The following is a 113354-nucleotide window of genomic DNA, read 5'->3' as shown; positions in this document are numbered from 1 at the left end:
CGGTGCTGTTCCTGATCGTGGCGAGGTACGGCGGCGGCCTGCGGCGCTGGCTGCAGGCCGAGCCGGGCCGCGTCGCCGCGGTGACCGCCGCCACCCTGATCGTGGCGGGCGTGTTCACCTTCCTGTACTGGGACCTGCGGCTGCTGGCCCGCAGGGAGATCATCCCCTGGTATCCCGTAGCGCCGTGGTCCTAAGGAGGCGACCATGTCCACGTTGCTAGGCTCGCTGCGCAGGCTCGTCCTGGCCCCTTCCCTGGAAGAGGTGACGTTCGCCTGGCGCGGCTTCCCCGGCGTGTCCTCGGCGGCGACCGCCCGCCTGGAGTCCATCCCCCAGGCCGTGGTGTGCGGCTTCGAGTGGGGCATCGAGGCCCGTGACCAGTGGGAGGTGGAGCGCAGGCTGGCCATGGTGGATTCGGAGCTGCGCGGCTTCGCCTACGAGGGCGCGACCATGGCGTTCACCGTGCGCGACGTCATGCCGGGCGGGGGCGCGCACCGCACCCGCGACCTGCTGCTCGGCCCCGGCCAGCCGCACATCTTCCTGGCCTACATCGGCATCGGCTTCGCCATGGCGCGCCTGCCCCGGCCGCTGTGGAAGAAGGTGCTGCCCGACCTGTCCGGCACGCCGTACCACCCGACGATGAGCTGGCTGGCGGTCGACGGGTACGGCTTCGACCTGGCCTACTTCCACACCCGCACGTGGGTGGAGGGGCAGCGGGTGCCGGAGCCGTACCCGTGGCTGGGCGATCGCGGCTACTTCACGCGCGCGGCCGACCAGGGGATCGGGCGCGCGCTGTGGTTCATCCACGGGGCGCGGGCCGGCGACGTGTCGGCCGCGGTGCGCGCCTTCGCCTCGCACCGGCAGGCCGACCTGTGGAGCGGCGTCGGCCTGGCCGCGACGTTCGCGGGCGGCTGCGACGGCCAGGCGCTGGACGCGCTGGGCGAGGAGGCGGGCGAGCACCGGGCGCACCTGGCCCAGGGGTCGGTGTTCGCGGTGAAGGCGCGCCATTACGCGGGATTCCTGCCGGCGCACAGCGAAGCGGCGGGCGCGGTGCTCACCGGCCTTTCCGTGCCGGACACGGTCGCGCTGGCGGACGACACGGCCGACGGCGACTACGAAATCTGGCGTGGCCGTATCCGCGCGCATTTCTCCACGGAGAAAGCCGGCCGCTGACCCGCTTCGTTTTCCCCCTGGCTCGACGCGTGGCTCGATGCTGCGCTGGAAACGCCCTCTGAGCTGAGCAAATCCGGAGTTGTCCGACTGTCGGACCGGATGGGCTAATTAGTAGGAGTTTATCTGACCTCAAGGTTGGAGGGCGATTTTGGCCAGTGTGTTGCGGTCATTGAGGCAGAAAATCCTGACGCCGAACATCAGGGAGACCACGCTGGAAAAGCGTGGTTTCCCGGTGAAGGACGCGGCGGCCAAAGAATTGCTGGAGACCGTCGGCGAGAGCTTTCTCGCCGGCTACGCCCACGCCGTGGGGGCGGGCAGCCTCTCCGAGGCCGAGCAGCGACTCGAGCAGGTGCCGGCGAGGTTCAAGGGCTTCGCCTACGAGGGCGCGGGCATGGGCCTGGCCGTCCTGGACTGCCTGGCCTTCTCCGACCTGCGCAGGACCCGGCAGTTCCTGAGCGGCGCGGGCGACAGGCACAACTACATGATCTACGTCGGGATCGGGTGGGCCATGGCGCGGCTGCCCCGCTTCCTGTGGCCGTCGAGCCGCCGGCTCGACCCGCTCCTGCTGTGGCTCGTGCACGACGGCTACGGCTTCCACCAGGCCTACTTCCACACCCGGCGGTACGTGTACGAGCAGTACCAGGAGCCCCGCTTCTCCTGGCCGCCGGGGTACGAGAGCTACGCCGCCCGCGCCGTCGACCAGGGCATCGGACGTGCCCTGTGGTTCGTCGGCGGCACGGACGTGGAACGGGTCACCTCCCTGATCGACGGCTTCCCCCGGGCGCGCAGGGCGGACCTCTACGCCGGGACGGGCCTGGCGGCCACCTACGCCGGCGGCGCCGGCGAGTCCGAGCTGCGCGAGCTGCGCCGGCGGGCGGGCGAGCACGCGCCCCAGCTCGCCCAGGGCAGCGCGTTCGCCGCCGAGGCCAGGATCCGGTCCGGTCTGCTGTGCCCGCACAACGAGCTGGCCGCGCAGGTGCTGTGCGGGACGAGCGCGCTGCGGGCGGCCACGCTCTGCCGCGAGACCCGGCCCGCCACGCCCGAGCCCGCGCCCGGGCCCACGCCCGGGTCAACGCCCGGGCCCACCGCCGCGCCGGCGCCCGGCGCCGTGCCCGCGTACGAGACGTGGCGCGCCCGCATCGCCGACAGTCTTCACTCCTTTGGAGGTGTTACCCCGTGACAGTGGTGGCCGCATGGCTGCGCAGGCAGCTCGCGGGCGTCGTCGCCCTGGTCCTGATGATCGCCGTGTTCCTCGTGGGCCGCCCGACCTTCGCGTCGCAGGCGGACCGGGAGCAACTGGCCGGCGCGTACGGCTTCGCGCCCATGAGCATCGCGATGCCGGGCGGGGCTCCCCAGCAGACGATCCGCAAGGTGAACAAGGCCTACAAGCACATCGACGCGTGGATCTCCTCGGTCGGCGCCGCGATCGCGATGAACGACCTCGACGGCAACGGCCGCGACGACGACCTCGTCATCGTCGACACCCGTACCGACCAGGTGGTCGTCACCCCGGCCCCCGGCCAGGGCGCCGCCCGGTACCAGCCGTTCGAGCTCGCCTACGGCTCCCTGCCGATGAACGAGGCCATGGCCCCCATGGGCGCCGTCCCCGCCGACTACAACCAGGACGGCCGGACGGACCTGCTGGTGTACTGGTGGGGCCGCACGCCGACGCTGCACCTGCAGCGCTCGACCGCGACCACGCTCGGCGCGGACGCCTTCCACGCCGCCGAGCTCGTGCCCGCGGCCTCGGGCGGCGGCGCCTACCGCGGCGAGCTGTGGAACAGCAACGTGGCCACGGTCGCCGACTTCGACGGCGACGGCAGGCCCGACGTCTTCGTCGGCAACTACTTCCCCGACGGCAGCCCCGTGCTCGACAGCGGCAAGGACGGCGGCGTCGAGATGAACGACTCGCTGTCCAACGCGGTCAACGGCGGCAGGAACTACTTCTTCCGCTGGACGGCCGGCACCTCCGGCGACCAGCCCTCCGCGAGCTTCACCAAGCTCGACGACGTGCTGCCCCCCGACCTGTCCACGGGCTGGGAGCTCGGCGCGACCTCGGTCGACCTGGACGGCGACACGCTGCCCGAGCTGATGCTGAACAACGACTTCGGCCACGACCACCTGCTCTACAACACCTCCAGGCCCGGCGCGATCTCCTTCACCCGGGTCCAGGCCCCGCACGGGCCCGGCGTGCCCAAGTCCAAGATCCTCGGCAACGACTCCTTCAAGGGCATGGGCTCCGACGCCGGCGACTTCAACCACGACGGCATCTTCGACTTCTTCGTCAGCAACATCACCACGCCGTTCGGCATCCAGGAGAGCAACTTCCAGTTCGTCTCCACGGCCAAGGACAAGGCCGAGCTGCGCGCCCAGCTCAAGAGCGGCGCGGCGCCCTGGCAGGACCTCAGCGCGGAGCTGCGTACCGCCTGGTCGGGCTGGGGCTGGGACCCGAAGATCGAGGACTTCGACAACGACGGCCGGAAGGAGATCGTCCAGGCGACCGGCTTCGTCAAGGGCGACGTCAACCGCTGGCCGCCGCTGCAGGAGCTGGCCGCCGCCAACGACCAGGTGACCAGCAACCCGAAGTCCTGGCCCAACGTCACCGAGGGCGGCGACATCGCCGGCAGCCAGACCCTGGCGTTCTTCGCGCCGGGCGGCGACGGGCGTTACGCCAACCTGTCCGGGGAGCTCGGGCTGGCCGTGCCGGTCCCCACGCGCGGCATCGCGACCGGTGACGCCAACGGCGACGGCCTGATCGACTTCGCCGTCGCGCGGCAGTTCGACGCGCCGATCTTCTACCAGAACACCAGCACCTCCAAGGGCGCCTTCCTCGGGCTGCGGCTCACCCATGAAGACCCCGCCGCCCAGGGCGCCGGCTCGCCGGTGATCGGCGCGCAGGCCACCGTCACCACCCCGGACGGGCGCGTTCACGTCGGCCGCGTGGACGGCGGCAGCGGCCACTCCGGCAAGCGCGCGCACGCCGTCCACCTCGGCCTGGGCCAGAACGTGACAGGACCGCTGAAAGTGCACCTGACCTGGCGCGACCGCACCGGCCAGCCGCGCAGCCAGGACCTCCAGCTCACCCCCGGCTGGCACGCCGTCCAGCTCGGCACGACCGCGAAGGAGAAGTGACGACATGGCAGACAAGGCGGTCACCAAGAAGCCGGGTCACGATCCGAAGGTCATCACCGCGCTGCGCAGGTTCGCCATCTCCATCACGGTGTTCAACATCCTCGGCTACACCTGGTTCGGCTTCGAGCAGCCGTGGACCTGGCCCTTCGTGGCACTGGCCACCGGCTACACCGTGGAGATCGTGCTGGAGGTCATCGGCGCCCGGGCGGAGGGCAGGGCGCCCAGGTTCCTCGGCAACGGCGCGCGCGGCCTCATGGAGTTCCTGCTGCCGGCGCACATCACCTCGATCGCCCTCAACATGCTGACCTACGTCAACGACCAGGTGCTGGTCATGATGTTCGGCGTCGTCGTGGCCGTCGGGGCCAAGTGGGTGCTCAGGGCGCCGGTCCGCGGCCGGCTGCGGCACTTCATGAACCCCTCCAACCTCGGCATCGCGGTGATCCTGCTCGTCTTCCCCTGGGCCAGCATCGCGCCGCCGTACCACTTCACCGAGAACGTCCACAACCCGATCGACTGGATCATCCCGGCGGTCATCATCGTCGGCGGCACCATGCTCAACGGCAAGCTGACCAACCGCATGTGGCTGATCGGGGCCTGGGTGGGCGGCTTCGCGCTGCAGGCGGTCGTGCGCGGGCTCCTCATCGACGACATCTCGATCCTGGGCGGCCTGTCCATGATGACGGGGGTCGCGTTCATCCTCTTCACCAACTACATGATCACCGATCCGGGCACCACGCCGTCCAGGCCGCTGTCCCAGGTGGCCTTCGGCGGCGGCGTCGCCGTCGTGTACGGCCTGCTGATGGGCATGAACATCCCCTACGGGATCTTCTTCGCCACCGCGGCCGTCTGCCTCATCCGCGGCGGCTTCCTCTGGGCGCTGCACATCGTGGACCAGGCCAGGGCGCTGGACGCCGCCAGGGTGACCGCGGCCGCCGAGCAGGCGGTCCTCGCCACAGGGAGAGAGGTCGCGAAGGCATGACGAAGATCGCGATAGTCGGCATGGCCTGCCGCTACCCCGACGCCGCCTCCCCGCGCGAGCTGTGGGAGAACGCCGTCGCCGGGCGCAGGGCCTTCCGCCGGCTGCCCGACACGCGCATGCGGCTGGAGGACTACTGGAACCCCGATCCCGCCGCGCCGGACACCTTCTACGCCAGGACGGCGGCGGTCATCGAGGGGTACACCTTCGACAGGCTGGCGCACCGGATCGCGGGCAGCACGTACCGCTCCACCGACCTGACCCACTGGCTCGCGCTGGACATGGCCGGCCGCGCCCTGGCCGACGCCGGTTTTCCCGAGGGCAGCGGGCTGCCGCGCTCCCGCACGGGCGTCGTCGTGGGCAACACGCTGACCGGCGAGTTCACCCGCGCCAACGTCATGCGGCTGCGCTGGCCGTACGTCAGGCGCACGCTGGCCGCCGCGCTCAAGGAGCAGGGCTGGGACGACGACCGGCTGGCCACGTTCCTGGCCGGCTACGAGGCGGTCTACAAGGACCCGTTCCCGCCCGTGGACGAGGACACCCTCGCCGGCGGGCTGGCCAACACCATCGCCGGGCGCATCTGCAACCACTACGACCTGCACGGCGGCGGCTACATCGTGGACGGCGCCTGCTCCTCCTCGCTGCTGTCGGTCGTCACCTCGGCCAAGGCGCTGAGCGACGGCGAGCTCGACGTGGCCGTCGCGGGCGGCGTCGACCTGTCCATCGACCCGTTCGAGGTGATCGGCTTCGCCAAGACCGGCGCGCTGGCCAAGGGCGAGTTCCGGCTCTACGACCGGCACTCCAACGGCTTCTGGCCCGGCGAGGGCTGCGGCATCGTGGTGCTGATGCGCGAGGCCGACGCGCTGGCGGCCGGGCACCGGATCTACGCCACGGTCGCCGGGTGGGGCATCTCCTCCGACGGCAAGGGCGGCATGACGCGGCCCGAGGTCAAGGGCTACCGGCTGGCGCTGGAGCGTGCGTACGAGCGGGCCGGGTTCGGCATCGAGACCGTGTCCCTGTTCGAGGGGCACGGCACGGGGACGGCCATCGGCGACGCGACCGAGCTGACCGCGCTGTCGCAGTCCAGGGCCGCCGCCGACGCGTCGGCGCCGCCCGCGGCGGTCGGCTCGATCAAGGGCATGATCGGCCACGCCAAGGCGGCGGCCGGGGTGGCCGGCCTCATCAAGGCCGCCATGGCCGTGCACGAGCAGGTGCTGCCGCCGACCATCGGCTGCGTGGACCCGCACCCCGTGCTCAGCGAGGAGCCCGCCGCGCTGCGGGTGCTGCGCCAGGCCGAGCCGTGGCCGGACGGCCGCCCGCTGCGCGCCGGCGTCACCGCCATGGGCTTCGGCGGCATCAACACCCACGTCGTGCTGGAGGCCGAGGCGCCAAGGCGGCGCATGTCCAGCAGGACCAGGGCCCTGGCCACCGCCCAGCAGGACGCCGAGCTCTTCCTCTTCGACGCCGCCTCCTGGGAGGAGCTGCGCGCCCAGGTGGCCGAGACGGCCGCGTTCGTGCCCGCCGTGTCCTACGCCCAGCTCGGCGACCTGGCCGAGACGCTGCGCGGCAGGCTGCGCGGCCTGCCGTACCGGGCGGCGGCGGTCGTCGCCTCGCCCGAGGACGCCGAGCGGCAGCTCGGGCGGGTGCTGACGGCGCTCGACTCGGGCGAGAGCGAGCTGTTCACGCCGGACGGCAAGGCGTGGCTGCGCCGCGCCGCGGCCAGGCCCCGCGTGGGCTTCCTCTTCCCCGGCCAGGGCTCGGGACGCGGGACGGGCGGCGGCGCGCTGCGCAGGCGCCTGCCGTGCGTGGACGAGCTCTACCGCACGGCCGCCCTGCCCGCCACCGGCGACATGGTGGCCACCTCGGTCGCCCAGCCGCGCATCGCCACCGGCTCCATGGCCGGCGTCCGCGCGCTGTCCGCGCTCGGCATCGAGGCCGAGGTCGGCGTCGGGCACAGCCTGGGCGAGCTGTCCGCGCTGTGCTGGGCCGGCGCCATGGACGAGGGCGCGCTGCTGCGCGTGGCAGGCAAGCGCGGCAAGGCCATGGAACGGCACAGCGACTCCGGCACGATGGCCGGGCTGCGCGCCGGGCCCGAGGCCGCGCGCCGGCTGATCGGCGACCTGCCCGTGGTGATCGCCGGATACAACTCGCCGGGACAGACCGTCGTGGCCGGCCCCGTGGCCGCGATCGAGCAGGTCGGGCAGAACGCCACGCGCGAGGGTCTCACCTGGACCAAGCTCAACGTCTCGCACGCCTTCCACTCGCCGCTGGTCGCGCCCGCCGCGCAGGCGCTGGGGGAGGCCCTGGAGGGTGAGCGGTTCACGCCGCCTGCCCGCCGCGTGGTGTCCACGGTCACCGGCGCCGAGCTGAACGGCGACACCGACGTCACCGCGCTGCTGCTGCGCCAGATCACCGCGCCCGTGCTGTTCGCCCAGGCCGTACGGGCCGCCGCCGACGGGCTCGACCTGCTCGTCGAGGTGGGGCCGGGCCGGGTGCTCAGCGGGCTGGCGGGAGAGCTCACCGACGTGCCCGCGGTCGCGCTGGAGACCGACGGCGAGTCGCTGACGGGGCTGCTCGGCGTCGTGGCCGCCGCCCACGTGAGCGGCGTGCCCGTCGCGCACGAGGAGCTGTTCCACGGCCGCCTCGTCCACCCCCTGGAGATCGGGACGGAGTTCTCCTTCTTCGCCAGCCCCGCGGAGTCCGCGCCGAAACCCGTCGTCAAGGCGGTCGCCAGGCCCGTCACCAAGGAGCAGCCCGCGCAGCGGAGCGCGGAGCGGACCGGCGAGTCCACCACGGACCTGCTGCGCCGGCTGGCCGCCGAGCGCGTGGAGCTCCCGCTGGAGCTGGTCACCGCGGACAGCAAGCCGCTGGACGGGCTGCACCTGAGCTCGGTCACCGTCATGCACATCCTCGACCAGGCCACCCAGCACCTCGGCATGCCCGCCGTGCACCTGCCCAACGTGGCCACCGCCACCCTGGGCGAGCTCGGCGAGGCGCTGGACCGGCTCGCGGCCGAGCCGCGCGACCAGCGGGCCCGCGGCGTCGCCGCCGCGGCCACGTGGGTGCGGCCGTTCACCGTCGACCTGGACGAGCTGCCGGTGCCCCGGCGGGTGGCCAAGGAGCAGCAGGGCCGGTGGGAGCTGTTCGCGCCCGCGGGCTCAGCCTTCGCGCAACCGCTGCGGGAGGCGCTCGAACAGGAGAAGGTCGGTTCAGGTGTGCTGGTGTGCCTACCGCCGCACTGCGCGATGGAGGATCTGGAGCAGGCACTGCTCGGCGCCAAGGCCGCGCTGGCGGCGGGGCCCGGGACCCGGTTCGTCCTGGTCCAGCACGGCAGGGGGGCCGCCGGGCTGGCCAAGACGCTCCACCTGGAGGCCCCCGGGCTGCGCACTACCGTCGTGCACGTGCCGCAGGCGCCGGAGCTGATCGGGAAGGTGGTCGCCGAGGTGGCCGCCACCTCGGACTTCTCCGAGGTCCGCTACGACGCCGGCGGCGTGCGGCGCGTCCCCACCCTGCGCGTGATGCCCGCCCGCCAGGAGCGCGAGGAACACCCCCTCACGCCGGACGACGTGCTGCTCGTGACCGGCGGCGGCAAGGGCATCACCGCCGAGTGCGCGATCGCCATGGCAGGCGGCGCGGCAGGCGGCGCGGCAGGCGGCACGGCAGGCGGTGCCAAGCTGGCTCTGCTCGGCCGCTCCGACCCGGCCCAGGACGAGGAGCTGGCCGCGAACCTGCGCCGCATGGCCGAGTCCGGCCTGACCGTCCACTACGTCAGGGCCGACGCCGCCGACGCCGGCCAGGTGCGGCAGGCCGTCGAGGAGGCCGAGCGGGTGCTCGGCCCGGTGACCGCGATCCTGCACGGCGCCGGCTACAACGCCCCCGCCGGCATCGCCGGGCTCGGCCTGGACGACTTCGCCCGCACGTTCGCCCCCAAGGTGGACGGCCTGCGCAACGTGCTCGCCGCGGTGGACCCCGGCCGGCTGCGCCTGCTGGTCACCCTGGGCAGCATCATCGGCAGGGCGGGCCTGCAGGGCGAGGCGCACTACGCCACCGCCAACGAGTGGCTGGCCGAGCTCACCGCCGAGGCCGGAGCGGGCCACCCGGACCGCAGGTGCCTGTGCCTGGAATGGTCGGTGTGGTCCGACGTCGGCATGGGCGAGCGGCTGTCGGTGGTGGACCGGCTCACCGAGCAGGGCATCACGCCGATCCCCGTCGATCAGGGCGTGGAGATCATGCGCAGGCTCGTCACCGACCCCGGCGTCGAGGGCGTCGTGGTGATCAGCGGGCGCACCGAGGGCGTCGCCACCGTCAGGCGCGACGAACCCGAGCTGCCGCTGCTGCGCTTCGTCGGCACGCCGCTGATCCGCTACCACGGGGTGGAGCTGGTCAGCGAGGTCGAGCTGAACGCCGGCACCGACCTCTACCTGGCCGACCACCTGCTCGACGGCAACCTGCTGTTCCCGGCCGTGATCGGCATGGAGGCCATGAGCCAGGTGGCGTGCGCCGCCACCGGCCGCCAGGAGGCGCCGGTCATCGAACGGGCCGCCTTCAGCCGGCCGATCATCGTCCCGCCGGGGGCGAGCACGGCGCTCAGGATCGCCGCCGCCGCCACCGGCGACGACACGGTCGCCGTCACCATCCGCAGCGCGGAGACCGGGTTCGAGGTGGACCACTTCAGCGCCGAGCTCCGCTTCGACGCCGGGCCCTGCCCCGAGGGGCCGCCCGGCCAGATCCCGGACGGGCTGCCGCCGGTGGCCCTCGAACCCGACACCGACCTGTACGGCCAGGTGCTCTTCCAGGGCGCCCGCTTCCAGCGGCTGCGCCGCTACCACCGGGCGGCGGCCCGCCACGTGGACGCCGACCTGGCGGTGGAGCGGGACGGCTCGTGGTTCGCCGGATACCTGCCCGGCGGGCTGCTGCTCGGCGACCCCGGCATGCGGGACGCGCTGATGCACGGCAACCAGGTCTGCGTGCCCGACGCCACGCTGCTGCCGACCGGCATCGACCGGGTGCGCCCCGGCGGGCTCGCGCTGGACGACCTGGACGAGGTGCGCTACTGCGCCGCCGAGCGGAGCAGGGACGGCGACACCTACGTCTACGACATCGCGGTACGTGCCAAGACCGGCGAGCTCGTCGAGCGCTGGGAGGGGCTGCGCCTGCAGGCCGTGCGCAAGCAGGACGGCCGCGGGCCGTGGGCGGCGCCGCTGCTCGGCCCGTACGTCGAGCGGCGGCTCGGCGACCTGGTCGGCGCGAGCGTCGCGGTCGTCGCCGAACCCGGCGACGACCTCACCGACCTCGCCCGGCAGCGCCTGCACACCACACCTCCCGGCACCACCGCGCTGGCCCACGTGCCGGGGCTGACGCTCTGCGTCGCCGGCGCGCAGCCGGTGGCCTGCGCGATCACGCCGGTCGGCGGCGGAGCGCAGGAGCCCGCGCACGCGGTGCCGGAGGAGCAGGCCGCCGCGTACGCCGAGGTGGCCGGGCGGATCGCCGCGCAGGCGGGGGAGAGCGGCGACGTCGCCGAAGCCCGCGTCCGCGCGGTGGTGGCCTGCCTGCGCGGCGCCGAGCTCACCGCGGCCGACCCGCCGGAGCTGCACGCGGACGCCGGCGACGGCTGGATCGTGCTGGCCGCGGCGGGCGCCCGCATCGCGACCCTGGCGACCACCGTACGGGGCCTGAACGACCCCGTCGTGCTCGCCGTTCTCACCGAAGGGCGGCCCTGACGATGGAGAAGTACTTCGAATATCGCCACACGGTGGGTTTCGAGGAGACCAACCTCGTGGGCAACGTCTACTACGTCAACTACCTGCGCTGGCAGGGCAGATGCAGGGAGATCTTCCTGAAGGAGTGCGCACCCGAGGTGCTCGCCGACCTCCAGGACGACCTCAAGCTGTTCACCCTCAAGGTCGACTGCGAGTTCTTCGCCGAGATCACCGCCTTCGACGAGCTGTCGATCAGGATGCGCCTGATCGAGCTCGCCCAGACCCAGCTCGAGTTCGGCTTCGACTACGTGCGTGTCGGCCCCGGCGACGGCGAGCTGCTCGTCGCGCGTGGCCGGCAGCGGGTCGCCTGCATGCGGGGGCCGAACACCAGGACCGTACCGGCCAGGGTCCCGCCCGCGCTGGTCGGCGCGCTCGAACCGTACGCAGCCTAGACGCCGATCCAGGAGGTCAGCGTGCACGTCTCCTCATCTACCGCACTGACCGAGAGCGTGACCGACAGCGCGGCGCTGCGGCACGCGTTCGGCGCCTTCGCCACCGGCGTCACCGTGGTGACGACGGGCGGTCCTGTCCCTCATGCCATGACGGCCAACTCCTTCACCTCGGTCTCGCTCGACCCGCCGCTGCTGCTGGTCTGCGTCGCCAAGTCGGCCTCGATGCACCGCTTCCTCGGTGACAGCTCGTTCTTCGGGGTCTCGGTGCTGGCCGCCCACCAGGAAACCGAGGCCAGGCACTTCGCCAACCGCTACCGCGAGACGGGCGCGGCCCAGTTCGCCGCGGTCGACGTGGTGCCGGGCGAGCTCACGGACGTGCCGCTCATCGCGGACGCCGCCGTGTGCTTCGAGTGCGACCTGTGGCGCGCCTACGACGGCGGCGACCACACGATCTTCCTCGGCAAGGTGCTGTCGATGCGGCAGCGCCCCGGCAGTGACGGGCTGCTGGTGTACCGGGGCAGGTTCGCCTCGCTCGAACAGGCAGCGGCGTGATGGTCGTCCAGGTCCCGCCGCAGGCGGCGCCGGCACGCGTGCGTGCCGCGCCGCCCGGCCCGCCGCTGTGGGCCGGCCCCGCCCTGTTCAGGCAGCTCGTCTCGGACCGGCTCGGGATGTTGTCCGGCGCCGTGTCCAGGTACGGCGACGCCGTGAAGCTCACCATCGGCCCCAAGAGCCTCTACCTGTTCAACCACCCCGACCACGCCAAGCACGTGCTGGCCGACAACAACGCCGGCTACCGCAAGGGCCTCGGCCTGGCAGAGGCCAGGCGGGTCCTCGGCGACGGCCTGCTGACCAGCCACGGCCAGGTGTGGCGCGACCAGCGCAAGTCGATCCAGCCGCTCTTCCAGAACAAGCGGCTGGCCAGGCAGGACACGGTCATCGCCGAGGAGACGGGCAGGCTCGTGGCGCGGCTGCGGGCCCGGGCCGGCGCCGGGCCCGTGGACGTGGCGCACGAGATGACCGCGCTCACGCTCGGCGTGCTCGGCAGGACGCTGCTGGAAGCCGATCTCGGCGCGTACGAGTCCATCGGGCACGCCTTCGAGGGCGTCCAGGACCAGGCGATGTTCGAGATGGTCACGCTCGGCGCGGCGCCCTTGTGGCTGCCGCTCCCGCTGCACCTGCGCTTCCGCCGCTCACGCCGCGAGCTGCACCAGATCGCCGACGCGCTGGTCGCCCACCGGATCGGGCATCCGACCGACGGGGGCGACCTGCTGTCCCGCCTGATCGCCTCCGCCGGGCAGGCCCCCGACGCGCGGGCCGCCCGCGACCGCCTGCGCGCCGAGCTGATCACGATCCTGCTGGCGGGGCACGAGACCACGGCCAGCACGCTGTCGTGGGCCTTCCACCTGATCGACCGCCATCCCGGCGTGCGGGAGCGGCTGCGGGAGGAGGCCGTCACCGTGCTGGGGGACCGGCCGCCGGCGGTGGACGACCTGCCCAGGCTCACCTACACCACCATGGTGCTGGAGGAGGTCATGCGGCTCTACCCGCCGGTGTGGGCGCTGACCCGCGTCGCGGTGACGGGCGACGAGGTGGGCGGGTACCGGGTGCCCGCCGGGGCCGACGTGCTGATCAGCCCGTACACGCTGCACCGGCATCCGGCCTGCTGGCGGGAGCCCGAACGGTTCGATCCCGAGCGGTTCGCGCCGGAGGCGCGCTCCGACCGGCCCCGGTACGCCTACATCCCGTTCGGCGCCGGGCCGCGGTTCTGCGTCGGGAGCCACCTGGGGATGATGGAGGCCGTGTTCGTGCTGGCCTCGGTGGCGCGCGAGCTGCGGCTGACCGGTCTTCCCGGGCGGCCCGCGGTGCCCGAGGCGATGTTGTCGCTGCGGGTGCGCGGCGGGCTGCCGATGACCGTCAGCGTTCTCTGAGTGCTCTGGGAGCGCGACCGCGCTCCTACCCGGCGTGAAAAAGGGCCGCGGGCGGTGATCTCCTCACCGCCCGCGGCCCCGCGCGTCAGCGATCGTTCTCACCCGTCGCCCTCCTGGTTCCACGCGGACAGCACGTCGCGAAGTGCGAGCAGGTGGGGCGGGTCGAAGCTGCTCATGGGCCGCAGCGTGATGTCGGCCCGCTGGGCGCCGGCGTGCTCGCCGACCGCGATCGGCCCGCGGCGCGCCACGCACAGCGAGACCTCGGTGGTGGGCGGCAGGTTGACGGCGTCGTCGCAGTCCTCGGCCACCGACTGGGCCAGCAGGTACCAGTGGCCGGCCGGCACGTCGTCCATGACGAACGGGCCGGGACTGTTGAGGACGGTGTAGCTGGCCGGCTTGCCCTCCAGGAGCTGCCCCGCGAACATGCCCGCGAAGACCGGCCTGTCGGGCAGCGGCGAGGTGACCGTGCCGTGGACGGTGGCGGTGCCGCCGCCGCTCGACCGGCTCGCCCCGCCCACCACGCTTCTGCGCGGGACGCTCAGGACCTGGCGGTACCGGCTGGGTGACAGGCCCACACTGCGCGTGAACCGGCTGCTGAACGTGCCGACGCTGGAGTAGCCGACCTGGTGGCTGATGTAGGCGATGTTCAGCGAGGTCGAGGCGAGCAGCCGCTTGGCCTCGCGCAGCCGCACCGCCGACAGGAACCGGCCGGGCGACAGGCCCGTGACCCGCTGGAAGACCCGCGAGAAGTGGAACTTGCTGAACATCGCGGTGTGCGCCATGTCGTCGATGGTGATCTGCTCACCGAAGTTCACCTGGATGTCCTCGATCACTCGCATGACCGCTCGTTCAATGACGTCGTCCATGTGGCCTCCCGCTTCCGGATCGGCCGGTGAGGCGTGCATTCCGGATACGCGTCGATAAATGCTCTTCGGAGGTACACGCGCTGAGCTCGCGCCAATGCTGCACGGTTCGCGAAATAATTCCCGAGAAAATCGCTGGGTCATTGCCCGGTGTCTCGCGGTGATTTTTCCTTGCAAAATCCTGTTGATTGTTGTCAACTGGCCGGAGAAGGCCGGAGTGCGGGGGAGGGCCGCGGTGGCGGCCCGGCAGGGTGCCCATCACCCGAGCGTATGAGCGCCCCCTGCGCAATGAAGCGGCCGCGGCGCGGAAATAGGGGTCGAGCCGTCGCAATTAGGGGTGCCCGCTCGAATAAGGGCGCGCCGCGCGCCTATAGGGGTTGTGCCGCATAGTACGCCGATCGATTCTCTGGATATCGACCGACGGGAAAACCGGGGGAGCGATTATGGCCGAAGGGCGGGGCGAACACGAATTCACGTGCTTCGTCCAGCGGACCAGGCCCGCGCTGAGGCGGATCGCCTTCGCGCTGTCCGACGACTGGCACGAGGCCGACGACCTGGTCCAGCGGACACTCATGACGATCTTCCTGCGCTGGCCGGAGCTCGACCGGCGGGACACGATGGCGCCCTACGCGCGCCGCGTCATGACCCGGCTGCTCATCAGCGACCGCAGGTCGTCGCGATGGACCAGGGAAGTCCTGTTCGGCGTGCCGCCGGAGGCCGGCGCCGCCCGCGACCCGTACGTCCCCGTGAGCCAGCGCATGGTGCTGAGGGACGCGCTGGCCAGGCTCGGCCCGCGCCAGCGCGCCACGATCTTCCTGCGCTTCTGGGAGGACCGCAGCGTGGAGGAGACCGCGCAGGTCCTGGGCAACGAGTCATCCACGGTACGCAGCCAGACCGTCCGCGCGCTGAACACCCTGAGGGACGCGCTGGACGCCTCATCCACCTAAGGAAGGCCCCATGAGCGCACAGCTCCCCGCGGACCACGACACGAGCGTCGTCACCACGCTCGAGGCGTTCGCCGACACGATCATCCCCGGCGCCAAGCGCGGCGACCAGGACAGGGCGGTGGCCGGCGCCAGCACCACCGGCGGCGCGGTGGCCGCGGGCGCGATGGAGCTGATCCACTGGGACGCCACCGGCATCAGCCAGAGCCTCGGCGACTACGCCCGCGCGCTGAACGACCACGCCCGCGAGCACGCCGGGCAGCACGGGCTCGACCTGGACGCCGACGTCCCGCCGTTCGTGGCGCTCAGCTTCGGGCAGCGCACCGACCTCGTCCGCGTGCTCACCGCGCCAGGCCACCCCGACAAGTCGCTGTGGGTGCTGCTGTCCCTGTTCTGCTACATGGCCTACGACTCCGCCGCGCACACGAGCACGGCCGGCGCGCTGGCCGCCGGGCATCCCGGCCTGACCTCCATGGGCCTGTCCAGGCCGGGCGCCGACGGCCTGTGGCGCTTCCCCTCCTTCTCGTACGGCAGGCCGCTCGCCGACCTCCACCCCGGCACCACCGACACAGGGAGTCCCGCATGAACAGCGTCGAGCGCACCGACGTGCTCGTGGTCGGCACCGGCTTCGGCGGCGCGATCACCGCCTACCACCTGGCCGCCGGCGGGGCCCGCGTCGTCATGCTGGAGCGCGGCCCGTGGCTGAGCACCGGCGAGTACGAGCACGACTTCAAGCTCGGCTCGTCCTACACGCGCATCTTCGACTTCACCGTCGGCGACGGCATGAGCATCCTCGGCGGCAACTGCGTGGGCGGCGGCAGCGTCGTCTACTTCGCCGCGATGCCCCGCGCGCCGCGCTTCGTGTTCGAGCGCCGCGGCAGCGTCAACCGGCGCATGTGGCCGTCGGCGATCACCCGCGACTCGCTCGACCCCTGGTACGACCGCGTGGCCGAGTCGATCGCGATCACCCGGCAGGGCTGGGACGACGTGTCGTACTCCGGCGGGCTCTGGGCCGCCGCCTGCCGCCACGCCGGCCGCACCGCCAACCCCGTGCCCGCCGCCGTGGACACCGCCGCCTGCACCAACTGCAACTGGATGATGGCCGGCTGCCGCTTCGACGCCAAGCAGTCGCTCCTGCTCAACTACCTGCCGGCCGCGCTCGCGCACGGGGCCGGGATCCGGCCGCTGCACGAGGTGCAGAGCATCGCCAAGAGCCCCGACGGCGGCTACCGCGTGCACTACCAGCTCGTCGACGCCGAGGACTACCGGATCACGGCAGGCGAGGGCTGCATCGACGCCAAGGTCGTCGTACTCGCGGCGGGCGCCGCGGCCACGCCGGTCATCCTGCAGCGCAGCGCCGCCGCGCTCGGCCCGATGCCGCACGCCGTGGGCCGCTACTTCTCCGGCAACGGCGAGCGGCTCAACACCGCGGTGCTGAACGAGGAGCGGGTACGCGAGGTGCTCGGGCTGGAGCTCGACCCGGCGGCGTTCCAGATCGGCAAGGGCCCCACGGTGGCCAACTGGGACCGCCTGGACGGCTCGCTGCCCGAATACACCCGTTTCTCCCTGGAACAGCTCTACTTCCCGCCGGGGCTCGGCACCATCCTCGCGATGCCCGGCGGCCCGGACCCGCGCTGGTTCGGCCTGGACAAGAAGGAGATGCTGAGCCACTGGCAGAAGTGGCTGATCATCTTCCAGATGATCGAGGACGACAACGAGGGCGTGTTCGGCCCGCCGCCGGCGCGCGGCAACGCCGACAGGCTCTCGCAGCAGATGCTCGGCCTCGGCACGCTCAGCTACAAGCCGACGCTCAACACCCAGGCCGCGTGGGCGATGGCCGACGCCGAGTGCAGGGACATCCTGGAGCGCGACGGCCTGGCCACCGTGACGCCGTGGACGAACGACCTGGTCGGCGCGTACACGGTGCACCCGCTGGCCTCGTGCCGCATCGGCGACGACCCGCGTACCTCCGCGCTCGACGACCGGCACGAGCTGCGCGGCCACCCGGGGATCTTCGTCACCGACGGCTCCGCCGTCCCGGCCGCGCTGACGGTGAACCCGGCCATGACCATCTCCGCGCTCGCCGAGCGCGCCGTGCCCGCGATCGTCCGGGCGGCCCGGGAACGCGGCGTCGAGGTCACCTACGGCGCGCCCGCCCCCGACGGCTCCACCGGCGGCCGTCGCGGCACCGCGCCGCTGGTGCCCGCCCTGGGAGGGTGACGTGGGCCGGATGCTCGCCCGGGTGACGGCGCGCGGCGTGCTCGCTCAGGTGCGCCACGTCTCACCGGTGCCGCCGCGCGCTGCGCGCGGGCTGGTGGAGCGGGTGTACGAGCAGCTCGTACGGGACTTCGGCATGGCCGCCCCGCCGGTGCTGCTGCACTCACCCGCGCCCGAGGCGCTGGCGGCGAGCTGGATGATGCTGCGCGAGTCCCTGCTGTGCGGGGGCGTGGCGGCGCGGGTGGTCAAGGAGGTCGTGGCGACCGAGGTCTCGGCCGCCAACGCCTGCCCGTACTGCGTGGACGTGCACCAGGCCACGCTGCGCGGCCTGCCGGGACACGACGATCCCGCGCTCGCGGCGGTGGCGGCGTGGGCCCGGACCACAGGCGAGCGGCCCGCGGCGGCGGGGCGGCCGCCGGCGCCAGGGCTGCTCGCGGCGAGGGCGTGGCCGCCACCGGGAGCCGGGCTCGCGGCGGTGGGAGAGCGGTCAGCGGCGCTGGAGTCCGAGCTCATCGCGGTGGCGGTCACCTTCCACTACCTCAACAGGATGGTGGCGGTGTTCCTCGGGGACTCGCCGCTGCCTCCCGAGGTGCCCGGCCGCGTGCGCGGGCCCGCCCTGCGGGCCTTCGGCCGCCTCATGCGCCCGGCCGCCCGCCGGACGGCGCCACCCGGCGAGTCGCTGCCGCTGCTGCCCGCCGCCCCCCTGCCGCCCGACCTGGCGTGGGCGGGCAGCGGCCCGCTGGCCGACGCGTTCGCCAGGGCGTCCGCCGCCATCGAGGCGTGCGGGCTGCGCTCGGTGCCCGCCCCGGTGCGCGACCTGGTGTCGGAACGGCTCGCGTCCTGGCCAGACGGCCCGCCCCCGCGACCGCCGGGCCGCGCCGGGCGCGCGGAGGCAAGGACTGCGGAACCTCTGGGCCGCGCCGGGCGCGCGGAGGCGAGGACTGCGGGGCCGTCCAGCCGCGCCTGGGTGGCCGAGGCGACGGCGGGGCTGCCGGCCGGGCTGCGCCCGGCCGCGGCGCTGGCCCTGCTGACGGCGCTGGCCCCGTACCAGGTGGACGACGGCGTCGTCGAGGCCTGCCGGAGGACCGGCCAGGACGACCGCTCGCTCATCGAGCTCACCGCGTGGGCCAGCCTGTCAGCCGCGCGCCGCGTCGGCGGCCGGCTGCCCGCGCTTTCTCCAGTCAACGGTTCATCGGTGGAAAGGACAGACCCATGAGCGAACTAGACGCCGTGCTCGGCGACCTGGCCTCGGACGGCGACCAGCTCGACAGCCTGGTGGCGGGCCTGGAGCCGGCCCAGTGGCAGCTCCCCACACCCGCCCCCGGGTGGACGATCGCCGACCAGATCGCGCACCTGACGTTCGTGTTCCGGCTGGCGGCCACGGCGGCCACGGACGCCGAGGCGTTCCAGGCCATGACCAAGGACGCGCAGCACAACTTCGACGGCGCGGTGAACGCCGCGCTCAAGGCGTTCGCCGACGACACGCCCGGCACCCTGCTGGCCAAGTGGCGCGCGCAGCGCGCGGCCGCGGTCACCGGCCTGGCCTCGGTGCCGCCGGACCGGACCGTGCCGTGGCTGGTCAACCCGCTGCCGCCGATCGTGCTCGCCTGCGCGGGCATCATGGAGCAGTTCGCGCACGGGCAGGACATCGCCGACGCGCTCGGGGTGCCGCTCCAGCGTGGGGCCAGCCTCCAGCACCTGGTGGTGTTCGCCGTGCTCACCAAGGACTTCGGCTACCTGTCGCGCGGCCTGACCCCGCCGCCCGGAGAGTTCCGCTTCGAGATCACCGGCCCCGCCGGCGAGCTGTGGGCCTACGGGCCGGAGGACGCGGACCAGCGCGTCAGCGGGCTCGCCGAGGACTTCTGCCTCCTGGTGACCAGGCGCCGGCACCGCGCCGACGTCGCGGTCACCGCGGTGGGCGAGGAGGCCGACCGGTGGCTGGACATCGCCCAGGCCTACCGCGGCCCCGCGGGCGCGGGGCGCCGCCCCGGCCAGTTCCCGGGCCGGCACGCGGCCTGAGAAGCCCCGGGCCGGCACGCGGCCAGAAAAGCCCTGGACGGGCACGCGGCCCGAGGAGCCGCGGGCCGAGCGGCCGGACGCCCCGCCCGGCTGCTCACGGCGCGGACCCGCGCGCACGCGCGCGTCACTTGTGCCAGGCCACCAGGAACTCCGCGAGCGAGATACGCCCGTCCACGTCGCCGTCGTGCTCGTCCGACACCTTGAAGATCGAGTCGAGCTCGGCGGCGGTGACCTCCTCGCCGCGCGAGCTCATGGCGAGCGTGAACTCCTCGCGCGTGATGTATCCGTCGGCGTCGCGGTCGAACTCCTGGAACGTGGCGGTCGGGTCGTGGAGCTCCGGCATGAGGAACCTCTTCGTTCGGGGGGTGACTACAGGGACGGATTCTAGGCGGCCAGGGCGCGGCGATCGACCTTGCCGTTGGCCGTCTGCGGCAGGCTGGGCACGAGGGTGATCTCCCTGGGGAACTTGTGCGGCGCCAGCCTGCCCCGCACGTACGCCTTCAGCTCCTCAGCCGACACGGGCGAGGTGGCGACCACGTAGGCCCGCGGCCTGCTGAGCCCGCCCGCCTGCTCGCCGACCACCACGCACTCGCGCACCGCGTGATGCGTCAGCAGGCAGTTCTCGATCTCCGCCGGCGCGATCCACACCCCGCCCACCTTCAGCAGGTCGTCGGCCCTGCCGTGGAAGCGGTAGAACCCGTCGGCGTCCCTGCTGACCAGGTCGCCGGACAGGACGGTGCGCTCGCGTACGAACGTGCGCGCCGTCTTGACCGGCTCCTGCCAGTACTCCGCCGCCACCGTGTCACCGGTGATCTCCAGCCGGCCGACCTCCCCGTCCGGGACCTCCGCGCCGCCTTCGTCCAGCACCCTGGCGCGGTAACCGGGCACCAGCTCGCCCAGCGTGCCGGGACGCACCCGCCCGGGCCGGTTCGACAGGTAGATGTGGTACGCCTCCGACGAGCCGATCCCGTCGACCACCTCCACGCCGAAGGTGTCGAGCCAGCGCCGGTGCAACTCGGGAGGCAGCGGCTCGCCCGCGGACGTGCACAGCCGCAGGCAGCTCAGGTCCTGCCTGGCGGCGTCGGGGTGGGCGAGCATCGCGCTCATCATCGTGGGGACGTTCACCAGGATCGTCGGGCGGTGCTCGGCGATCAGCTCGAAGATGGTCTCGGCCCTGCTCCGCTCGGGGAAGACCACGCCCGCCGCGCCGGCGCCGAACGGGAACAGCGCGGCCAGGTCCCGGGCGTAACCGAAGAACAGCTTCGGCACCGGCAGCACGACGTCGTCCTCGCCGATGCCGAGCACGCCGCGCGCGTACCACTCGAAGCTGCGGTGCGGGCTGCGCGCGGGCAGCACGCAGGCGCGCGGCGCGCCGGTGCTGCCGGTGGTGAACTTCCAGATCGCCGGATCGTCCGCCGCGACGGGCACCGGGTCCAGCCTGTCGGACTGGGCGCCGACGAGCGTGTCGAAGTGGTGCTCGCCGGCGCGCAGCCCGCCACGCGGGTATCCCGTCACCAGCAGGTCGCTCGCGCCCGCGGCGCGCAGGTTGTCCAGGACGGCGGGGTCGGCCAGGACGACCTTGGGCTTGGTGTAGTCGACGAAGTAGCGGTAGTCCTTGGGCCGCAGGTAGGTGTAGACCTCGGCGGTGATCGCGCCGATCTGCTGCGCGCCGTACCAGGTGGCGACGAACTCGGGGCCGTCGCCGGCCGCGATGAGGACGCGGTCGCCGCGGCGCACGCCGAGCGCGCGCAGCGCGTTGCCGGCCCGGGCGGCCAGGGACCGCAGCTCGCCGTAGCTGATCGGGCCCGCACGGGTGATGAGAGCGGTGGCGTCGGCCCGGCCTGCGCCGAGGAACCGCGTGGTGATGTTGAAGGATTCCATGCCTCCACGGTGCACGCGGGCGCCCGCGCGGCGACAGCGGCGGGCCGGGCAGCAAGCTGGGCGTGGCTGGCAGGTTGCTGTCAGCGGCGGGCTTCTCTGCGATTGCTCGATGCGGGGCGGCACGTTGACTGCCGTGGCGGGCGCCACCTGTACTGAAGGCACGCAGGCTTCCCTGTACCCGGCTGAGGAGTGGCAATGGCGTCCATGCCCGCAGGCTCGTGGTCGACCGCCGGAGTGGGCGAGGTGGTCGACTGCCTGGGCGGCGCCGTTCACCTGGCCTACGCGGAGGCGGCCGGTGGGGGCGCCGGTGAGGTCGCGGTGATCGTGGCCGGCTTCGCCGGGCACGAGGCGCGCACGCGGAGCCGTGCGCGGGCCAGGGCCGCGGCGGTGCGCGCGCTGCGCGAGCTGGCCGGGCGGCCGGACCGGGGCACGCGGCCGCGCGCCGGCAAGGAGCTGCGGCTGGACGACTTCATGGACGGCCCGCCGGAGGGCGCGGGCGTCATGCTGCCGGGCGTGGGCCTGCTGAGCGGCAACCGTTACCTGCTGCCCGCCGAGGTGGTGTGGCTGGAGCGGCAGGAGTGCCGGGTCGAGCCGGCCACGAGCGGCGTGGTGGACCACGGCGTGGCCGAGGCGATCGCGGAGATCTTCGCCCACGACGTGGTCGCGCGGTGGTGGGCCGACCCGCGCCGGCCGCTGCTGCGGGTGTCGGAGCAGCTCGACCGGCTGCTGCCGCCCGGAGTGATGGCGGCGGCCACCGGGCTGGGGCTGCGGGTGTCGGCGTTCGTGCTGTCGGCGCAGGACGCCAGCGTCGCCCTGGTGACCGTCGGCGGGGACGCGGGCGCGCTGGCCGTCGCCGCCGACCGTACGGTGAAGTCGGCGGTGAGCGAGGCGTTCCTGCTGGCCATGGCGTCCAGGGCGCAGCCGTGGCACACGCTCCCGCTGCCCGACTCGATGCGGCGCTTCGCGGTCTGGCACCGCGAGGGGGACTACGCGGCGTACCTGGAGAGCATGGCCGTCGACGCCGACACCTCGCTGGTGCACGAGCTCGGCGGGCTGCGCCCGGCGAGCTGGCCGGAGATCGCCGGGCACCGGTTCGGGCACGAGCCCGTCGCGGTGGAGCCGGAGTCCGCCGGTCAGGTGGTCAAGGTGGTGTGCCCCGGCGCGGCCTGCTACCGCGCCACCCGGTCGGCCACCGTCCTGCCCTGCCCGATCCCCTGAGCCCCATCCCCTGACACCGCACGTTGCGAGAGGACACGGCGCGTCCCGGCTCCGATGATGGTGCCAGGAGCTCCATGTGCGGGCAGGAGGTGCGCGATGGATCTCTCGGTCATAGGCATCACCCCGCAGGCGGAACAGGTCTACCGCTTCTTCCTCAAACACAAGGGCGAGGGCGTCGGCTCCGTGCCGGAGGCGCTCGGCATGGACCCCGACACGGTCGAGGAGGCCGTGGACCTGCTCGGCAGGCTGTCCATGCTCGATCTCACCGACCGCTACCGCGTCACCGCCACCGACCCGCGCGTCGCCATCGAGCGCCTGGTGGAGCAGCGCCTGGAGGAGCTGAACGCGGAGATCCGGCGGGTGTTCAGCGCCCGCGACGCCATCTCCTCCTTCCAGGACGACAAGCGGGAGGGCGACAAGGTCGCCTCGATCCTCGACATCGAGCGGGTCGAGGACGGGGCACGCGTCCGCCAGCGCCTCGACGACCTGGCCTTCTTCTGCTACAAGGAGACGCTCTGCCTGCACCCGGGCGGCCCGTTCACCGAAGTGATGATCGAGTCGGCGCTGCCGCTCGACCAGCGGTCGCTGCGCCGCGGGCTGGCGCTCAAGCAGATCTTCCACCCCAAGGCGATCGAGGATCCACGCATGCTGTCGTACCTGCGCGAGCTGGTCAACCTCGGCGCCGAGATCCGCATCACCGACCAGCACATGGACCGCATGCTGATGTACGACCGCAGCGTGGCCGTCGTGCCCATCGACCCCTCGCACCACTCCGCGGGGGCGCTCCTGGTGCGCGAGCCTGGGCTGATCTCCCAGCTCTACATCTACTTCGAGGGCCTGTGGAAGGGCGCCGTCGAGCTGCGCCACCACCTCGACCCGCCCGACGAGGAGCCGGCGCTGTCCCAGATGGAGCAGCGGATCCTCACCGTGATGGCGACGGCCGACAAGGACGAGATCGCCGCCCGCGAGCTCGACATCTCCGTACGCACCTACCGCCGCTACGTCGCCGACCTCATGGCCAGGCTCGGCGCGAACAACCGCTTCCAGGCGGCGCTGCGGGCCAAGGAGGAGAACTGGATCTGACGGTGCGGTCCGGCACACGAAGAGGTGACACCAGGCGCGCTCCGATCTTTCACTGAAGGAATCGGAGACGCCTGTTAGGAGAAGACGATGAGCATCTCTGAGCTGGACATCACCGCAGAAGAACTCGAACGGGCCGTACGGCCGGCGCCCCCCTCGATGGACCGGCTCCGTGACGACCTGGGCAGGCTGCGCCAGGACGTCGCCGACGGCGACCACCGGGGCGTGGAGCGGCAGCGCGCCCTGGGCAAGCGCACCGCGCGCGAGCGGCTGGACCTCCTGCTGGACGAGGGCTCGTTCGTCGAGCTCGACATGCTGCGCAGGCACCGCGCGCAGGGGCTCGGCATGGAGCGGCAGCGGCCGCACACCGACGGGGTCGTCACCGGCTCGGGCACGATCGACGGCCGCCGCGTGTTCGTCTACGCGCAGGACTTCACCATCTACGGCGGCTCGCTGGGCGAGGCGCACGCCCTGAAGATCCAGAAGGTGATGGAGCTGGCGCTGTCCACCGGCGCGCCGTTCATCGGGCTGAACGACAGCGGCGGCGCCAGGATCCAGGAAGGCGTCCTGTCGCTGAACGGCTACGGCGGCATCTTCCAGCGCTACGTGCAGGCGTCCGGCGTGATCCCGCAGATCAGCGTGGTGCTCGGCCCGTGCGCCGGCGGCGCGGCCTACTCCACGGCGCTGGCCGACTTCACGTTCATGGCCGGCGACACCGCCCAGCTCTACCTGACCGGGCCCGACGTGGTCGAGGCGGTCACGGGCGAGCGGGTGACGCACGCCGAGCTCGGCGGCGCCCAGGTGCACGGCAGCCGCTCGGGCGTGGCCACGTTCGTCCACGACGACGAGGAGGAGTGCCTGGCCTCGGTGCGCGACCTGCTGTCGATGCTGCCGAGCAACAACCTGGGCCGGCCGCCCGCCGGGCCGCCCTGCGGCGCGGCCACCGACCTGCGTCCCAGGCTTGCCGAGATCGTCCCCGCTGAGCAGAACAAGTTGTACGACATGCGTGAGGTGCTGGCGGAGCTGGTGGACGACGGGGAGTTCCTGGAGACGCACCGGAACTGGGCGGGCAACGTGATCTGCGCCTTGGCCAGGATCGACGGTGAGGTGGTCGGCGTGGTCGCCAACCAGCCGACGGTGCTGGCCGGTGTGCTCGACGCGAAGGCCGCCCAGAAGGCCGCGCGGTTTGTGCGATTCTGTGATGCCTTCTCCATCCCGCTGGTGACGCTCGTGGACGTGCCCGGCTTCCTGCCCGGCAAGGACCAGGAGTACGAGGGCGTCATCAGGCACGGCGCCAAGCTGCTGTACGCCTACTGCGAGGCGACGGTGCCGCGCATCTCCGTCATCGTCAGGAAGGCGTACGGCGGCGCCTACATCGTCATGGACTCCCGCTCCATCGGCACCGACCTGTCGCTGGCCTGGCCGACCAACGAGGTCGCCGTGATGGGCGCGGAAGGCGCCGTCAACATCATCTACCGCAGGCAGCTCGCCGCGGCCGCCGACCCCGTCACCGAGCGCGCCGAGCTTCTCGAACGCTACAAGCGCGAGCTCATCCACCCCACCTACACCGCCGAGCGCGGGCTCGTCGACGACGTGATCGATCCCGCGGAGACCAGGATGGCGATCGCCCGCGGCCTGGCCATGCTGCGCGACAAGCGCAAGCACAGCGCGCCGCGCAAGCACGGCAACGTCCCGCTCTGACCCTGCCGGCCCCGTTCGGCCCGCATTTCGGTCCGCTCTGACCCTGTCAGCCCTTACCGGTTCGCTCTGACCCTGCCGGCCCTCCCCGGCCCCGCCCACCGGCGGGGCTGACGGCCGCGCCTCCAGCCCGGCCTCGGTGTGACCGAGGCCGGGCTTTCGCGTGCTCGCGAGCTTCCGCGACGGGCCCCGTTCCGACCCCTCCCGGCAGGCCGCTCAGGGCCTGTCTGACAGCATGCGGTGCCCGGCATGCAGCTTCCTGCCTCCCCGACGCCTCGATCGGCAGCCTCCGCGACCGCACAGTGGAGCTGTGAAGAGATGGCTCAGAGCAGGGAGGCCCGACATGAAGCGCACTTTCCTCCGCAGACGGAGGTGCATGCCGCCATGGTGATCCAGCTGACGATGCGCCAGGCGCACGGCCTGCCGCTGCCGGCCTCGCCGGTGGACGGCATCCGCATCATGGCGCTGTTGCCCGCCGGCTGGCACAAGGACCTCGCGCAGGCCACCGGCGCCATCGTCATCCGCGTCCGCCCCGACGAGCCGCTCACGAGCGCGCAGGTGGGCGAGCGGGTGCGGGAGATCCTCGCGAGCCCGGAAGTGGACCGGTGGGAACTGGTGGGCTGCCACCGCCTTGTCACGCGTAACGCCAGGGAGGACGACAGATGATTGCTTCGGTGCTGACACAGGGACAGTGCCAGATCTGGTGGGCGGGTCCGGACGACCGGACCGAGGAGAGCATGGCCGTGGTGCTGAGCGAGCGCGAGCTGGGCAGGGCGGCCAGGTTCCGCCGCCCGGCCGACCGCCGCCGTTTCGTCACGGGAGCGTGGCTGCTGCGGACGGCGAGCGCCGCCCAGCTCGGCACCAGCCCGCAGGAGGTGGCCGTCGACCGTTCCTGCCCGGATTGCGACCGCTATCACGGCAAGCCCGAGCTGAAGGGCGACGGCGCCCACCTGCACGTGTCGATCTCGCACTCCGGTGACCGGGTCGTGGTGGCGCTGACCGAGGAGGGGCCGCTGGGCGTGGACGTGGAGGCCGTTCCCGCCGAGCCCGTGGACGACCTGGCGCGCTGCGCGCTCACGGCGTGGGAGCAGGCCCAGCTCGAGTCGCTGCCGCGGCACGAGCGCTACGAGGCCTTCGTCCGGCTCTGGGTGCGCAAGGAGGCGGCACTCAAGGCGACCGGGCACGGCCTGCGGGTCTCGCCCAAGGACGTGGAGGTCAGCGGGCCCTTCGCCGAGCCGGCGCTGCTGAGCTGGCCGCTCGACATCCCTCCCGCGCACGTGCGCTTCCGCTCGCTGCACCCCGGTGACGGGTACGTCGCCACCGTGGCGGTCATCACCGAGGAGAGCGCCGTCACGGTCGCCGAGAGGAGGGCGCTGCCGGGGCGCACGACGCGCGTGGCGGACGACGCCCTGCTCGTGGCCGCCTGAAGGCGAGAGGCCCCGTCCCTCCCGCTGTCACGAAGGCGTGGCAGCCGGAAGGCGGGGCCTGTCCGTGCACGACGTCACGGACGGGTGGCAGGCGGGGCCGGGGTGCGGCGGGGACGCCTGCCGTACAGGGACCACAGGATGGCCGCCGCGGCGGCCAGCAGCAGGGCCCGGAACATCCACTCGCCGGAGCCGCCGGGCCCGTACACGCGGGCCGGGGCGCCCACGTCCACGGCGGGAACCGGCAGGCCGGCCCGGTGCGTGGTGCGGTCGCTGCCGTACAGCTCGACTCCGCGCAGCAGGACCGTCCCGCCCGCGGAGGCGAAGTCGCCGGTCCACACGCACGACTCGTGGCCGGGGTGCTGAACACAGCTCAGCTCCCGCGGCACGAAGCGGCCCGCCTGGCCGTCCGCGAACGCGGCGCTCACGACCGTGCCGGCGTTCTGCGCGCCCAGGAAGACCAGCAGGCCCGCGAAGAGCGTGAGCGTCACGGTGAAGACGGACAGGCGCGCCCGCCTGGCCGTCACCGGCGTCGTCACCGGCGGTGTCTCCGGCGTCGTCTCCGGCGCAGTCACCTGCGGTGTCCCCGGCGTCGTCATGGGCGTCGTCATGGGCGTCGTCATCTGCTCGTCACCAGCTCGGCGCCACCGCGCACGTGCAGCGCATGCGGGCGCCCTCCGGCACGCGGGGACGCCGGTGCAGCAGCACCGCCACCACCATCGGGGCGAACACCAGAGCGTTGTAGAACAGGTGCAGCTCCATGCGCGGCACCAGGAGCTGGATGAGGCTCGTCGGCGCGGGACGGCCCAGCAGGTTCGCGCCCGCCAGCGCCTGGACCAGCAGGAGCAGATGCTCCAGGTGGTGCCAGACCTGGATGCCGAGCGAGACGTTCCACCACGTGCGGGACCTGCCGACGAACCCGCCCCGCAGCAGGACCAGGCCGATCAGCATGACCAGCGCGTACCCGTAGTGCATCCACTCGGAGGAGACGAGCCACGGGAACGGCACGCCCAGCAGGCCCCGCGCCTCCTTCAGCGGCCAGCCGAGCGCGTACACCTGGACGGCCTGCGCGATGTGCTCGCCCCAGTGGGCGACCACGATCACCATGAACGCTCCGAGCGCGGCCTTGTGATGCCGCGCGTTGAGACCGGCGGGCGCCGCTTCCGTGAGCATGCGCGTACCTCGATTCTGACCTGGGGATCTTCACCCCAGCCTGAATCGAGGTACGGGACGTGGCATCTCAGAGCGTGCGCAATTGGGTCAGGAGCTGCTTGGTGGTCATTGTGACGCCGCAGGAGCCGGCCACGAAGCGGAGCGTCTGCAGGTGCTCGGCAGCGGTGCGGTCCGCGATGGCGTCGGCCACGATGTAGGGCTGGACGTCGTGGGTGAAGGCGTCGAGCGCCGTGGCCAGCACGCCGGCGTGGGCGTACACGCCCGCGATGACGAGCTGGTCGCGGCCTGACTCGCGCAGCCGCCACAACAGCGTGGACTCGTGGAAGGCGCTGTACCGCTTCTTGGCGATGAGCCAGTCGTGCGCCCTGGGCGCCACGCACTCGGGAAAGCGCCGCTGCGCGGGATCCAGCCGCAGCCCGCGCTCCTCCTGGAAGTCCCTGAGCAGGCCCTGCTGCTGCTCGGTCATGAGGCCGGGCTGCGCCGCGTACGCCACGGGCATGCCCGACCGCGTGCACTGCTCGCGCAGCTCCGCCACGTTCCTCAGCAGGTCGCGCAGCGGGGCCTCGCCGTGCGGGAAGGCGTCCAGCACGCTGTTCCGCATGTCGAGCAACAGGAGCACGGCGCGCCGCGGATCGGGCGTCCACGGCGGAGTGTTCTCGGGCAGCTCGCCCGTGTCCGGCATCGGATAAGGCTCGAATTCCGCAACAATCGTCATGTCAGTTCACCCGTCGAATCTCGACTTTCTTTCATGATCGCCCTCAGGTGAATGCCGCGGAAGGGTGGTACGGCGGCAGGAAGCTGCCTTCCTGTCGCCGTTTCCTGCCAGCCTAGAAAGGCAGCTTCCTACCGGCGGGAGTGCGCAGGTCGGGCTGGGCGGGCGTGGGCTTCTTGGTGGGCTTGGAAACGCGAATACGTCGCATGATGAACTCCGTTCGGATTCCCCTGTCAGCGACGGTAACCGCCCGCGCGAATGCGGTGTTCTCATGCCGTGCCCGGCGCCGAAGAGCGCAATTCAGGAGATGTACGCGCGGCGGGGGAGTGCGAGCCTCGGTTGACGACGGCACGCGGGGCTCCGGCGGCGGTGGCGACGCGATCCCTGGCGGCCGACGAGGAGGCGCGATGCTGAATCTCCCGACGCCCAGCGGGGCCGAGCTCGTCGCCCGCGCGGCCGACCTGGCGCGGGCGCTGCGCGGCAGGGCGGCCTGGGCCGAGCGCAACGGCGCGCCGCACGCCGAGACCGTCGAGGCCATGACGCTGGCGGGCGTGTTCCGGTTGTGCGTGCCCGCCCGCTTCGGCGGCTACGAGGCGGACGCGGCCACCGTGGCCGCGGTCGCGGCCGAGCTGGCCAGGGCCGACGGCGCCGCCGCCTGGGCCGCCGCGGCCTCCTGGAGCGCGGCGTGGGCCTGCGCGATGTTCCCCGGCCAGGCGCAGGAGGACGTGTTCCACGGCGCGGACGTGCGCATGTGCGGCACCCTGCGCCCCACCGCGATGGCCTTCGAGACCGGTGACGGCATCGAGATCAACGGCAGGTGGGGGCAGATCGCCGGGGCGGCGTACAGCCAGTGGCAGCTCATCGCCGCGATGCGGGTGGGCGCCGACGGCAGGCCCACGCACGTCCTGGCCCTGGCCCGGACCTCCGACCTGCGGCTCGTGGACGGGTGGGACGCCCCGGGGCTGCGCGGCTGCGGCGGCGCCGGCCTGGTCGCCGACCACCTGTTCGTCCCCGCCCATCGCGTGCTGCCGCTGCGTGATGCCCTCCGGGGCGCCCCGCCGCGCGCGCCGCTGGTGCCGTTCGCCTCCGTCTGCGCCGCCGGCGCGGCGCTCGGGCTCGCGCGCGCCGCCAGGGAGGCGTTCTCCGAGCGCGTCACGTACGGGCGGCTCGCCGACACCGACTACGAGAGCCGGGCCGCCGCGCCCATGACCCACCTCCAGGTCGCGGACGCCACCATGAAGATCGACGAGGCGGACTTCCACACGCGCCGCCTGGCCGCGCTCATCGACGGCAAGGCGGCGCGGGCGGAGCCGTGGAGCCTGGCCGAGCGCGCCAGGGCGCGGGCGGAGGCGGGGGAGGTGTGCAGGCTCGCCAGGCAGGCGGCCGACACGCTGGCCGCGTCGGGTGACGAGACGTCGATCCGCGACGACGAGCCTCTTCACCGCATCGCCCGTGACCTGGCCACCATGTCCCTGCACAGCCTGACCCACCCCGCCACCGGCGCCGAGCTGTACGGCCGCACCCTGTGCGGCCTTCCCCCTCACACGCTCTACGTCTGACCCGGCACACCGCACCCACCAGCACGCGCGCCCGGCATGGGGCCGGTCCTGGCGTGGAGCCGTCCGTCGTGGGTGGTCCGGGGCGGGCGGGCTCGTCCGGTGCCGGGCGCGCGTTCCCGGCTCAGCCGGTGGCCGCGGTCTCGTGCCTGCCGCGCGGGCCGCCCGCCGTGCCCGGCCACGAGCTGACGATGCGGGAGCGGCCCGCGTTGCCCGCCCCGAGCACGTCGGTGAGCGCGCGCAGGCGGGCCGGGTCCCCGGAGCGCAGCGCGGCCACCACGGAGCTGAGGTCGCCGGCGACGGCTTCCAGCACGTCGGCGACGGGCTCGGCGTTGTGCTCCAGGATGTCGCGCCACAACCCGGAGGGCCCGCCCGCCACGCGCGTGACGTCCAGGAGCCCGCGCCCGGCGAGGATCAGCGCCGCCTCCCCCGAGCCGGCGAAACGCGCCGCCAGCGACGACGACACCACGTGCGGGGCGTGCGACACCGCGGCGGCGGCCCGGTCGTGCGCCTCCGCCTCCATCGGCACCACCCGCGCCCCGCACGTGCTCACCAGCGTCGTCACGGCCCGGACAGCCGGCGGCGACAGCGCCGGATGGTGACACACCGCCCAAGCCCGCCCCTCGAACAGGTCCGCGCTCGCCGCGCCGGGCCCGGACGACTCGCGCCCGGCCATGGGATGCCCGGGAACGAAGGACGTCAGGTCGCACCCGGCCGCCTCCGCCCCCGCGAGCAGCCGTGCCTTGACGCTGGCCACGTCCGTGTAGAGCACGCCGAGCCCGTGCTCCTGCGCCCACCGCAACACCGGCACGACGGTGGAGGGCGGCGTGGCGATCACCACCACGTCCGCAGGCCCCCGCCCCCAGGGCGCCTCCACGCTCAACGGCCCGCCTGCCCCCAGCGGCCCGCCCGCGATCGACGGAGCCTCCCGGGTCAACGGCACGCCCGCGCCTCTGCGTACGGCCGTTTCCACCGCGCGCGGGTCGCGGTCGGCGAGTGCCACGCGCACGCCGGCCCGCCGCAGGGCGAGCCCCACGGACGTGCCGATCAACCCGCACCCGATCACCGTGACCTTGCGGACCGCCCACCCGGGCGTCGTTGAGGTGCCAGATCCTGACATGGCAGTACCTTCCCCTGACGTGGCTTCACGCTCCCGACCATGGTGCGCGCCCCCCACGCCGGCGGGCAGCGGCCCGCCGGGTCCCCTTGCTGCATCGGGGCGGCACCTTCCTGCCACGCCGGGCCAGGGCGGCACCACCCCGCCCCGGCCTACGCTCCCGGCATGTCCTTCCACGAGCTGCTGACCAGAACCGTCAGGGCCCCCGACCGCGTCATCCGCTTCGGCCCGCACCCCGACCAGGTCATCGACGTCTACCTCCCGCCGCGGGAGAGCGCACCGGCGGTGGTCCTGCTGCACGGCGGCTTCTGGCTGTCCCGGTACGACAGGGCGCACACGCGCCCCATGGCGGCCGCGCTGGCCGCCATGGGGCACCCGGTGTACGTGCCGGAGTACCGCAGGCTCGGCCAGGCAGGCGGCGGCTACCCGGGCACCTTCGACGACGTGGCCGCCGCGGTCGACCGCGTCACCGCCGAGCGGCGGGAGAGCGGCGGGATCGTCCTGGCCGGTCACTCGGCGGGCGGGCAGCTGGCCCTGTGGTCGGCCTCGCGCCACCGCCTGCCCGCGTCCTGCCCCTGGCACGGCGAGCCCGCCATCGACGCGGTGGTGGCGCTGGCGGCGCTGTCGGACCTGGGGGAGGCGTTCGCCGCGGGCCTCGGCGACGGGGCGGCGGCGCGTCTGCTGGACGGCCGCGCCGAACTCCTCGACCTGACCGACCCCGTACGGCTGCTGCCCCTCGCCCCCGAGACCCGGCTCACGGTCGCCTCCGAGTCCCGGCTCACGCTCGCCCCCGAAGCCCGGCTCGCGCTCGTGCACGGCGCCCGCGACCGGCTCGTGCCCGTGGACATGAGCCGCAGGTTCGCCGCACGGACGGGCGCCGCACTCACCGAGATCGAGGACGCCGGGCACTTCGCCCTCATCGACCCGCACTCCGCCGCCTGGCCCGCGGTGACGCGCGCCCTGACGCGGGCCCTGACGACCGCCGTGACGACCGCCGTGACGACCGCCGTGACGACCGCCGTGACGACCGCCCGGCCATCTCTGGAAGCCGCCAGGCAGCCCACGGAGCCCGTCAGCTCACCCGTGGGCCCCGTCACGTCACCCGTGGCGCCCTCCCGGCCGCTCCTCACCCCGGCCCGGCCGTCGGCCGGCTGGCAGGAAGCGGCCAGCGGCCTGCACGTTGATGGCCGCGCACGACCTGCCCCAGCGGAGGTGACCACCGCACACTGAAAGTGCCGGACATCGACGAATCCGAAAGGGACAAAATGACGAACGTTGCTTTTTTGGATAAGCCCAATACCGTGAATTGGCCACCGCGCCGGCGGGATTTCGTCAATCACGCGGGCGGCAGCTCCGCACACATCACGTTACGTACGGACGAGCCGGGAATCCGCGGCCTGTTCCGCTACCGGCCGGAGGCCGCGCAGCCGCTGACTCTGCTCTCCGAAGTGCTCCTGTGCGGCGACGGCACGCTGACGCGCGGCGAGCGCGAGCTGATCGCGGCGCACGTGTCGTCGCTCAACCGCTGCCGCTTCTGCTACCACACGCACGCCGCCTTCGCCGCAGTCCGCGTCCCCGGCGGCATGGACCTGGTCGACCAGATACGCGCCGACCCCGACAACGCCCCCGTCCCGGGCAAGCTCAGGGCGCTGCTGGCGATCGCGGCGGCCGTGCAGCGCAGCGGCCAGGACGTCACGCCCGAGCACGTGGACACCGCCAGGCGGGAAGGGGCCACGGACGAGGAGATTCACGACACGGTGCTGATCGCGGCGGCGTTCTGCATGTACAACCGCTACGTGGACGGCCTGGCCACGCTGGCCTGCGACGACCCCGAACACTACGCCGAGCGGGCGCGGCTCACCGGAGGGTACGTGGCGACATGGACCGACGAGCTGGAGGAGGCCTGCTGAGCCGCGACGGGAGCTCGGCGACCGGCCACGGAACAGCCACGCAGAACGGCCACGAAGAGGGCCCTGGAGGGGGCCGGGGCGCGGGCTCCGGAGGGCGCCCGCGCCCGCCCGTCAGGCGAAGAACTCGTCCACGGAGTAGGGATCGTACGGATAGCTCGTCCGCTCGCTGATCTTCCCGCCGGCCAGCCGGAAGAGCTGCAGGCCGTGGTCATCGAGGGTGCGGCCGTCACGCTCACCACGGATCGACAGCACCGCGGCCACGCGGTCCCCGCCGACGAGGTACTCCTCCGGCTCCAGCCGCAGCCCGCCCGTGGCGGCCTCGGCCAGCCGCGCCAGGTAGCCGAGCACCTCCTCCTTGCCGCGGTAGTCACGGGCCATCGGGCCGCGGCCGGGAACGTGGAAGACCACGTCGTCGGTGAGGAGGTCTCGCAGAACGTCCAGGTCGCCCTTGGCGAGAGCGTCGTAGAAACCGCTGGCGACAGTGATGCTGGAATGTTCGGTCATGGATTCCGTCCCATCGCAAACAGGGCTTATGAGCCGTTCGCGACCTTACGCTGCGTAGATCCACAAAACAAGAAGGCGTCCGAAATAGGCGCATAAATGAGGAAAAGGGGGACGTTGACAGTGAAGAAGCCGCGACCCGATCATGCAGGAGGTGACCGACCGGACCGGCCGAAATTGAGGAGCATTAATGCCCCATATCGCCATCGATTCTGGTGAGCCCGGAATTCGCGGCCTCTTCGCGTTCCGCCCCGAGACCGCGCAGCCGCTGAACGCCCTGGCCGAGGTGTTGCTCCGCGGCGACAGCACGCTGACGCGCGGCGAGCGGGAGCTGATCGCGACCTACGTGTCAGGGTTGAACGAGTGCCGCTTCTGCACGGCCTCGCACGCCGCGTTCGCCGCCGCCCAGCTCCCCGGCGGCATGGAACTGGTCGACCGGGTCCGCGCCGACGCCGCCGGCGCGGAGATCTCGCGGAAGCTCAAGGCGCTGCTGGCGATCGCCGCCGCCGTCCAGCGCGGCGGCCGAGAGGTCACCGGCGACCTGGTCGAGGCCGCCAAGTCGGAGGGTGCCACCGACCTGGAGGTTCACGACACGGTGCTGATCGCGGCGGCGTTCTGCATGTTCAACCGGTACGTGGACGGCCTGGCCACGCACGCCCCCGACGACCCCGCCGTCTACGCCACGGCCGCCGAGCGCGTCGTGACGTACGGTTACGGCCATCCCGCCCCCCAGCAGGCGGGACACGCCGGGTGACGCACGACCACCGCTACCTGATCATCGGCGCCGGCCCCGGCGGGCTCCAGCTCAGCCACTTCCTGCAGCGGGCCGGGGCCGACTACGTCACCCTGGAGCGGGAGGAGTCGCCCGGCGGCTTCTTCCGCCGCTACCCGCGCCACCGCCGGCTGATCTCGCTGAACAAGGTCCACACCGGCGAGAAGGACCGCGAGATCCAGCTCCGCTGGGACTGGAACTCCCTGCTCAACGACGGCCCCGAGCTGGCGTTCCCGAGCTACTCGCAGGAGTACTTCCCGCACGCCGACGACCTGGTGCGCTACCTGGCGGACTTCCAGCGCGTGCACGGCCTGCGCGTGCGCTACTCCACGCCGGTGCTGCGGGTGGAGAAGGAGGGCGGCCGGTTCGCCGTCCACACCGGCGGCGAGGTCTACCGCGCCGACTGCGTGATCGTGGCGACCGGCTGGGGCGGCCCGCACGTGCCCGCCATCCCCGGCATCGAGCTGGCCACCGGCTACGAGGACGTGCCCGCCGACGGCGCCGGGTTCACCGGGCAGCGGGTGCTGATCGTCGGCAAGGGCAACTCGGCGTTCGAGACGGCCCAGGCGCTGCTGCCGTACGCGTCGGTGATCCACCTGGCCAGCCCCAGCCCGGTACGGATGACATGGGCCAGCAAGCATCCCGGGCACGTGCGCGGGATGTACGGCGCGCTGCTGGACAGCTACTGGTTCAAGACCCTGCACGCCGTGCTGGAGTGCACCGTGGACCGGATCTGGCGTGAGGACGAGGGGTACCGGGCCGCGATCACGTACACGCTGGCCGACGGCGAGCAGGCGGTGCTCGACTACGACGCCGTGCTGCGCTGCACCGGTTTCACCATGGACGCCGGGCTGTTCGCCGAGTCCTGCCGGCCCGATCCGGCCCCGAACGGGCGCATCCCGGCCATCCGCCCCGACTTCCAGTCGGCCAACGTCGACGGCCTGTACTTCGCCGGCACGCTCATGCAGGCCCGCGACTTCAAGCGCGCCTCCTCCGCGTTCATCGACGGCTTCCGCTACAACCTGCGCACGCTGGCCGCGCTGCTGTGCGAGCGCTACGACGGCGTGCCGCTGCGCTCGCGCGAACTGCCCGCCGGCGCCGGCGCGCTGACGGACGACGTGCTCGGCCGCGTCAATCACAGTTCGGCGTTGTGGACGCAGTTCGAGTACCTGGCGGACGCGTACGTGATCGACGCGGGCGGGCAGGTGGCGCGGCACTACGAGGACCTGCCGGAGGACTACGCCGTCTCCCGCTTCGCCGCCGAGGACCTGCTGCTCACCGTCACCCTGCGCTGGGGCCCCCGCGACCGGCACCCCGACGTGTTCGCCATCCGGCGGCACCCGACGCCCGACCGCGCCGACGAGTGCGCCTTCCTGCATCCCGTCGTCCGGGTCTGGCGGCGCGGCGAGCTCACCGCCGAGCGCCACCTGCTGGAGGATCTGCAGGCCCGCTGGCAGGACCCGGTACGCCACGCCGCCCCGCTGCGCTCCTTCCTGTCCGAGCACCTGCCGGCCTGACCGGCCGAGTCCCCGTACGGGTACCTGCCGGCCAAGGCCAGCAGCACCTGCGGGCTCGCTAGGCCAGGAAGCGCTCCACCAGGTCGTCCACCACGCCCTCGACCGACCCGCGCGCCTTCCACGCGGCCCGCTGCCGGGCGGCCCCGCTCCCGGCGGCGCGCAACCACCGCCACCCCCGCATGACCGCCTCCAGATCACCGCTGCCGGCCAGGGCGGGCCGGACGTGCTCCAGCAGCCCCTCCACGATCTCCGCCACCGGCACCGCCCGCCCGGTGTGCGGATCGACGCCGTGCCCGTCGAGCCCGTCCCTGGCAGCCCGCCAGTACGCCACCCGCAGCAGCTCGCCCGTCACCCGCGGCCCGGGATCGCCCGCCTCCACCCGCTCCAGTGAGACCGTGACCAGCGCCCTGACCAGCAGCGCCAGCAGCACCGACTCCGCCGCCGAGGCCGGCACGTCACTCACCCGCACCTCCACCGTGGGCAGCCGCGGCGACGGCCGCACGTCCCAGAACACCGTCGCCGGATCGACCAGCGCCCCGCTCGCGGTCAGCCCCGTGACCACGCTCTCGTAGTGGCCGAGACTCTCCAGGTACGGCGGCGGCCCGGCCACCGGCCACTTGCCCCAGGACAGCACCCGCCAGCCCGCGTACCCGGTGTCACGGCCCGTCCAGAACGGCGAGTTGGCCATGAGCGCGATCAGGGCGGGCAGCCAGGGCCGCAGGTGGTTGCACACCAGCGGCACCCGCTCCCGGTCGGGCAGGTGGACGTGGACGTGGCCGGCGCAGATGGCCTGCTCGTCGTGGAGCGCCCGGTAGTTCTCGATGCCGAGGTCGTAGCGGGGGTCCTCGGTGATGGGCGGCGGCACCGCCTCGCCCAGCACGGGCGTGCCCGAGGCGACCACGGCCAGCCCTTCGGCCCGCGCGGCGGCGGCGACCGCGTCCCGCATGCGGCGCAGCTCCCGCTCCAGGGCGGCGGGCTCGGCGCAGGGCGGCGTCTTGGCCTCCACCTGGAAGCGCGTGATCTCGGTGCACACCCGCTCACCGAGCTCACCGGCGGCCCGCCGGACGACCTGCCCGGCCCGCGGCACCACCTCCCGGGTGCGGGGATCGACGACGAAGTACTCCTCCTCGACCCCCATCAGGGGGCGAACGGGGTCGAACGGCGTGGTCACGGTCATGAGCTCCCTTGCCCGGCGGACGGACGGCCACGTCCGATCCTGCCCGTGCCACGGCCCGTCCGGAACGTCTTCGATCGACTTCCCCGAGCGCGGCAACCGCTGGCGGCACCGGCACCGCCGGGCCGGCTCAGGAGTATGTGAGCCCGGCACCCTGGCCGGCCATCGCGGCCGGGCTCACACGCCGGCGCGGTGGTGGCTCGGAGACACGCCGCGGACCCGCTTGAAGGCCACGCTCAGCGCGAACGCGTTGGCGTACCCGACATGCCGGGCGATCGCGTCGATCGTGGTCTCCGAGGAGCGCAGGAGATCGGCGGCCAGCGCGATCCGCCAGCCGGTGAGGTAGGCCATGGGCGGCTCGCCCACGAGGGTGGCGAAACGCCGCGCGAACGCCGCCCGCGAGGCGCCCACCTTGGCGGCCAGCGCGGCCACCGTCCACGGCCGGGCCGGATCGTCGTGGATCAGCCGCAACGCCGGGCCGATCAGCGGGTCGCTCTGCGCCCGGTACCAGCCGGGCGCCCGCGCCTCCGGGCGGGCGAACCAGGCACGCAGGGTCGCGATCAGCGCCAGGTCCAGCAGCCGGTCGAGGAAGACCCGCTGGCCCGGCCCCTCGCCGCTCAGCTCCTGGGCCAGCAGATCCATGATCGGAGCCTGCGTGCTCGGCCGCGGCACGACGAGGATGTGCGGCAGGGCGTTCAGCAGCCGCCCGGTCACGTCCCCGCTGACCTGGTAGGTGCCGCTGGCCACGATCGCCGACCCGTCGGGCGACTGCCCGCTCGTGCGCGGGCCGATCCGCAGCGCGTCGGTGACGTCCACGCCGTCCATGGTGGTCAGGCGGTTGCCCGGGTGCACGATGGTGTCCGGCTCGGTGGCGGGGTCGTCGCCGATCGTGTACGGGGCCGGCCCCTTGATGATGGCCACGTCCCCGGTGCGCATCAGCACGGGCTCGCCCTCGTCGGGCACGATCCAGGCATGCCCGCGCAGCGCGGTGGCCAGCGCCAGCATGGCCCCGTCGGCGATGCGCAACGACCACGGAGGCTCGAGGATCGCCCGGCAGAAATCCGCGCTGCGGGCACGGACGCCGTCGAGCAGATCGGCTAGCGGGTCCACGCTCCCCAGCCTAGACGCGCAGAAATGCAACCGAGCGTCAGAAATATGGATGGTCCAGCCGCCAGTGCCTGTACTGGACATGACAGACGAACGACGAACGACAGGAGGCGCCACATGTTCGCGATCACCGGAGTGACGGGCCACGTCGGCGGTGCGGCGGCCAGGGAGCTGCTGGCCAAGGGCGAGCGGGTGCGGGCCGTGCTCCGCGACCCGGCCAAGGGCGGCACCTGGAGCGAGGCCGGGGCGGAGGTGCTCGCCGCCGACCTGGGTGACAGGGCGGCGCTGGCGGAGTCGTTCCGCGGCTGCCACGGGGCGTTCGTCATGCTTCCCACCGATCCGGGGGCGGACGACGCCGGGCACCGCGCGCTGTCGGCCTCGATCGCCGGCGCGGTCCAGGACAGCGGCGTCCCGCACGTGGTGATGCTGTCCTCGCTCGGCGCCGAGCTGGCCGGGGGCACCGGCCCCGTCCGCTGGCTGCACCACCTCGAGAGCCTGCTGCGCGAGACGGGCGTGGTGCTGACCGCCGTCCGCTCGGGCCACTTCCAGGAGAAGGTGGAGTCGGTGCTCGACGCCGCACGCGGGGCCGGCGTCTACCCGGTCTTCGGCTCGGCCGACACCCCTGTCCCGATGATCGCCACGCGCGACGTCGGCAGGGTCTGCGCGGAGGCCCTCCTGTCGCCGACCCCTGCCGGCGAGACCATCGACCTGGACAACCCCCAGTACACCGAGCGGCAGGTGGCCGAGGAACTGGCGGCCGTGCTCGGCCGGCCGCTCCAGGTGGTCACCGTCCCGCAGCCGGCCTGGGTGGGCACCATGGTCGAGTCGGGCCTGGCGCCGCAGCTCGCGCGGGAGCTCGCCGACATGTACGACGCCGTCGAACGCGGCCTGCTCCAGCCCGCCGGCGACCGGCGGCTCTCGTGCCCGACCGGGATCGGCGAGACCCTGCGCCGCCTGGTGCGGCCCGCCACCTGAGGCCGCGGAGCTCACCATGTCCACGATCGTGATGACCGGCGGCACCTCCGGCTTCGGAGCGATCGCCGCCGAGCGGCTGGCCCGGTCGAAGGGCGTCCGCCTGATCCTGGGCGCCCGCCGTCCGGCCGCCACCGGCGGCGGTGAGCTGCTTCCGCTCGACCTCGCCGAGCTCGCCTCCGTGCGCGCCTTCGCGGAGTCGGTACGCGAGCGGCTCGGCGGCGCCCCCGTGGACGCGTTGCTGCTCAACGCCGGGATGATCCTGCCCAGCGTGACCGGCCGCACCACCGACGGCTTCGAGACGACGTTCGCCGTCAACCACCTGGCCCCCTACCTCCTGGCACGCCTGCTGCTGCCCGTCCTGGCGGACAAGGCGACCGTCGTGCTGACCACGAGCGGCACCCACGACCCCGCCACCGGCGCGAGCCTGGCGCCGCCGCGTCACGCCGACGCGGAGCTGCTGGCGCACCCTGATCGTGACCCCGGCCTGGACCCCCGGCCGCGCAAGGCGGGCGAGCACGCGTACACGGCCGCGAAGCTGTGCGCCGTGCTCACCGCGCGATCGCTGGCGGGCATCGGGGAGGGGCGGCTCACCGTGGTCGCCTACGACCCCGGCCAGGTCTTCGGGACAGGGCTGGCCAAGGACCTGCCGTTCCCCCTGCGCATGGCCTGGTCGGTGCTGGGCTCGCCGGTGCTGCGGTGGCCGCTGGGCAGGCTCGACCCCCACCTCAACAGCCGCGCCGCCGCCGGGCACACGCTGGCCGACCTGGCGCTCGGGCTCGCCATCCCGCCGGACGGGCACGTCTACGCCGCCCTGCGGCGCGCCCGGCTCACCTGGCCGGACCCGTCGGAGACGGCCCGCGCCGACGAACCGGCGCGGGCGCTCTGGGAGGCCAGCGCAAGGCTCGTCGGCCTGCGGGACTGAACGGTGAACGAACGTGTATTCCCGGAAACAAAATGGCCGGCAATATGAACGACCAGTTTCCGGGAACATGGTGGCGCGGCCATTTCCTGCGGCTTTCTCATGAAGGGCTGACACGGTTATCAACACGACCGAAAACCCCTATATGGTTGGGTCCCGGCGCTCGGGCAGGCCCTGCTGGCTTGCCGTGAAAATACGACAAATGCGACGTCGGGGAGAAATTGGTGAGTGTCGATAACCTCCGCGAGGAACAGGCGATTCGCCGGACGACCGATCACCTGATCCAGGTATTCGCGGACACCCACTCCGCCGAGCACGTCGAGAGGGTGATGCAGGCCGCCTGCCGCCGCTTCGAGGGCTTTCCCGTCCGGGACTTCGTCCCCGTCCTGGCCGAACGGGTGGCCCGCGGTGAGCTGACCGCACCACCGGAAACGGCCGCCCCCGCGGAGGCGGCCTCGCTCACCGAGACCGCCGCGCGCGTCCAGACTGCTGCACCTGTCCAGAGCACCGCGCCCGTCCAGAGCGTCGCGCCCGCTGAAGCCGTCACATCCGCGGAAACCGTCACACCCGCTGCAGCCGTCACGCCGGACGAGGCGTCCGTGGAGGCGGCGTCGGCGAGCGTGCCCCGGCGCAAGGCGCTGCTCCCGATCGGCGTGGCGACCGCGGTCGTCGTGGTCGCCGCCGTGGTGGTCGTGAGCCTCGGCCAGGACGAGCCGGCGACCCCGGCCACGCCGCCGCTGACCATCGTCCGGGGCGTGATCGGCTCGGAGAAGAAGGGGTTCTTCGAGGACCCGCAGGTGGTGCGGGCCCTGGCGGGCATGGGCCTGAAGGTCGAGATCGAGACGGCCGGCTCGCGCCAGATCGCCACCTCGATGGACCTCGGCCGCTACGACTTCGCGTTCCCGTCCAGCGCCCCGGCTGGCGAGCACATCCAGCGCGAGCGCAGGGCCGGCACGAAGTACACGCCGTTCTCCTCACCCATGGCGATCGCGACGTTCCAGCCCATCGCCGACCTGCTCACCGAAGCGGGCGTCGTCCGGCAGGGCCAGGTCCCGGCCTTCGACGTCGGCCGCCACCTCGACCTGGTCACCAGGGGCACGAAGTGGGAGCAGCTCGACGGCAGCACGGCCTATCCCGTCGACAAGGACGTCCTGATCTCCACGACCGACCCCCGCACCTCGAACTCCGCCGCCATGTACCTGGCGATCACCAGTTACGTCGCGAACGGCGGCAAGGTCGTGCACGGAGCCGCCGCGGAGAAGGCGGTGCTGCCCCTGGTGACGCCGCTGTTCACCGGCCAGGGTTACACCGACGACACCTCCGAGGGCCCGTTCGGCGAGTACCTCACCGTCGGCATGGGCCCGTCGCCGCTGGTCCTGATCTACGAGGCGCAGTACGTCGAGGCCGCCGCGCGCGGGCAGATCAAGCCGGGCATGGTGCTGATGTACCCGTCGCCGACCGTGCTGTCCAAGCACACGCTGGTGCCGTTCACCCCCTCGGGCGACCGCGTCGGGCGCCTGCTCAGCACCGACCCGCAGTTGCAGCGGCTCGCCGCCGGGCACGGCTTCCGCTCGGGCGACGCCGCCCGCTTCACCGAGGTGGCCGCCGAGCACGGCGTACGCGTCGCGGCCGACCTCATCGACGTGGTCGACATCCCCTCCTACGACACGCTGGAGCACCTGCTCGACGGCGTCGCCAAGGCTTACGGCTGATCCCGCCGGCGGGGCGGCCGACGTCGTGGGCGGCGGCCCGTCCGGGTTGTGCAGCGATGTCCACGCATGTCGTGCCGGGGCTGGACGATCTCCGTTGCCGTCCTCTGGCCATGTGGCGGCGGGCCTGGGGCGACCAGTGGACGATCTCGGACAAAACCCCCTAGCTGGTCAATGTGCGGAGCAATAGCAAGGCCTTCAGGAAGGTCCGACGGACCAAGTCCCTCACGGAGGCACTCAATGCATATTCGCTCACGGCGACGCATCACGTACGCCGCCCTGGCCGGCGTGCTGGCGCTCGGCGGAACGGGGCTCACCATAGGGGTCGCCACGGCCGGGCAGGAGACCGACGACCCGGACGTGACCATGGTGGAGGAGGCGGCGGCGCAGAAGAACGCCCTCGCCACCACCGCCAAGGACGACGAGTCGGCGCAGGACGCCGACTCCGAGGAGATCAGCGTCGCGGACGAGGCCGACGATCCCGCGGAGTCCGACGACTCGTCCACGGAGACGGGCGACGACGAGACCACCACCGAGTCCGACGACGACACCGGCACCGAAACCGACGGCGGCGCCGACTCCGACGTCGAGCAGACCGACGGCACCGAGGTGACGGACGACACCGACACCGATGACACCACGGAGCCTGACGGCACCGAGGAGAGCGGCGACACCGACGAGACCGACGCGGGCGTCGCCGGGGTCGGCACCGACGAGATCGAGGAGGGCACCGGGGAGACGGCGGACGGCGACGTCCAGGCCACCACGGAGCTCACCGAGGAGCAGGCCCGCTGCCCGTTCACCACGATCTACAAGGGCAGCGTCAAGCAGATGCTGATCAAGCGTGAGGGGGTGCGGACCAAGGCGTACGACGCCGGTGAGAAGACCAAGGCGGGCAAGAGCCGCAAGATCACCACCATCGGGATCGGCTTCAACCTGAACCGCGGCGACGCGCGGACCATCGTCAACCGCATCCTGAACGAGACCACCCCGCCGTCCGAGCAGGACGACATCAAGTCCGGCAAGGCGTTCGACGACCTCAAGGCCGGGGTGACCGAGCTGACGGAGGAGCAGGTGAACGCGCTGTTCGAGGTCTCGTACGAGGAGGCCAAGGAGCTGGTCACGCGGCGCGGCATCGAGAGCTTCGACAAGCTGCCCCGGGCGGTGCAGGCGGCGTTGATCGACGTGGCGTTCATGCGGCCGGGCAACATCAACGACATCGCCGACGAGGTCAACCTGGGCACCCAGGCGGCGCTGGCCAAGAAGCAGTCGCTGACCAGCGCCAACTACGAGCCGGCCGCCAAGCGGCTGGAGACCTTCGGCAGGGTCGCCGCCAAGCGGGGGCAGGCGGGGAACAAGATCCGGTTCGAGCAGGATGCCGCGATGTTGCGTAACAAGTGCTGAGTCTCCACCACTGAAGTCCCACCGGGGGTCGTGCCCGGGTTTCCTCCGAAACCCGGGCACGACCCCTTTTCCATGCCGTCCCCCGCTTCCGCGCCGTGCTTCGGCCGTCCACACCTCGCCCGGCCCCCGCTCCGGCCACACGGCTACACGGCCACACGGCCACACGGCCACACGGGCGTGCGGCTGTGCCCGGACTCGGCACGGGCGGCCCAGGCACGCCGCTGTGCCCGGATCCCGTACGCCCGCACGACCTCCGGCGATCCGCAAGCTCGCCCCGCGCCATGTACGCCCGGCCGAGCCCCGCACGCGCCCCGATTCGCGCCAGGCACGCCCTGCCAAGCCGCACGCGCCCGATCCGCGTGAAGCACGCCCGGAGGAGCCGCACGCGCCCCGATCCACGCAGAGCGCGCCTGATGGAGCCCCGACCGTCCCGATTCGCGCGAAAGAGGGCAGCCGGCAGCCACGCCGAGCCCTCGGGGGCGGACCGCGCGGAGCAGGCGGGTGTCCGGCCGGGGGCCACGGCCGGGTGGACAGCCGTCCCCGTGACGGCCGCCGCGACCGGCCGCGACGCGGCCCGCCCCGGCGACCAGCGGTGACGGCGCGGACCCCGGGTGGACATCGGTTTGCGGCGCTGGACAACGTCCTCACCTGGATGGTCATCGCCGGGCCCCGTAATCAGGAAGTCGCTGGAAACATTCCGACGCGCTTCGGCAGGACCACACCCACCGAATCGCGTCACCATGAGAGGGGAACCAAGGTGAGAGCACCTTCGAAGCTTCGTCTTGCGGTGGCCGGCCTGGCGGCCGGCGGTGTGCTGGCCGGCAGCGGCCTCATCGCGGCACCGGCGCAGGCGCAAGTGGACGACCCGTTCGGCTTCGGCGGCTCGTCCGGTGGCAGCTCGTTCGACTTCGGGCTCACGCAGCCCCAGCCCGGCAGCGGGAGCAGCGGCTCCAGCTCCGGCGGGTTCGGCGACTTCTTCAAGGACCTCGGCAAGGACCTGGGCAAGCAGCTCACCCAGGAGGCACTGAAGAAGCTGCTCGACCGCAACAAGAACAACGGCAACACCTCCACCCAGCCCAACACCACGCTGCCCCAGCTCCCGACCGGAGAGGGCGTCGTGCCCTCCGAGGACCTGACCCAGCAGCTGCCCAGCACGACCAGCGCCGGCAAGCGCGTTCCGGAAACGGTCGAGAAGGTGCTGCGCGAGGCCGGGATCAACTTCGTGGACTGGATCGTCAAGCGGCAGCCGGGCAGCCAGCGCAGGGGCTTCGGCTCGTTCAGGGAGCCGGAGCGGTACTTCCGGCCGGAGCTGCAGCGGCAGTTCTGCCGCGTCCCCGGTAACGTCCGCCTGTTCGGCACGACGGTTCGTAAGGGCCGCTTCACGCCGACGAACTTCATCGGCGGCGACAACCTGGGCCGCACGCTCGTCCTCGGCCGGAACTCGTTCCTGGCCCCGTCGGGCAACAAGCTGAAGAGGCTCAGCACGGTCAACTTCGTGTTCCTGTCGCGGAAGGACACCGAGGTCCTGCGTCCGCAGCCCCGCGTCGCCAAGAACACGGTGCTGGAGGACCGCCTCAGGTACCCCACGGACTTCCTGAAGAGGGGCGTCAAGTACACGGTGATCGTCCGGTACGTCAACACCTGCAACGAGCCGGTCGTGGACGTGCTCGGCAAGGTCAGGCGGCGATAGCCGGGAGCTCCGGATCGCCGCGCGGGGCGGCCCCGAACCAGGGGCCGCCCCGCCGTCGTGCGGATTTCGGACGGGAGCTGTCTGGTCAGGGTCAATTCCGGAACGCAAAGGATCAGTCCGCCGGGCGCGCAGCCACGAATAGGGGCCGACAGCTTCATCACGTCAGGGGGCACGATGATCCATCAGGACACCACCACCCGAGGCAGGCGGGAACGACCGGTCCCGCCCGGCCCGCTCCAGGAGTTCGCGCAGGGATTACGCGACCTGCGGATGGCGGCGGGCAACCCGAGTTACCGGGCCATGGAGCGTAAGGCCGGATATTCGTCGTCGGCACTGTCCGCGGCCGCGTCGGGGGACCGGCTGCCGAGCCTGGCTGTCACGAAGGCGTACGTGGGGGCGTGCGGCGGCGACCAGGACGCGTGGGCCAGGAAGTGGAACGCGCTGCGGGAGGAGCTGGACAACCAGGCCGGCGACGGCGAGGCTCCCGCGCGCCCGTCGCCCGCGCGCCGCCCGCGGCGGATGCGGCTGAACGCCGGCGTCGTCAAGCTCTCGGCGCTGCTCGTCGCGGTCGGCGTGACCGGGCTGGCCACGGCCGGGGCGTTGCGGGACGACCTGCTGTTCCGCGCCATCTCGACCACCGGCGGCGGCGAGAAGCAGTCAGCCAAGGCCGACCGCCCGGCCTTCACCGCCGTCGCCGGGCCGAGCTGCCCGCGCGACACCTCGCGCAGCGTGCGCATCGACGGCATGCCGGGCCGGGACGGCTGGAAGGACGCCGCCGCGTCCGGCTGGACCGGCGCGGGCTGCGGCGACAGCTTCCTGTTCTCGGAGCTGAAGCCGCGAGGAGCGGCCAATCCGCGCAACTCCTTCCAGTGGCGCTTCACCACCGGCCTGCGCGGCGCGCACCACTGCACGCTGACGGTCTACGTCCCGAGGTCGAAGCTGGCCGGCCAGCGCGTCTGGTACACGGTCAGCGACGGCTTCGACGAGGAGGCCCGCACGGTCGGGGAGTTCACCCTCGACCAGGGCGTGCGGCAGGGCCAGTGGGTTCCGGCGCCGGTTCCCCTGGTCGTCACGAGCGGCCTGGTGATCGTCGAGATCACCGACACCGGCCGCGGCAACAGCACGGGCAACCAGGCCATGGCCGCCGGCCCCGTCCGGCTCTCCTGCCCGTGACCACTCGGACCGACACGATCGCTGGGGGGCACGATGACGAGCAGGGACACGCTCCGTGAGTTACCGCGCAGGCCTCGGGGGCGGCACGCGCGGCCGGCGGCGCCCGACCCGCGCAAGGAGTTCGCCCGCGGGCTGCGCGAGCTGCGGTCGGCGGCGGGCGCTCCTGGCCGGCGCGCGATGAGACGCAGGACCGGGCTCACGGCGGCCGAGCTGCGGGCGGCGGTGTCGGGGGAGGAGCTGCCGAGCCTGGCGGTCACGCAGGCGTACGTGACCGCGTGCGGCGGCGACCGCGCCGAGTGGACCAGGAAGTGGCACGTGGCCGACGCGATGCTGCGCGTACGCCACAGCGACCGCGTGTACGAGACGGTGGAGTTCCCGCGCATGGGCCCGGCCCCGGAGCCGCCTCCGGCCGAGCCCAGGCGCACCTCCATCAAGACCTGGGTCATCCTCGGCGTGCTCGCCCAGATCGCGGTGCCCACGGCGCTGCTGGTCTACCAGAACCAGGTGCCCATGGCCGTCTCGGTCGCGGGCCGCCAGGACGCGGTCACCATCACCTCGCTGCGGCCGGGCCGCCCCGAGCCGCGGCCCTCGGCGACCGGCTCCGCCGGCCCCGCGTTCGTGGCGGTGGCGGGGCCCGGCTGCCCGCGCGACGCGCGCAGGAGCGTGCGCATCGACGGCGTGCCGGGCCGGGACGGCTGGAAGGACGCCAGCGCTCCCGGCTGGACGGGCGCGGGCTGCGGCGACGGCTTCCTGTTCTCCGCGCTGACGTACGACCCGGGCAGGGCCACCCATCCCAGCAACAGCTTCCAGTGGCGCTTCACGACCGGGCTGGACGGGCGGCACGTGTGCCACGTGAAGGTGTACGTGCCGAAGACCGGCTTCGCGGGCCAGCGGGTCTGGTACACCGTCACCGACGGCTTCGACCAGGACGCCCGCACGGTCGCGGAGTTCACCCTCGACCAGCGCATGCGCCAGGGCACCTGGGTCGCGGCCCCGGCACCCGTCACCATCACCGGCGGCCTGGCGATGGTGGAGATCACCGACACCGGCAGGGGCAACACGACGGGGGACCAGGCCATGGTGGCCGGCCCGGTGCGGCTCGCCTGCCTCTGACAGCGGCTCCGCGGCGGGGCCGCCCACGGGTCCCGCCGCGGTTCGTTTGGGTCCCGCCGCTTGATGGCCACAACCGGCCAGGCGGGCGACCGTCTGCCGGGCTCAGCGGCCGACCCGCCGCCGCGCCGCGCGTTAGGGCCGGTGTCAAATGCGCCCGCCGCCCGGTGGCGCGATTGACCCCCGCCCGCGGGCGCTGGATAGTCAGGCTGCCATCACCCGCAACGACGTGGGAGGGAGTCGCGCATGGCCACGTACAGGACTCAGATCCAGTGGGGCGGACCCAACGCCGAGTGGCACGACGACACGGACCTGACGATCGTCATCAACAACCGGGCCGAGGTCGTCCCCAACGCCGGCATGCCCGGCACCGGCACCCAGGTGTCGTGGGCGAGCCCGCAGGGCAACGGGTCGATCACGTTCTTCGAGGACGGTAACCGGTTCATGGGCTCGGCCCAGTTCAAGGGCGAAGGCCCGGTCGGCTACCGCGGCACGCTGAAGCCCTGACCCCGCTCGACCAGGCCTGGAGGCGGGTGCTCGCACCGGCTTCCGGGCCTGATCGCGTTCCCGCTCGCCGATGAGGGGTATCAGAGGCGAGAGGTGTGACCATCGGGGGGAGGTCACCATGGCCAGGGACGGCTCGCGCTGCGGCCTGGCGTTCGAAGTGCTGGATCCCGCACCGGTGGGAGTGGCCGTCACCAGCGGCCCCGACCACCGGTTGCTCTACACCAATGCCATGTACCGGGCACAGTTCGGCGAGAGACCGAGGGGGCTCCCGCTGGAGAAGGCCTTTGCCGAATTCGTACAGAGACGTTACGGCCGGCTGTTCGACGAGGTGTACGCGACGGGCGAGCCCGTCGTGCTCACCGCGGCTCCGTCGAGCATGGCCGCGGGCGACCAGGAGGAGGAGCGGTTCTTCACCTCCAGCCTGTCGCGGGTCTCCCTGGAGTCGGGCGAGCACGGCGTGCTGGTGGTGACGACGGAGGTCACCGAGCAGATCAACGCGACGCAGGAGTTCCGGGCGATCGCCGACGAGCGCAGCCGCATCCTGCGGCGCTACGAGAGCCTGATGCGCGTCAGCGCGGAGATCATCTGGGTGGCGGGGGCCGAGGGCGAGGTCATCGAGCCGAGCCCGAGCTGGCAGCGGGTGACCGGCCAGCCGTGGGAGGAGTTCCGTGGCCACGGCTGGCAGGAGATGCTGCATCCGGACGATCGCGAGCCGACGATGCAGGCGTGGTGGCGGGCGGTCAACGGCGGCGCGGACATCTGGGAGCAGGTCTACCGGCTGCGGACCGCCGACGGCTGTTACCGGCACTTCCGGGCGCAGGCCGTGCCGATCCGCGACAACGGCCAGGTCGTGGAGTGGGTGGGCACCTGCAGCGACATCGAGCAGCAGTGGCGTGACCGGCGGCGCCAGCAGGTGCTGGACCGTGCCACCGCGGCCACGGCCGACCTGACGAGCCTGCCGGACATGCTCGGCGCGCTGGCGGACGTGATCGTGCCGGAGCTGGCCGACGGCTGCGGCGTCCACCTCGTCACCGACCTCACCTCCATCAGGCAGGTCGGGGTGCCGTTCGTGGTCGAGCGCCTGGCCACCGCCGCCCGCTCGGGCCTGCGGCGGCTGCCGCCGTACGGGGAGGAGCATCTGCCCGCCGACAACACCCTGGTCAAGGCCGTCCAGCAGCGGCGCCCCATCCTGAAGATCTTCCCGAACGGCTCTCCGCCGAGCAATCTCGCGTCGGCGGAGTTCCAGGCGTGGCTGGTGGCCAACGACGCCAACAGCCTGCTGACGCTCCCGGTCGTGGTGGACGGCGCGGTGCCCGCCGTCGTCAGCGCCGTGACCTGCGAGGACCGCTCGCCGATCGGCTGGGACGACATCGAGCTGCTCGGCGAGATCTTCGACCACGCGCACGACGCGCTGAGCAACGCCATCCGCTTCCAGCGCGCGCAGCAGGTGGCCCTAGCCCTGCAGCACAGCCTGCTGGCCGAGCCGCCGACCCTGCCCGACCTGGAGATCACGGCCCGCTACCAGGCGAGCCCGTCGGCGGCGGAGGTCGGCGGCGACTGGTACGACTCGTTCGTCCTGCCCGACGGGGTCACCGTGGTGGCCATCGGCGACGTGGCCGGGCACGACCTGGGCGCCGCGGTCACCATGAGCCAGCTGCGCAACATGCTGCGCGCCCTGGCCATGGACCGCTGCGAACCTCCCGGGGAGATCCTCACCCGGCTCAACCTGGCGATGGAGTCGCTGTCCGGCGACGTGACGGCGACGTGCGCGCTCGCCCGCGTGGAGAAGGTCGACGGCGGCCACCAGGTCCACTACGCCGTGGCCGGGCACCCTCCGCCGCTCCTGGTCACCGCCGAGGGCGACAGCTGCTTCCTGAACGGCGCGGTCAGCCCTCTGCTGGGCTTCCGCCACGAGCACCCGTGCTCGTCCGAGGTGCTGCCGCTGCCGCCGCGCAGCACGTTACTGCTGTACACGGACGGTCTCGTCGAGCGTTCGGGTGAGCACCTGGACCGGGGGCTGGAGCGGCTGCGCAGGCTGGCGGGCTCGCTGGCGGACGAGCCGATCGACGCCTTCTGCGACAATCTGCTCAGCGGGCTGCCCACCACGGGGCTGGACGACATCGCCGTCATCGCGTTGCGGCTGCCGGCCGAGACCTGACCGCCGCCGTCCCCGCCACGGCCCCGACCCGAGGGAGAACATGCCGGACGACGTGACAGCCTGGCTGGCCGGCCGGGCCGTGCCGATCGGAAGCCTCGACCCGGGCTCTGGCCTGGCGGAGCTGGGCCCGCTGCGCGACACGCTCCAGGGCGTGCGCCTGGTGGGGCTCGGCGAGGCCACGCACGGCAGTGCGGAGTTCTTCCTGCTCAGATGGCGGCTGACGGAATTCCTCGTCAAGGAGCTCGGCTTCACGATCCTCGCGATCGAGGCCAGCGCCGCCGCGGCGCGCGCCGTGGACGCGTACGTCGGCGGCGGTCCGGGCGACCCCCGCGAGGCGCTGGCGGGCCTGGGCTTCTGGACGCTGAACACCGCGGAGATGCTGACGGTGCTCGAACGGCTGCGCGAGCACAACCGCACCGCCGCGCGGCCCGTCCGGTTCGTCGGGATCGACCCGCAGTATCCGGGGATGGCGCTGCAGGCCCTGCGCGACTGCCTGGGTGAGGCCGCCGCGCCCCTGCTCGACCCGCTCGGCGTCCTCGACCGTACGGGCCTCCGGCAGCCGTGGCAGCCGCTGGACCGGCAGGTCGAGGCGGACGCGCGCCGCCTGGAGGAGCACGTGGCCGCGCACGGACCGGCCGAGGCGCGTGAGCACGCCCGGATCCTGCGGCAGTACGCCGACGTGGCGAGCAGGCCGTTCACCCACGCCGACCCGATGCGGACCCTCGGCGTCGCCCGCGACCGCCACATGGCGGAGAACGCCGCCCGGCTGCTGGCCGAACCCGGCGCCAAGGTGGCCCTGTGGGCGCACAACGGCCACGTCATGAAGAGGTCCCACAGCGGCGGCGCCGTGCCCGCGATGGGGATGCACCTGGCCAGGGAGTTCGGCGAGGCGTACTACGCGCTCGGCGTGCTGTTCGGCCACGGGAGGTTCCGCGCCCACCGGCGGCGGTTCGGCAGGCTGGTACGTGGCAGGCCGCCGGCGCTCTTCCGCGTCCCGCCGGTCGACACGCCGCGGCACGTGGCGGCGCGCCTGGCCGCGGCCCGCCCCGGCGACTACCTGGTCGACCTGCGCGGCGGCGACCGTCCCGAGCCCGTGGCTGCCTGGCTGGCGCAGGCCAACCACCTGCGTGCCTTCGGCGGCATGGCCGTGCGGCTGACCGCCGCGTTCAGCTTCATGCCGACGGTCCTGGCCGACGAGTTCGACGGCCTCGCCTTCCTGCGGCAGGTCAGCGCCTCCACCCCGTTATGACGCGGCGGGTGAAGGGCCGTCCCGCAGGGGGCCGCCCGGCAGGCACCCGGGCGCGGCGCCGGCCGGCGTCAGGTCCCGCGCCCGCCGCGCGATCAGCCGGTCTCGCCAGGCGCAGGGAAGCCTGTCCCGGACGCCTGGATATGATGCGCCTATGAGCACCGACCGGCCAGGAGACGCCCCCGGCGGCGACAACCTCGGCTGGACGCTCGGCGTGCTGCTGCGCGCCTACCAGAGCACGGTCGTCACCGTGATCGGCGACCTGCCGCACGGCCCGCGCGGCTACCAGACGCTCGCCGCCGTGGTGGGCGGAGAGCATCCGACGCAGCTCGCCCTGGCCGCCCACCTGGGCATCGACCGCACCGTGCTGACGTACCTGCTCGACGACCTCGTCGAGGCCGGCCTGGTGGAGCGCCGGCTCAACCCGGCCGATCGCCGGCAGCGCCGGATCGTGGCGACCGCCGAGGGCGAGCGCGCGTTCCGGGAGCTGGAGCGGCGCGTGCGCGACGCCGAGGACGGCCTGCTGGGCGCGCTCGACGCGGCCGAGCGCGACACGTTCAGGAAACTGCTATGGCGGGTCGCCTGCGACGTACGCGACATCGACCCGGTCGCCGACCCCTGTGACGTGGCCGAGGAACTGCTCTCCGACGGCCGCTGAGCCGCTATCCCGAACTCCTTGCATACGCGTGGAATGCCCGTGCGCAATTGGCTGTTGTGCAACTCGTCTGCCGCAGAGATAGTCTGCTGCACAACATATCTGCCTTGCTCGGGCGGAGGAGGAACACACCATGCCTGACTACGGGCACGACCTGACGTTCGGGTCCTTCATCACGCCGGCGAACGCCTCGCCGAAGGAGGTCGTCGCGCTGGCCCAGGAGTCCGAGGCCGCCGGGCTCGACCTGGTGACCTTCCAGGACCACCCCTACCAGGCGGCCTTCCTCGACACCTGGACGCTGCTGTCGTACGTCGCCGCCAGGACGGAGCGCATCCGCCTGTCGGGCAACGTGATCAACCTGCCGCTCCGCCCGCCCGCCGTGCTCGCCAGGGCCGCGGCCAGCCTCGACCTGCTGAGCGGCGGCCGGTTCGAGCTGGGTCTCGGCGCGGGGGGCTTCTGGGACGCCATCGAGGCCATGGGCGGCCGCCGGCTCAGCCCCGGCCAGGCCGTGGACGCGCTCAGCGAGGCCATCGACGTCATCCGCGGCGTCTGGGACGCGGGCAACCGGGCACGCCTGCGCGTGGACGGCACGTACTACCAGGTCGACGGGGCCAAGCGCGGGCCCGCCCCGGCGCACGACATCGGGATCTGGCTGGGCGCGTACAAGCCGAAGATGCTCCGCCTGACCGGCGCCAAGGCCGACGGCTGGCTGCCCTCGCTGCCCTACATCCAGAGCCTGGACCAGCTCGCCGAGGCCAACGCGACCATCGACGCCGCCGCGGCGGAGGCCGGGCGTGAGCCCGCCGCCGTCCGCCGCCTGCTCAACATCACCGGGCGCTTCGGCGCGGCCGGTGACCGGTTCCTGTCCGGGCCGCCCGAGCAGTGGGCCGAGCAGCTCGCGGTGCTGACCCTGGAGTACGGCTTCTCCGGCTACATCCTCATGGCCGACGACGCGGCCGTCATCCGCACGTTCGGCGAGCAGGTCGCGCCGGGGGTGCGGGAGCTCGTGGCCGTCGAGCGGGCCGGCCGGGAAGCGGGGCGATGACCGTGGACCACGGTCACCCGCTGCGGTTCGGCGTGCTGCTCACGCCCGAGGCCGATCGGCCGCAGGCCGCGGTGGAGCGGGCGCGGCTGAGCGAGGAGCTCGGCTACGACGTGGTGTCCTTCCGGGACTCGCCCGGCGGGATCGACCCCTGGACGCTGCTGAGCTGGGTCGCCGCCCGGACCAGCCGCATCCGCCTGCTGGCGGGCCCGGTCGGGGAGGCCGTCAACCCCGCGGTCGTGGCACGCGCCGCCGCCGGCCTCGACCTGCTGTCGGACGGCCGCGTCGAGCTGGCCCTGCGCCCGGCTCCCGCCGTCGCGGCGACGTCCGAGGCGCTGGACGTCATCCGCGGCATCTGGGCGGTGAACGTGCGCTCGCCCCTGCGCCTCGACGGGCGGCACCACCGCCTGGCGGGCGCCGAACGCGGCCCCGCGCCGGCGCACAACATCCCGGTCTGGCTCGCCGCCGGCACCCATCCGCAGGCCCTGCGCCTGGCCGCCGCCAAGGCCGACGGCTGGCTGCTCACCGCGCCCGGCCCCGCCGACGGTTCGCCGCTCACCGCGCCCGGCCCCGCCAACGGCCCGGCGCTCACCTGGGACGACGTCCGCGACGAGCTCGCGGCGGCCGGCGCCGTGATCGACGAGGCGGCCCGGGCCGAGGGGCGGGACCCGCGCGAGGTCCACCGCCTCGTCCACCTCGCTCCCACCGCACCGCCGGAGCGATGGGCGGCCGACCTGCTCCCCCTGATCAGGGACGACGGCGTCAGCACGGTCATCCTCGCCACCGACGACGAGCAGACCCTGCGCCGCTTCGCCGCCGAGGTGGCCCCCGCCCTGCGCGCCGCCAGGGGAGAGGCGACCCGCCCCGCCCTCCGCGCCCTGTTCGTGCGCCGCCACCGCCGCGAGGGCATCGACTACGACGCCGTTCCCGCCGCCCTCGCCGAGTCGGCCGTCGAACCGGGAGACGCGGCCTTCGCGCGCGTCCGCTCCACGTACCTGCGCGGCGGATCCCCGGGGCTGGTCCTGCGGCCCGGCACGCCGGCCGAGGTGAGCCAGGCCGTGCGCTTCGCCCGCACCCAGCCCGTGAAGCTGTCCGTCCGCAGCGGCGGGCACGGCATCAGCGGCCGCTCCACCAGCAACGGCGGCATCGTCATCGACGTGTCCCGGCTCAGCGCCATCGAGGTGCTCGACAAGGCCACCCGCCGCGTCCGCGTCGGACCGGGCGCGCGCTGGGGCGACGTCGCCGCCACACTCGCTCCGTACGGCTGGGCGCTCACCTCCGGCGACTACGGCGGCGTGGGCGTCGGAGGGCTGGCCACCGCGGGCGGCATCGGCTGGTTCGTCCGCGAGCACGGCCTGACCATCGACCGCCTGCGCGCCGTGGACATGGTGCTGGCCGACGGCAGCCAGGTGCACGCGGACGACGAGGAGAACGCCGACCTGTTCTGGGCCGTCCGCGGCGCCGGGGCGAACTTCGGCATCGTCACGGCCTTCGAGTTCGAGGCGCACGAGGGCGGCGAGGTCGGCTTCGCCCAGCTCGTGGTGGACGCCACCGACACGGCGGGCTTCCTCCAGCGCTGGGGCGCCGCGATGGAGGCCGCCCCGCGCGACCTCACGAGCTCGCTCATCATCGGCCAGGCCCGCCCCGGTCAGCCGATCGTCGCCCAGATCATGGCGGTCGTGCACTCCGGCGACGTCGAGACCATCATCAGCCGGCTGCAGCCGATCGCCGCCACGGCCCCGCTGCTGGACCACTCGATCCAGGTGCTGCCGTACGAGGCGATCATGCACGTGCCGCACGGCCCGCACGACGCCCAGGGCGAGCCGGTGACCAGGGCCGGGCTCGCCGACCACCTCACCCCGGAGCTCGCCGCCGCGGCCGCGCGGCTCGTCGCGAGCGGGCGCACGTACTTCTTCCAGGTCCGCGCCGCCGGCGGCGCCGCCTCCGACGTTCCCGCGGACGCGACCGCGTACGCGGGCCGCTCGGCCGGATTCTCGCTCGTGGCGTTCGGCCCCGGCCGCCGCGCCCTCGACGAGGCGTGGGACGGCATGCTGCACCACTTCTCCGGCCAGTACATCAACTTCGAGACCGACCTGCGCCCCGAGCGCGTCCAGGAGGCCTACCCCGAGCCCACGCTGAGCAGGCTGCGCGCGCTCAAGCGCCGCTACGACCCGGCCAACGTCTTCCGCGACAACTTCAACATCACCCCGTCGGACGCCTGACCGGCCTCACGCGACGTCCCACAACAGCCGGTAGTACGCGATGCGCTCCTCGTCCGGCTCGATCCCGTACCCCTCGTACAGGTGAGCGTCATGGCCAGGCCCGAAGTCGTATTCCGTGCTCCACGCGGCCACCGCCAGGTCCGCCCAGCGGTCGGCCAGGCCGAGCGAGCCGAGATCGACGTGCGCGGCGAACGTGCCGTCGTCGTGCAGCAGCGTGTTCGGCACGCACGCGTCGCCGTGGCAGACGACCAGCCGGTCGACCGGCGGCGGGTCGCCGAGCCGGGCCCGGGTCTCGGCCAGGCCGAGGTGCCGGTGCTCGGGCGCCCAGTCGGCCGGCCCCTCGCCGTCGGCGATGCGCTCGTCGGCGCGCCGCAGCCGCCGCTCCACGCCCCAGTCGAACGGGCACCCCGCCACCGGCAGAGCGTCGTGCAGCAGGCGCAGCCCCCGGCCGATCGCAGCCGCCGCGACGGCCGGCTCGGCGGCCCAGCGCGGATCCACCGCCGACACCCCGGGCACGGCCGCCGTCACCAGCCACTCGCCGCCGGCGTCCTTGCCGTGATCGAGCACCGGCGGCACCTTCACCCATCGGCCGGCCCACGCCAGCCGCGCGGCCTCCCCGCCCAGGTCGATCTCCGGGGTGCCCGCGGCGACCCACTTGGCGTACCGGGTGGCGCCGCCCGGGGCGTCGAGGCGGAACGTCAGCCCGCCCAGCTCGTTGCGCCACACCGGGGTGACGCTCTCGCCCCGCGCCAGCGCGGCGATCACCTCGGGAACGGGCACGGGACCGGTCGGCACCTCGGAGTTCACGCTCACGAGAACCGGATCCTGCCAGCCGGGCCGATCCTCCGGCAAAGCGTTTTCCCTCGGCAGCCGAGCCGGGACCGTCAGTGCCGGATCAGGCCGCCGACCGGGACGGGAGCCACATGGCCGGTCGCGGGCAGGCTCCTGGCCAGCGCGAGGCCGACGTCCACCAGCGACGACCGGCGCAGCCGCGCGATGCCGGGGATCGGGGTCCAGACCGACTCCACGATGTCGCCGCCCGGCTCGGGCCGCAGCCGGCCACCGGTGATCCGGACCTGGTAGAAGACGCCGACGTTCTGGTGCTCGGGCAGGCCGGGCAGCGGCCGGTCGGCGGCGGGGATCACCCGCGAGTCACGCCCAGCAGGCGTTCGACCACGCCGTCGCAGCCGGTCTCCTCGGCCAGCTCCCGGATGACCGCGTCGAACGGGTCCTCCCCGTGCTCGACCTTCCCGCCCGGAAGCGTCCAGTTCGGCTCGCCGCCGTGCCGGCCCGCGTGGTGCGCGAGCAGCACCCGTCCGTCCTCGATGCACACGGCGTACGCCGCCAGCCGGAAGCTCATCGCCGCACGCTACCCAACACCCGGGAGCCGCGCCAGCGCCGGCTCGCGCGGGTTGACCTTGACGCGACGTCAACGTCTTGACTGGGACGGACGACCGCGACCACCACTCCGAGAGGCGCGCGCATGATCCTCCCGTTCGACCGGCCCGGCCCCCTCACACCCCCGCCCGAGTACGCCCGGCTCCGGGACATCGCCCCCGTCGCCCGCGTGCGAACCCCCGACGGCCGCGAGGCATGGCTCGTGACCTCCTACGACGCGGTCGCGACCGTCCTGTCCGACCGCCGGTTCGGCCTCGCGCCGCCCGGGGACGCCCACCCCGGCAACGAGACCCTGTTCCAGGACGGCGAGGCGCACGCCCGGCTGCGGCGGCTGGTGTCGAAGGCGTTCGGGCCGCGCGCGATCGAGGGCATGCGCGCCCGCGTCGAGCGGGTGGCGGACGAGCACGTCGCCGCGCTCGCCGGCTCCGGGCCGCCCGCCGACCTCGTGGCGGGGCTGGCCGCGCCGCTGTCGATCACGGTGATCGGGGAGCTGCTCGGCGTGGACGCCGGTGATCGCGCGCACGTCGAGGAGCTGGCCGGGGCCGGTGGCGCCGACTTCGTGTTCGGCGACGAGGAGGAGCTGGCCAGGGCCGGCGAGGCGTGGGAGAAGCTGACCGCGTACGCGGCCACGCTGGTCGAGGCGCGGCGGGCGGCTCCCGGTGACGACCTGCTCAGCTCGCTGATCGCCGTACGGGACACGCAGGACGGGCGGCTCGGCGACGGCGAGCTGGTCGCCATGGCCGCCACCGTCGTCTCGGCCGGCTACCTCTCGGCCCGCAACGCCATCTCCACCGCCACCCTCCGGCTGCTCGCCGAGGACCGCCTGACCGACGTCACGGGCGCGCTGGATGGGGAGGGACCGCCGTCCGGCGCGGGCGAGCGGTGTGCCGTGGGTACGCCGTCCGGCGCGGGCGGGCGGCGTGCGGTGGATACGCCGCCGGGCGCGGACGGGCGGCTGGGTGCTGTCGTGGAAGAGGTGCTGCGCCTGCAGTCCGGGCTGACCGGCGAGCCCTTCCCCCGCTTCGCCCAGACCGACCTCGACCTGGCCGGCGTCGCCATCGCCGCCGGTGACCTGGTGCTGGTCCGGCTCGAAGCCGCGCACCGCGACCCCCGGCACTTCCCCGACCCCGACACGTTCGTGGCGGGGCGAGGCTCCAGCCCGTCCCTGGTGTTCGGGCACGGCGTGCACCACTGCCTCGGCGCGCCCCTCGCCCGCCTGGAGGTGGGCGCCGCACTCGCCGCCCTGGCCCGCCGGCTGCCCGGCCTGCGCCTGCTCGGCACGGCCGGCGACCTCACCTGGGCCCGCGACGGCGTCGACATCGGCCCGGCCGCCCTCCACGTCACCTGGTGACTGACCCGCACCGCCGGCCCCGGCCACCTGGGAACGACGCGTGCAGCGAGGACAGCCCGCCGGGTCTGCGCGCACTCCCTTCACCCGCGTCATACGCTGGATCACACACCACCGCCGATCCCAGGAGAGGCGATGAGGGCGAAGGCAACGGCCGGGCTGCTCATGCTCCTGACCGTCCCGATCGGGCTCGTCGTGGGGCTGGGCGCGCTGTGGGCCGTCGCCGCGGCCACCGGCAACCGGCACGTCGCGCTGGCCGTGGCCGCATCGGCCCTGGCAGCCGCCGTCTGGTGGCTGTGCCGGACGGCGCTGCGGCGGGCGCCCAGCTCACGGGTACGGCGCTGGGTGCCGATCGCGGTCGCCGCGGCGGAGCTGGCGGTCGCGGCCGTACCCGTGGCGGGCCTGCTGTTCGGCGGCCCACCGCCCCGGCCGATCGTGGCCGGCCCGGGCACCCGCTACTGGGACCTGCCGACCGGCTCACGCATCGCCTACACCCGCACCCCCGCCCAGGGCGAGCGCCGGGACACGCCGGTGATCCTCGTGCACGGCGGCCCCGGCGCCCCGGACGCCGAGCCGTCCCCGCTCGCGCCCGCGCTCGCCGCCGAGGGCTTCGACGTGTACGCCTACCACCAGGTAGGCGCGGGCCTGTCCAGCCGCCTGCCCGACGTCAGCGGCTACACCCTCGCCCGGCACGTCGCGGACCTGGACGCCGTCAGGGCCGCGATCGGCGCCGACCGCGTCATGCTGGCCGGCGTCTCCTGGGGCGCCCAGCTCACCGCCGCCTACCTGGCCGCCCACCCCGGCCGGGTGGCCCGCGCGGTCGTGGCCTCGCCGGGGACCATGTGGCGTCCCGCCTTCCCCGGCGACAGCCAGCTGACGGAGAGCGGGCTGCGTGACCAGACCCAGGCCCTGTGGGAGCACCACCCGCGCATGCTGCTGGCCGCCGCGCTCACGGAGATCACGGGACCCCGCACCGCCCACGCGCTGCTGCCGGACGGCGCGATGGACGGCGAGTTCGAGGGCCTCGTCGGCCGGATCGACCTGAGCTCCGGATGCCAGGGACGGCCGCTGCGGCTGCCGGCGTCGGGGGGCGGGTTCTGGGCCAACGTCATGAGCGCGCGCGACGCCGGCCTGGCCGCCGATCCCCGGCCCGCGCTGCGCCGGGTCCACGTGCCCGTGCTGGTGCTGCGCGGCACGTGCGACTACCTGTCGCCCGAGGTCGCCCGCCAGTACTCCGAGGTGCTGTCGCACGCCGTCCTCCGCGAGATCGACGGCGCCGGCCACGCCATCGCCCACGACCGGCCCGACGCCTATCGCGAGCTGGTCACCGCGTTCCTGCTCTAGGCCCGGCGCGGCAGGAGGGTGCCGGGCCTGGTGCGGCAGGAGGGTGCCGGTCCGGCGCGGCAGGAGCGCTCTAGGTCTGGCGCAGCAGGAGCGTGACGAAGCCCAGGACGCCGCGGTAGCCGCCGAGCCACAGGTCGCGGTGCTCGCGGGCGGCGGCCAGCGCGGCCTCGCCGTCCGGGCCCGGGTGGTCGAGGGCCCAGCGGGTGAGCGTGCCGGTCCAGGACCACTCGTACTCGTCCCACTCGGCGAGCGTGCTGGTGTGACCGTAGACGGTGGCGTATCCGGCGCTCTCCACGCGCTCCACCGTCCCGGGCAGGTCGGCGTACTCGCCGGGCTCGGCGCCGAGCCGGGCGAGCTGCTCGGGTGTGGGCGGGCGCTCCCAGAACCCGTCGCCGACCAGGGCCAGCCCGGAGGAGGGACGCAGGTGGCCGCGCACGGCGTCCAGGGTCGGCGCGAGGCCGCCGAAGGCGTGCGTGGCGCCCACGCACAACACCAGGTCGTACGGCTCCTCGGCGGCGAACGAGGCGGCCGCGCCGTGGTGCAGGCGCAGCCGGTCGGACACCCCCCGGCGCTCGGCCTCCTCGACGGCCGCGGCGAACCCGGTGTCGGAGAGGTCCACCCCGTCGGCCGTCGCGTCGGGGTAGAGCGACAGGGCCCTGACCAGCCACGGCGCCTCACCACAGCCCAGGTCGAGGATGCGGGCCCGCGCCGGCGGTCGCGCCCGGGCCAGCAGCCGCTCGAGGTTGTCCTCGCTGACCGGGGCGGCGATGGGGTGGTCGGCGTGGGCGTGGTGACTGATCAGATGGCGTTCCATCCGGCGCAATATGCCGCACCGGAGGTCAGGACGGCAAAACGGGCGAGCCGCCAAGCCCCGTGTCCAGAAATTTCCGGCGGCCCGGTCACACTTCCCCGCCGGCATCCGTCATATCCGTGCCCCGGGACGGCCGGGGCCGACGATGACATGAGGACTGAGGACGACATGACGAACACGGATCTGCGCGCGGCGGTACGAGGCCGGGTTTCCCTCCCCGGCGACGACGGCTTCGAGCAGGCGGCCAAGGCGTGGAACCTGTCCGTGCGCCAGCCCGTGGCCGCCGTCGTGGAGGCCGCGGACGCCGCCGACGTGGCGGCCGTGGCCCGGTACGCGGCCAGGACCGGCCTGACGGTGACCGCCCAGCCGAGCGGCCACGGCGCGTCCGGCGACACCGAGGGCGTGATCCTGCTGCGCACCGGGCGGCTGGGCGGCGTGGAGGTGCGCCGCGAGGAGCGGGTGGCCAGGGTGGGCGCCGGGGTGAAGTGGGGCGAGGTGCTGGCCGAGACCGGGCCGCTCGGCCTGACCGGGCTGGCGGGCAGCAGCCCGGTCGTGAGCGTGACCGGCTACACGCTGGGCGGCGGCCTGAGCTGGTTCGGCCGCAGGTACGGCTTCGCTGCCGACAGCGTGCGCGCGTTCGAGGTGGTGGGGCCCGACGGCGAGCCGGCCACGGTGACCGAGAGCTCCGACCCCGACCTGTTCTGGGCGTTGCGGGGCGGCGGCGGCGACTTCGCGCTGGTCACCGCGATCGAGTTCGACCTGCACCCGGCGCCCGCCCTGTACGGGGGCCGGGTGATCTGGCCCGGGCACCGCACCCGGGAGGTGTTCGAGGCCTTCCGCGAGATCACCGCCGAGGCGCCGGACGAGCTGTCGGTGTGGTTCAACAGGTTCCAGTTCCCGCAGGCGCCGCCCATGGTCGCCGTGGACGTCGCCTTCCTCGGCGAGGAGGGCGACGGCCGCGCGCTGCTCGCCCGCCTGGACGGGATCGGGGACGTGATCGCCGACAAGCGGGGCCCGCTGCCCGTGGCGAACCTGGGCGCGATCACCGACGAGCCCACCGACCCGGCGCCCGGCCGCTCCCGCGCCGAGCTGCTCACCGGCCTGGACGACACCGCGGCCAAGGCGTTGCTGGACACGCCGCTGGAGCCGGTGCTCGCCGTGCAGGTCAGGCACGTGGGCGGGGCGCTGGCCGCCACCCGCCCCGGTGGAGGGCCGAGCGGCCCGATGACCGAGCCGTACCTGCTCTACCTGCTCGGCCTGGCGCTCAACCCGGAGCTGTCCGCGGCCGTGGGCGCCCGGCAGCAACGCTTCGCCGACGACCTGGGGGCGCTGGTCAGCGGGCGCAAGCCGTACACGATGCTGGGGGCGGGCGAGCGGGCGGCGGCGGCCTTCGCCGAGCGGGACCTCGCCCGGCTGCGGGACATCAAGCGGGCCCGCGACCCGCGCGGCGTCCTGCGCGCCAACTTCCCCGTCCTGGCCTGAGCCGGCTCCCCGTCCTGACCCGGGCGGGCCTGCCATGACAGCGGTGTACGGCTTTTGGTACGTTGTGTCGCCTCTACGGGGGATGCCTACGGCCTGCCCGTAGGACCATCCTCACCTTTGTGACCGTGGAGCTGCCTGATGTTCGCGACCTCCCTGGGAGACGACGGCGCGGTGCTGCGCCCGCTGGAGCCGTGGCGGGCCGGGGAGTTCCTGGCCCACATGGACCGCGGGCGGGAGTTCATCGGCCGGTTCATCGCGCTGCCCGACGTGGTCGTGGACGAGGCGTCGAGCCGGGCCTTCCTCCAGGCGTACGCGGACAAGGCCGCCGCCGACACGGCCCGCATCTACGGCATCTGGAAGGACGGCACCCTGGTCGGCGGGGTCCTCTTCCGGACGATGGACGTCAAGATGGGCACCGCCGAGGCGGGCTGCTGGCTGGAGCCGGCCGCCGCGGGCAAGGGGCTCGTCACCCGGGCGGCCCGCCTGATCATCGACTGGGCCGTCGAGGAGCGCGGCATCCACCGGGTGGAGTGGCTCGTCGCGGCGGGCAACCAGGCCAGCATCGCCGTCGCCCGCCGGCTCGGCATGACCAGGGACGGCGTGCTGCGCGAGAGCTACCCGCACCGGGGTGAGCGGCACGACGTGGAGGTCTGGTCCGTGCTCGCGCCGGACTGGCGGGCCAGCAAGGCCCTCGCCACCGGCGCCTTGACGCCGTCGGCGCCCGACGCCTCCGGCACCTGACGCCTCCGGTGCCGGAGGCCCTCGCGTCAGCGCAGGTACCGGAGGATGGCGTGGCGGATCTGATCGGCCGTCATCGGATCGGTCGACAGGGCGCTGTGCAGGACGAGCCCCTCGATGAGCGCGTCGAGCTCCCTGGCGGTGGTGGCGTCGAAGTGACGCTCCAGCGACCGGCGGCTGCGGGCCATCCAGGCCTGGGTGACGGCCCGTAACGCCGGGTTGCGGGCCGCGGCCACGTACAGCTCCACGGAGAGCACGAGATCGTGCTGCGAGCCGAGCAGGTACTCCGACACCAGCGTGATGACGGCCTCGGTCGCCTCGCCGCGGTCGCGGGCGGTGCTCAGGCGCTCGTCGAAGACGCGCGCCACCGCGTCGGCGTGCCGGGTGAACGCCTCGGCGAGCACCTCCTCCAGCGACGAGAAGTGGTACGTCATCGAGCCCAGCGGCACGTCGGCGGCCCGCGCGATCTCCCGGTGCGTCGTGCCCGCGACGCCGCGCTCGGCGATGACGGCGAGCGCGGCGTCGATCAGCCGGTCCCGCCGCCCGGGGTCGTGCCGCCGTGGCCGCCGCGGCGAGGCGGGCCCGCTCACGTGCTGCCCGCCCCCGCAGCACCCGGTCCGGTGCCCGGCCCAGCGCCCGGCTCAGCGCCTGGCCCGGTGTCCGGCTCGGTGCCGGCTCCGGTGCCCGGCCCCACCGTGCGGATCACGCGGGCGGGGTTGCCGACCGCGACGACGTTCGCGGGCAGGTCGCGGGTGACCACCGCGCCGGCGCCGACCACGGTGTTCTCCCCGACCGTGACCCCGGCCAGGACGATCGCCCCGCTGCCCAGCCACACGTTGTCGCCGATGGTGATCGGCCGGGCGGCCTCCCACTTGGCCCGGCGCAGGTCCGGATCGACGGGGTGCGTCGGCGTCATGAGCTGCACGTTCGACCCGATCTGCACGTCGTCGCCGATGGTGATCGGCGCCACGTCCAGGGCGACGAGACCGTAGTTGGCGAACGACCGGGCTCCGATGCGCAGGTGGCTGCCGTAGTCGACCCGGAGCGGCGGCCGGATCACCGTGCCCTCGCCGACCGCCCCCAGCAGCTCGGTGAGCAGCCGGTGCCGCAACTGCGGATCGCGGGCCGACGACGCGTTGAACGCCTCCATCAGGTCCATGGCCCGCGACATGTGCTCGGCCAGCTCCGGGTCGTCGGCGATGTACAGGTCACCGGCGAGCATCCGCTCGCGCATCGTGCGTCCGTCCACGTCGTGTCTCATATGTACGAGCGTACATAAGTCAGCAGCCGTCCGACGCCAGGCGCGTGCTCGTCACCGCCAGACGCCGCAGGGCGGCCTGGGACGGCGAGCCGGGGCCACGGTGAAGACGTCCAGGCGCAGCGGCGGGTCGTCCGGCAGCGGCAGCAGCTCACCGTGCATCTCGATGACGCCGGCCTGCGGATGCTCCAGCCGGTAGGCGCGGTGCGTGACCCGCGCACGATGGGCGCCGGCCGGCGCTCGGTGGACGTGCTCAACTCGCGCCTGGAGCGCGGCTGGGTGGTCAACCCGGGCATCGCGGGGAACCGGCTGCTGGTGGACGAGATCGGCGAGCACGCCCTGGCCCGCCTGGACCGGGACGCGCCGGCGACGCCGGGGGCGAGGCACGTCCTGGTGCACTTCGGCATCAACGACCTCGGCCTGCCGGGCATGGCCGGCCTGCCTCCCGCGTGTGAACGTGACCGATCTGGCCCTGTGATCAGCGGTGGCCCTGCTCGCCCATGGGGCGTACGTGGCGCAGCAGCGTCAGGGCGAGCACGGCCAGGACCAGCACGAGGGCCGTGCCGACGGCCGTGACCGCGAGCAGCCCCTGGGCGAACGCGGCCCGGGCCTCCGCCACCAGGGGCGCGGCCGCGGCGGGCGGCAGGCCGGCGGCGGCGTCGAGCGCCTCGCCCAGCGAGCCGCCCGCCTGCGCAGAGGTCACCGAGCCGCCGTACACGGCCGCGCCCACGCTGCCGAGCAGCGCGATGCCGAGCGCGATCCCCAGCTCGCCGCCGCTCTCCGCCATCGCCGAGGCCGACCCCGCCCGCTCGGGCGGCGCCGCCCCGACGATGAGCCCGAGCCCGAGGGCGCCCACCGGCGCCATGCCGAGGAACGCCACCGTGACGCCCCCGACCAGCGCCACCAGCCCGTTCCCCGCCAGGACCACGGCGAAGCCGGCCGCCGAGACCACCAGCCCCGCCCCCACGACCAGCCCGGGACGGAGCACCCCGACGAGCAGCGGCGAGGCGAGGGACCCGGCCACCAGGCCCACCGCCGGGACCGCCATCCACAGGCCGGCGACCATCGGGGAGAGCCCCTCGACGAGCTGCAGATGCTGGCTCATGAACAGGTAGACGCCGCCCTGCACCACCATGGCGCCCGCCAGGATCAGCAGCGCCGCCGTGAACGAACGATCGCCGAACAGCCGCAGGTCGAGCAGCGGCTCGGCGAGCCGGCCCTGGCGCCGTACGAACGCCACGCAGAACAGCAGCCCGGCGCCGAGCGCCGCGTACGCGGAGACCTGCGCGGGGTCGGCGGCCAGTTCCTTCAGCCCGTACACCAGCGGCAGCACCGTCCCCAGCGACATGACCACGCTGACCAGGTCGAGCCGGCCCGAGCCGGCACCCCTGGCGGGCTCCGGCAGCAGCACCAGGCCGCCCGCCACCACCAGCGCCATGATCGGCACCCCCATCAGGAACACCGAGCCCCACCAGAAGCTCTCCAGCAGCAGCCCGCCGATCACGGGCCCGGCCGCCGCCCCGCCCATGAAGCAGGCGGTGAACACGCCGATGGCCATGGCCCGCCGCCTGGCATCGGGAAACAGCCCGGCCACCAGCGCCAGGGCCGACGGCCCGAGCGCGGCCCCGGACAGTCCCAGCAGCACCCGGGCGGCGATCAGCATCGTGGTCGTGGTGGAGTACGCGGCCACGGCCGAGGCCACCCCGAAGGCCGCCGCGCCGATCAGCAGGAGCCTGCGCCGCCCGATCCGGTCGCCCAGCGAGCCCATGGTGATCATGAAACCGGCGATCATGAAGCCGTACACGTCGGTGATCCACAACAGCTCCGTCGCGCTGGGAGCCAGGTCGGCGGCCAGGTGGGGGAGCGCCAGCATCAACACCGTGTTGTCCACGGCGAGCAGGAGCGTGGCCAGGCAGAGCACGGACATCCCCAGCCACGCGCGCGCCCCTGAGCGGGTTTGCACAGTCGTCATGCGATCAGCGTGCCGCTCAGGCGTTCGGATCTGATTCGGAACTGCTTAGGGTGAGATCCATGCGCTTCGCCATACTGGGGCCGCTGGAGGCGAGCACGGACGACGGCGGAGCCGTGCGCGTGCCCGAGCTGAAGGTCCGTGCGCTGCTGGCCTGCCTGCTCGCCCACCACGGACGCGCCGTGCCGGCCGGGCGGCTGATCGAGGGCCTGTGGGGGCCGCAGCCGCCGGGCAGGCCGCTGGGCGCGCTGCGGGCCAGGGTGTCGCAGCTGCGCAGGGCGCTGGAGGAGGCCGAGCCGGGAGGCAGGGAGCTGGTCGTCACCCGTCCGCCCGGCTACGTCGTCGGCGGTGACACCGACGCGCGGCGCTTCCAGGAGGCCGTCGAGCGCTCCAGGGCCGCCGCCGGGCCGGGGGAGCGGGCGGCGCTGCTGGCCGAGGCGCTGGCGTGGTGGCGCGGGCCCGCGTTCGCCGACTTCGCCGACGTGCCGCTGGTGCGCGGGGCCGCGCTCCTGCTGGAGGAGCAGCGGCTGGCCGCCCTGGAGGACTACGCCGACGTGCGGCTGGACCTCGGCCAGGACGCCTCCCAGGTCGGCGAGCTGACCGAGCTCGCGGCGCAGCATCCCGCGCGGGAACGGTTCCACGCGCTGCTCATGCGGGCCCTCTACCGGTCGGGGCGGCAGGCCGACGCGCTGGAGGTCTACCGCGCCCTGCGCGGACGCCTGCGCGACGAGCTGGGCCTCGACCCCGGCCCCGAGATCGTCGCCCTGCACCAGGCGATCCTGGAGCAGAGCCCCGGCCTGCGCCGCCCGCCGCGTGCCCCGGCGCCGGTGCCCGCCCGGCTGCCCGAGCCGCTCACCGAGCTCGTGGGCCGGGACGAGGCGCTGGCCGAGCTGGTCGCGTTGCCCGGCACGGCGCGGCTCGTGACGCTCACCGGCGCGGGAGGTGTGGGCAAGAGCCGGCTCGCGCTGGAGGCCGCCCGGCGGCTGGCCGGAGGGTTCGACGGCGGGGCGTACCTGGTGGAGCTGTCGGGGGTGCCCGCGGGGTCGCCGCCCGACGTGGCCGACGCGGTCGCGGCGGCGCTCGGCCTGCGCGACGACGGCGGGGCGGCCGACCAGGGCGAACGGGTCGCCGCGGCCCTCGCCTCCCGGCGGACGCTGCTGGTGCTGGACAACTGCGAGCACGTCGTCGAGGCGGTGGCCAAGCTCGCCGAGCTGCTGCTGCGCACAGGGCCCGGCACCCGCGTGCTGGCCACCAGCAGGGAGCCGCTCGGTCTGGCCGGCGAGGTCGTGCGGCAGGTCCCGCCGCTGGACGCCGCCGCGGCGGCGCGGCTGTTCGTCCTGCGCGCCGCCGAGAACGAGCCGGGCCTCGTCCTGGACGCCGGGGTGGTCGAGTCGATCTGCCGCCGGCTCGACGGCATCCCGCTGGCGCTGGAACTGGCCGCGGCCCGGGTGCGGTCGCTGGGCGTGCGCGTCCTGGCCGGGCGGCTCGACGACCGGTTCCGCCTGCTGTCGGCCGGGCGCCGGTCCGGCCCCGCGCACCAGCGGACCCTCAGGGCGGCGATCGACTGGAGCTGGGAGCTGCTGACCGAGCCCGAACGCGTGGTGCTGCGCCGCCTGGCCGTGCAGGCGGGCGGCTGCACGCTGGAGGCCGCGGAACGGGTGTGCGCCGTCCCCGGCCCGATCCCCGGCGGCCCGCCGGGCGACGCCGGGCCGCAGGTTCCGCAGGACCTCGATCCCGCCGACGTGGTGGATCTGCTGGGCCGGCTGGTGGACCGGTCGCTGGTGGTGCGGGCGGGGGACCGGTACCGCCTGCTGGAGTCCGTGGCGGCGTACGCGCTGGAGCGGCTGGGCGAGGCCGGTGAGCGCGAGCCCGTCCTGCGCCGGTACGCCGTCTACTACACGCAGCTCGCCGAGTGCGCGCGGGCGTACCGGAGCGGGCCCGCCCGGCACCACTGGGTGCGCAGGCTGGACGCCGAGGCCGCCAACCTGCGCGCGGCCCTGGAAGCGGCCCGCAGCCTGGGCGACACGCGCCTGGCCGCCAGGCTCACGGGCTCGCTCGGCTGGTACCGGACCCAGTCCGGCCGCGCGGGCGCCTGAGCCGGGGCGCCGGGCGGATCAGGCGGATGCGGGGGCGTCCGCGGGCCCGCGCGGGCCCATCCCGGCGAACAGGGCATCGAGCACCCGGTCGACGTAGTCGCGGGTCAGCGGCTCCTGGCTGATCAGGAACCTGAAGTACAGCGGGCCGGACAGGATGCTCATCGCCAGGTCGAGATCGAAGCCGGGCGCCACCTGCCCCTGCTCCTGCGCCGCCCTGAGCCGGGCGACGGTCTTGTCCGTCTGCGGCCGGATGAAGCGTTCGCCGAGGCCGGCGGCTACCGCGGGATCGTGCTGGGCCTCGCCCACCAGGGCCTGGTAGAGCGGACCCCACTGCGGGCCGGTCAGCAGGTCCACCGCTGCGTAGATCTGCCGGCGCAGGTCGGCCATGACGTCGCCGGTGTCGGGGTAGTCGAGGGCGGGCTCGTTCAGCGACAGGAGCGAATCGAGGAACAGCAGGCCCTTGGAGGGCCAGCGGCGGTAGATCGTGTGCTTGCCGACGCCGGCGCGGGCCGCGACCGCCTCGATGCTGAGCTTGGCGTAGCCGGTCTCCTGGGCGAGGGCGAGCGTGGTCCGCATGATCATGTCGGTGCGCGCGGCGGCCCGTGCTTCACGGTTGTCTGGCACGGCACCACTTTAGCGGCACGGCACGTGCCGTATTGACACTTCCGGCGATATCTGCCCAGAATGACCGCCGTGTTCGATCTCTCCGTGCCTGCCATCGAGGTGGCGGACCTCACCCAGCGCTTCGGCTCCGTGCTCGCCGTCGACCGGCTCGGCCTGAGCATTCCAGCGGGGATGTTCTACGGCATCGTCGGCCCCAACGGCGCCGGCAAGACCACCACGTTGACGGCGATCTGCGGGCTGCGCGATCCGACGTCCGGCTCCATCAGGATCGCCGGCCACGACCTGCGTACCCAGAGGGAGGCCGCGCTGGCCCAGCTCGGCGTCATGATGGACGGGCTTTCGCTGCCCGAGCGGCTGACCGCCACCGAGGTCCTGCGCTACAGCGCCGGGCTGCGCGGGCTCGGCGACGGCTGGCGGGCCAGGGCCCGTGACCTGCTGGAGGTCCTGGGGCTCGACGCGGTCCCGCGCACGCTGATCGTGGAGTACTCCACCGGCATGCGCAAGAAGATCAACCTGGCGCTGGCGATGCTGCACCGCCCCCGGGTGCTGGTGCTGGACGAGCCGTTCGAGGCGATCGACCCGGTCTCGGCCCACTCCATCGAGCAGGTGCTCAAGCAGTACGTCGACGCCGGCGGCACCGTGCTGCTGTCCAGCCACATCATGGACTTCGTCGAGCGCAACTGCCGCCGGGTGGCGGTCGTGGCCGGCGGGCGGGTGGTGGCCGAGGGGCCGGTCGAGGAGGTGGCGGCCGGGGCGACGCTGCACGAGCGGTTCGTCGAGCTGGTGGGCGCCGACCCGGTGCGGCCGCTGGAGTGGCTGGCATGACCCGCACCCTGTTCGCGCTCAAGCTGCGCCTGTTCCGCAACGGCCCGCACAACGAGCGCGGCTTCAGCCTGGTGGCCGGGCTGGTGCTGGCCGCCCTGGTGGTCGCCGGTGCGTTCCTGGCCGGCCGCGGCGCGATCCACGAGGGCTGGATCGTGGCCGCGATCACCGTGTGGGGCGGCATGTGGCTGTTCGGGCCGCTGGCCCAGCCCCGGCACGACCCGTCCGTCATCTCGCGCGAATGGCTGCGCGGCTACCCGATCCCGTCGTGGCGGCTGGCGCGGGCCCTGTCATGGACGGAGCTGCTCGGCGTCGGCCCGCTGATCACGCTGGCGTGCCTGTCGTCCCTCATGGTGCTGGCCGCGCCCGGCGGCCCGGCGGCCGTCGCGGTGGCCGTGGCCGCGGTGCCGGCGCAGCTGTACCTGCTCATCTGGGCGGGCAAGACGACCGCGGCGCTGGCGGGCCGGCTGCTGCAGACCAGGGCCGGGATGACGCTGGCCTCCGTGCAGACCGCGATCATGCTCGCGCTGTCGTTCGCCGGCTGGGTGCCGATCGCGGCCTGGCTGCTGCCGCGCCTCGGCGAGGGGGACACCGCCCTGGTCGTGCCCACGCTGGGGCGGCTGCCCGAGCCGGTGATCGGCGTGCTCGCCGCCCTGCCCACCGGCTGGGGGTACGGCGCGGTGGCCGCCGCCCGCGACGGGGCGCACCCCGGTGCGATCCTGCTGCCGCTCGCGGCGTTGCTGGCCGTGGGCGCCGGATCGCAGGCGGTGTGGATCGCGCTGACGGCGCGCGCCCTGCGCCGGGCGCCTCGCCGGGCGAGCCCGCGACTGTCCGCCGGGTCACGCGGCGGGACGGCTGTGCCGTTCGCGGCCCCGCGACGGCCCGCCGGGGCACGAGGCGGGACGGCTGTGCCGTTCGCCACCCCGCAGGTGTCCGCGGTCGTCGCCCGGGAGCTGGCCACCTGGCTGCGGGATCCGGCGCGCGGCGTGGAGCTGCGCACCGCCTGGCTGACGCCGCTGCTGATGGCGGCCATCATCGCGTTCACCGGCTGGAGCTGGGCGGTGCCCCTGGTGGGGCCCGCGGCCGCCGTGTTCGGCGCGATGGCCGCGATCAACACCTATGCCCTGGACGGCACGGCCCTGTGGCAGCTCCTCACCACTCCGGGCGCGCTCAAGGCCGATGTGCGCGGGCGCATGGCGGCCTGGGCGCTGCTGTTCGGCCTGCCGTCCGTCGTGCTGGCCGCCGGGTTGCAGCTCGCGACCGGCTCACCCGTGGGGCAGGCCGCCATCGGCGGCGCCGTCGCCGCGGCCGCCACCGGATGCGCCACGGCGCCGCTGCTCGCGCTCCTCATGCCGGCCGTGGGCGCCGACGCCCGCGCCCGCGTCCACCCCGGCCAGCAGGCGGGCGATCCGACCGGCGGCCAGATGACGATCTTCCCGGTGACCCTGCTGGCCGCGGTCCTGCCCGGCGTCGCCGGCGGTCCGTGGTGGGTGAGCGCCCTCGTCGCCGTCCTCCTGGCCGCCGCCGTCCTGTACGCGATCCCCGGGCTGGCCGTGCGCCTGCTCAGGCAGCGCGGCACCGCCCTGCTCGACGCGATGGCCGCGGGTGACGCCGGCGTCCTGCGAGCGTCCGTGCGGGCGGATGCGAAGATGTGAAGATCGTACGCGCTCAAGGGGGAGAACCTTCGGCATGGCCGTCATCCACCACACTGTCCTCAAGCCGACCAAGCTGGAGCTGCTCACCTCCTGGCTCCCGTCCCGGCCGTGGTACCACGGCGGCGCGGGTGGCCCGGAGCTGGCCAAGGCCGGCGGCTTCCGGCTCGACGACCCCGCGGGCGAGGTCGGGATGGAGTTCCTGATCGTCAGCGACACCTCCGGCGCCGAGCCGACGTCCTACCTGGTGCCGCTCACCTACCGGGGCGCTCCGCTCGACGGGGCGGAGCACGCCCTCGTCGGCACCATGGAGCACGGCGTGCTGGGGCGGCGCTGGGCCTACGACGGCTGCCACGACCCGGTGCTGCTCGCCGAGCTGGCCGGTCTGATCGGGGGCCGTGTCCAGGCCCAGGACCAGAGCACCAGCGACACCCCCGACCGGGACGTCACCCGCTCCTGTGCCGGGGCCGGGCCGGCGGGGTTCTCCGCCGCCGTCGACGACCGCGAGGGCACCGAACTGCCCGCGCCTGGCGGTGCCGCCCTGCGGCTGCACCGGGTCCTGACGCCCGCCGGAGATGGCGAGCCGGCCCTCCCGGCGGGAGCCGCCGGGCACCTCGCGGGCTCCTGGGGGCTGCCGGACGGCACCCGCGCACGGGGGCTGTTCGCGGTCCTGCGCTCCTGAGGCGCGCCCCTCTCACGACGCGGCATGCGGCCCGGCCACGGCAGGTTCCTCCAGCGCCGTCCGGGCCGCACGCCGTCGCCCTGGAGCCCATGGCCCGCGCGGCACGGTGAGGTGGCGGGTCAGCCGGGCGTGCCGTACACCGACTCCAGGAGGTCGTGGGCGAAGCGCTCGAGGTCGTCGAGCCCCGCGGCGGCCAGCGTGCCGGAGCCGCCCGCCAGCAGGTGCGGGATCGCCGCGTGCAGCGCCAGCGTCACGGCGGCGGCGCGCTGCCGGGTGACGGGCAGCCCGGCCGACCGCTGGGCCTGCTCGAAGGCCGCGAAGTCGGCGGCCGCGATCGTGTCCACGAGGGGCGCCAGCCACGGCGACCGGGACGCCTCCGCCTGCAACTCCAGGTAGGCCAGCATCCGGTTGCGCCCCGGCCCCGCCACGTCCGACAGCAGCGCGGCCATCATGCCCGCCAGCCCCTCCCGCCCGAGCGGCGCCGGCGCGGGAATCTCCCGGTAGAGCTCCACGCACCGCTCGGCGATCGCCCGCAGCAGCGCCTGCCGCGTGGGGAAGTAGTTCTTCGCCGTGCCCGGCGGCACGCCGGCGGCGCCGTCCACCGCGCGGTGCGTCAGCCCGCGCCCGCCCTGCTCGGCCAGCACCTCGATCGCCGCGTCACGCAGCCGGTCACGCCTGTCCGGATTCCCCACGCTCGCCATCGTACCCTGGATGTGGTACCACAGTTGTGGTGGCTGGTTCGTGGACGGAGGACGACATGACGGGTTCGGCGGCAGTGGTGGGTGCGGGTGTGGGCGGGCTGGCGACGGCCATCGGGCTGCGCCGCGCCGGCTGGCGGGTGACGGTCCTGGACCGGCGGGAAACCCTGGAGCGCTACGGCACGGCGTTCGGCATCCACCCCACCGCGCAGGCCGCGCTCGACCGGCTCGGCGTCGGCGAGGCGTTCCGCGCGCGGGCGCTGCCGTACCGGGACGGGCTGATCCGCAGCCCGAGCGGCGCGGTGCTGGCGCGGCTGCCGCTGGAGCGCATCGAGCGCCGGGCCGGCCGCCCCGAGCTGCTGATCTCGCGGCCGTACCTGCTCGACGCGCTGATCGCGGCACTCGACGTGCCGGTCCGCTACGGGCACGACGTCACGGACGTCGCCGCGCTGGCGGCCGAGCACGACCTGGTGGTGGGCGCCGACGGCATCAACAGCGCGGTGCGCGCAGCCGCGTTCGGCGGGCGCAGCCGCCCCCGCCACGTCGGCACCGTCACCTGGATCGGCATCGCCGGCTTCGAGACCGGCGTGTACGGCGAGACGTGGGGCCGCGGCCGGTTCTTCGGCATGACCCCGATCGAGCCGGGCCGCACCAACTGGTACGCCGCCGTCCCCGAGGCCACCACCGCCACGGAGCTGCGCGAGCTGTTCACCGGCTGGCACGACCCGATCCCGCGCATCCTGTCCGCCACCGACCCCGGCTCCTGGATCCGCTACGAGATGCGCCACCTGTACCCGGCGCTGCCCGCGTTCGTCCACGGCGGCAGGACGGCCCTGGTCGGCGACGCCGCCCACGCCATGACCCCGAACCTCGGCCAGGGCGCCTGCACCGCGATCCTCGACGCCGAGGCGCTCACCAGGGCCGTCGCCGCCCGCGGCCGGGACGGCCTGCCGGCGGCCCTGCGCGCGTACGACGCCGAGCGCCGCCGCGACGCCCAGCGCGTCGCCTTCGGCTCGCGCGCCCTGCACCGCGTCATGAGCACGCGCCACGCCCGGCTGCGCGACTCGCTGGTGCGCCTCATCCCGGCGTGACGCGCCCCGGCGCGAGAAACGCCCGTCGCCCGCCCGGCGCCCGGGTGTCCGCGCCTCACGGCCGCAGCCTTCCAGACGCCGCGGGCTTGTCCGCTCCTGACGCCGGGGCGGACGCTCAGGCGTCGGTCGAGGTGCCGAGGGCGCTGCCCGCCAGCCACTCCTGCCACGACTTGGCCCAGGGCGTCGGCCCGTTGCCGAACCTGAGCCGGCGCGAGGTCCCCGTGACCTCGATGATGTCGCCCCGCCGGGTGAAGTTGTAGAACCAGCGGGCGTTGTCCATGCTGGCGTTCACGCATCCGTGGCTGACGTTGCGGCGGCCCTGCGCGCCCGTCGACCACGGCGCGGCGTGGAAGAACATGCCGCTGTAGGTCATCCGGACGTTCCACTTGGTGTGATGCAGGTACTCGCCCGGCATGCCGACGGTGGCCGAGTCCATGAGGAAGTCGGCCGCCTTCTCCTGGGCGATCATGGTGCCGGAGTAGCTCTCGAAGCCCCGCTTGCCCAGGCTGACCGGGATGGTCCTGACGACCTCGCCGTTCTTGCGCACGACCGCCCGATGGGCCTTGTTGCGGATCGTGGTGATGTGCTCCTGGCCGACGCTGAACGTCACCGTACGATCCTTGGCGCCCCACAGGTTCTGCCCGATCCGCAGTCCGGCCAGATGGGCGACCACCGTGACCCGCTGGCCGGCGGGCCAGTACTCGCGCGGCCGGAACTGCACCTCCCGGTCGCTCACCCAGCTCCAGGCGCCCTCGACCGGCTTGGACATCTCGACGGTGAGCGACCGCTCGACCGCGGCCCGGTCCTGCTGCCCGGTCACCGGCTTCGACAGCAGGAGCTGGATCGGCATGCCGACGCCGACCTTCTCGCCGTTCAGCGGCGACATGCCGGTCTCCAGCACCTGCCTCGGCTTGAGCGTGGTGAACGCGGCCCGCCTCGTGACCACCTGTCTGCCGTCCGCGCCGGTGGCCTGCGCCCGCACCGTGTACTCCGTGGACGGCTTCAGCGGCCACCTGGGCCGCCACGTACCGTCGGCGCCCAGGGTCCCGCTGACCTTGTGCCCCTTGGCGTCGGCGACGACCAGCGCGGTGACCTTGCCGTCGGTGACCCTGACGCCGATCCCGATGTCCGGCGGGACCCTCTTCGCGCCGTCGACCGGCGTGATCGTCAGCTTGGGCGGCAGTGCGGGCATCTGCTGCTTCGCCGGGGGGCTGGTGGAGGGGGCCGAGGCGCATCCGGCGGCCAGGAGCAGCCCCACGGCGCAGCCGCTGATGAGAATGGTGCCGGTGTTCCGCATCGCCGATGTCTCCACTTCTCCCGACATGTGGGCATTTTTCTGATCGAGTAGCCCCTCTTCGGGACGAGAAGTGTTATGCCCGTCACTGTGAGTAATCATGCGGAGATTTCCGTGCGGGTGAGTGGCCGCGTCAGCCTCGGGAGGACGGCTTGAGCAGGCCGCTCTCGTACGCCGCCGCGACCGCCGCCGCCCGGTCCTTCACCTCCAGCTTGGCGAAGACGTGCAGCAGATGCGTCTTCACCGTCGCCTCCGTGATGAACAACCTCGCGGCGATCTCCCGGTTGGTCGCCCCCCTGGCGATGAGGGCCAGCACCTCCTCCTCCCGGGGGCTCAACGCCCGGCGCGGGGCCTGGCGCGCCTTCTGGCTCAGGACGCCGGCCACCGTGGGCGACAGGACCGTCTCGCCGCGGGCCGCGGCCACCACCGCCCGCCGCAGCTCGTCGCGCGGAGTGTCCTTGAGCACGTAGCCGGTGGCCCCCTGCTCGATCGCGGGCAGCACGTCGGCGTCGTCGTCGAACGTGGTCACGACCAGCACCCGCACGCCGGGCTGCCGCTCGCGCAGGTGGCGGATCACCTCGACCCCGCCCATCCCCGGCATGCGCAGGTCGAGGAGCACCACGTCGGGGCCGGTGCGCAGGGCCACCGCCAGCGCCTCGGGGCCGTCGGCCGCCTCGCCCACCACCTCGAAGTCGCCGGTCTCGAAGATCCCGCGCAGGCCGTCGCGGACGATCGGATGGTCGTCCACGATGATCAGGCGAATCGGCATGGCTCACGACCTCGCGGCGGCGGGGATGGCGGGAACGGTGGCGGAGATCCCGGTGCCCTGACCGGGGGCGGTCTCGATCTCGAAGCTGCCGGCCAGCCGGATCACGCGCTGGCGCATCCCGACGAGCCCGAAGCCGCTCGACCGCCCCGGCTCGTGGACGAAGCCGGCCCCGTCGTCGCGTACGTCCAGGGCGACCACGTCGTCCATGTACGACAACGTCAGGACCACCCGGCCGGCCGAGGCGTGCCTGGCCACGTTGGCCAGCGCCTCCTGCGCCACCCGTAACAGCGTCGTCTCCACCTCGGCGTGCAACGGCCGGGCGTCTCCGGTGACGGACACGGTGGCGGGCACGCCCGAGACCCGCGACCACCGCCCGGCCACCCCGCTCAGGGCGGCGGCGAACCCCGGCGTCCCCTCCAGCGGCACGGGGCGCAGCGCGTGCACCGAGCGGCGCGCCTCGGCCAGGCTCTCCCTGGCCAGACCCCGTACGGTCGCCAGCCGCTCACCGGCCCCCGGCACGTCGCCGAGGGCTTCGAGCTGGGTGAGGATCGCGGTCAGGCCCTGCGCGATGGTGTCGTGGATCTCCCTGGCCATCCGCTGGCGCTCGCCGAGCACGCCGGCCTCGCGGGCCTGGGTCAGGAGCTGGGCCTGGAGACCGGCGTTCTCCTCCGCCAGCGCTGCCAATTCGGCGGTGGTGCGCCTGAGCCGCTCGTTCTGCTCGGAGACGGTCTGGAAGACCAGGCCGGCCATGCAGGAGATCAGCACGCCCACGACGAAGGAGGCGAGCAGTTCCACGGGGGGCCGGCCGTCGGCGGGACGGGCGGCGACGAGCACGCCGACCGTCACCGCCACCCCGGCGTACGCCCACAGGCCCGGCAGCAGGGCGAAGCACTGCAGGAACGTCCCCACACCTGTCACCGTGAACACCGTGTCGATCCTGACCAGCGCCGCGATCGCGGCGAGCAGCACGGCGAAGTAGACGATCACCACCCAGCGCCGGGCGGCCCAGGCGGGGTGCGCGGTCACGACCAGCCAGTGCCAGGCCGCTGCGAACAGCGCCAGGGCCAGCACCTCCGGCCGCCACTCGCGCAGCAGGGAGAAGAGCGCGGGCAGCAGGACGAGCAGGTACGGCAGCGCCGCCAGGGCCCGCTCCCAGCGCTGGGGCGTCACCATCGGTACGCCCTCAGCGCGACGCCGCCCGCCACCACCGCGATCGCGACCATGATCCCCAGCGTAGCCGCCGAGGCGGGAGCGCCCGCCCAGCCGTCGCGCATCGCCTGGACCGCGGGCGCCATCGGCATGAGGTCACCGATCGCGCGCATGGAGCCCGACATCGTCTCGCGCGGGATCACGGCCCCCGACAGGAACACCATGGGGAAGAACAGCCCGAGCCCGATCACGGTCGCCGCCCGCCCGGTGGGCACGAGCGCGCCCAGCAGGAGGCCGATGGCGCCCAGGCTCAGCGCACCGAGCAGCCATGCCAGGAGCACGCCGGCCGGGCTCGCGGGCGCCGCCAGCCCGTACCCCAGGAAGCCGGTGAGCACGATCAGCGCCGTGCCCGCCACCGCCAGCAGCATGTGGGCGATCCACTGCGCGCCGAACAACATCCCGGGCGCGGCCGGGGTGGCGCGCAGCCGCCTCAGCACGCCGCGCTCCCTGTATCCGGCCAGCGTGGCGGGCAGGACCACCAGGGTGGCCAGCCCGATGACGAAGGCGGCCAGCATGGGGACGGTGGCGTCCACCAGCGGCACCCCGCTGGACAGCGGCTTGTTCCCGCCGCGCAGCTTGACCCACAACATGATCAGCGGGAAGGCCAGCGCGAAGAAGGCCGACATGGGGTCGCGCAGGCCCAGCTTGAGCTCGACGGCGACGACGTTACCGAAGCCCTTCATGCCCGGTCCCTTCCGGTGAGAGTGAAGTAGGCGTCCTCAAGGGAGGCCGCGCCCGCCCGGCCGATCAGCTCGCGGGGAGTGCCCTCCGCGGTCACGCGGCCGGCGTCGATGATCGCGACGCGGTCGCAGAGCGCTTCCGCCTCGTCCATGAAGTGCGTGACCATGACGACCGTCACGCCGCGGTCGCGCATGGCCCTGACGAGACCCCAGGTGGTCCGGCGGGCGTCGGGGTCCAGCCCTGTGGTCAGCTCGTCGAGCAGGACCACCTCGGGGTCGCCCACCAGGGCCAGGGCGATGAACAGCCGCTGCTTCCACCCGCCGGACAACGCCGCGAACCGGCTGCCCTTCCTGCCGGTCAGGCCCCATTCGTCCATGAGCGCCCGCCAGTCGGCGGGCTCGTCGTAGAAGGAGGCGTACATGCGCAGCGCCTCGCCGACCTTGATCCCGTCGGGCAGCGCCGCCACCTGCAGTTGCGTGCCGATGCGCTGCTGGAGCGCGCGCCGGTCGCCGCCGTGCGGGTCCAGGCCCAGCACCCGTACGGTGCCGCCGTCGGGACGCCGCAGCCCCGACACGCACTCGACGACCGACGTCTTGCCCGCGCCGTTGGGCCCGGCCAGCCCGAAGATCTCGCCGCGTCCCACCGTGAGCGAGACGCCGTCCACGGCCAGGCGGCCCTGGTAGCTCTTGCGCAGGTCGTTGATCTCGATGACTGTCATGCATCGAGGATCTTCGGCGCGGGCCTGCCCCGATATCCACCGATCGGATGACCCCCCGCCCCTCATGGGGTGGGTAGTAACGGGCAGAGACGGAAGGTGGCGGACATGGGGGACGTGTGGGGCACGGCCGTGGTGACGGGCGCCTCCTCGGGGATCGGGGCGCGGTACGCGGCGCGGCTGGCCGGGCTCGGCTGGGACACGGTGCTGGTCGCCCGGCGGGCCGATCGGCTGGAGGACCTGGCGCGGCGGTTGCGCGAGCAGACGGGGACGGCCGTCGAGACCCTGGTGGCGGACCTGTCCGTACCCGCTGATCTGGCGCGGGTGGCCGAGCGGGCGGCGGCGCGGGATGTCGGCTTCCTGCTCAACAACGCGGGCATCAACGGCTTCGGGCCGTTCGGGGCACTCGACCCCTCCCTCATGGCCAAGGTCCTCGACCTCAACGTCGTCGCCCTCACCGTGCTGACCAGGGCCGCCCTGCCCGGCATGGTGCGGCGGGGGCGCGGCGCCGTGGTCAACGTGGCCTCGCTGCTGGCCTTCGCCGGCTCCCTGCCACCGGGGCCGCTGCCGCAGCGCGCCGTCTACGCCGGCACCAAGGGGTACGTGCTCACCTTCACCCGCACGCTCGCGGCGGAGCTGGCCGGCGGCCCGCCGCGCCTGCAGGCGTTGTGCCCGGGGCTGACCGCCACCGAGTTCCACCTGACCAGCGGGGCGGAGCCGGTGCCGGGCCGGGAGCCGGCGGTGCATCGGGAGGGCGGAATGCCGGTGGAGGAGGTCGTGGACGCCTCGCTCGCCGCTCTGGACGCGGGCGAGGTGGTGTGCGTGCCCGGGCTCCGGGGCGACCCCGGCCGGATCGAGGAGCTCGTCGCGGCGGAGCTGGCCCTGCGGGCGGCGGCGCAGCCTGCGAGGTGATCAGGAGGGCGGCTCCTGCCGGTCTTCGGCGGGCTGTCGAGGAGGCACCCACCATTGCTCGCCCTCGAAGGCTTTCTCCGGCTTCTGGGAAGAGGCAGGAAAGATGCTGCTCTTGCTGTCCTGGCGTCCGATTCGGGTAGCGATGAGGGCTACGTCATCGGAAGAGTAGATGGTGCGCGTGCCCGAAATGGATAAACCAGTAGCGGTTGCCAGGGTCTTGAGCCGATAGGGCTCAGGGCGGATGAATTCTCTGCTGTATGCGACTATCAGCCTGATCTGACGCTGAATATCCTCTTTTTGGATCTTCAGCTCGTTGAGCCGCGCGAGGACGGGGTCGTCCAGCTCCGAGGCGCGCGCTGACATCAGGAGCTCGCCGGTGAGGGTGTGACGCTGCTTCCATGCCAGCTTGAGGCGCTCACCGAACTGGTCGTTGCTCTCGTCCCGCTCCCGCTGGGGGAGGGGGATGAGGAGCTTGGCGAGCTCTCTTGCGATCTCTTTCATGAACTGCAGTTTGCGGCGGGGGGAGCGATCGGTGCAAATCCGCATTGTCGGCGCAAGTGAAAAGAGCTGTACCGCGGATGTGCGTTTCTACTACCGAAGGGAGGATTCCCACCTCGGCTGAAAGCCTGTGTGTCTGAGTTGGGACAATACGCGCCGCGATCATGTGCGATTGTATGATCGCGCACCAAGTGCGTGATCGCCCAAAAGAAATGAGCGGCCCTCCTGTGGTGGCAGGAAAGCCGCTCGCACGGCTCACCACGATCAAGGACGAAGGAAACCGCATGAAAAGACTACTCGCACGCCCCGCCGCGCAGGAAGCGGAGCCCAGGGAGAAGGTGCTGCCTCAGCGCTGGGTCGTCATCCTCACCGCCTCCACGCTGGGCGGCAGCGTGGTGGGAAGTGCCGCCGAGCCGCTTCCCTGGGGCGTCACGACGGCCCTCGCGATCACGGGGTTACTGCATTCCGTGATGCAGTGACCCGGCCGGAGCAGGCGGGGGATATCTGAACTCCTGCACCCCGGCGAACGTCTGCGGCCCGGTGATGCCGTAGCCGTGGGCGGCCTCGCTCTCCAGGTGCAGGGGGCCGACGTCGAGGGTGTCGGCGGTCTCCCAGGCGCCGCCGACACGCTGCTCGACGACGTACAGGAACTCGTTGAAGTCCTGGTCGGACGAGACGAACGTGTTGACGACGGTGAGCGCGCCGCGGCCCGCGCTCACCGATGGCGGGAGGTCCACGCGCTGGTCCTGCCATCGGTGGGCGTGCTGCACGGGCAGCGGCTGCCAGGCGCCCGCCGGGACGCCGTTCACCGTGATGCCGGCGCGTTGCCTGCCGATGCCGGCGTCGAGGCGGCGGGTCAGCCGCACGCCGGTGTTGGCCGGATCGACCGTCACGGTGAACCGGCTCGAACCGCCGGGGCCGAACGCCCGGCCGTCGTCCACCAGGGGGCGGTCCGGTGCCCCGGATCTGGCCTGGTGCGGCACCCAGATGCCGACCAGGAGCCCGAGCGTGGCGGCGGTGAGCGAGGCGAGGGCGGCGATCGCGAACGACCGCCACCGGAACCGGGTCCGCGCGTTCCCGCCTTCCGCGGCGGGCCGGACGCCGTCGCCGGGCACGCTCTGTGGCGCCTGCCCGGCCACCCCCGCGTCTTCCGACGGCCGGTCCGGTGCCGTTCCCGCGTCCGCCGGCCGGCCTGGTGTCATGCTCGGATCCGCCCGCGGGCCTGGTGTCCTGCTCGGATCCGCCGGCGGGCGGCCGGATGCCGTTCCCGTCCCTGCCGCCGGCCGGCCGGGTGTGGTGCCTGTCCCCGCCGGAGGCCGGCCCCGCGCCGTGGCCCCGGCCGGCGCGGGCGGGCGGGGTGGGGCGGCCGTGGCGAGTGCGGTGAGCTGGGCCTGGACCTCGGCCTGCGCCCGGGCCGCCATGGCCGCCAGCCGGGCGACCCGTACCCGCTCCCACGCCTGCTCCCACGCGGGAAGCCGCTGCTCGGGAACGTGGCACCCACGCAGGAACGCCACCATCACCGCCTTCTTCGGGAACCGCCGCCCGGCCAGCATGTCGGCACAGGTGGCACGCGGCAGCCGGGTGCCGCCCGCCCGATCGGCCCGCGCCTGCAGCTCCCGCAACGACACGTCGGCCCGCGCGAACTGCTCCGCCAGCAGCCGCACCAGCTCCTCGTGACGGGTCACCGACTCCAGGCCGCGAGGCGGCTCCGCTCCGGCGACCCTGACGTCCTCGGCCCCGTCCAGCTCCCTGCCCATCACCGATAGACCCTGCCTCTCCCGACCGGGGCTGTCCGCCCGCCAACCACCCGTGCCAGTGATGGACAGTGTACGAGCGATGACTCTGCGTACACGAGTGGTTTTTTCGCCGGTGGGATCTCCCGCCCCCGCGCGTGAGGAGACCCCGTCGCGGCGGACCGTGCGCTCGGGCCGTGAGCGCCGACGCGACGGGGGCCGCCGGCCCGGGACGTGACACTACGGGGCGCGGGCTTCAGGCCTGCCTCATCGCGCTGTCATGCGGGGAACGCCCCGGTTGCCGGGCGGCGAAATCAGGAGCGGGCGAGCGAGTCGATCCAGCGCTCCAGCCGTCGGCCCTCCGTCACCAGGAGGCCGGGGTCTCGGAAGGTGTTGGTCAGCAGGGCGGCCCCCTGGTACGCGGCGAACAGCGCGACGGCCAGCTCCCGCGCGTCGGCCCGCCCCATGGCCGCGAACTGGCCCTCCACCCAGTCGAGCAGCCGCCCCATGACCTTGGCGACGGTGCGGTCGAGGCCGTCGTCGCGCTTGTCCAGCTCGGCGGCGAGGGTGCCGGTCGGGCAGCCGTACCGGGCGGTGAGGTCGCTCTCCCCGGCCCATCCCTGGACGAGAGCCTTGAGCCGCTCCTGCGGCGTGCCGAGCCGTTCCAGGGCTTCGACCATGTCGTCGAGGTGGTGGCCGTGCTCCTCGATGGCCGCCTCGATGAGCTGGTCCTTGGTCTTGAAGTAGTAGTAGACGTTGCCCACGGGCACGTCGGCCGCGCGCGCGATGTCGGCCAGGGTGGTCTTCTCGACGCCCTGCTCGTGGAGCACCCGTACGGCGGCGCCGGCCAGCCGCTCCCGCTTCCCCGCCCGTGTTGAGTCAGTCACCTGACTAACTATAGACAGCCCACCGGATCGCCCGCTATGGTCCCGCAAGTAAGTCAGTCAACTAACTAACTCCTTGGGAGTGGATCCATGTTCGTTGTCACGGGTGCCACCGGGAACGTCGGTGGCGAGCTGGTCCGGCTGCTCGCCGCGGCGGGGGAGCGGGTCACCGCGCTCTCACGCCGGCCGGGGCCGTTGCCGGAAGGTGTCCGGCACAGCGCCGGCGACCTGGGTGATCCCGCGAGCCTGAAGGCCGCCTTCGACGGGGCCGAGGCGCTGTTCCTGCTCGTCGCCGGGCATGAGCCGCGCGCCGTCCTGGAGGCGGCCGCGGCGGGCGGCGTCCGGCGCGTGGTGCTGCTCTCCTCGCAGGGCGCGGGGACCCGGCCCGGCCTGTACGGGCATCCCGCCGGATTCGAGGAGGCCGTACGCGGGTCGGGGCTGGACTGGACGATCCTGCGGCCGGGCGGCTTCGCCTCCAACGCCCTGGCCTGGGCGGAGCCGATCAGCGCGCACCGCACGGCCGCCGCGCCGTTCGCCGACGTCGCCCTGCCCGTCATCGACCCGGCCGACATCGCCGAGGTCGCCTCCGTGGTGCTGCGCCAGGACGGGCACGCCGGGCGTACGTACGTGCTCACCGGCCCGCAGCCCGTCACCCCGCGCGAGCGGGCCGCGACGATCGGGAAGGTTCTGGGCGCGGAGGTGCGCTTCGTCGAGCAGAGCAGGCAGGAGGCCCGCGCGCAGATGCTGGGGTTCATGCCCGAGCAGGCCGTCGAGGGCACACTCGCCATCCTCGGCACGCCGACGGAGGAGGAGCAGCGGGTCAGCCCGGACGTGGAACGCCTCCTGGGCCGCGCCCCGCGCCCCTTCACCGCCTGGGCCGCCCGCAACATCGAGGCCTTCCGGTGACGCGGCCACTCACCCGTCCATCGGACGCCCAGGCGGCCAGGGCGCTCGCCCGCCTGTCCGGCGCGCAGGCGGCAAGGGCGTTCGGTCGGTCGTTCGTCGGTCAGGCGGCCACGGCTCGTCCGTTCACCGCCCGAACGGCCGGGACGCTTGCGCGTTCGCGCGACGCCCACGCGGCCGGAACGCCTGCCCGCTCATCCGCCTCGCAGGCGCTCGGCCGTGCGTCAGGCTCGGGCGCATGCGGTCGCGCGTCCGGCTCCGGCGTGTCCCGTCGGCGGGAAGGGCCGGCGGCGTGAGGGGCCGCCCACCGCGTACGGCGGAGGCGTTCCTGGCCGAGCCGGCCGTGGCGGCCCTGACCACGCTGCGCCCCGACGGATCCCCGCACGTGGCGCCCGTGCGCTTCACATGGGACCGGGAGGCGGGCCTCGCCCGCGTGCTGACCGTCGCCACCTCCCGCAAGGCCCGCAACCTGGCCGACGCCCCAGGCGGCGGCCGGGTGGCGCTCTGCCAGGTCGAGGGTTTCCGCTGGATCACCCTGGAAGGCCCGGCCACGGTGTCGCACGACCCGCGCCGGATCGCCGAGGCCGCCCGCCGCTACACCCGGCGCTACCTGTCACCGCCGCCCGACCCGCCCGGCCGGGTCGTGATCGAGATCGCGGTCGACCGTTTCCTGCACCTGAACCTCTGAAAGGACCCCTGCCATGCCCGTCCAGCACGTGCTCGACTCCACCATGTCCTACCGTGAGCTCGGCTCCGGCGCGCCGATCGTCTTCCTGCACGGCAACCCGACCTCCTCCCACCTGTGGCGCGACGTCATGCCCGCCGTCGGCCAGGGCCGCCGCCTGGCCCCCGACCTGATCGGCATGGGCGAGTCGGGCAAACCCGCCATCGACTACACCTACGACGACCAGGCCCGCTACCTGGACGCCTGGTTCGACGCCCTCGACCTGGACGACGTGCTGCTCGTCGGTCACGACTGGGGCGGCGCCCTCGCCTTCGACTGGGCCGCCCGCCACCCGGACCGCGTCCGGGGGATCGCCTTCACCGAGGCCATCGTCAAACCGATGACCTGGGAGGAGTTTCCCGAAGGCGGCCGGCCGCTGTTCCGGGCGATCAAGACGGAGGGCGTCGGGGAGAGCATGATGCTCGACGACAACGCCTTCCTTCGCGCCCTGCCGGGCAGCGTCACCACGCCGATGGCCGACGAGGACGCGCAGGCGTACCTGCGGCCGTACCCGACGAGGGAGAGCCGGCTGCCGCTGCTGCGCTGGGCCCGCTCGATGCCGCTGGACGGCGAGCCCGCCGGCGTGGTGGCCAGGATCGAGGCGTTCGGCCGGTGGCTGGCCACCAGCGTCGAGGTGCCCAAGCTACTGATCGACTTCCGCCCCGGGCCCGGCTCCATGTGGACGCGGGAGACCATCGCCTGGTGCCGCGCCACCATCGCGTCCCTTGAGATCGTGGAGCGCGAGGAGGTCGCGGGCCACCACACCCCCGAGGACCACCCCCTGGTGATCGCCTCGGCCCTCGCCGACTGGATGGCCGGGCACCGCTGACCGGCCTGAGCCGTACGAGTGTTGGCCTACACTTGTTGTCATGGCTTTCACCGAGAGATCGGCAGCCACCCGGAACGCCATCCTCTCGGCCGCCAGGAAGCTGCTCGTCGAGCGCGGCTACGAGGCGATGACGATCCGGGCGGTCGCCTCACAGGTCGGCGTGGACCCGTCCATGGTCATGCGCTACTACGGCAGCAAGGCCGGGTTGTTCAACGCGGCAGTGGACGTGGACCTGCAGCTCGACAAGCTCGCCCGGCCGCCCCGCGAGCGGCTGGGCGAGCTGATCGTGCGGCACTTCCTGTACCGCTGGGAGGGCGAGCAGGCCGACGACGTGCTGATCCTGCTGCTGCGCTCGGCCAGCACGAACCCGATGGCCGCCGAGCGCATGCGCGAGGTGTTCGCCACACAGATCACCGCGCTCGTGGGCCGCCTGACGGGCGCGCCCGACGCCGAGCACCGCGCCGCGCTCGCCTCCACCCAGCTCCTCGGGCTGGCGCTGACCCGGTACGTGCTGCGGTTCCCGCCCATGGTGGACGCCGGCGTCGACACGCTCGCCCGCGACATCGGGCCGGTGGTGCAGCACTACCTGACGGGCGGCGCGCAGCCCCTCACGCGGTGATCCGGCTGCGCTCCGCCTCGATGATCGGCTCGATCTGCAGGTCGTAGTTGCACAGGACGACCGCGACCCAGTCGAGGTCGAGGTAGATGCTCCAGTTCGTCGAGCCGCCGGCGATGCCGCCGCCGTGGGAGACGTACCGCCGGTCGTTGTAGATGGACGCCGTCGGCCCGTACGCGTGGAACGCCTCCCCGCGGCGCGGATCCACCGGGCCGCCCTGCCGCAGGGGCGGGCCCGAGACCTTCGCGTTCACGTACAGCTCGGTGTAGGCGCGTTTGAGCAGCTCGTCCCGCTGCAACGCCAGCGCGAACCGCACCAGGTCGGGCGCGGTGGTGAAGCCGTTCCCGCCGCCGGACCCGATGAACGCGCGCGCAGAGTTGCTGCCCTTCACGCCGCCGATGCCGCCCTTGTCCAGATGGCGCACGCCGTCGGCGCGCGAGCCGTCCTCCTGCAGCATGTACGGGTGCGCGATGCGCTCGTCGGCCAGCCACTCCGTCCTGGTGCGGTACGCGGAGTCCGCCATGCCCGCCCGCTCGAAGACGTGCTCGCGGACGTACTCGTGGAACGGCTGCCCGGACACCGCGGCCACCAGCTCCCCGAGCACCTCGTACCCCATGCTGGAGTACTCCTTGCGCGTGCCGGGAGTGAACCGCAGCGTCTGCGACCGGGCGCGGGCGGCGATGTCCCGGTTGCGCTCCTCGACGCTGGTGAAGACGTGCGGGGCCGGCGCGTCGTTGGTGGGGTCGGTCATTCCGGACGTGTGCGTGAGCATCTGGTGGACGGTGACGTGCTCGGCGATCTCCGCGGGGAAGCCGTCCAGGTGGTCGCCGACCGTGTCGTGGAACCTGATCTTCCTCTGCTGGGCGAGCTGCACCACGGCCAGGCCGGTGAAGGGCTTGGACGCCGAGGCCATGGCGTAGATGGTGTCGATCTCGTTGGGGATGCGCCGGTCCTTGTCGGCCATGCCGTACGCGCGGGCCAGCACGTGCCGGCCGCGGTGCGCCAGCAGCACCGTCCCGGAGAACTGGTCGCGCTCGGCCAGATCCCTGATGTAGCGGTCGAAGGCGCCGCCCGGGCGCAGGTCGGCCGGGATCCTGCCCGAGCCGGCGGCTGCGGCTGTGCCGGCGGTGCCGGCGGTGGCGGCTGTGGTGGCGGCTGTGGTGGCGGCGGAGGCGGCCGGCGCGCCGCTCGCGGTCAGGGGGACGGCTCCGAGCAGGCCGAGCGCGGTCCGCCTGGACGGCCGGGGCTCGTGTCCGGTCATGGGCGCCTCTTCTCCTCGTGATCTTCGCGGGGGTGGGCACGATGCAACCGCGTGCGGCGTTTCCGCGGTGTTTCCGCCGTCTAGCGGGTGCTATTTCGCGTGTGGCGCCTCCTGTCCGACAGAGGAGAACACCATCGGACAGGAGAACACGGATGACGATTCTCGTGACCGGCGCCACGGGGACTGTCGGCCGCCGCATCGTGGGGCAGCTCGTCGGGCGGGGCGCGCGCGTACGGGCGCTGACCAGGAACCCCGGCAAGGCCGCGTTCCCCGGCGAGGTCGAGGTGGCCTGCGGCGATCTGACCTCGCTGGAGACGCTGGCCCCGGCGCTGGAGGGCGTGACCGCCCTGCACCTGATCACGTTCGGGGGCGACGACTACGCGCCGCTCGAGAACGGGCGCGAGCTGGTCGAGCTGGCGGCCAAGGCGGGCGTGAGGCGCGTCAGCGTGCTGAGCAGCTTCGACGAGACCTCGGTGGAGGAGGCGCTGCGGGCCGGTGACCTGGGGTGGACGCAGTTGCTGTGCGTCGAGTTCATGGCCAACGCCTTCGACTGGGTCGCATCCATCCGGGAGGAGGGCGTGGTGCGGGTCTTCGGCAACCATCCCGGCGCCGTGGTGCACGAGGCCGACATCGCCGCGGTGGCCGTGGCGGCGCTGACCGAGGAGGGGCACGCGGGAGAGGCGTACGTGCTGACCGGGCCTGAGGCGCTGACACCGCAGGAGCGGGTGCGGGTGATCGGCGCGGCGATCGGGCGGGAGCTCGGGTTCGAGGAGCAGAGCGAGGAGGAGTACCGCGCCTCCATGCGGGCGGCGGGGGTGGGGGACGACCTGATCGAGTTCGGGGTCCAGCTCGGCGCGAACCCGCCGGGGGCCGCCGCCGTCGTGCAGCCGACCGTGGAGCGGGTCACGGGCCGCCCGGGGCGCACGTTCGCCCAGTGGGCCGCCCAACACGCCGCCGCATTCCGCATTTAAGAGCTAAAGAGAGGAAATTTCATGACAATTCACCCGTTCCGAATCGAGATCCCGCAGCAGGACCTGGACGACCTGCGTGCCCGCCTGGCCATGACCCGCTGGCAGGACCAGCTCCCCGGCACCGGCTGGGAACGCGGGGTGCCGGTCGGCTACCTCAGGGAGCTGGCCGAGCACTGGCGCACCGGCTACGACTGGCGCGCCCACGAGGCCAGGCTGAACGAGCTGCCCCACTACACCACCACGATCGACGGGCAGCGCCTGCACTTCGTGCACGTCCGCTCCGAGCGGGCCGACGCGCTGCCGCTCATGCTGCTGCACGGGTGGCCGGGCACGTTCGTGGAGTTCCTGGACGTCATCGAGCCGCTCTCGCGCGACTTCCACCTGGTCATCCCGTCGCTGCCCGGCTTCGGCTTCTCCGCCCCGCTCTCCGCGACAGGCTGGGACGCCGCCCGCTCCGCCAGGGCGTTCACGGAGCTGATGGCCGGGCTCGGCTACACCCGCTACGGCGTGCAGGGCGGGGACGCCGGCGCCTTCATCGCGCCCGAGATGGGCAAGCACGCCCCCGACCACGTCGTAGGCATCCACCTCAACGCGGCGCTCACCTTCCCCATGGGCCAGGACGGGGAGATGGACGGGCTGTCGGAGGAGGAGCGCGGGCGCTGGTCGGCCATGGAGACCATGAACGACGGGTACCTCCAGACGCAGTCCAAGCGGCCGCAGACGGTGTCGTACGGGCTGCACGACTCGCCGGTGGGGCAACTGGCGTGGATCATGGAGAAGTTCAAGGAGCTGACCGAGCCCGTGGCGGGGCTGCCGGAGGAGTCGCTCGATCGCGACCTCATGCTCACCAACGTGAGCATCTACTGGCTGACGGGGACGGCGGGGTCGTCGGCGCAGTTCTACTACGAGAACATGAGCGCCGCGGATTGGGCGGATTCGGCGGGCTGGGAGGCCCCCGGCGAGGCAGGTGCGCCGGGGGAGCGGGGCGCGGGGGCGAGTGACTCCGCGGCCGGCCCGGCAGCGGGCTGGGCCGAGGCCGGCGACTGGGCCGCCCCTGCCCGGGGCACCGTTCCCACGGGCGTGCTCGTGTCCAAGGCGTGCGACGTCACCATCCGCTCCTGGGCCGAACGCGACCACAACATCGTGCACTGGACCGAATTCGACCAGGGCGGGCACTTCTTCGCGGCCGAACAGCCCGCCCTCTTCGCCGAGGACGTCACGACCTTCTTCGCCAAGCTCGGCTGACGTCCTCCCGGCCGCGCCCGGCCGCCGCCGGCGCACCACCCGGCACCGGCCTCAGGCGCCCCGCGGTGCCGGATACCGCACGGCCGGCACCCGCGCGGTCAGGTGGACCAGCGCACCTCCGAGGCCGGCTGGTAACGGCACGCCGAGCCGGTCGAGACCGAGGCGCGCAGGTGGGCGGCCAGCTCGGGATGGCGCTGGTCGAGCTGGCGCAGCGTGTTGCGGATCCGGTTGGTGACCGCCTTGCGGGCGCGCTCGGCCTCGTCCCCGAGGCGCCGGGGCCGGCCGCCCAGACCGGCGGCGGTGCGCAGCTCGTCCAGCAGCGCCTGCCGCTCCGCGTCGTACTCGGCCGCACGGCGCTCCTCGCCCAGCTCCACCGCCCGGTCGATCTCCTCGTCCAGCAGCTCCAGCCGCCTGCGGTAGCGCTTCCTGGCCTCCGCGTCGAGCACGTCGTCGCCGCCCATGCCGCGCGCCGCGATCACCACCTGACCGCCCGGCGGGTTGAGCAGCTCGACCGCCGGCACGTCGCTGCCGGGCCGGTCGAGCAGGACGCGCAGGTCGGCCAGGCCCTTGGAGTCGGGCAGGTGCACCGTGCGGTCGGCGAAGGTCAGCGCCCACACCTCGCCGTCGAAGCGGAAGGCGGCGGCGCCGGGGCTCGGCAGGCGTACCAGCATGCCGAGCTCCGCTGCCTCCCGCTCCACCTGCTCGATCAGCGCGGAGGCGTCGTCGCCGCGGGCCTGCAGCACCTCCGCCAGGCGGGCCCGCGACTCGACCGACCAGGGCCGCGCGCCCAGGACGTCGGCCGCCTGGTAGGCCGCGGTGAAGCCGGCGACGGCGTCGTCCCAGCGTTCCTGGGCGGCGTCCAGCACGGCCGCCCAATGGGCGTACGGGCCCTCGACGGCGACGGTCGCGGTGACGCCCCACTGACCCACGTACGGGGAGATCGCGGCCCGGGCGTGCTCGCAGAGCACCGGATCCTTCGAACGGGCCGCCGCCTGCGCCTGGAACCTCAGCCACAGCGGCGCCATCCAGCGCAGGTACTGCTCGCCCGCCGCCATGATCTGCGCCAGGTGCCGCATGGCGGCCTCGCTGCCACCGCCCCGCTGCACCGCCGTCACGGCCTGGTAGAGCGGGAAGTGCTGGCTGCCGGCATGTCTCATCTCGGTCAGCACGGTGTCGGCCACGTCGAACCGGCCCCTGAGCAGGGCCGCCGACCAGCGTTGCATCCAGCGCAGGTCGCGCCTGCCGATGCCCGGCTGCTCGCCGAGGTCGTAGGCGGCGTCGATGCAGGTGTCGGCCTCGTCGAAGCGGCCGGTGAGCGTGGCGAACGCGGCCTTCAGCACGGCGGCCTCGTGCCGGAACAGCGCCAGCCCCGAGGACTCCGCCCAGGCGGTGAACGCGTGCTGCTCCGTCAGGCAGCGCGGGTCGCCGAGCTCCAGCAGGGCTCCGATGCGCCAGGAACGGGCGGTCAGGCCGAGCTGATCGTCACCCGTACGCCCGGCCACCGCCGACAGCTCGTCGGTGATCGCCAGCCGCTCGGCCGTGGTGCCCGGGCCCCAGATGACGCCCAGCCTGGACATGAGGCTGTACCCGAGCGCCTCGTCGTCCGCGCCCTGCCTGGCCAGGTCGGCCGCCACCGCGGTCAGCTCGCGCGCCGCCACGTGCAGCCGGTCCTCACCACCCGCCGGCGCCGCCACCGCCTCCGGACCGCCGCCCTCGCGCCCGCCCGCCCCCACACCCGGGCCCTTGCCGGCGGGCGCCTGTGCGCCTGCGCTGACGGCCGGGCCCGCACCCAGGCCGGAGTTCGCGCCAGCGGGCGGAGCGGGCCATGGGGTGGTCTGCGGCGGCGGCGCGGGAGTGGCGCGGCGCACCAGCTTGCGGTGGGCCTCGTGGACGAAGCCGGTCCAGCGGCCCTGGCCGGTGGAGCAGAGGTCGTGCAGCTTCAGGGCCGCGATGGCCAGCAGGTCGGGGTGGTCGAGGTGGTGGGTGAGCGCGAGGGCCGCTTCCAGGCTGCGCACTCCCGCGGCGGTGTCGCCTGCCCGGTGCCGCGCCACGCCCAGGTCGAGCCCGATGGTGGCCCGCCGGCGCAGGCCGGAGGGCGGCGTGAGATCCAGGGCGCGGCGGAAGTGGCCCGCCGCCTCCTCGTACGCCATCCGCCCCTCGGCGTCGCGGGCCGCGGCCAGGAGCAGATCGGCCGCGCCGGGCACGGCGGCCAGGTAGGCGTGGTGGGCGCGGACGGCGGGCAGCGCGGTGTCGAGCGCCGCCAGGGCGGACGCGTGCAGGGCGGCCCGGCTCGGCTCGCCGAGCTCGGCGTAGAGGGTCTCGCGCACCAGGTCGTGCACGAACGCGTGGTGTCCGGAGCCGCGCGAGACGACGAGCTTGGCCGAGACGGCCTGGTCGAGCGCCTTGCGGACGAAGCCGGGAGAGACCGGGGCGGGACCGCCCCGGCGCGCCGGTGGTGAGCCGCCGTCGGAGAGCGGGCGGGCGCCCGTGAGGTCATCCGGTCGCGGGCGGGCGCCCATGAGGTCATCCGGTCGCGTGCGGGCGAGCTCAGGCGCGGCGCCTCCGGCGGCTGCGTGGGCCGTCGCGGTGACGCCGTCGCCATGCGCGGGGCCGGGGCCAGGCACGGCGCTGCCACGCCGGGCTCCGGCGACCGGCGACGACGCGTGAGTCAGGGCCCGGACCAGGCTTTCCTCGGTGAACTCGCGCCCCAGCACCGCCGCCATCCGCAGCGTGTCCAGCACGCCGCCCGCCAGCCGCGACAGCCGCCGCCGGATCGCCGCGCCCACTCCCGGCGGGATCGTGGCGAGCGGGCTGCCGCCCTGCCACAGGCGTGCCGTCTGCTCCACGAAGAACGGGTTGCCGCCCGTGCGCTGATGGATCTCGGCGACCAGCCCGGCCTCCGGGGCCACCCCCGTCGTCAGGGCCACCAGCCGCTCCACACCGCCCAGGTCGAGCCCGGCCAGCGTCAGGGTCGTGGCCTTGGCCTCCAGGGGAAGGCTGAGCGGCCCGTCCACCTCCGCGTCGCGGTAGGTGCCGATCACGAGCAGCCGCTCGAACCAGGCGTGCCGCACCACGAACTCCAGCAGCCGCAGCGACGCCGTGTCCGCCCAGTGCAGGTCTTCGAGCACGACCACCACCGGCTGCTCCCGCGAGGCGTCCACCAGCAGCGCCGTCACCGCGTCGTAGAGCTGGAACGCCTCCGCCTCGGCCCCTGCCAGGCTCTGCGGCGTGGCCCCGGGGGCGAGCTGCCTGACCACCTGCACCCACGGCCAGTAGCCCGGCGCGCCCTCGCCCTCCCAGCAGGCGCCGGTGAGGAGCCTGGCGCCCCCGCGCACGGCCTCCTGGGCGGCGCTCGCCACCAGCGCGCTCTTGCCGATGCCCGCCTCGCCCGTCACCAGGACCAGCGCTCCGTGGCTGGCCAGCGCGCGCTCCACCTCGCCGCGCAGGACGGCGGCGGGTCGTTCGCGCCCGATGAGCATGGCCATGCCGGAACCCTACGCGGGCGCACCGACAAATCCCGGCCGAGACCCGGGCGGCCCGGCGGCCCCGTGGCGGGGGATGAAAGTTTCAGCGGGAACGCGCAGGTCGGCGGAGGTCCTCCGGCGCCCCGTTTGACGCCCGCCCCGGGGCGTGCGATCAAGTCTCGTGCAGGGGCGGCCGCCCAGCGCGATTCGGCTGACGTCCCAACGAAAGCCGCCCCGACGTCGGCCGTCCCACCGCAAGCCGTCCCAGCGCAGGGGACGGCGGTCGGCCGCGAAAACGTACGCCCCCGAGCCGGGCCTTGAGGAAGCGCGCCCTTTCTCAAGGCCCACGATGATCAAGGCCCTCGAATGTTAGCGCTACCAGAACGGAGGACCGGCGTGAAGAAACGCATGAGACGCCTGGCCATCCTGCCCATCCTGCTCATCTGTGGCTTCCTGCTCCCGGCCCGCCCGGCCCTGGCGGACACGAACGTGGCGATGACCGCGACCCCCACGGCCTCGTACACCTCCCCCTGGGAGAGCGTCGCGGCGATCAACGACGGCATCGACCCCCCGAGCTCGAACGACACCGCCAACCGCCGCTGGGGAACCTGGCCCAACACCGGCTCCCAGTGGGCCGAGCTCACCTGGAGCGCCGCCCAGCCGCTCACCTCGGCCGAGGTGTACTTCTTCGACGACGGAGGCGGCGTGCGCGTCCCCGCCTCGTGGAAGCTGCAACGCTGGACAGGCAGCGCGTACGCGGACATCCCGGGCGCCTACCCGATCGCCGTCAACGCCTACAACAAGGTCACCTTCGCCTCGGCCGTGAGCACCACCCGGCTGCGGGTCGTGCTGCAGAGCGGGCAGGCCTCGGTCGGGCTGCTGGAGGTCAAGGCGTGGACCGCCGGCTCGTCCGGCGGCACGGGCTGGAACCCGCCGGGCAACCTGGTCACCCCGCTGAACGAGGTCTGGCAGCACCAGGAGAGCACGTACCCGAACCTGTACGGCTTCCGCAACTACGGCTGGGACCAGATCATGGCCAACCGCGGCTCGATCAACTACTGCGTCCGCTGGGACTCCAGCGCCTCGGTGACCGCCGCGCAGCGCGACCAGATCCACGCCACGCTGGCCCGCCAGTTCAAGAAGTGGATGGACCTCATGGCCGGCCACAACGGCTGGCCGTACAGCAGCGTGCCGCTGAAGGTGGTGGGCTGGGCCGTGCGCGACCGGGCGCAGCTCCAGTGGAGTGACACCTCCGTGGACATCTACGTCAACAACATCCGCGAGAACGCGCCCCAGTGCGCCGAGGCGTGCGGCCGGTTCTTCAACCAGAGCGGCAACTACCCGAACTGCCCGGGCGGCGCCTCCCACCACTACGACATGTCGCTCTGGCTGACCGCCGGCTTCGGCGGCGGCGCGGGCGGCGACTGGGGGCAGCGGCTCGGCAGCGAGTACTACATGTCCAACCTCAACGCCGACAACATGCACATCCTGCTGCACGAGATCGGGCACTCGTTCGGCCTGGACGACTTCTACGACTGGACGCCGACCGGGGTGTGCTGCTTCCTGATGAAGGCGGGCAGCGCGTCGTCGATCACGGAGTTCGACGCGTGGATGTTCCGCGACTGGTGGCGGCATCTGAAGAGCCGCTACGGGTTGTAGATCGCAGGGTCGCAGCGCGGCGTCCGGCGGTGCCGGACATCGACGCCGGCCGTGAGCACCGGCACGAACGCCGCGCTGCGAACTTACGGGCGGCCCCGGGCAGGGGCCGCGGGGGGACGGGTCAGTGCTGGACGCAGCCGGACGACTCCTTCGAGCCCACCGGCACCTTGACCCCGACGCCGGCCGCCTCGACCCCGGATATGCACACCGGGACCTGGTTTCCGTTGAGGACGCTGTTCCCGTTGAGCGTGCTGATCGTGCTGTCGATGCCGCTGGGGACGGTGGCGGCCGCCGGGCCGGCGACTACCGCGAGCGCGAACGCGCCGGCGAGGGTGAGGGTGGCGATGCGGGCTGAGTGACGCATGAAGATGCCTCTCTGTCGGTGGAGGGGACGATGGGTTCCGTGAATGGGTCTTGCCGGAGCGGATGGTTACGGAACGTAGCGGCCGGCTACGGTGCGCTGTCAGAGGTGCGACCGATGGCTGTCGAACCCGCAACCCCCTTCCGTACGTCTAAGGCCCCCCACCCGCCCTGCCTGGGCGAACACGAAATTCGCGTGCGCCGTGAGCGCGTCCTGGTGTTGCATGAGCCGGATGATCGACGAACCGCTGGAACGGCTCCGCGCCGCCGCCCGGCGCACCCGCGAACTGGCCCTGAGCCGGGCGGCCACCGGCCTGAGCCACGAGGACGCCGACGACGACGTCGGCACGATCGGCACGGACGGCGCCGTCGGGTTCGACCCGTTCCCCCTGCTCGAAGCCCTCCACGACCACGGCGTACGGGCCGTCGTGATCGGGCAGGTCGCCGGCATCATGCACGGATCCGCCGAGCTGACCGGCGACCTGGACCTGCTCTGGGGCGGCGTCCCGGCGCACGCCCCGGCCCTGGCCGCCGCCTTCGCCTCCGTCGGCGCCCGGCTCGCCGGCGACGCGGGCGAGCCCATGGAGGTCCGCCCCGAGGCCTTCCTGCGCCCCAAGGTGCGGTTCACCGCGCCCGGCGCGGGCGGCGACTGCTGCACCCCGGCGCTGCCCTGGGGTGACCTTGACGTCCGGGAGCTCCTCGATCGCGCGATCACCGCGGTCGGTCCGGGCGGCCTGGAGGTGCACCACGTCTCCCGCGACGACCTGATCCGCATGCGCCGCGCCCTGGGCCGCCCCAAGGATCTCCGGCGAGCGGACGAGCTGGCCGCCCTGGCCGCGGACCGCCGGAGCTGACCAACGCATGCGGTCCGGCCGCATGAGAGGGTGAGCGGCAGGTAACCGTTCGACCGACGAGTGAGGATCCCGTGCCTTCGAACCAGGCTGAAGACGCCGGCGGCGTGCGCAGCGTGCAGCGGGCGTTCGACATCCTGTCGCTGCTCACCGAGGACCGGCGGACGCTGACGATCCGCGAGGTGGTGGAGGAGACCGGGCTGGCCAAGACCACCGCCCTGCGGATGTTGCAGACGCTGGAGCACATGGGGCTGCTCTGGGCCACGCCGAAGGGTTACGCGGCGGGCCCGGCCCTGTGGCGGTGGGCGCACCTGGCCCGCAACGCCTGGGAGCTGCCGCCGGAGACCGTGCAGCTCATGCGGGAGCTCGGGGCGCGGCAGCGGGAGACCGTCAACCTCTACGTGCTGCGTGACGTGCACCGCGTGTGCATCGCGCAGCAGGAGAGCCCGCAGCCGCTGCGGCACGTGGTGCGGGTGGGCGACGAGCTGCCGCTGTGGGCGGGCGCGTCCTCCAAGGTGCTGCTCAAGGACGCGCCGGAGCGGCTGCTCGAACGGGTGGCGCGCTCCTCGCCGTACGGGGAGGAGCACGTGGCGACGTTGCGGGAGTGGGCCGCGCAGGCCGAGCGTGACGGGTACGCGGTGAGTCACGGCGAGCGCGAGCCGGGCCTGTCGGCGGTGGCCGTCCCGGTCACCGGCGGGTCGAAGGCGACCGTCGCCTCGCTCACGCTGAGCGGGCCCACCGTCCGCTTCACCGGCGAGCGCGTCGAGGAGTTCAGGGCGGACCTGATGGAAGTGGCCAGGCGCATGTCGGAGCGCGGGTTCGAGCACCCGCTCACCTGAGCGTCCGGCACGGAGCTCACCCGGGCGGGCGTGACGACGGCAGCAGGCAGAGCGTGACCAGCGACGACAGGAGGGTCACGGCGCAGGCGGCGTTGAGCGCCACCGGCAGGCCCGACAGCTCGCTCAGCGCCGGGCCCGCGAAGGCGCCGGTCATGGTGGCGGCGGCCTCCACGGTGAGGAACACGGCGGTGACGCGGCCGAGGAGGTTCCCGGGGGTGGCGCGCTGCACGTACGTCTGCACCGCGACCAGCACCGTCACCCCGGGCAGCCCGAGCAGCACGGCGGCGGCCAGGGCTGCGGGCAGCGAGGCGCTGTTGAACAGCAGCAGGAAGGCGGCGCCGGCGAGTGCCTGCGCCGTGGCGATCACCCGCCTCGGCGCGAGGCGGTCGACCAGGCGGCGGCTGACGGGTGCCCCGAGCAGGAAGCCGAGCCCCAGTGCGGACAGCAGGTAGCCCACCTCGGCGCTCCCGCCGAACGTGGCCACGCCGAACGGGATGAGCAGGGCGGTCAGGGCGGCGTTGGCGAGCAGGTACACGCCGTCGGAGGCCAGCAGCGCCCGCGTGCCCGGCGCCCGCCGCACCACTCTCAGCCCCTCCCGGACCGCGGCCGCCACGCCCGCACCGCTCACCGCCACGCCCGCACCGCTCACGGGCGCCTTCGTGACGGCGCCGGGTGGGGCGCCGGGTGGGGTGCCGGGGGTGGGGTGCGGCCGGGGGGAGGTGCGGGCGATCGCCGTGGCCGACAGCAGGCCGGCCGCTGCCGCCGCGGCGACGACCGCCTCGACGCCGGACGTCGCGAACAGCAGCCCGCCCAGCGGCGGCCCGGCCAGCCCGACCACGCCCGTGGTGACGGCGCTGACGGCGTTCGCGCTGGTGAGGGCGGGGCCGGTGCCGACCGTGGCCGGGATGTGCGCCCGCACGGCGGGACGGAAGAACACCGACGCCGCCCCCTGCCCCAGGACGGCCACGTACACGAGCCAGATCGTCTCGGGCGTCCTGGCGAGCAGCACGACGGAGATCGCCAGCGCGTGCGCCAGGTTGGTCGCGATCATCAGGCGGCGGCGGTCCCACCGGTCGGCCAGCACGCCGGAGACCGGCCCCAGCAGCAGGGACGGCAGGTGCTCGAAGGCCAGCGTGACACCGGTGGCCAGCACGGAGCCGGTGACGGCGTAGACGTGGGCGGGGACGGCGACGACCAGCATGCTCGTGCCGAACCCTCCGGCGGCTCCCGCCGCCCAGAGATACCGGAAATCACGGACGCGCAGGGCATGGCCTTGCGGCATCGCTGCCCCTCCTCTCAGCGGAATTATTCTCACAAGAGAGAACATGGCGCTGATTATTCTGTCAAGATAGAGGGGTGGATGTTGTGGAACTGGGCCGGCGGCTGCGCGCCCGCCGGGCCGCGCTCGGCCGCACCGTGGCGTCGGTGGCCACCGACGCCGCCCTCTCGGTGCCGTACGTCGCCAACCTTGAGAACGGGCGGGGCAACCCCACCGTCTCCGCCCTCGACCGGCTCGCCGAAGCGCTCGGCACCCGGCTCGTGATCGCGCTCGCCGATCCCGGCCCCGGCGCCGAGCCGGGCGCGCCGGCTCCGCCCCCGTCGCTGGTGGAGTTCACGCGCGGCCGCCGCTTCCGGCGCGCGGCCTCCATGCTGGCGCAGACCCTGGGAGAGGAGGACGCCGCGGTACGCGCGAAGCTGGCGGCGGCGCTGGCGGCCGTGGCCGTCCCGCTGGGGCGCGACCTCGGCGAGGGCGACTGGCAGCGCCTGCTGGACGCCCTGGTCCTGATCCTCGCCCATCCGTCGAACGAATGACTGACGGAAATCTACAACGTAAAGTCGCCCGGCTCGACGGACCCCGCTCACCGATCAGTGGCGCACATCAGCGGGCGGCGCGCTGCCACAGCGCGTTCCAGCCGCCGTGCCCCAGCCAGGCGACCGGGACGTGAAGCCCCTCACCGGCGACGCGCGCCCAGAACGTGTCCAGGTCCGCGCCCAGCTCCACGGCCCCCGGGAGCGCGCGCTGCCACGGGCCGGACGGGTCGTCGAGGTCCGAGCGGGGGAATCCCGGCATGCTCGTCCTGCCCGGCTCGCTCACGGGCACGGTCGGCAGGCGGGGATCCGAGGGCCAGGACGTGACCGCGACGACCAGAGAGCACAGCACCGCCGTGTCGGCGTGGCGGGCCACCTGCTGGGCGAGCACGGGGTCGCCGGCGCGCGCCAGGCGGCCGACGGCGGCGCGGATCCTGCGGGCGACGAGCTCCATCGAGCGAGCGGGCGCGACGGCGTCGTAGCGGGCGAGCCTCCGGAGCGAGCCGGGCAGGGGCGTGTCGAGCAGGAGGAGCGCGAGCCGCGGACGTCCCCCGGGTCCGGCCGAATCAGGGCGTTCCTCGGAACCGGCCGCGTCAGGGCGTTCCTCGGAACCGGCCGCGTCAGGGCGTTCCCCGGAGCCGGCCGGTTCCCCGGGCTCCGGCGCGTGGGGGCGTTGCCCGGGCGCATGGGGGCGTTCTCCGGGTTCGGCCGTGTGGGGGCGCCGGGCGGCGGGCAGCGCGGCGAGGGCCTGTTCGAGCGGGCGCACCCCGGTGGCCCGCCACAGTGCCGCCAGGCCCACCGACGGCAGCTCGTCCCGGCAGAGGCGCTCGACGCGGTCGGCGGACAGGCGGCGCAACGCGGTCACGAGCTCGACGTGCGGCAACGCGTCCAGGGCCGGGCCGGGACCGGCCTGCGCGCCGGCTGCGGTGGCCATGGTGGTGGCAACAGTGGTGGCGATGGCGGTGGCGGGCGGCGCAGCCGGGCGGGGAGCGTACAGGGATCGGAGGGTGTGCAGGGCGTCGGAGGTGTCCTGAGCCGCCAGGGCGTCGGCCGCGAGCCGCGCCAGCGCCCCGCTGACCTCCTGGAACGTGCGGTCGGCGCGGCGCCGCCCGCCCGGCCGGGGCTCGGGAAGGTGTTCGCGGGCGGGCGGCCCGATCGGCTCGTCAGGAACGGGCGAGGGGAGGGCGGCAGCCCAGGCGAGAACCTGCCGGCGCAGGTCAGGGTCCGGGTCGGCATTGAACCGGGCACGGATCTCGCCGGCGCGCCAGCCGCGGGCGTGCGGTTCGAGCTCGATGTTGGCGACGATCCGGCCGCTCTCGTCGCGCAGCGCCACCAGGGCGGACCTGCCCTCCTCGGCGGCTTCGACGTAGGGCAGGGAGGCGATGCAGTTGCCCATGTACGTGGCCCACTGGGCGAGCATGCGCGCGTTGCGGCCGAACTCCAGGCGCACCTGGGCGCCGGGCAGGAGGGCGCCGTCGAGCGTGAGCAGCGGCTCGGGGATGCGGAAGGCGGTGGTGAGCCGCTCGGTGACGCCCAGGCCGGCGAGGAGCCGGTCGGTGAGGTCCGGCCAGGTGCGGGCCTGCCGGGACGGCCGCCCGCCGAACGAGACGAGCTGCGCCGCTCCCGCCAGGGCCGAGGGGATGGAGCGGAGCGAGGGGACGAGCTGCCGCTCGTCGTCCGGAGCGGGGGCGCAGTCGACGTAGGGATAGCGGGGGCCGTACTCCACGTCGGCCTGGTCGTGGCCCTTGAGCTGGGCGAGCGTGTCGGCGAGCTCGGCGTACCAGAGCAGGTCGCCCGCCGTCTCCTCCTCGGCCGGCGCCGCGCCGGGGCTGCTCTCCAGCCGTTCCATGAGCGGAGGGCGGTCGACGGCGACCGGCGGCTGGGCCCAGTGGGCGGGGTCGCGGTGGCCGAGGTAGCCGACGCTGTCGCGCCAGTCGCGCAGGTTCGCCACCGACCATTCTCCGAGCTGGTCCCGGTACTCCAGGATGCGGTCGGTGACGACGTCCAGGACGAGTTCGGCGTACTCGGCCGCTCTGGCCAGGCGCTGCCGGACGTACGGCTCGGAGGGGTTGCCGAGCTGGGCGGCCAGGTCCCTGACGAAGCAGCCGGGCCGGGCGGGGAGCCCGGCGAGGCCGGGGACGCGGCGGGCGGCGTCGCGGGCCTCCTCGGAGCGCATGGCACGGGCGGCGGCGGTGAGCACGGCGGTGGAGCGGTTCATGCCCTGGACGACGCCGTGGTCGCCCACGTTGACGGCGGTACGCGCCAGGGCCGTGGCGGCCAGGGCGTCGGCCATGGTGCGGCGCATGAACATGGTCGCCTGCCAGGCATGGGGGTACCAGCGGGCGGCTTCGGCGATCGACGGGTCGTGGCCGAGGTCGCGGCGGATCTGCTCGATGAGCTGCGCGTCGTCGTAGGCCCGGTAGCGGGTGGTGAGCTCTTCGAGCCTGTTCTGCTTGCTCTGGGTGGCGCGCCGCCGTCGCGTGCGCCGGAGCTGTTCCTGATGGGCCGAGACCTGCCGCCACAGGTCGAGGAGGAGGTCGAGCCGCCGCTTGCGGGGGTAGGGGGCGAGGACCTGTTCGAGGTGGGCCGCCATGGTGGAGGCGGCGGCCTTCGGGGTCGGGTCGAGCGCGGGGACGTCCACGGTCAGGAGGTGGACGAGCTGTTCGGGGCCCAGCACGCCGCTGGCGGCGGAGGCGAGCTGGAGCGCGGTCCAGCGGCCTTCGGTGATGGCCCGGCTCGCAGCGGCGGCCAGCGGTCTGGTGGCCTCCGTGCCGAACAGCGCGACCAGGACGCCCGCGCGATCGCCCAGGCGGTCCAGGCCGTCCAGGCCGAGGAGCCGCAGGGCGGCCAGTACGGCGTCGCGCCGGTCGCCGCGCGCGCCGTGGAGGCGGGCGGAGACGAAGCCGGGGGTGAGCGCGATGCCGGCCCCGGCCGCCGTCACACCGTGATCGCCGCTCTGGAGGAGCCGGGCCAGGGCCGTCACGGCGGGGCCGGGGTCCGCTCCGGCGGGACCGACCACGACGGGCGCGCCGCCGCCATCTCCAGCCCGGCCGCCACCTCCAGCGCCGCCACCTCCAGCGCCGCCGCCTCCAGGACCGGCTCCGGCACCGGCAAGGTGCCCGGCACCGGCAAGGTGCCGGGCACCGCCGGCGGCGGCGTGCCCGGGGGTGTGCTCGTCCGTCACCGGCCGCCCGCCGGCGTCCCGTACCTGCTGGTCCCGTCCCGTCACCACACCGAAGGCCATCCGCACCACACGCACATGATTCGGGCAAGAGCAGGCTCCAGGCAACCGGAATTCGCCGCCCACGCGAGCGCGGGCTGACGGCTGCGGCGGGTCGGCCAACGCGAGGGGAGGCGGCGAGGAGCGGCGCGTGGGGCGGATCGTCGGTGCGGCCGGGGAGCCGCGCACCCCGCACTTCCCCGGCCTCGCCCGGCGCGGCGAGCAGCCGGGCCGGGCGACTACGCGGACCGGATCCGCGCCGCCTACCGCTGAGGAGCCGGGGGCGGTTCGGCGGCGGCGCGGCGGGCGCCGAGCACCTCGTGCAGTTCGGCGGAGCAGCGGGCCAGGTCGGCGGCGTGGGCGTGCTGGCCGAGGGTGCGCGGCCGGGGCACGTCCACGTCCACGACGGTGAGGATGCGGCCGGGCCGCGGGGTGAGGACGACGACGCGGTCGGCGAGCAGCACGGCCTCCTCGATCGAGTGGGTGACCAGGACGACCGTGGCGGCGTGCTCCATGTGGATCTGCTGCAGCTCGATCGACAGCTCCTCGCGGGTGAGCGCGTCGAGGGCGGAGAACGGCTCGTCCATGAGCAGCACGCGGGGCCGCTGGATGAGCGCCCGGCACAGCGCGACCCGCTGCTGCATGCCGCCGGACAGCTCGTGCGGCAGCCGCCGGTGGAAGGCCTCCAGCCCGACCATCTCCAGCAGACGGTGCGCGTGCGCGCGGTGCTCCTGGCGGGGCCAGCCGAAGATCTCGACGGGCAGCAGGACGTTGTCGAGCACGCTGCGCCAGGGCAGCAGGGCGGGGCGCTGGAACATGATGGCCACGTCGCGGCGGGGCCTGACGACGGGTTCGCCGCCGACGCGTACCTCTCCGGAGGTGGCGGTGAGCAGGCCGGCGATGAGGCGCAGGAGCGTGGACTTCCCGCAGCCGGAGCGGCCCACGACGGCGGTGAACTCGCCGTCGGCCACGTCGAGGTCGAGCTCGCGCAGCGCTTCCACGGCGCCTCGGCGCCCGCCGAACACCTGGGAAACCTCGCGCAGCAGGATCACCTGAGGACCTCCTGATCCCGATGGTATGCGAGGAGCGGCTCACAGGCCCGGGCGTCTTGACCGTCGCTCAGGGTCCGTCATGATCTGGGGCATGAGGCGAGTGCCGCGCGTCATCACGATCACCGTTCTGGTCGCGACGTTCTCCCTCCCCGCCGCCTGCGGCTCGGGGGAGCAGGAGCCGTCGCCGGCCCGGCCGGCCGCCGATCGGGTCACGTGGGTGACCGGGTTCGGCGCGTTCGGCCGTGAGGCCTACGTCTACGTCGCGCAGGAGAAGGGCTTCTTCAGGGAGGCCGGCATCGAGGTCACCGTTCAACCCGGTCAGGGCAGCGGTGAGAACCTGGCCGCGGTGCTCGGCGGCCGGGCGCAGTTCGCCGCCGTCGACTTCACGGCCACGCTGATCAGCGCCGCCGGGGGCAAGGCGGAGGGCGCGGTCGCGGTGGCGGCGCTGCACCAGCGCACGCTGGCCGCGCTCATGGCGCTGGACGGCAGCGGGATCAGCCGGCCGAAGGACCTGGAGGGCAAGACCGTCGCCGACACCGCGTCGTCGGTGATCAGGATGATGTTCCCCAGCTACGCCCGGCTGACCGGGGTGGACGCCTCGAAGGTGAAGTGGGTCAGCCTGCAGCCCGCCCAGCTCGCCGCGAACCTGGCCTCCGGGCAGGTGGACGCGATCGGCCAGTACGTGGTCGGCCAGCCCACCGTGCGCAACGCCGCCAAGGGCAAGGAGATCAAGGTCCTGCCGTTCGGGGACGTCATCACCGACCTGTACGGCTCGGCCGTGACCACCTCGGCCACGGTGGCGACCGGCCGGCCGGACCTGGTCAGGCGGTTCACCGGCGCGCTGCTCAAGGGCCTGGCGTACGCGGTGGAGCACCCGCAGGAGGCGGCGGGGATCCTGGTCGCGAAGCAGCCCGCGCAGAACGCCGAGGTGGCCGCCGCCGAGCTGGCCCTGATGGCCTCCTACGTGCGCCCGGCCGACGGGACGCCGATGGGGGCGATGAGCAGGGAGCGCGTGGAGCGCGCGATCACCGTGCTGCGCACGGCCGGCGCGTTCGACGAGCAGCTGACGCCGGAATCGGTGGTCTCCTTCGACCTGCTGCCCAAGGGCTGAGCCGGGTGGAGCGCGGCCGCGACGCGGTGAGCGCGGCGGGCTGGTCCACGCTGGGCGTGGTCGTCGCGGTCGGCGCGTGGGCGCTGGTGGCGTCGGCGTTCGCGATCCCGGAGATCATCCTGCCCTCGCCCGCCGGCGTGGTGGCGGCGTTCCTGCGCCTTCCCGGGTACCTGCTGGAGCAGGCCGTCATCACGCTGGGCGAGACGGTGCTCGGGTTCGTGCTGTCGGTGGTGTGCGGGCTGGCGATCGGGATGGCGATCGCGGCGTTCCGGGTGGCGGAGCTGATGTTCTATCCGCTGCTGGTGGCGTTCAACGCGGTCCCGAAGGTGGCGCTGGCGCCGCTGCTGGTGGTGTGGATGGGATTCGGGCAGCAGCCGAAGGTGGTCATGGCGCTGCTGGTGTGCTTCTTCCCCGTCGTGCTGTCGGTGGCGGGCGGGCTGGCCGCGACGCCGCCGGAGCTGGTGGAGCTGGCCAGGTCGCTCGACACGCCGCGGTGGCAGACGTTCGTGAAGATCCGGTTCCCGGGCGCGTTGCCGCAGGTCTTCGTGGGGTTGAAGGTGGCGATGCCGCTGGCGTCGGTGGGCGCGGTGATCGGGGAGTTCAGCGCGGGGGACGCGGGGCTGGGGTTCGTGATCGTGCAGGCGGGCGGGAGCTCGGACACGGCGCTGGCGTTCGCCGCCATCGGGCTGCTCGGCATCATGAGCATCGCGTTGTTCTACGCGCTGGTGCTGGTGGAGCGGCTGCTGCTGCCCTGGGTACGGGAGACCGCGGCCGTCCGCTGAGCCGGGGTGCGTTCCGTCGCGGCGCGGGCGGGTACGCGTACCTCCTGTCCTGAGGAAAGGCCTGGTGCGCAGATGCTCGGAAGGCTGGCCGACCTGGGCGGCTTCGGACTCGAAGCCGCCCCCGCGCTCATCCGCAACGGGCTGCTCGGCCCGGTGCACCCCTCCGCGCTCGCCCGCGTCGTGGAGGCGTACCGGCACTTCCACCTGACGCCCGCCACGGGTTCGGCCGCCGCGGCGGCGCGCTGGCCCGACCGGCCGGCCGTCGTGGACGAGGCGGGGACGCTCACGTTCGCCGAGCTCGACGCCCGGGCCGCGGCGCTGGCGGCGGGCCTGCACCGCAGGCTCGGGGCGGGGCCCGGCAGGACGGTGGCGGTCATGTGGCCCAACGACCGGGGGTTCGCTGAGGCGGTCGCGGCCGTGTCCCGGCTGGGGGCCGACCTGCTGCTGCTCAACACCGGGCTGGCCGGGCCGCGCCTGCGGGACGTGCTGCGGCGGGAGGGCGTGCACGCGCTCGTCGCCGACCCCGGCCTGCCCCGGGTCGACTTCGACGGGCCCCGGACGGGCGACCTGGACGCGCTGATCAGGGAAGGCGGCGGTGCGGGTGAGGCGCCGATCCCGCGGCGGGCCGGACGGCTGGTGCTGCTCACGTCCGGGACGACCGGGGTGCCCAAGGGGGCGCCGCGGCGGCTCTCCCCGGCCGGCGTGATCGAGCCGTTCCTGGCGATGCTGACGACCGTGCCGGTGCGCGGCGGGGAGCCGATGCTCATCGCGCCGCCGCTGTTCCACGGGCTCGGGCTGCTCTGGTACGCCGCCGCGCTCGTGCTCGGCTGCCCGGTCGTGCTCATGCGCCGCTTCGACCCCGAGGCCGTGCTCGACGCCCTCGACCGGCACCGGGCCGGAACGCTGGTGGCCGTGCCCGTGATGCTGAGACGCCTGCTGGCCTGCGCGCCCCGGCGGCTGCCGCACCTGCGCGTGGTGGTCTGCGGCGGCTCGGCGCTGCGGCCGGACCTGGCGACCGCGTTCATGGACGCCTACGGCGACGTGCTGCACAACCTCTACGGCTCCACGGAGGCCGGCTGGGCCGCCCTGGCCACCCCCGCCGACCTGCGCACCGCCCCCGGCACCGTCGGCCGCCCGCCGCGCGGCGCGACCGTGCGGATCGAGGGCGCCGGCGGGCGCGAGCAGCCGGCCGGGCAGGTGGGGCGGGTGCTCGTCGGCGGCGGCCTGACGTTCGGGGCGGGCGGAGGATCGGACGGGCTGCTCGCCACGGGCGACCTCGGGCACCGGGACGAGCGGGGCCTGCTGTTCATCGACGGGCGCGACGACGAAATGATCGTCTCCGGTGGAGAGAACGTGTTCCCCCAGGAGGTGGAGAACGTCCTGGCCCGCGTCCCCGGCGTGGCCGACGTGGCGGTGCTCGGGGTGCCGGACGAGGAGTACGGGCAGCGGCTGGCCGCGTACGTGGTCGCGGCGGAGGGGGCCCGGCTGTCGGCGGCCGAGCTCAGGCGGGCGGTCAAGGAGGAGCTGGCCGGGTTCAAGGCGCCGCGCGACGTCGAGTTCGTGCCGTCGGTGCCGCGGAACCCGACAGGGAAGGTGGAGCGGGACCGGCTCGTCAGGGGAGAACACGCGATCCAGGGCGTCGGCCACCCGGAGAGCCGGCCCGGGGTGTGACGGCCCGGGCGCCCGCCCGGGCCGCGGTCGTCGTGGATGTCACACCTGGTGGACGAGGCGTTCGATCGGCGGGTTCACCCGGGCGAATCCCTCCTGGCTGCGATACGGGTAGTAGGGGTAGGCCGCCGTCACGGTGCTGGCGGCGTCGAGGCGGGCCACCTGGTCAGGGGTGAGGGACCAGCCGACGGCGCCCAGGTTCTCGCGCAGTTGCTGCTCGTTGCGGGCCCCGACGATGACCGAGGCCACGGTGGGGCGGCGCAGCAGCCAGTTGAGCGCGATCTGCGGGACGCTCCGGCCGGTCTCCCCGGCGATCTCGTCGAGCACGTCCACCACCGTGTACAGCCGCTCGTCGTCCACGGGCGGCCCATAGGCGGCGGTCCGGTGCAACCGGCTGCCCTCGGGGAGCGGCGCGCCGCGGCGGATGCGGCCGGTGAGGCGGCCCCAGCCGAGCGGGCTCCACACCAGCGCGCCGACGCCCTGGTCGAGGCCGAGGGGCATCAGCTCCCACTCGTAGTCGCGGCCGACCAGCGAGTAGTAGACCTGGTGGGCCACGTACCGCGGGTAGCCGTGCCGGTCGGCCGCGGCGAGGGACTTCATGAGCTGCCAGCCGGAGAAGTTCGACACGCCCACGTACCGGAGCTTGCCGGCCGCGACCAGGTCGCCCAGGGTGGACAGCACCTCCTCGATCGGCGTGGCCGCGTCGAAGGCGTGCAACTGGAACAGGTCGATGTGGTCGGTGCCGAGCCGGCGCAGCGCGTCGTCCACCGCCTTGATCAGCCGGGGACGCGACGTGCCGGCGCCGTTGGGCGTGTCGTTCACGGGCAGCCCGGCCTTGGTGGAGATGAGCACCTCGTCGCGCCGGCCCTTGATCGCCTGGCCGAGCACCTCCTCCGAGGCGCCGTCGGAGTACACGTCGGCGGTGTCGAACATGGTCACCCCCGCCTCGACCGCCACGTCCACCAGCCGCCTGGCCTCCGCCACGTCGGTGTTCCCCCACGCGCCGAACAGCTCACCCCTGCCGCCGAACGTGCCCGCGCCGAAGCTCAGCGCGGGCACCTTGAGACCGGACGCGCCCAACTGACGATATTCCATGATTCCATCCTTAAACGGGCCGGATTTCCCGTTAAGAACGGTAGCACACTAACGGCACGAATGTGCCGTTAGAGGGGGCGGGTCACCACCAGAAGACGGTGCGGCCGTCCTTCATCGTCCGGTGGGTGACACCCTCGCCGCCCTCGCCCTTGGACAGGAAACGCTCCGGCACGATGAGCCCGAACAGGACGAACAGCGCCAGGCCGGCGATCGCACAAGCCGGCAGGAGCAGCGCGCCGGCCGGCACGGCCGGCCACGAGAGCGCGCCGCCGGCGGTCGCCCACACGAGGAGCAGGCCGGGGAGGGCGAGGAGGATCAGCCCCCCGAGCACTCTGGCGATGCGCCGCATGATTTGACCGTACGGCGGCGCCGCAGCGAGGAGCAGTGGCGCGGAGGAGCGGATGCCGTCCCCGGCAGGTGGTGGGTGCTCACCGATGCCGCATCGCACGTGGGTCCTGCCCGCGCGACGGCGCCCACCGGTAGCGGGGTCAGCCGGGCCGTTGCCCGGCCCGGTCGACGACGGCGGCCTCGACCAGGGCGTCCCAGTTGTGGATCTCGCCCTTCTTCATCGTGCGGAGGGGGCCGTCCTGGTGGTTTCTGACCACGACGGTGCGGTAGCCCAGGTACGCGTACGTCTTCGGATCGATGAAGATCTCGTCGCGCAGATAGCCGTCCAGGACGTGGTAGAGGGTGATGCCCCGGCGATCGAGCAGGTCGGAGGAGCCCTCCTCGTACCGGACGCCCGGGATCGCGGCCATGGCGCCGTACATGGCGGCCCGCAGCCTGGGCGGGAGCGCGGCGTCTCCCATGCCCATCGCGATCAGCTGGAACGCCCACCTGTCGCGCTCGATGGAGGTCAGGGGTGGCGCCGCCTCCGCGGCCAGGCGCTCGGCCTCCTCGGGCGTCCTGCCCGTGGCCCGCGCCCGCTGCCGGGCCCTGTCCTGGAGGGAGGCGCGGTTCCTGGCGCTCTCGGCGTCCACCGTCCCGTAGATCCGGGCCAGCAGCCGATCGGCGTCGGCCGGCAGGGCGAGCAGGTAGGGGTAGGTCACCTCGAACTCCGACCCCTCGTACACCCTGAGCTTGCCCTTCTCCATGGCGGCGAACGCCTTGTCGTCGAGCCGCCGCCACTGCTCGTGGGTGTCCGTCGCCGCCGGCTCGCCGCGCAGCCACTGCCCGCCGTCCACCCGGGTCCGGGCACGCAGGCTCTTGACGTAGCCCCACTGCGTGGGCCCGGCCGTCCACGCGGGCTCGCCGCCGGCCAGGAACGCCGCGTTGTCGGCCACGTCCTGGGCGTCGGCCACCGGGCGCAGCCGGAGCTCGGTGACGGCGGGCGGCTGGGGCTGGTGGGTTCGCGCGTCCTTCGCCGGGCCGGGAACGACCGTCACGGCCACGGCCAGCGCGGCGGCGGCCGTCGCGGCGACGGTCAGCGCCCACATCGGGCGGATCCGGCGGGCGGGCCGCCGGCGGCTTCCGCGCATGTGCGTCTCGAGACGCGTACGTGCCGCGCCGATGGTCTCCGTGGCGGGCTCCGGCATCGCGTCGTGATGGCGGCGCAGTTCGTGCAGCTCTTCCATGACTCAGACCTCCTTCGCCGCGTGGCCCAGCGTCTTGCGCAGCCTCGCTCTGGCCCGGTTCAGCCGCGAGCTGACGGTGCCGATCGGAACGCCCAGGGCGAACGCCGCCTCCGCGTAGCTGAGGCCGGCGCAGGCGACGAGCATCAGCGCGTCACGGTCGCCCCGCGGCAGGCTCTTCAGTCCGCGCGCCAGCCGCGGGCTGAGCTGCTCGGCGGTCACCCGGTCGGCGACCCGGTCGGCGTGGTTCTCGATGTCGTCGCGGCCGGCCGCGCGGCTGAGCGCCCGGTAGAGGCGGAGCTCGTCGCGGCGATGGCGGCCGATGAGGTTGGTGGCGATGCCGTACAACCAGGCCTTGGCCTCCGGGCGGGTCAGGTCGTAGCGGTCGCGCTGGTCGAAGCCGGCCAGGAACGTCTCCGCGGCCACGTCGTCGGCGGCGGTGGGCCCGAGCCTGGCGGCGACGTAGCGGTGGATCGCCGTGAAGTACCGGTCGAAGATCACCGAGAACCACTCGGGCTCGTGGCGCGAGTTCGCGATGACCGACGCGTCGTCCGGATCCGCGGCCACGGGGGTGGAGAGGTGGGCAGAAGGGTCATGCATCCGGCGCCTTTCTCGAAGGAGGGTCGGCGCTGATTGCCCGATGCGGGCGTCCTTGTTCGCGGTTTTTCCGCCAGGCCGCCGGAGGGCGATCACGGCCCGGCGGCCCCGTCCTGGTGGGCGGCCCCCAGGCCGACCGGCCACGGCAGGTCACTGTACCCGCGTGCCGCCGCCCGGGCGGGCCGGGTCCGCCGGCCGGTGTGCCGAAGATCACATCCGCGGGTTCCGGTCGTTCGTCAGGAGCGGGGGCCGAGCAGCGCCGCTGCCGTCTCCTGCACGGAACGGGTGAAGCGGCGGGGGTCGCCGGGCGGTGTCAGGTGGCGGATCAGGTCGCCGTCGAAGACCGCGAGCAGGGCGTGGGACAGGAAGTCCGCGTCCAGGTCGGGGCGTTCGGCGGCGAACAGGGCGCTGAGATGGGCGTGCCAGAACCGGTAGCTCGGATCGTCGTACCTGTCCTCGGCGCACGCCTGCTCGTGCGCCGCCAGCAGGACGGCGTTGCCTTCGGCGATGGCGCCGAGCCCGTCCAGGAAGGCGTGCAGGCGCTCGCGGGCGGGTGCGCCGGGGCCGAGCGGTGGCGGGCCGCTCGCGACCGCCTCCCGCAGCTCGCGCGAGCGCTCTTCGAGCAGTGCCTGCAGGAGGCCGGCCCGGCTGCCGAACCGGCGGAACACCGTGCCCTTGCCCACTCCGGCCAGCGCGGCCACCCGGTCGAGCGACACGTGGTCCCCGCCGCCCTCGGCCAGGAGCCGCTCGGTCGCGCGCAGCACCGCCCGCCGGTTCCTGGCGGCATCGGCGCGTTCGGACCGCTCGCCGCTCCCGCCGCTCCCGGCGTGCTCGCCGCGCTCTGCGCCTGCCGCGTTCGCCGTGCTCGCGGCGTTCCCCGCGCCGCCCGTGCTTGCGGCGCCGCTCGTGCTCCCAGCGCTGCTCGTGCTCCCAGCGCCGCCCGTGCTTGCGGCGCCGCTCGTGCTCACAACGCCGGAGGGGCTCGCAGTGGTGTCTGTGCCGTCGGCGTCGGCGTCGGTGTCGGTGTCGGCGTCGGCGTCGGTGCGGCGGGCTGCCATGGGACCTCTCACGGACGAATGCGGACTATCGGTCCGATTATGCTACCGTCCAGCCAAGCGGACCGCCGGTCCGCATCACTCCTCACGAGAGGGACGGACATGCGCGCACTCATCGTCGACCCCGACGCCCCCGGATCCCTGCGCCTCGCCACCGCCGCCGAGCCCGAGCCGGCACCGCACCAGCTCCTGATCGACGTGCGGCACATCTCCCTCAACCGGGGCGAAGTGGCCTTCGCCGGTCGGCGGCCGGCCGGGACCGTGCACGGCTACGACGCCGCCGGAGTCGTCGTGCGCGCCGCGGCCGACGGGACCGGGCCCGCCGAAGGAACCAGGGTCGCGGCGTTCGGCGCCGGCGCGTGGGCACAGCGCATGGCCGTGGACAGCACCGCGGTCGCCGAGGTTCCCGGGCGGGTGGAGCTCGCCGACGCCGCCGCGCTCCCGATGGCCGGCGTCACCGCGCTGCGCACGTTGCGCACCCGCGACATCCTGGGGCGGCGGGTGCTGGTCACCGGCGCCGCGGGCGGCGTCGGGCGGTACGCCGTGCAGCTCGCCGCCCTGGGCGGCGCCCACGTGATCGCCTCGGTGGGGTCGGCGGCGCGTGGCGAGGGTCTGGCCGGGCTGGGCGCCCACGAGGTGGTGGTCGGGCTGGAAGGCATCGACCGGCCCGTCGACCTCATCCTCGACAACGTGGGCGGGCCCCAGCTCGTCGCGGCCTGGCCGCTCCTGGCGCCCGGCGGGAGCGTGCAGAACATCGGCTGGGCGTCCGGCGAGCCGGCCGTGTTCGAGCCGTACTCGCTGTTCTCCGTCGGGCCCGCCAGGACGATGAGCACGTTCGGCGACGTTCGCGAGTTCGGGCCGGACCTCGCGACGCTGCTCGGCTTCGCCGCGGCGGGGCGGCTGTCACCGGAGATCGGCTGGCGCGGCTCCTGGGAGCGCATCGCCGAGGCCGCGCAGGCGCTGCTGGAGCGGCGCGTCGCGGGCAAGGCCGTCCTGGACGTGACCACGCCCGCCTGACGTGCGGCACCCCGGAAGGCGCCCGGCCCGACGCGCCCCCCGGTGGCCAGGCGGGCGTGCCTCGGCAGGCCGGACGGGATCAGAGCGCGGGCGCCTCCGAGCGGGCCCGGTCGATGTCGGTCGTCCGGTAGAGCCGCTCGGGGATGCTCGCCAGCCTCGACGGATGCGCCTGCGGCCCCAGCCCGTAGAACTTCTGGAAGCTCATGATCAGCGGTCGCCACGCGTCGGGGTCGATGTGGTCGTCCGTCCCGGCGAGCCGGATCTCCTCGTGCGCCCACACCCGCACGACCCGCACCTCGAAGGCGAGCGTGCCGCCGTCGGCCATCGGATGCACCGCCTCCACCACGCACTCCATCGCGACCGGGCACTCGGCCACCCGCGGCGGCGCCACCGCCTCCGACGGCACGGCGGTGAGCCCCGCGTGCCCGAACTTGTCGCTCACATGCCGGTAACCCCGCTCGTACTTGCGCTCGGGCACCGGATCGGAGCCCGTGGTGAGCGCCAGCCGGTCCACCGCCGCCGCGAGCGCGTCGGAGGGCAGGTTCAGCACGCACTCGCGGGTCCTGCGCAGGTTGGCGGCGGTCTTCGCCCTCGGGCCCAGCCCCAGCATGCCGCGCCAGCCCAGCCAGAACGCCGACGACATGGGGGCCAGGTTGGGGGTGCCGTCCTCGTTCGACGACGAGATCAGCACGACGGGGGTGCCGAAGTAGAGGATGTTCGGCTCGATCCGGACGTGCTCGTTCATCACGGTGTTGTTCATGGGCACCAACTCTTGCCCCTGCCTCCGGCCCGCGCTGGCGGACTTCGGACCTCCCGTTCGGGGCCGGCAGGCCGGCGAAGGCGTCCGCCCGCGGGCGCCGCCCGTCCTCAGGCTGCCCCATCAGGGACGTCGCTCGTAACTTCGGCGGCCACTCCGGAACGCTCCTTGACAGATGCGGACTTTCCGATCAAATTAGGCAAGGCTTACCTAACTTTAGTCGTTCGGGGAGGGCCTGCCGCGATGGACGGCGGCCCTTCGCGCCTGACGGGATCGGAACTCGATGCAACTGCTGACAACCGCGGCGGATCGGCAGCCGGATGACGACCGCGCGCCGTCGGTGCTGTCCGTTTCGTCCGGGGGCACCGGCGCGGGGGCCAGGACCGTCCGCCGCGGCGAGGGGCGGTCGCCCGCGTGAGCGAGCAGAGCATGCCGCTGTCCGGAGCCCAGGCCGGGATCTGGCTCGCCCAGCGTCTGGACCCCGGCAACCCCGCCTGCAACCTGGCCGACCGGATCGACATCCGCGGCCCGCTGCGGGCGGAGGTGTTCGAACGGGCGCTGGAGCGGTGCCTGGCCGAGGCGGAGCCGCTGCGGCTGCGCTTCACCGAGGAGCCCGCCCAGTACCTGCCCGAGTACGACTCCCTGCGCGGCCACCTGCCCGACGGCACGCTCGGCTACCTGGGCCGCGCCGGCCGGCAGGCCGACGTGCGGGGCGAGCCCGGCCGCGCCACCCCGCCCGCGCGGCGGGACGGGTCCGCCCGCGCTGCCGCGCCCGCGCCGCGGACGGGGCCCGCGCCGCGGACGGCGGACGGGCCGCGCGAGGAGACCATGCGCGCGCTGTTCGCCGAGGTGCTGGGCGTGCCGCGGGTGGGCGTGGACGACGGCTTCTTCGACCTCGGCGGCCACTCGCTGCTCGCGGTGCGGCTGGTCGCCAGGGTGAAGGAGGTGTTCGGGGCCGAGGTGCCGATCGGCGCGCTGTTCGAGGCGCCGACCGCCGCCGGGCCGGCCGCGCTGGCGGGGGGCGGCGGGGACCCGCTCGGGGTGCTGCTGCCGCTGCGTGAGGCCGGCGCTAAGGCGCCCCTGTTCTGCGTGCACCCGGCGGGCGGGCTGAGCTGGTGCTACGGCGGCCTCGTCCGGCACGTGCCCGACCGGCCGATCTACGGGCTGCAGGCGCGCCGCGACCGCCCGCCCGCCTCGCTGCGCAGGCTGGCGGCCGGCTACGTCGCCCGGCTCAGGCTGGCCCGGCCGCACGGCCCGTACCACCTGCTCGGCTGGTCCACCGGCGGCGTCATCGCGCAGGAGATGGCGGTGCAGCTCCGCCTGGCCGGCTGCGCGCCCGACGCGCCGCTCACGCTGGAGCGCGTGGCAGAGATCCTGCGCGGCGAGGCCAGCGCGCCGGCCTCGCTGCCCGCCGGGACGCTCGCCGAGCTGAGGGACCTCTGCCTCGGCACCGACCGGCTCGTACGCGGCCTCGACACCCGCCCGTACGACGGCGACCTGCTCTTCTTCCGCGCCGCCATCGGCGACGGCCCGGCCGCGGACGCCTGGCGCCCGCACGTCACCGGCGCCGTCGAGACGCACGACGTGGCCTGCGGCCACCGGGACATGACCCAGCCGGGACCGATCGCCGACATCGGCGCCATCGTCGCGGCCCGGCTCCGGGAGCTGGGTTCGTGAACCCCTTCGACGACCCGGACGGCGAGTTCCTCGTCCTGGCCGACGACGAGGAGCGGCACTCCATCTGGCCGTGCTCCGCCGCCGTGCCCGAGGGCTGGTCGGTGCGGTTCGGGCCGGACTGCCGCGCCGCCTGCCTGGCGTACGTCTCCGCCGCCTGGACCGGCCCGCGACCCCGCGGCGTGCGCCCGTGAGGGGAGTCCGCACCTCACGGCGGGACGCGGGAGCGGCCTTCTCGCGGGCACGGGGCCCGCGACCCTGATCGACCCCGGGTGGCGGGCGCCCATGTGCGCGGAGGCGGCCCGCCGCCCGGGGTTCCCCTGAGGTTCACAGCCATCCGGCCGCCAGCGTGGTGAGGCCGGTGGCCAGGCCGCCGAGCCAGCAGGCGGGGTCGTGGCCGCCGTTGTACTCGGTGAAGCTCACCTCGTACCCCTGGGCGGCGAGCGTATGGGCGAAGCGGCGGTTC

Annotated in this window: 106 protein-coding genes and 1 pseudogene (2 of these 107 running past the window's edge); 66 read left to right on the top strand and 41 right to left on the bottom strand. The window is 73.8% G+C overall.

The genetic code is table 11. From position 1 onward, the window contains the following. The 9 genes from HD597_RS23830 to HD597_RS23790 all read left to right on the top strand — a co-directional run. Nucleotides 1-194, top strand: the 3' portion of a protein-coding gene (locus HD597_RS23830) for a hypothetical protein (protein ID WP_253744910.1). It extends 724 nt beyond the left edge of the window; 194 of the gene's 918 nt are visible here — the last part of the coding sequence; its start codon lies beyond the left edge, outside the window; it ends in the stop codon at nt 192-194. Between the two features lie 10 nt (nt 195-204). Continuing rightward, entirely contained in the window at nt 205-1170 is a 966-nt protein-coding gene (locus HD597_RS23825; RefSeq protein ID WP_253744909.1) for a DUF1702 family protein, read from the top strand. Between the two features lie 169 nt (nt 1171-1339). Continuing rightward, on the top strand, nt 1340-2350 hold the full coding sequence (locus HD597_RS23820) for a DUF1702 family protein (RefSeq protein ID WP_253744908.1): 1011 nt from the start codon (nt 1340-1342) through the stop codon (nt 2348-2350). After that, nucleotides 2347-4302: a CRTAC1 family protein gene (locus HD597_RS23815; protein WP_253744907.1), complete on the top strand. Its 1956-nt coding sequence runs from the start codon at nt 2347-2349 to the stop codon at nt 4300-4302. The genes HD597_RS23820 and HD597_RS23815 overlap by 4 nt, the downstream gene beginning before the upstream one ends. A 4-nt stretch (nt 4303-4306) precedes the next feature. After that, on the top strand, nt 4307-5281 hold the full coding sequence (locus HD597_RS23810) for an enediyne biosynthesis protein (protein ID WP_253744906.1): 975 nt from the start codon (nt 4307-4309) through the stop codon (nt 5279-5281). Beyond that, nucleotides 5278-10998 (top strand): type I polyketide synthase, encoded by a 5721-nt coding sequence (locus HD597_RS23805; RefSeq protein ID WP_253744905.1) that lies wholly within the window; start codon nt 5278-5280, stop codon nt 10996-10998. Before HD597_RS23810 ends, HD597_RS23805 begins: the two co-directional genes overlap by 4 nt. Nucleotides 10999-11000: 2 nt before the next feature. After that, nucleotides 11001-11429: an acyl-CoA thioesterase gene (locus HD597_RS23800; protein ID WP_253744904.1), complete on the top strand. Its 429-nt coding sequence runs from the start codon at nt 11001-11003 to the stop codon at nt 11427-11429. A 21-nt stretch (nt 11430-11450) separates the two neighbouring features. After that, nucleotides 11451-11981: a flavin reductase family protein gene (locus HD597_RS23795; protein WP_253744903.1), complete on the top strand. Its 531-nt coding sequence runs from the start codon at nt 11451-11453 to the stop codon at nt 11979-11981. Next, the gene (locus HD597_RS23790; RefSeq protein WP_253744902.1) at nt 11981-13357 is read left to right on the top strand and encodes a cytochrome P450; all 1377 of its coding nucleotides are present in this window, start codon (nt 11981-11983) and stop codon (nt 13355-13357) included. The genes HD597_RS23795 and HD597_RS23790 overlap by 1 nt, the downstream gene beginning before the upstream one ends. A gap of 98 nt (nt 13358-13455) precedes the next feature. On the opposite strand, the gene HD597_RS23785 is transcribed toward HD597_RS23790, so the two are convergent. After that, a complete protein-coding gene (locus tag HD597_RS23785) occupies nt 13456-14223 on the bottom strand; it encodes a helix-turn-helix transcriptional regulator (protein WP_253744901.1) in 768 nt (255 codons plus the stop codon). 440 nt (nt 14224-14663) lie between these two features. Between HD597_RS23785 and HD597_RS23780 the strand changes: the two genes are divergently transcribed. Genes HD597_RS23780 through HD597_RS23760 form a run of 5 tightly spaced genes read left to right on the top strand, consistent with a single transcriptional unit; the run spans nt 14664 to nt 19400 of the window. Further along, nucleotides 14664-15167: a SigE family RNA polymerase sigma factor gene (locus HD597_RS23780; protein ID WP_253744900.1), complete on the top strand. Its 504-nt coding sequence runs from the start codon at nt 14664-14666 to the stop codon at nt 15165-15167. 10 nt (nt 15168-15177) lie between these two features. After that, nucleotides 15178-15750 carry a DUF5987 family protein gene (locus HD597_RS23775; RefSeq protein WP_253744899.1) on the top strand — a complete coding sequence of 191 codons (573 nt, stop codon included), beginning with the start codon at nt 15178-15180 and terminating at the stop codon, nt 15748-15750. Further along, nucleotides 15747-17384, top strand: coding sequence for an FAD-dependent oxidoreductase (locus HD597_RS23770; protein ID WP_253744898.1), 1638 nt, complete (start codon nt 15747-15749; stop codon nt 17382-17384). Before HD597_RS23775 ends, HD597_RS23770 begins: the two co-directional genes overlap by 4 nt. 10 nt (nt 17385-17394) lie before the next feature. Continuing rightward, nucleotides 17395-18597, top strand: coding sequence for a carboxymuconolactone decarboxylase family protein (locus tag HD597_RS23765; protein WP_253759461.1), 1203 nt, complete (start codon nt 17395-17397; stop codon nt 18595-18597). Further along, nucleotides 18594-19400, top strand: a complete 807-nt coding sequence (locus HD597_RS23760) for a TIGR03084 family metal-binding protein (protein ID WP_253744897.1) — start codon at nt 18594-18596, stop codon at nt 19398-19400. The genes HD597_RS23765 and HD597_RS23760 overlap by 4 nt, the downstream gene beginning before the upstream one ends. Before the next feature lie 124 nt (nt 19401-19524). Here the strand turns inward: HD597_RS23760 and HD597_RS23755 are convergent, their stop codons facing one another. After that, a complete protein-coding gene (locus HD597_RS23755) occupies nt 19525-19743 on the bottom strand; it encodes an EF-hand domain-containing protein (protein WP_253744896.1) in 219 nt (72 codons plus the stop codon). Nucleotides 19744-19784: 41 nt separating this feature from the next. Next, on the bottom strand, nt 19785-21281 hold the full coding sequence (locus HD597_RS23750; protein ID WP_253744895.1) for a benzoate-CoA ligase family protein: 1497 nt from the start codon (nt 21279-21281) through the stop codon (nt 19785-19787). A gap of 195 nt (nt 21282-21476) precedes the next feature. Here HD597_RS23750 and HD597_RS23745 point away from each other — a divergent pair, with 195 nt between their 5' ends. The 5 genes from HD597_RS23745 (at nt 21477) to HD597_RS23725 (ending at nt 26704) form a co-directional block, all read left to right on the top strand. Next, nucleotides 21477-22499 carry a hypothetical protein gene (locus tag HD597_RS23745; RefSeq protein WP_253744894.1) on the top strand — a complete coding sequence of 341 codons (1023 nt, stop codon included), beginning with the start codon at nt 21477-21479 and terminating at the stop codon, nt 22497-22499. 96 nt (nt 22500-22595) lie between these two features. After that, nucleotides 22596-23582, top strand: a complete 987-nt coding sequence (locus tag HD597_RS23740) for a LuxR C-terminal-related transcriptional regulator (RefSeq protein ID WP_253744893.1) — start codon at nt 22596-22598, stop codon at nt 23580-23582. An 87-nt stretch (nt 23583-23669) separates the two neighbouring features. Then, entirely contained in the window at nt 23670-25280 is a 1611-nt protein-coding gene (locus HD597_RS23735; RefSeq protein ID WP_253744892.1) for an acyl-CoA carboxylase subunit beta, read from the top strand. A gap of 381 nt (nt 25281-25661) precedes the next feature. Then, nucleotides 25662-25943: a hypothetical protein gene (locus tag HD597_RS23730; protein WP_253744891.1), complete on the top strand. Its 282-nt coding sequence runs from the start codon at nt 25662-25664 to the stop codon at nt 25941-25943. Nucleotides 25944-25951: 8 nt separating this feature from the next. Continuing rightward, complete coding sequence (locus HD597_RS23725) at nt 25952-26704, top strand: 4'-phosphopantetheinyl transferase family protein (protein ID WP_253744890.1); 753 nt, start codon at nt 25952-25954, stop codon at nt 26702-26704. Between the two features lie 74 nt (nt 26705-26778). Here HD597_RS23725 and HD597_RS23720 read toward each other — a convergent pair whose 3' ends face one another. The 3 genes from HD597_RS23720 to HD597_RS23710 form a co-directional block, all read right to left on the bottom strand. Next, entirely contained in the window at nt 26779-27324 is a 546-nt protein-coding gene (locus tag HD597_RS23720; protein ID WP_253744889.1) for a hypothetical protein, read from the bottom strand. A gap of 7 nt (nt 27325-27331) precedes the next feature. Beyond that, nucleotides 27332-27874 (bottom strand): hypothetical protein, encoded by a 543-nt coding sequence (locus HD597_RS23715; RefSeq protein WP_253744888.1) that lies wholly within the window; start codon nt 27872-27874, stop codon nt 27332-27334. A 67-nt stretch (nt 27875-27941) separates the two neighbouring features. Continuing rightward, on the bottom strand, nt 27942-28556 hold the full coding sequence (locus tag HD597_RS23710; RefSeq protein WP_253744887.1) for an isochorismatase family protein: 615 nt from the start codon (nt 28554-28556) through the stop codon (nt 27942-27944). A 437-nt stretch (nt 28557-28993) separates the two neighbouring features. Here HD597_RS23710 and HD597_RS23705 point away from each other — a divergent pair, with 437 nt between their 5' ends. Further along, nucleotides 28994-30145: an acyl-CoA dehydrogenase family protein gene (locus tag HD597_RS23705; RefSeq protein WP_253744886.1), complete on the top strand. Its 1152-nt coding sequence runs from the start codon at nt 28994-28996 to the stop codon at nt 30143-30145. 121 nt (nt 30146-30266) lie between these two features. Here the strand turns inward: HD597_RS23705 and HD597_RS23700 are convergent, their stop codons facing one another. Further along, nucleotides 30267-31262, bottom strand: coding sequence for a prephenate dehydrogenase (locus HD597_RS23700; RefSeq protein WP_253744885.1), 996 nt, complete (start codon nt 31260-31262; stop codon nt 30267-30269). Nucleotides 31263-31424: 162 nt separating this feature from the next. Here HD597_RS23700 and HD597_RS23695 point away from each other — a divergent pair, with 162 nt between their 5' ends. Beyond that, nucleotides 31425-32489: an alpha/beta hydrolase gene (locus HD597_RS23695; protein WP_253744884.1), complete on the top strand. Its 1065-nt coding sequence runs from the start codon at nt 31425-31427 to the stop codon at nt 32487-32489. 71 nt (nt 32490-32560) lie between these two features. Then, a complete protein-coding gene (locus tag HD597_RS23690; RefSeq protein WP_253744883.1) occupies nt 32561-33169 on the top strand; it encodes a carboxymuconolactone decarboxylase family protein in 609 nt (202 codons plus the stop codon). A 111-nt stretch (nt 33170-33280) separates the two neighbouring features. Here the strand turns inward: HD597_RS23690 and HD597_RS23685 are convergent, their stop codons facing one another. Beyond that, the gene (locus HD597_RS23685; RefSeq protein WP_253744882.1) at nt 33281-33673 is read right to left on the bottom strand and encodes a nuclear transport factor 2 family protein; all 393 of its coding nucleotides are present in this window, start codon (nt 33671-33673) and stop codon (nt 33281-33283) included. Nucleotides 33674-33860: 187 nt separating this feature from the next. On the opposite strand from HD597_RS23685, the gene HD597_RS23680 reads away from it, so the two are divergent. Beyond that, a complete protein-coding gene (locus tag HD597_RS23680; RefSeq protein WP_253744881.1) occupies nt 33861-34424 on the top strand; it encodes a carboxymuconolactone decarboxylase family protein in 564 nt (187 codons plus the stop codon). Then, complete coding sequence (locus tag HD597_RS23675) at nt 34421-35959, top strand: NAD(P)-binding domain-containing protein (protein WP_253744880.1); 1539 nt, start codon at nt 34421-34423, stop codon at nt 35957-35959. The genes HD597_RS23680 and HD597_RS23675 overlap by 4 nt, the downstream gene beginning before the upstream one ends. A 58-nt stretch (nt 35960-36017) precedes the next feature. Here the strand turns inward: HD597_RS23675 and HD597_RS23670 are convergent, their stop codons facing one another. Together HD597_RS23670 and HD597_RS23665 are read right to left on the bottom strand one after the other, a co-directional pair. Next, nucleotides 36018-37136 (bottom strand): carboxylate-amine ligase, encoded by a 1119-nt coding sequence (locus tag HD597_RS23670; RefSeq protein ID WP_253744879.1) that lies wholly within the window; start codon nt 37134-37136, stop codon nt 36018-36020. Nucleotides 37137-37310: 174 nt separating this feature from the next. Beyond that, the gene (locus HD597_RS23665; RefSeq protein WP_253744878.1) at nt 37311-38243 is read right to left on the bottom strand and encodes an AraC family transcriptional regulator; all 933 of its coding nucleotides are present in this window, start codon (nt 38241-38243) and stop codon (nt 37311-37313) included. A 114-nt stretch (nt 38244-38357) separates the two neighbouring features. Here HD597_RS23665 and HD597_RS23660 point away from each other — a divergent pair, with 114 nt between their 5' ends. The 13 genes from HD597_RS23660 (at nt 38358) to HD597_RS23600 (ending at nt 55050) form a co-directional block, all read left to right on the top strand. Then, nucleotides 38358-39215, top strand: coding sequence for an NmrA family NAD(P)-binding protein (locus tag HD597_RS23660; RefSeq protein ID WP_253744877.1), 858 nt, complete (start codon nt 38358-38360; stop codon nt 39213-39215). Between the two features lie 16 nt (nt 39216-39231). Further along, on the top strand, nt 39232-40137 hold the full coding sequence (locus tag HD597_RS23655; protein ID WP_253744876.1) for an SDR family NAD(P)-dependent oxidoreductase: 906 nt from the start codon (nt 39232-39234) through the stop codon (nt 40135-40137). Nucleotides 40138-40358: 221 nt separating this feature from the next. Next, complete coding sequence (locus tag HD597_RS23650; protein WP_253744875.1) at nt 40359-41846, top strand: three-helix bundle dimerization domain-containing protein; 1488 nt, start codon at nt 40359-40361, stop codon at nt 41844-41846. Nucleotides 41847-42083: 237 nt separating this feature from the next. Then, entirely contained in the window at nt 42084-43247 is a 1164-nt protein-coding gene (locus HD597_RS23645; RefSeq protein WP_253744874.1) for a lysozyme family protein, read from the top strand. A 757-nt stretch (nt 43248-44004) separates the two neighbouring features. Continuing rightward, nucleotides 44005-44937 (top strand): hypothetical protein, encoded by a 933-nt coding sequence (locus tag HD597_RS23640; RefSeq protein ID WP_253744873.1) that lies wholly within the window; start codon nt 44005-44007, stop codon nt 44935-44937. 174 nt (nt 44938-45111) lie between these two features. Then, entirely contained in the window at nt 45112-46110 is a 999-nt protein-coding gene (locus HD597_RS23635; protein WP_253744872.1) for a hypothetical protein, read from the top strand. A gap of 33 nt (nt 46111-46143) precedes the next feature. After that, complete coding sequence (locus tag HD597_RS23630; RefSeq protein ID WP_253744871.1) at nt 46144-47223, top strand: hypothetical protein; 1080 nt, start codon at nt 46144-46146, stop codon at nt 47221-47223. Between the two features lie 243 nt (nt 47224-47466). Further along, complete coding sequence (locus HD597_RS23625; RefSeq protein ID WP_253744870.1) at nt 47467-47727, top strand: hypothetical protein; 261 nt, start codon at nt 47467-47469, stop codon at nt 47725-47727. Nucleotides 47728-47845: 118 nt separating this feature from the next. Further along, on the top strand, nt 47846-49885 hold the full coding sequence (locus HD597_RS23620; protein ID WP_253744869.1) for a SpoIIE family protein phosphatase: 2040 nt from the start codon (nt 47846-47848) through the stop codon (nt 49883-49885). 40 nt (nt 49886-49925) lie between these two features. Beyond that, nucleotides 49926-51134, top strand: coding sequence for an erythromycin esterase family protein (locus HD597_RS23615; RefSeq protein ID WP_253744868.1), 1209 nt, complete (start codon nt 49926-49928; stop codon nt 51132-51134). Nucleotides 51135-51285: 151 nt separating this feature from the next. Further along, nucleotides 51286-51789: a MarR family winged helix-turn-helix transcriptional regulator gene (locus tag HD597_RS23610; protein ID WP_253744867.1), complete on the top strand. Its 504-nt coding sequence runs from the start codon at nt 51286-51288 to the stop codon at nt 51787-51789. A gap of 130 nt (nt 51790-51919) precedes the next feature. Then, nucleotides 51920-52831, top strand: coding sequence for an LLM class flavin-dependent oxidoreductase (locus tag HD597_RS23605; RefSeq protein ID WP_308210685.1), 912 nt, complete (start codon nt 51920-51922; stop codon nt 52829-52831). After that, nucleotides 52828-55050 (top strand): LLM class flavin-dependent oxidoreductase, encoded by a 2223-nt coding sequence (locus HD597_RS23600; protein ID WP_253744866.1) that lies wholly within the window; start codon nt 52828-52830, stop codon nt 55048-55050. Before HD597_RS23605 ends, HD597_RS23600 begins: the two co-directional genes overlap by 4 nt. 6 nt (nt 55051-55056) lie before the next feature. On the opposite strand, the gene HD597_RS23595 is transcribed toward HD597_RS23600, so the two are convergent. From HD597_RS23595 to HD597_RS23585, 3 genes are all read right to left on the bottom strand, one after another. Continuing rightward, complete coding sequence (locus tag HD597_RS23595) at nt 55057-55863, bottom strand: aminoglycoside 3'-phosphotransferase (protein ID WP_253744865.1); 807 nt, start codon at nt 55861-55863, stop codon at nt 55057-55059. 71 nt (nt 55864-55934) lie between these two features. After that, entirely contained in the window at nt 55935-56195 is a 261-nt protein-coding gene (locus HD597_RS23590) for a hypothetical protein (RefSeq protein ID WP_253744864.1), read from the bottom strand. Continuing rightward, complete coding sequence (locus tag HD597_RS23585) at nt 56192-56410, bottom strand: NUDIX hydrolase (protein WP_253744863.1); 219 nt, start codon at nt 56408-56410, stop codon at nt 56192-56194. The genes HD597_RS23590 and HD597_RS23585 overlap by 4 nt, the downstream gene beginning before the upstream one ends. Before the next feature lie 123 nt (nt 56411-56533). Here HD597_RS23585 and HD597_RS23580 point away from each other — a divergent pair, with 123 nt between their 5' ends. Together HD597_RS23580 and HD597_RS23575 are read left to right on the top strand one after the other, a co-directional pair. Further along, nucleotides 56534-57799 (top strand): cytochrome P450, encoded by a 1266-nt coding sequence (locus tag HD597_RS23580; protein ID WP_253744862.1) that lies wholly within the window; start codon nt 56534-56536, stop codon nt 57797-57799. A gap of 132 nt (nt 57800-57931) precedes the next feature. Further along, nucleotides 57932-59140 (top strand): alpha/beta fold hydrolase, encoded by a 1209-nt coding sequence (locus HD597_RS23575; RefSeq protein WP_253744861.1) that lies wholly within the window; start codon nt 57932-57934, stop codon nt 59138-59140. A gap of 70 nt (nt 59141-59210) precedes the next feature. Here HD597_RS23575 and HD597_RS23570 read toward each other — a convergent pair whose 3' ends face one another. Further along, nucleotides 59211-59954 carry an SAM-dependent methyltransferase gene (locus tag HD597_RS23570; protein ID WP_253744860.1) on the bottom strand — a complete coding sequence of 248 codons (744 nt, stop codon included), beginning with the start codon at nt 59952-59954 and terminating at the stop codon, nt 59211-59213. A gap of 165 nt (nt 59955-60119) precedes the next feature. Between HD597_RS23570 and HD597_RS23565 the strand changes: the two genes are divergently transcribed. Continuing rightward, nucleotides 60120-61433 carry an FAD-binding oxidoreductase gene (locus tag HD597_RS23565; RefSeq protein WP_253744859.1) on the top strand — a complete coding sequence of 438 codons (1314 nt, stop codon included), beginning with the start codon at nt 60120-60122 and terminating at the stop codon, nt 61431-61433. A 138-nt stretch (nt 61434-61571) separates the two neighbouring features. Next, nucleotides 61572-62174, top strand: coding sequence for a GNAT family N-acetyltransferase (locus HD597_RS23560; protein WP_253744858.1), 603 nt, complete (start codon nt 61572-61574; stop codon nt 62172-62174). A gap of 26 nt (nt 62175-62200) precedes the next feature. Here the strand turns inward: HD597_RS23560 and HD597_RS23555 are convergent, their stop codons facing one another. The 4 genes and pseudogenes from HD597_RS23555 to HD597_RS23540 all read right to left on the bottom strand — a co-directional run bounded on the left by HD597_RS23555 (nt 62201) and on the right by HD597_RS23540 (nt 65401). Continuing rightward, nucleotides 62201-62761, bottom strand: a complete 561-nt coding sequence (locus tag HD597_RS23555) for a TetR/AcrR family transcriptional regulator (RefSeq protein WP_253744857.1) — start codon at nt 62759-62761, stop codon at nt 62201-62203. Nucleotides 62762-62862: 101 nt separating this feature from the next. Then, nucleotides 62863-63393: pseudogene (locus HD597_RS23550) on the bottom strand (sugar O-acetyltransferase); the annotation flags it as partial. A gap of 90 nt (nt 63394-63483) precedes the next feature. Further along, nucleotides 63484-63816 carry a hypothetical protein gene (locus tag HD597_RS23545; RefSeq protein WP_253744856.1) on the bottom strand — a complete coding sequence of 111 codons (333 nt, stop codon included), beginning with the start codon at nt 63814-63816 and terminating at the stop codon, nt 63484-63486. Nucleotides 63817-63907: 91 nt separating this feature from the next. Continuing rightward, the gene (locus HD597_RS23540) at nt 63908-65401 is read right to left on the bottom strand and encodes an MFS transporter (RefSeq protein WP_253744855.1); all 1494 of its coding nucleotides are present in this window, start codon (nt 65399-65401) and stop codon (nt 63908-63910) included. 59 nt (nt 65402-65460) lie between these two features. On the opposite strand from HD597_RS23540, the gene HD597_RS23535 reads away from it, so the two are divergent. Beyond that, complete coding sequence (locus HD597_RS23535; protein ID WP_253744854.1) at nt 65461-67494, top strand: AfsR/SARP family transcriptional regulator; 2034 nt, start codon at nt 65461-65463, stop codon at nt 67492-67494. A gap of 18 nt (nt 67495-67512) precedes the next feature. Here the strand turns inward: HD597_RS23535 and HD597_RS23530 are convergent, their stop codons facing one another. Beyond that, nucleotides 67513-68118 carry a TetR/AcrR family transcriptional regulator gene (locus HD597_RS23530; RefSeq protein ID WP_253744853.1) on the bottom strand — a complete coding sequence of 202 codons (606 nt, stop codon included), beginning with the start codon at nt 68116-68118 and terminating at the stop codon, nt 67513-67515. A gap of 69 nt (nt 68119-68187) precedes the next feature. Between HD597_RS23530 and HD597_RS23525 the strand changes: the two genes are divergently transcribed. From HD597_RS23525 to HD597_RS23515, 3 genes are read left to right on the top strand one after another with little or no spacing between them, the layout of a single operon-like run. Beyond that, entirely contained in the window at nt 68188-68943 is a 756-nt protein-coding gene (locus tag HD597_RS23525) for an ABC transporter ATP-binding protein (protein WP_372513389.1), read from the top strand. Further along, complete coding sequence (locus HD597_RS23520) at nt 68940-70595, top strand: hypothetical protein (RefSeq protein WP_253744851.1); 1656 nt, start codon at nt 68940-68942, stop codon at nt 70593-70595. Before HD597_RS23525 ends, HD597_RS23520 begins: the two co-directional genes overlap by 4 nt. Nucleotides 70596-70629: 34 nt before the next feature. Then, nucleotides 70630-71274: a maltokinase N-terminal cap-like domain-containing protein gene (locus HD597_RS23515; RefSeq protein WP_253744850.1), complete on the top strand. Its 645-nt coding sequence runs from the start codon at nt 70630-70632 to the stop codon at nt 71272-71274. Between the two features lie 119 nt (nt 71275-71393). On the opposite strand, the gene HD597_RS23510 is transcribed toward HD597_RS23515, so the two are convergent. After that, nucleotides 71394-71966, bottom strand: a complete 573-nt coding sequence (locus tag HD597_RS23510; protein ID WP_253744849.1) for a TetR/AcrR family transcriptional regulator — start codon at nt 71964-71966, stop codon at nt 71394-71396. 65 nt (nt 71967-72031) lie between these two features. Between HD597_RS23510 and HD597_RS23505 the strand changes: the two genes are divergently transcribed. Continuing rightward, a complete protein-coding gene (locus tag HD597_RS23505; protein ID WP_253744848.1) occupies nt 72032-73063 on the top strand; it encodes an FAD-dependent oxidoreductase in 1032 nt (343 codons plus the stop codon). Between the two features lie 115 nt (nt 73064-73178). Here the strand turns inward: HD597_RS23505 and HD597_RS23500 are convergent, their stop codons facing one another. From HD597_RS23500 to HD597_RS23480, 5 genes are all read right to left on the bottom strand, one after another. Continuing rightward, a complete protein-coding gene (locus HD597_RS23500) occupies nt 73179-74387 on the bottom strand; it encodes a L,D-transpeptidase (RefSeq protein ID WP_253744847.1) in 1209 nt (402 codons plus the stop codon). A gap of 103 nt (nt 74388-74490) precedes the next feature. Continuing rightward, nucleotides 74491-75126: a response regulator gene (locus HD597_RS23495; RefSeq protein ID WP_253744846.1), complete on the bottom strand. Its 636-nt coding sequence runs from the start codon at nt 75124-75126 to the stop codon at nt 74491-74493. Nucleotides 75127-75129: 3 nt separating this feature from the next. Beyond that, the gene (locus tag HD597_RS23490; protein ID WP_253744845.1) at nt 75130-76299 is read right to left on the bottom strand and encodes a sensor histidine kinase; all 1170 of its coding nucleotides are present in this window, start codon (nt 76297-76299) and stop codon (nt 75130-75132) included. Beyond that, nucleotides 76293-77018 (bottom strand): ABC transporter permease, encoded by a 726-nt coding sequence (locus HD597_RS23485; RefSeq protein WP_253744844.1) that lies wholly within the window; start codon nt 77016-77018, stop codon nt 76293-76295. Before HD597_RS23485 ends, HD597_RS23490 begins: the two co-directional genes overlap by 7 nt. After that, nucleotides 77015-77734, bottom strand: a complete 720-nt coding sequence (locus HD597_RS23480) for an ABC transporter ATP-binding protein (RefSeq protein WP_253744843.1) — start codon at nt 77732-77734, stop codon at nt 77015-77017. The genes HD597_RS23485 and HD597_RS23480 overlap by 4 nt, the downstream gene beginning before the upstream one ends. Nucleotides 77735-77839: 105 nt before the next feature. Between HD597_RS23480 and HD597_RS23475 the strand changes: the two genes are divergently transcribed. After that, nucleotides 77840-78643: an SDR family NAD(P)-dependent oxidoreductase gene (locus HD597_RS23475; RefSeq protein WP_253744842.1), complete on the top strand. Its 804-nt coding sequence runs from the start codon at nt 77840-77842 to the stop codon at nt 78641-78643. Here the strand turns inward: HD597_RS23475 and HD597_RS23470 are convergent, their stop codons facing one another. Continuing rightward, nucleotides 78644-79144 (bottom strand): hypothetical protein, encoded by a 501-nt coding sequence (locus HD597_RS23470; RefSeq protein ID WP_253744841.1) that lies wholly within the window; start codon nt 79142-79144, stop codon nt 78644-78646. Between the two features lie 173 nt (nt 79145-79317). Between HD597_RS23470 and HD597_RS23465 the strand changes: the two genes are divergently transcribed. Then, on the top strand, nt 79318-79620 hold the full coding sequence (locus tag HD597_RS23465) for a hypothetical protein (RefSeq protein ID WP_253744840.1): 303 nt from the start codon (nt 79318-79320) through the stop codon (nt 79618-79620). Here HD597_RS23465 and HD597_RS23460 read toward each other — a convergent pair. Continuing rightward, nucleotides 79597-80901 (bottom strand): hypothetical protein, encoded by a 1305-nt coding sequence (locus tag HD597_RS23460; protein ID WP_253744839.1) that lies wholly within the window; start codon nt 80899-80901, stop codon nt 79597-79599. The two genes, HD597_RS23465 and HD597_RS23460, sit on opposite strands and share 24 nt — an antisense overlap. A gap of 287 nt (nt 80902-81188) precedes the next feature. Continuing rightward, a complete protein-coding gene (locus HD597_RS23455) occupies nt 81189-81761 on the bottom strand; it encodes a TetR/AcrR family transcriptional regulator (protein WP_253744838.1) in 573 nt (190 codons plus the stop codon). A gap of 87 nt (nt 81762-81848) precedes the next feature. Between HD597_RS23455 and HD597_RS23450 the strand changes: the two genes are divergently transcribed. The 4 genes from HD597_RS23450 (at nt 81849) to HD597_RS23435 (ending at nt 84833) form a co-directional block, all read left to right on the top strand. Beyond that, nucleotides 81849-82664: an NAD(P)H-binding protein gene (locus HD597_RS23450; RefSeq protein WP_253744837.1), complete on the top strand. Its 816-nt coding sequence runs from the start codon at nt 81849-81851 to the stop codon at nt 82662-82664. A gap of 289 nt (nt 82665-82953) precedes the next feature. Beyond that, on the top strand, nt 82954-83349 hold the full coding sequence (locus tag HD597_RS23445; RefSeq protein WP_253744836.1) for a pyridoxamine 5'-phosphate oxidase family protein: 396 nt from the start codon (nt 82954-82956) through the stop codon (nt 83347-83349). Nucleotides 83350-83362: 13 nt separating this feature from the next. Continuing rightward, nucleotides 83363-84214, top strand: a complete 852-nt coding sequence (locus tag HD597_RS23440) for a haloalkane dehalogenase (RefSeq protein WP_253744835.1) — start codon at nt 83363-83365, stop codon at nt 84212-84214. 40 nt (nt 84215-84254) lie between these two features. Next, complete coding sequence (locus HD597_RS23435; RefSeq protein WP_253744834.1) at nt 84255-84833, top strand: TetR/AcrR family transcriptional regulator; 579 nt, start codon at nt 84255-84257, stop codon at nt 84831-84833. On the opposite strand, the gene HD597_RS23430 is transcribed toward HD597_RS23435, so the two are convergent. Next, nucleotides 84823-86091, bottom strand: coding sequence for a serine hydrolase domain-containing protein (locus HD597_RS23430; protein WP_253744833.1), 1269 nt, complete (start codon nt 86089-86091; stop codon nt 84823-84825). The genes HD597_RS23435 and HD597_RS23430 overlap by 11 nt on opposite strands. A gap of 152 nt (nt 86092-86243) precedes the next feature. Between HD597_RS23430 and HD597_RS23425 the strand changes: the two genes are divergently transcribed. Together HD597_RS23425 and HD597_RS23420 are read left to right on the top strand one after the other, a co-directional pair. Then, nucleotides 86244-87062 (top strand): NAD(P)H-binding protein, encoded by an 819-nt coding sequence (locus tag HD597_RS23425; protein WP_253744832.1) that lies wholly within the window; start codon nt 86244-86246, stop codon nt 87060-87062. A gap of 21 nt (nt 87063-87083) precedes the next feature. Next, on the top strand, nt 87084-88307 hold the full coding sequence (locus HD597_RS23420; RefSeq protein ID WP_253744831.1) for an epoxide hydrolase family protein: 1224 nt from the start codon (nt 87084-87086) through the stop codon (nt 88305-88307). A gap of 98 nt (nt 88308-88405) precedes the next feature. Here the strand turns inward: HD597_RS23420 and HD597_RS23415 are convergent, their stop codons facing one another. Continuing rightward, on the bottom strand, nt 88406-91792 hold the full coding sequence (locus HD597_RS23415; protein ID WP_253744830.1) for an ATP-binding protein: 3387 nt from the start codon (nt 91790-91792) through the stop codon (nt 88406-88408). Between the two features lie 375 nt (nt 91793-92167). Here HD597_RS23415 and HD597_RS23410 point away from each other — a divergent pair, with 375 nt between their 5' ends. Then, nucleotides 92168-93430, top strand: coding sequence for a metallopeptidase family protein (locus HD597_RS23410; protein ID WP_253744829.1), 1263 nt, complete (start codon nt 92168-92170; stop codon nt 93428-93430). Between the two features lie 121 nt (nt 93431-93551). Here HD597_RS23410 and HD597_RS23405 read toward each other — a convergent pair whose 3' ends face one another. Continuing rightward, a complete protein-coding gene (locus tag HD597_RS23405; protein WP_253744828.1) occupies nt 93552-93794 on the bottom strand; it encodes a hypothetical protein in 243 nt (80 codons plus the stop codon). 229 nt (nt 93795-94023) lie between these two features. Between HD597_RS23405 and HD597_RS23400 the strand changes: the two genes are divergently transcribed. Further along, nucleotides 94024-94644 (top strand): hypothetical protein, encoded by a 621-nt coding sequence (locus HD597_RS23400; protein WP_253744827.1) that lies wholly within the window; start codon nt 94024-94026, stop codon nt 94642-94644. A gap of 71 nt (nt 94645-94715) precedes the next feature. After that, entirely contained in the window at nt 94716-95480 is a 765-nt protein-coding gene (locus HD597_RS65925; protein ID WP_253744826.1) for an IclR family transcriptional regulator, read from the top strand. 16 nt (nt 95481-95496) lie between these two features. Here the strand turns inward: HD597_RS65925 and HD597_RS23390 are convergent, their stop codons facing one another. After that, nucleotides 95497-96762 carry an MFS transporter gene (locus tag HD597_RS23390; RefSeq protein ID WP_253744825.1) on the bottom strand — a complete coding sequence of 422 codons (1266 nt, stop codon included), beginning with the start codon at nt 96760-96762 and terminating at the stop codon, nt 95497-95499. 74 nt (nt 96763-96836) lie between these two features. On the opposite strand from HD597_RS23390, the gene HD597_RS23385 reads away from it, so the two are divergent. Continuing rightward, nucleotides 96837-97292 (top strand): helix-turn-helix domain-containing protein, encoded by a 456-nt coding sequence (locus HD597_RS23385; RefSeq protein ID WP_253744824.1) that lies wholly within the window; start codon nt 96837-96839, stop codon nt 97290-97292. Between the two features lie 67 nt (nt 97293-97359). Here HD597_RS23385 and HD597_RS23380 read toward each other — a convergent pair whose 3' ends face one another. Continuing rightward, nucleotides 97360-100230: a hypothetical protein gene (locus HD597_RS23380; protein WP_253744823.1), complete on the bottom strand. Its 2871-nt coding sequence runs from the start codon at nt 100228-100230 to the stop codon at nt 97360-97362. Nucleotides 100231-100233: 3 nt separating this feature from the next. On the opposite strand from HD597_RS23380, the gene HD597_RS23375 reads away from it, so the two are divergent. After that, nucleotides 100234-100611 (top strand): hypothetical protein, encoded by a 378-nt coding sequence (locus HD597_RS23375; RefSeq protein WP_253744822.1) that lies wholly within the window; start codon nt 100234-100236, stop codon nt 100609-100611. Nucleotides 100612-100772: 161 nt separating this feature from the next. On the opposite strand, the gene HD597_RS23370 is transcribed toward HD597_RS23375, so the two are convergent. Further along, complete coding sequence (locus HD597_RS23370) at nt 100773-101561, bottom strand: ABC transporter ATP-binding protein (protein WP_253744821.1); 789 nt, start codon at nt 101559-101561, stop codon at nt 100773-100775. Between the two features lie 91 nt (nt 101562-101652). On the opposite strand from HD597_RS23370, the gene HD597_RS23365 reads away from it, so the two are divergent. From HD597_RS23365 to HD597_RS23355, 3 genes are all read left to right on the top strand, one after another. Further along, the gene (locus HD597_RS23365) at nt 101653-102672 is read left to right on the top strand and encodes an ABC transporter substrate-binding protein (RefSeq protein WP_253744820.1); all 1020 of its coding nucleotides are present in this window, start codon (nt 101653-101655) and stop codon (nt 102670-102672) included. 5 nt (nt 102673-102677) lie between these two features. Continuing rightward, entirely contained in the window at nt 102678-103454 is a 777-nt protein-coding gene (locus HD597_RS23360; protein ID WP_253744819.1) for an ABC transporter permease, read from the top strand. 72 nt (nt 103455-103526) lie between these two features. Continuing rightward, entirely contained in the window at nt 103527-105125 is a 1599-nt protein-coding gene (locus tag HD597_RS23355) for an AMP-binding protein (protein ID WP_253744818.1), read from the top strand. Between the two features lie 39 nt (nt 105126-105164). Here the strand turns inward: HD597_RS23355 and HD597_RS23350 are convergent, their stop codons facing one another. From HD597_RS23350 to HD597_RS23330, 5 genes are all read right to left on the bottom strand, one after another. Then, entirely contained in the window at nt 105165-106217 is a 1053-nt protein-coding gene (locus tag HD597_RS23350) for an aldo/keto reductase (protein ID WP_253744817.1), read from the bottom strand. Nucleotides 106218-106299: 82 nt separating this feature from the next. Beyond that, complete coding sequence (locus tag HD597_RS23345) at nt 106300-106566, bottom strand: hypothetical protein (protein WP_253744816.1); 267 nt, start codon at nt 106564-106566, stop codon at nt 106300-106302. 139 nt (nt 106567-106705) lie between these two features. Continuing rightward, nucleotides 106706-107791, bottom strand: coding sequence for a hypothetical protein (locus HD597_RS23340; protein WP_253744815.1), 1086 nt, complete (start codon nt 107789-107791; stop codon nt 106706-106708). A 3-nt stretch (nt 107792-107794) separates the two neighbouring features. Further along, nucleotides 107795-108388: an RNA polymerase sigma factor gene (locus tag HD597_RS23335; protein WP_253744814.1), complete on the bottom strand. Its 594-nt coding sequence runs from the start codon at nt 108386-108388 to the stop codon at nt 107795-107797. Between the two features lie 233 nt (nt 108389-108621). Continuing rightward, nucleotides 108622-109443, bottom strand: a complete 822-nt coding sequence (locus tag HD597_RS23330; protein WP_253744813.1) for a TetR/AcrR family transcriptional regulator — start codon at nt 109441-109443, stop codon at nt 108622-108624. 99 nt (nt 109444-109542) lie between these two features. On the opposite strand from HD597_RS23330, the gene HD597_RS23325 reads away from it, so the two are divergent. After that, nucleotides 109543-110457 (top strand): zinc-binding dehydrogenase, encoded by a 915-nt coding sequence (locus HD597_RS23325; RefSeq protein WP_253744812.1) that lies wholly within the window; start codon nt 109543-109545, stop codon nt 110455-110457. Nucleotides 110458-110536: 79 nt separating this feature from the next. Here HD597_RS23325 and HD597_RS23320 read toward each other — a convergent pair whose 3' ends face one another. Next, a complete protein-coding gene (locus tag HD597_RS23320; protein WP_253744811.1) occupies nt 110537-111217 on the bottom strand; it encodes a flavin reductase family protein in 681 nt (226 codons plus the stop codon). 280 nt (nt 111218-111497) lie between these two features. On the opposite strand from HD597_RS23320, the gene HD597_RS64705 reads away from it, so the two are divergent. From HD597_RS64705 to HD597_RS23310, 3 genes are read left to right on the top strand one after another with little or no spacing between them, the layout of a single operon-like run. Continuing rightward, nucleotides 111498-111632 carry a hypothetical protein gene (locus tag HD597_RS64705; RefSeq protein WP_276082999.1) on the top strand — a complete coding sequence of 45 codons (135 nt, stop codon included), beginning with the start codon at nt 111498-111500 and terminating at the stop codon, nt 111630-111632. Then, nucleotides 111629-112891: a thioesterase domain-containing protein gene (locus HD597_RS23315; protein ID WP_253744810.1), complete on the top strand. Its 1263-nt coding sequence runs from the start codon at nt 111629-111631 to the stop codon at nt 112889-112891. The genes HD597_RS64705 and HD597_RS23315 overlap by 4 nt, the downstream gene beginning before the upstream one ends. Next, nucleotides 112888-113082, top strand: coding sequence for an MbtH family protein (locus HD597_RS23310; RefSeq protein WP_253744809.1), 195 nt, complete (start codon nt 112888-112890; stop codon nt 113080-113082). Before HD597_RS23315 ends, HD597_RS23310 begins: the two co-directional genes overlap by 4 nt. 133 nt (nt 113083-113215) lie before the next feature. On the opposite strand, the gene fes is transcribed toward HD597_RS23310, so the two are convergent. Then, nucleotides 113216-113354, bottom strand: the end of a protein-coding gene (gene fes, locus HD597_RS23305) for an enterochelin esterase (RefSeq protein WP_253744808.1). 959 nt of this gene lie beyond the right edge of the window; only the last 139 of its 1098 coding nucleotides appear in the window; its start codon lies off the right edge, out of view; it ends in the stop codon at nt 113216-113218.

Source organism: Nonomuraea thailandensis (genome assembly GCF_024172165.1).
Taxonomy (GTDB): domain Bacteria; phylum Actinomycetota; class Actinomycetes; order Streptosporangiales; family Streptosporangiaceae; genus Nonomuraea; species Nonomuraea thailandensis.
This window is presented reverse-complemented; position numbering and strand designations above follow the sequence as displayed.

Excerpts from the sequence above, each read along its gene's own strand:
- HD597_RS23625 (WP_253744870.1), top strand. The coding sequence starts at position 47,467 with ATGGCCACGTACAGGACTCAGATCCAGTGGGGCGGACCCAACGCCGAG.
- HD597_RS23585 (WP_253744863.1), bottom strand. The coding sequence starts at position 56,410 with ATGAGCTTCCGGCTGGCGGCGTACGCCGTGTGCATCGAGGACGGACGG.
- HD597_RS23490 (WP_253744845.1), bottom strand. The coding sequence starts at position 76,299 with ATGGTGACGCCCCAGCGCTGGGAGCGGGCCCTGGCGGCGCTGCCGTAC.
- HD597_RS23320 (WP_253744811.1), bottom strand. The coding sequence starts at position 111,217 with ATGAACAACACCGTGATGAACGAGCACGTCCGGATCGAGCCGAACATC.
- HD597_RS23715 (WP_253744888.1), bottom strand. The coding sequence starts at position 27,874 with ATGCTCACGGAAGCGGCGCCCGCCGGTCTCAACGCGCGGCATCACAAG.
- HD597_RS23700 (WP_253744885.1), bottom strand. The coding sequence starts at position 31,262 with ATGTCAGGATCTGGCACCTCAACGACGCCCGGGTGGGCGGTCCGCAAG.
- HD597_RS23730 (WP_253744891.1), top strand. The coding sequence starts at position 25,662 with ATGGTGATCCAGCTGACGATGCGCCAGGCGCACGGCCTGCCGCTGCCG.
- HD597_RS23630 (WP_253744871.1), top strand. The coding sequence starts at position 46,144 with ATGACGAGCAGGGACACGCTCCGTGAGTTACCGCGCAGGCCTCGGGGG.
- HD597_RS23780 (WP_253744900.1), top strand. The coding sequence starts at position 14,664 with ATGGCCGAAGGGCGGGGCGAACACGAATTCACGTGCTTCGTCCAGCGG.
- HD597_RS23765 (WP_253759461.1), top strand. The coding sequence starts at position 17,395 with ATGCTCGCCCGGGTGACGGCGCGCGGCGTGCTCGCTCAGGTGCGCCAC.
- HD597_RS23620 (WP_253744869.1), top strand. The coding sequence starts at position 47,846 with ATGGCCAGGGACGGCTCGCGCTGCGGCCTGGCGTTCGAAGTGCTGGAT.
- HD597_RS23775 (WP_253744899.1), top strand. The coding sequence starts at position 15,178 with ATGAGCGCACAGCTCCCCGCGGACCACGACACGAGCGTCGTCACCACG.
- HD597_RS23570 (WP_253744860.1), bottom strand. The coding sequence starts at position 59,954 with ATGGAACGCCATCTGATCAGTCACCACGCCCACGCCGACCACCCCATC.
- HD597_RS64705 (WP_276082999.1), top strand. The coding sequence starts at position 111,498 with ATGCAACTGCTGACAACCGCGGCGGATCGGCAGCCGGATGACGACCGC.
- HD597_RS23440 (WP_253744835.1), top strand. The coding sequence starts at position 83,363 with ATGCCCGTCCAGCACGTGCTCGACTCCACCATGTCCTACCGTGAGCTC.
- HD597_RS23450 (WP_253744837.1), top strand. The coding sequence starts at position 81,849 with ATGTTCGTTGTCACGGGTGCCACCGGGAACGTCGGTGGCGAGCTGGTC.
- HD597_RS23745 (WP_253744894.1), top strand. The coding sequence starts at position 21,477 with ATGGCGTCCATGCCCGCAGGCTCGTGGTCGACCGCCGGAGTGGGCGAG.
- HD597_RS23560 (WP_253744858.1), top strand. The coding sequence starts at position 61,572 with ATGTTCGCGACCTCCCTGGGAGACGACGGCGCGGTGCTGCGCCCGCTG.
- HD597_RS23755 (WP_253744896.1), bottom strand. The coding sequence starts at position 19,743 with ATGCCGGAGCTCCACGACCCGACCGCCACGTTCCAGGAGTTCGACCGC.
- HD597_RS23600 (WP_253744866.1), top strand. The coding sequence starts at position 52,828 with ATGACCGTGGACCACGGTCACCCGCTGCGGTTCGGCGTGCTGCTCACG.
- HD597_RS23500 (WP_253744847.1), bottom strand. The coding sequence starts at position 74,387 with ATGTCGGGAGAAGTGGAGACATCGGCGATGCGGAACACCGGCACCATT.
- HD597_RS23825 (WP_253744909.1), top strand. The coding sequence starts at position 205 with ATGTCCACGTTGCTAGGCTCGCTGCGCAGGCTCGTCCTGGCCCCTTCC.
- HD597_RS23515 (WP_253744850.1), top strand. The coding sequence starts at position 70,630 with ATGGCCGTCATCCACCACACTGTCCTCAAGCCGACCAAGCTGGAGCTG.
- HD597_RS23465 (WP_253744840.1), top strand. The coding sequence starts at position 79,318 with ATGATCGCGCACCAAGTGCGTGATCGCCCAAAAGAAATGAGCGGCCCT.
- HD597_RS23520 (WP_253744851.1), top strand. The coding sequence starts at position 68,940 with ATGACCCGCACCCTGTTCGCGCTCAAGCTGCGCCTGTTCCGCAACGGC.
- HD597_RS23540 (WP_253744855.1), bottom strand. The coding sequence starts at position 65,401 with ATGACGACTGTGCAAACCCGCTCAGGGGCGCGCGCGTGGCTGGGGATG.
- HD597_RS23420 (WP_253744831.1), top strand. The coding sequence starts at position 87,084 with ATGACAATTCACCCGTTCCGAATCGAGATCCCGCAGCAGGACCTGGAC.
- HD597_RS23330 (WP_253744813.1), bottom strand. The coding sequence starts at position 109,443 with ATGGCAGCCCGCCGCACCGACGCCGACGCCGACACCGACACCGACGCC.
- HD597_RS23705 (WP_253744886.1), top strand. The coding sequence starts at position 28,994 with ATGCTGAATCTCCCGACGCCCAGCGGGGCCGAGCTCGTCGCCCGCGCG.
- HD597_RS23565 (WP_253744859.1), top strand. The coding sequence starts at position 60,120 with ATGACGAACACGGATCTGCGCGCGGCGGTACGAGGCCGGGTTTCCCTC.
- HD597_RS23740 (WP_253744893.1), top strand. The coding sequence starts at position 22,596 with ATGGATCTCTCGGTCATAGGCATCACCCCGCAGGCGGAACAGGTCTAC.
- HD597_RS23760 (WP_253744897.1), top strand. The coding sequence starts at position 18,594 with ATGAGCGAACTAGACGCCGTGCTCGGCGACCTGGCCTCGGACGGCGAC.
- HD597_RS23670 (WP_253744879.1), bottom strand. The coding sequence starts at position 37,136 with ATGACCGTGACCACGCCGTTCGACCCCGTTCGCCCCCTGATGGGGGTC.
- HD597_RS23480 (WP_253744843.1), bottom strand. The coding sequence starts at position 77,734 with ATGACAGTCATCGAGATCAACGACCTGCGCAAGAGCTACCAGGGCCGC.
- HD597_RS23680 (WP_253744881.1), top strand. The coding sequence starts at position 33,861 with ATGCCCCATATCGCCATCGATTCTGGTGAGCCCGGAATTCGCGGCCTC.
- HD597_RS23425 (WP_253744832.1), top strand. The coding sequence starts at position 86,244 with ATGACGATTCTCGTGACCGGCGCCACGGGGACTGTCGGCCGCCGCATC.
- HD597_RS23405 (WP_253744828.1), bottom strand. The coding sequence starts at position 93,794 with ATGCGTCACTCAGCCCGCATCGCCACCCTCACCCTCGCCGGCGCGTTC.
- HD597_RS23355 (WP_253744818.1), top strand. The coding sequence starts at position 103,527 with ATGCTCGGAAGGCTGGCCGACCTGGGCGGCTTCGGACTCGAAGCCGCC.
- HD597_RS23805 (WP_253744905.1), top strand. The coding sequence starts at position 5,278 with ATGACGAAGATCGCGATAGTCGGCATGGCCTGCCGCTACCCCGACGCC.
- HD597_RS23390 (WP_253744825.1), bottom strand. The coding sequence starts at position 96,762 with ATGCCGCAAGGCCATGCCCTGCGCGTCCGTGATTTCCGGTATCTCTGG.
- HD597_RS23810 (WP_253744906.1), top strand. The coding sequence starts at position 4,307 with ATGGCAGACAAGGCGGTCACCAAGAAGCCGGGTCACGATCCGAAGGTC.
- HD597_RS23470 (WP_253744841.1), bottom strand. The coding sequence starts at position 79,144 with ATGAAAGAGATCGCAAGAGAGCTCGCCAAGCTCCTCATCCCCCTCCCC.
- HD597_RS23365 (WP_253744820.1), top strand. The coding sequence starts at position 101,653 with ATGAGGCGAGTGCCGCGCGTCATCACGATCACCGTTCTGGTCGCGACG.
- HD597_RS23660 (WP_253744877.1), top strand. The coding sequence starts at position 38,358 with ATGTTCGCGATCACCGGAGTGACGGGCCACGTCGGCGGTGCGGCGGCC.
- HD597_RS23720 (WP_253744889.1), bottom strand. The coding sequence starts at position 27,324 with ATGACGACGCCCATGACGACGCCCATGACGACGCCGGGGACACCGCAG.
- HD597_RS23340 (WP_253744815.1), bottom strand. The coding sequence starts at position 107,791 with ATGGAAGAGCTGCACGAACTGCGCCGCCATCACGACGCGATGCCGGAG.
- HD597_RS23435 (WP_253744834.1), top strand. The coding sequence starts at position 84,255 with ATGGCTTTCACCGAGAGATCGGCAGCCACCCGGAACGCCATCCTCTCG.
- HD597_RS23505 (WP_253744848.1), top strand. The coding sequence starts at position 72,032 with ATGACGGGTTCGGCGGCAGTGGTGGGTGCGGGTGTGGGCGGGCTGGCG.
- HD597_RS23485 (WP_253744844.1), bottom strand. The coding sequence starts at position 77,018 with ATGAAGGGCTTCGGTAACGTCGTCGCCGTCGAGCTCAAGCTGGGCCTG.
- HD597_RS23770 (WP_253744898.1), top strand. The coding sequence starts at position 15,747 with ATGAACAGCGTCGAGCGCACCGACGTGCTCGTGGTCGGCACCGGCTTC.
- HD597_RS23325 (WP_253744812.1), top strand. The coding sequence starts at position 109,543 with ATGCGCGCACTCATCGTCGACCCCGACGCCCCCGGATCCCTGCGCCTC.
- HD597_RS23575 (WP_253744861.1), top strand. The coding sequence starts at position 57,932 with ATGAGGGCGAAGGCAACGGCCGGGCTGCTCATGCTCCTGACCGTCCCG.
- HD597_RS23695 (WP_253744884.1), top strand. The coding sequence starts at position 31,425 with ATGTCCTTCCACGAGCTGCTGACCAGAACCGTCAGGGCCCCCGACCGC.
- HD597_RS23495 (WP_253744846.1), bottom strand. The coding sequence starts at position 75,126 with ATGCCGATTCGCCTGATCATCGTGGACGACCATCCGATCGTCCGCGAC.
- HD597_RS23345 (WP_253744816.1), bottom strand. The coding sequence starts at position 106,566 with ATGCGGCGCATCGCCAGAGTGCTCGGGGGGCTGATCCTCCTCGCCCTC.
- HD597_RS23610 (WP_253744867.1), top strand. The coding sequence starts at position 51,286 with ATGAGCACCGACCGGCCAGGAGACGCCCCCGGCGGCGACAACCTCGGC.
- HD597_RS23800 (WP_253744904.1), top strand. The coding sequence starts at position 11,001 with ATGGAGAAGTACTTCGAATATCGCCACACGGTGGGTTTCGAGGAGACC.
- HD597_RS23790 (WP_253744902.1), top strand. The coding sequence starts at position 11,981 with ATGGTCGTCCAGGTCCCGCCGCAGGCGGCGCCGGCACGCGTGCGTGCC.
- HD597_RS23635 (WP_253744872.1), top strand. The coding sequence starts at position 45,112 with ATGATCCATCAGGACACCACCACCCGAGGCAGGCGGGAACGACCGGTC.
- HD597_RS23710 (WP_253744887.1), bottom strand. The coding sequence starts at position 28,556 with ATGCCGGACACGGGCGAGCTGCCCGAGAACACTCCGCCGTGGACGCCC.
- HD597_RS23750 (WP_253744895.1), bottom strand. The coding sequence starts at position 21,281 with ATGGAATCCTTCAACATCACCACGCGGTTCCTCGGCGCAGGCCGGGCC.
- HD597_RS23430 (WP_253744833.1), bottom strand. The coding sequence starts at position 86,091 with ATGACCGGACACGAGCCCCGGCCGTCCAGGCGGACCGCGCTCGGCCTG.
- HD597_RS23475 (WP_253744842.1), top strand. The coding sequence starts at position 77,840 with ATGGGGGACGTGTGGGGCACGGCCGTGGTGACGGGCGCCTCCTCGGGG.
- HD597_RS23605 (WP_308210685.1), top strand. The coding sequence starts at position 51,920 with ATGCCTGACTACGGGCACGACCTGACGTTCGGGTCCTTCATCACGCCG.
- HD597_RS23415 (WP_253744830.1), bottom strand. The coding sequence starts at position 91,792 with ATGGCCATGCTCATCGGGCGCGAACGACCCGCCGCCGTCCTGCGCGGC.
- HD597_RS23785 (WP_253744901.1), bottom strand. The coding sequence starts at position 14,223 with ATGGACGACGTCATTGAACGAGCGGTCATGCGAGTGATCGAGGACATC.
- HD597_RS23645 (WP_253744874.1), top strand. The coding sequence starts at position 42,084 with ATGCATATTCGCTCACGGCGACGCATCACGTACGCCGCCCTGGCCGGC.
- HD597_RS23655 (WP_253744876.1), top strand. The coding sequence starts at position 39,232 with ATGTCCACGATCGTGATGACCGGCGGCACCTCCGGCTTCGGAGCGATC.
- HD597_RS23735 (WP_253744892.1), top strand. The coding sequence starts at position 23,670 with ATGAGCATCTCTGAGCTGGACATCACCGCAGAAGAACTCGAACGGGCC.
- HD597_RS23580 (WP_253744862.1), top strand. The coding sequence starts at position 56,534 with ATGATCCTCCCGTTCGACCGGCCCGGCCCCCTCACACCCCCGCCCGAG.
- HD597_RS23335 (WP_253744814.1), bottom strand. The coding sequence starts at position 108,388 with ATGCATGACCCTTCTGCCCACCTCTCCACCCCCGTGGCCGCGGATCCG.
- HD597_RS23685 (WP_253744882.1), bottom strand. The coding sequence starts at position 33,673 with ATGACCGAACATTCCAGCATCACTGTCGCCAGCGGTTTCTACGACGCT.
- HD597_RS23400 (WP_253744827.1), top strand. The coding sequence starts at position 94,024 with ATGATCGACGAACCGCTGGAACGGCTCCGCGCCGCCGCCCGGCGCACC.
- HD597_RS23615 (WP_253744868.1), top strand. The coding sequence starts at position 49,926 with ATGCCGGACGACGTGACAGCCTGGCTGGCCGGCCGGGCCGTGCCGATC.
- HD597_RS23535 (WP_253744854.1), top strand. The coding sequence starts at position 65,461 with ATGCGCTTCGCCATACTGGGGCCGCTGGAGGCGAGCACGGACGACGGC.
- HD597_RS23350 (WP_253744817.1), bottom strand. The coding sequence starts at position 106,217 with ATGGAATATCGTCAGTTGGGCGCGTCCGGTCTCAAGGTGCCCGCGCTG.